At 38.9% G+C, this 115,343-nt stretch carries 96 protein-coding genes (2 of these 96 cut by a window edge); 27 read left to right on the forward strand and 69 right to left on the reverse strand.

From position 1 onward, the window contains the following. The 3 genes in view from AACZ73_RS10895 to AACZ73_RS10905 are tightly spaced (at most 35 nt apart) and all read right to left on the reverse strand, a layout consistent with a single transcriptional unit that may run on beyond the window. Positions 1-616 carry the beginning of an oligosaccharide flippase family protein gene (locus AACZ73_RS10895; protein WP_339877753.1) on the reverse strand. The gene continues 782 nt to the left of window position 1, outside the view, so the window shows 616 of its 1,398 coding nt (coding positions 1-616); its start codon is at positions 614-616; its stop codon lies beyond the left edge, outside the window. A gap of 31 nt (positions 617-647) precedes the next feature. Continuing rightward, a complete protein-coding gene (locus tag AACZ73_RS10900; protein ID WP_339877754.1) occupies positions 648-2,978 on the reverse strand; it encodes an AAA family ATPase in 2,331 nt (776 codons plus the stop codon). Between the two features lie 35 nt (positions 2,979-3,013). Further along, positions 3,014-3,718: a polysaccharide biosynthesis/export family protein gene (locus tag AACZ73_RS10905; protein WP_339877756.1), complete on the reverse strand. Its 705-nt coding sequence runs from the start codon at positions 3,716-3,718 to the stop codon at positions 3,014-3,016. A 947-nt stretch (positions 3,719-4,665) separates the two neighbouring features. Between AACZ73_RS10905 and AACZ73_RS10910 the strand changes: the two genes are divergently transcribed. Beyond that, on the forward strand, positions 4,666-6,192 hold the full coding sequence (locus AACZ73_RS10910) for a glycosyltransferase family 39 protein (protein ID WP_339877758.1): 1,527 nt from the start codon (positions 4,666-4,668) through the stop codon (positions 6,190-6,192). A 222-nt stretch (positions 6,193-6,414) separates the two neighbouring features. Here the strand turns inward: AACZ73_RS10910 and AACZ73_RS10915 are convergent, their stop codons facing one another. From AACZ73_RS10915 to AACZ73_RS10940, 6 genes are all read right to left on the reverse strand, one after another. Beyond that, entirely contained in the window at positions 6,415-7,710 is a 1,296-nt protein-coding gene (locus AACZ73_RS10915; RefSeq protein WP_339877760.1) for a Gfo/Idh/MocA family oxidoreductase, read from the reverse strand. A 12-nt stretch (positions 7,711-7,722) separates the two neighbouring features. Further along, positions 7,723-8,247 carry a dTDP-4-dehydrorhamnose 3,5-epimerase gene (gene rfbC, locus AACZ73_RS10920; RefSeq protein WP_339877762.1) on the reverse strand — a complete coding sequence of 175 codons (525 nt, stop codon included), beginning with the start codon at positions 8,245-8,247 and terminating at the stop codon, positions 7,723-7,725. Between the two features lie 6 nt (positions 8,248-8,253). Then, on the reverse strand, positions 8,254-9,306 hold the full coding sequence (locus tag AACZ73_RS10925; protein WP_339877764.1) for an SDR family oxidoreductase: 1,053 nt from the start codon (positions 9,304-9,306) through the stop codon (positions 8,254-8,256). A gap of 487 nt (positions 9,307-9,793) precedes the next feature. After that, positions 9,794-11,182 (reverse strand): molybdopterin-synthase adenylyltransferase MoeB, encoded by a 1,389-nt coding sequence (gene moeB / locus AACZ73_RS10930; RefSeq protein WP_339877766.1) that lies wholly within the window; start codon positions 11,180-11,182, stop codon positions 9,794-9,796. Positions 11,183-11,188: 6 nt separating this feature from the next. Next, positions 11,189-11,605 carry a M67 family metallopeptidase gene (locus tag AACZ73_RS10935; RefSeq protein WP_339877768.1) on the reverse strand — a complete coding sequence of 139 codons (417 nt, stop codon included), beginning with the start codon at positions 11,603-11,605 and terminating at the stop codon, positions 11,189-11,191. A gap of 33 nt (positions 11,606-11,638) precedes the next feature. Next, entirely contained in the window at positions 11,639-13,021 is a 1,383-nt protein-coding gene (locus AACZ73_RS10940) for a polysaccharide biosynthesis protein (protein ID WP_339877770.1), read from the reverse strand. A 629-nt stretch (positions 13,022-13,650) separates the two neighbouring features. Between AACZ73_RS10940 and AACZ73_RS10945 the strand changes: the two genes are divergently transcribed. After that, the gene (locus AACZ73_RS10945) at positions 13,651-14,256 is read left to right on the forward strand and encodes a DUF6438 domain-containing protein (protein ID WP_339877772.1); all 606 of its coding nucleotides are present in this window, start codon (positions 13,651-13,653) and stop codon (positions 14,254-14,256) included. Positions 14,257-14,416: 160 nt separating this feature from the next. Beyond that, entirely contained in the window at positions 14,417-15,412 is a 996-nt protein-coding gene (locus tag AACZ73_RS10950) for a DHH family phosphoesterase (RefSeq protein ID WP_339877774.1), read from the forward strand. 124 nt (positions 15,413-15,536) lie between these two features. Here AACZ73_RS10950 and AACZ73_RS10955 read toward each other — a convergent pair whose 3' ends face one another. After that, positions 15,537-16,340, reverse strand: coding sequence for a hypothetical protein (locus AACZ73_RS10955; protein ID WP_339877776.1), 804 nt, complete (start codon positions 16,338-16,340; stop codon positions 15,537-15,539). 439 nt (positions 16,341-16,779) lie between these two features. On the opposite strand from AACZ73_RS10955, the gene AACZ73_RS10960 reads away from it, so the two are divergent. Both AACZ73_RS10960 and AACZ73_RS10965 read left to right on the forward strand, forming a co-directional pair. After that, the gene (locus AACZ73_RS10960; RefSeq protein WP_339877778.1) at positions 16,780-17,739 is read left to right on the forward strand and encodes an NAD(P)-dependent alcohol dehydrogenase; all 960 of its coding nucleotides are present in this window, start codon (positions 16,780-16,782) and stop codon (positions 17,737-17,739) included. A 4-nt stretch (positions 17,740-17,743) separates the two neighbouring features. Beyond that, the gene (locus AACZ73_RS10965; RefSeq protein ID WP_339877780.1) at positions 17,744-18,184 is read left to right on the forward strand and encodes a DinB family protein; all 441 of its coding nucleotides are present in this window, start codon (positions 17,744-17,746) and stop codon (positions 18,182-18,184) included. A gap of 7 nt (positions 18,185-18,191) precedes the next feature. Here the strand turns inward: AACZ73_RS10965 and AACZ73_RS10970 are convergent, their stop codons facing one another. After that, entirely contained in the window at positions 18,192-19,148 is a 957-nt protein-coding gene (locus AACZ73_RS10970) for a YafY family protein (protein ID WP_339877782.1), read from the reverse strand. A 137-nt stretch (positions 19,149-19,285) separates the two neighbouring features. Here AACZ73_RS10970 and AACZ73_RS10975 point away from each other — a divergent pair, with 137 nt between their 5' ends. Together AACZ73_RS10975 and AACZ73_RS10980 are read left to right on the forward strand one after the other, a co-directional pair. Next, the gene (locus AACZ73_RS10975; RefSeq protein WP_339877784.1) at positions 19,286-19,780 is read left to right on the forward strand and encodes a DinB family protein; all 495 of its coding nucleotides are present in this window, start codon (positions 19,286-19,288) and stop codon (positions 19,778-19,780) included. Between the two features lie 223 nt (positions 19,781-20,003). Beyond that, entirely contained in the window at positions 20,004-20,702 is a 699-nt protein-coding gene (locus AACZ73_RS10980; RefSeq protein ID WP_339877786.1) for a DUF4397 domain-containing protein, read from the forward strand. A 149-nt stretch (positions 20,703-20,851) separates the two neighbouring features. On the opposite strand, the gene AACZ73_RS10985 is transcribed toward AACZ73_RS10980, so the two are convergent. The 4 genes from AACZ73_RS10985 to AACZ73_RS11000 form a co-directional block, all read right to left on the reverse strand. Next, positions 20,852-21,235, reverse strand: a complete 384-nt coding sequence (locus AACZ73_RS10985) for a VOC family protein (protein ID WP_339877788.1) — start codon at positions 21,233-21,235, stop codon at positions 20,852-20,854. Positions 21,236-21,517: 282 nt separating this feature from the next. Next, positions 21,518-22,927, reverse strand: a complete 1,410-nt coding sequence (locus tag AACZ73_RS10990) for an outer membrane beta-barrel protein (RefSeq protein ID WP_339877790.1) — start codon at positions 22,925-22,927, stop codon at positions 21,518-21,520. Then, on the reverse strand, positions 22,914-23,462 hold the full coding sequence (locus tag AACZ73_RS10995; RefSeq protein ID WP_339877791.1) for an RNA polymerase sigma factor: 549 nt from the start codon (positions 23,460-23,462) through the stop codon (positions 22,914-22,916). The genes AACZ73_RS10990 and AACZ73_RS10995 overlap by 14 nt, the downstream gene beginning before the upstream one ends. Before the next feature lie 55 nt (positions 23,463-23,517). Next, on the reverse strand, positions 23,518-23,781 hold the full coding sequence (locus AACZ73_RS11000; protein WP_339877792.1) for a hypothetical protein: 264 nt from the start codon (positions 23,779-23,781) through the stop codon (positions 23,518-23,520). A 210-nt stretch (positions 23,782-23,991) separates the two neighbouring features. On the opposite strand from AACZ73_RS11000, the gene AACZ73_RS11005 reads away from it, so the two are divergent. Then, entirely contained in the window at positions 23,992-25,800 is a 1,809-nt protein-coding gene (locus tag AACZ73_RS11005) for a hypothetical protein (protein WP_339877793.1), read from the forward strand. Positions 25,801-25,802: 2 nt separating this feature from the next. Here the strand turns inward: AACZ73_RS11005 and AACZ73_RS11010 are convergent, their stop codons facing one another. The 6 genes from AACZ73_RS11010 to AACZ73_RS11035 form a co-directional block, all read right to left on the reverse strand. Beyond that, complete coding sequence (locus AACZ73_RS11010; RefSeq protein WP_339877794.1) at positions 25,803-27,440, reverse strand: FAD-dependent oxidoreductase; 1,638 nt, start codon at positions 27,438-27,440, stop codon at positions 25,803-25,805. 344 nt (positions 27,441-27,784) lie between these two features. Further along, the gene (locus tag AACZ73_RS11015; protein ID WP_339877795.1) at positions 27,785-28,942 is read right to left on the reverse strand and encodes a hypothetical protein; all 1,158 of its coding nucleotides are present in this window, start codon (positions 28,940-28,942) and stop codon (positions 27,785-27,787) included. Positions 28,943-29,019: 77 nt separating this feature from the next. After that, a complete protein-coding gene (locus tag AACZ73_RS11020) occupies positions 29,020-29,499 on the reverse strand; it encodes a hypothetical protein (protein WP_339877796.1) in 480 nt (159 codons plus the stop codon). An 11-nt stretch (positions 29,500-29,510) separates the two neighbouring features. Further along, positions 29,511-30,176: a hypothetical protein gene (locus AACZ73_RS11025; protein WP_339877797.1), complete on the reverse strand. Its 666-nt coding sequence runs from the start codon at positions 30,174-30,176 to the stop codon at positions 29,511-29,513. A 7-nt stretch (positions 30,177-30,183) separates the two neighbouring features. Next, on the reverse strand, positions 30,184-31,338 hold the full coding sequence (locus tag AACZ73_RS11030; RefSeq protein WP_339877799.1) for a hypothetical protein: 1,155 nt from the start codon (positions 31,336-31,338) through the stop codon (positions 30,184-30,186). A gap of 113 nt (positions 31,339-31,451) precedes the next feature. Continuing rightward, on the reverse strand, positions 31,452-32,036 hold the full coding sequence (locus AACZ73_RS11035; RefSeq protein ID WP_339877801.1) for a uracil-DNA glycosylase family protein: 585 nt from the start codon (positions 32,034-32,036) through the stop codon (positions 31,452-31,454). 222 nt (positions 32,037-32,258) lie between these two features. Between AACZ73_RS11035 and AACZ73_RS11040 the strand changes: the two genes are divergently transcribed. Next, entirely contained in the window at positions 32,259-32,843 is a 585-nt protein-coding gene (locus tag AACZ73_RS11040) for a DUF4136 domain-containing protein (protein ID WP_339877803.1), read from the forward strand. Positions 32,844-33,062: 219 nt separating this feature from the next. Next, positions 33,063-33,911: an OmpA family protein gene (locus AACZ73_RS11045; RefSeq protein ID WP_339877804.1), complete on the forward strand. Its 849-nt coding sequence runs from the start codon at positions 33,063-33,065 to the stop codon at positions 33,909-33,911. Between the two features lie 190 nt (positions 33,912-34,101). On the opposite strand, the gene AACZ73_RS11050 is transcribed toward AACZ73_RS11045, so the two are convergent. The 5 genes from AACZ73_RS11050 to AACZ73_RS11070 all read right to left on the reverse strand — a co-directional run bounded on the left by AACZ73_RS11050 (position 34,102) and on the right by AACZ73_RS11070 (position 41,138). Continuing rightward, a complete protein-coding gene (locus AACZ73_RS11050; RefSeq protein WP_339877805.1) occupies positions 34,102-35,451 on the reverse strand; it encodes a TolC family protein in 1,350 nt (449 codons plus the stop codon). Beyond that, positions 35,429-36,112, reverse strand: coding sequence for an ABC transporter ATP-binding protein (locus tag AACZ73_RS11055; RefSeq protein WP_339877807.1), 684 nt, complete (start codon positions 36,110-36,112; stop codon positions 35,429-35,431). The genes AACZ73_RS11050 and AACZ73_RS11055 overlap by 23 nt, the downstream gene beginning before the upstream one ends. A 60-nt stretch (positions 36,113-36,172) precedes the next feature. Then, positions 36,173-38,572 carry an FtsX-like permease family protein gene (locus tag AACZ73_RS11060; RefSeq protein ID WP_339877809.1) on the reverse strand — a complete coding sequence of 800 codons (2,400 nt, stop codon included), beginning with the start codon at positions 38,570-38,572 and terminating at the stop codon, positions 36,173-36,175. A 522-nt stretch (positions 38,573-39,094) separates the two neighbouring features. Further along, the gene (locus AACZ73_RS11065) at positions 39,095-40,444 is read right to left on the reverse strand and encodes a Gfo/Idh/MocA family oxidoreductase (RefSeq protein WP_339877811.1); all 1,350 of its coding nucleotides are present in this window, start codon (positions 40,442-40,444) and stop codon (positions 39,095-39,097) included. Between the two features lie 28 nt (positions 40,445-40,472). Beyond that, complete coding sequence (locus tag AACZ73_RS11070) at positions 40,473-41,138, reverse strand: DUF1080 domain-containing protein (protein WP_339877813.1); 666 nt, start codon at positions 41,136-41,138, stop codon at positions 40,473-40,475. Between the two features lie 385 nt (positions 41,139-41,523). On the opposite strand from AACZ73_RS11070, the gene AACZ73_RS11075 reads away from it, so the two are divergent. Beyond that, positions 41,524-42,588: a PA0069 family radical SAM protein gene (locus AACZ73_RS11075; protein ID WP_339877814.1), complete on the forward strand. Its 1,065-nt coding sequence runs from the start codon at positions 41,524-41,526 to the stop codon at positions 42,586-42,588. Positions 42,589-42,803: 215 nt separating this feature from the next. Continuing rightward, a complete protein-coding gene (locus AACZ73_RS11080) occupies positions 42,804-44,333 on the forward strand; it encodes a SulP family inorganic anion transporter (RefSeq protein WP_339877815.1) in 1,530 nt (509 codons plus the stop codon). A 203-nt stretch (positions 44,334-44,536) separates the two neighbouring features. Here the strand turns inward: AACZ73_RS11080 and AACZ73_RS11085 are convergent, their stop codons facing one another. Continuing rightward, on the reverse strand, positions 44,537-45,829 hold the full coding sequence (locus AACZ73_RS11085; protein WP_339877817.1) for a serine hydrolase domain-containing protein: 1,293 nt from the start codon (positions 45,827-45,829) through the stop codon (positions 44,537-44,539). Positions 45,830-45,953: 124 nt separating this feature from the next. Next, positions 45,954-47,462 carry a trypsin-like peptidase domain-containing protein gene (locus AACZ73_RS11090; RefSeq protein ID WP_339877818.1) on the reverse strand — a complete coding sequence of 503 codons (1,509 nt, stop codon included), beginning with the start codon at positions 47,460-47,462 and terminating at the stop codon, positions 45,954-45,956. A gap of 348 nt (positions 47,463-47,810) precedes the next feature. On the opposite strand from AACZ73_RS11090, the gene AACZ73_RS11095 reads away from it, so the two are divergent. Beyond that, positions 47,811-50,360: a mechanosensitive ion channel domain-containing protein gene (locus AACZ73_RS11095; protein ID WP_339877820.1), complete on the forward strand. Its 2,550-nt coding sequence runs from the start codon at positions 47,811-47,813 to the stop codon at positions 50,358-50,360. A 39-nt stretch (positions 50,361-50,399) separates the two neighbouring features. On the opposite strand, the gene AACZ73_RS11100 is transcribed toward AACZ73_RS11095, so the two are convergent. Next, complete coding sequence (locus tag AACZ73_RS11100; protein ID WP_057935595.1) at positions 50,400-50,591, reverse strand: cold shock domain-containing protein; 192 nt, start codon at positions 50,589-50,591, stop codon at positions 50,400-50,402. 88 nt (positions 50,592-50,679) lie between these two features. Between AACZ73_RS11100 and AACZ73_RS11105 the strand changes: the two genes are divergently transcribed. After that, entirely contained in the window at positions 50,680-51,171 is a 492-nt protein-coding gene (locus AACZ73_RS11105) for a histidine phosphatase family protein (protein ID WP_339877823.1), read from the forward strand. A 102-nt stretch (positions 51,172-51,273) separates the two neighbouring features. On the opposite strand, the gene AACZ73_RS11110 is transcribed toward AACZ73_RS11105, so the two are convergent. The 5 genes from AACZ73_RS11110 to AACZ73_RS11130 all read right to left on the reverse strand — a co-directional run bounded on the left by AACZ73_RS11110 (position 51,274) and on the right by AACZ73_RS11130 (position 58,632). Continuing rightward, positions 51,274-52,008, reverse strand: a complete 735-nt coding sequence (locus AACZ73_RS11110) for an SDR family NAD(P)-dependent oxidoreductase (protein WP_339877825.1) — start codon at positions 52,006-52,008, stop codon at positions 51,274-51,276. A 19-nt stretch (positions 52,009-52,027) separates the two neighbouring features. After that, the gene (gene hslU / locus AACZ73_RS11115; protein WP_339877827.1) at positions 52,028-53,425 is read right to left on the reverse strand and encodes an ATP-dependent protease ATPase subunit HslU; all 1,398 of its coding nucleotides are present in this window, start codon (positions 53,423-53,425) and stop codon (positions 52,028-52,030) included. Positions 53,426-53,530: 105 nt separating this feature from the next. Then, entirely contained in the window at positions 53,531-56,008 is a 2,478-nt protein-coding gene (gene lon, locus AACZ73_RS11120) for an endopeptidase La (RefSeq protein ID WP_339877829.1), read from the reverse strand. A 132-nt stretch (positions 56,009-56,140) separates the two neighbouring features. Then, a complete protein-coding gene (gene rseP / locus AACZ73_RS11125) occupies positions 56,141-57,466 on the reverse strand; it encodes an RIP metalloprotease RseP (RefSeq protein WP_339877831.1) in 1,326 nt (441 codons plus the stop codon). Continuing rightward, positions 57,466-58,632 (reverse strand): 1-deoxy-D-xylulose-5-phosphate reductoisomerase, encoded by a 1,167-nt coding sequence (locus AACZ73_RS11130; protein ID WP_339877832.1) that lies wholly within the window; start codon positions 58,630-58,632, stop codon positions 57,466-57,468. The genes rseP and AACZ73_RS11130 overlap by 1 nt, the downstream gene beginning before the upstream one ends. A gap of 232 nt (positions 58,633-58,864) precedes the next feature. On the opposite strand from AACZ73_RS11130, the gene AACZ73_RS11135 reads away from it, so the two are divergent. Beyond that, the gene (locus tag AACZ73_RS11135; RefSeq protein WP_339877834.1) at positions 58,865-60,313 is read left to right on the forward strand and encodes a trypsin-like peptidase domain-containing protein; all 1,449 of its coding nucleotides are present in this window, start codon (positions 58,865-58,867) and stop codon (positions 60,311-60,313) included. A gap of 17 nt (positions 60,314-60,330) precedes the next feature. Here the strand turns inward: AACZ73_RS11135 and AACZ73_RS11140 are convergent, their stop codons facing one another. The 5 genes from AACZ73_RS11140 to AACZ73_RS11160 form a co-directional block, all read right to left on the reverse strand. Next, positions 60,331-61,812 carry a hypothetical protein gene (locus AACZ73_RS11140; RefSeq protein WP_339877836.1) on the reverse strand — a complete coding sequence of 494 codons (1,482 nt, stop codon included), beginning with the start codon at positions 61,810-61,812 and terminating at the stop codon, positions 60,331-60,333. Positions 61,813-61,892: 80 nt separating this feature from the next. After that, positions 61,893-62,999, reverse strand: coding sequence for a DUF4249 domain-containing protein (locus AACZ73_RS11145; RefSeq protein WP_339877837.1), 1,107 nt, complete (start codon positions 62,997-62,999; stop codon positions 61,893-61,895). Between the two features lie 2 nt (positions 63,000-63,001). Then, entirely contained in the window at positions 63,002-65,695 is a 2,694-nt protein-coding gene (locus tag AACZ73_RS11150; protein ID WP_339877839.1) for a TonB-dependent receptor, read from the reverse strand. 67 nt (positions 65,696-65,762) lie between these two features. Next, positions 65,763-67,229 carry a SusD/RagB family nutrient-binding outer membrane lipoprotein gene (locus AACZ73_RS11155; RefSeq protein WP_339877841.1) on the reverse strand — a complete coding sequence of 489 codons (1,467 nt, stop codon included), beginning with the start codon at positions 67,227-67,229 and terminating at the stop codon, positions 65,763-65,765. Between the two features lie 11 nt (positions 67,230-67,240). After that, positions 67,241-70,414, reverse strand: a complete 3,174-nt coding sequence (locus AACZ73_RS11160; RefSeq protein WP_339877843.1) for a SusC/RagA family TonB-linked outer membrane protein — start codon at positions 70,412-70,414, stop codon at positions 67,241-67,243. A gap of 434 nt (positions 70,415-70,848) precedes the next feature. On the opposite strand from AACZ73_RS11160, the gene AACZ73_RS11165 reads away from it, so the two are divergent. Then, positions 70,849-71,268: a nucleotidyltransferase substrate binding protein gene (locus AACZ73_RS11165; RefSeq protein WP_339877844.1), complete on the forward strand. Its 420-nt coding sequence runs from the start codon at positions 70,849-70,851 to the stop codon at positions 71,266-71,268. 70 nt (positions 71,269-71,338) lie between these two features. On the opposite strand, the gene dnaA is transcribed toward AACZ73_RS11165, so the two are convergent. Next, on the reverse strand, positions 71,339-72,763 hold the full coding sequence (gene dnaA, locus AACZ73_RS11170) for a chromosomal replication initiator protein DnaA (protein WP_339877846.1): 1,425 nt from the start codon (positions 72,761-72,763) through the stop codon (positions 71,339-71,341). Between the two features lie 405 nt (positions 72,764-73,168). Between dnaA and AACZ73_RS11175 the strand changes: the two genes are divergently transcribed. Both AACZ73_RS11175 and scpA read left to right on the forward strand, forming a co-directional pair. After that, on the forward strand, positions 73,169-74,575 hold the full coding sequence (locus AACZ73_RS11175; RefSeq protein WP_339877848.1) for a methylmalonyl-CoA mutase family protein: 1,407 nt from the start codon (positions 73,169-73,171) through the stop codon (positions 74,573-74,575). Then, on the forward strand, positions 74,572-76,692 hold the full coding sequence (gene scpA, locus AACZ73_RS11180) for a methylmalonyl-CoA mutase (RefSeq protein WP_339877850.1): 2,121 nt from the start codon (positions 74,572-74,574) through the stop codon (positions 76,690-76,692). The genes AACZ73_RS11175 and scpA overlap by 4 nt, the downstream gene beginning before the upstream one ends. An 11-nt stretch (positions 76,693-76,703) precedes the next feature. Here scpA and AACZ73_RS11185 read toward each other — a convergent pair whose 3' ends face one another. Together AACZ73_RS11185 and AACZ73_RS11190 are read right to left on the reverse strand one after the other, a co-directional pair. Continuing rightward, a complete protein-coding gene (locus tag AACZ73_RS11185; protein ID WP_339877852.1) occupies positions 76,704-77,150 on the reverse strand; it encodes an RES family NAD+ phosphorylase in 447 nt (148 codons plus the stop codon). 11 nt (positions 77,151-77,161) lie between these two features. Beyond that, a complete protein-coding gene (locus tag AACZ73_RS11190; protein ID WP_339877854.1) occupies positions 77,162-77,590 on the reverse strand; it encodes an antitoxin Xre-like helix-turn-helix domain-containing protein in 429 nt (142 codons plus the stop codon). Between the two features lie 96 nt (positions 77,591-77,686). Here AACZ73_RS11190 and AACZ73_RS11195 point away from each other — a divergent pair, with 96 nt between their 5' ends. Together AACZ73_RS11195 and AACZ73_RS11200 are read left to right on the forward strand one after the other, a co-directional pair. Next, complete coding sequence (locus AACZ73_RS11195) at positions 77,687-79,036, forward strand: AGE family epimerase/isomerase (protein ID WP_339877856.1); 1,350 nt, start codon at positions 77,687-77,689, stop codon at positions 79,034-79,036. Between the two features lie 152 nt (positions 79,037-79,188). Beyond that, positions 79,189-81,096, forward strand: coding sequence for a TIGR00341 family protein (locus AACZ73_RS11200; protein ID WP_339877857.1), 1,908 nt, complete (start codon positions 79,189-79,191; stop codon positions 81,094-81,096). Here AACZ73_RS11200 and AACZ73_RS11205 read toward each other — a convergent pair. The 15 genes from AACZ73_RS11205 to lpdA form a co-directional block, all read right to left on the reverse strand. Further along, the gene (locus tag AACZ73_RS11205; RefSeq protein ID WP_339877859.1) at positions 81,086-81,832 is read right to left on the reverse strand and encodes a diphthine--ammonia ligase; all 747 of its coding nucleotides are present in this window, start codon (positions 81,830-81,832) and stop codon (positions 81,086-81,088) included. The two genes, AACZ73_RS11200 and AACZ73_RS11205, sit on opposite strands and share 11 nt — an antisense overlap. A 119-nt stretch (positions 81,833-81,951) precedes the next feature. Beyond that, positions 81,952-83,484, reverse strand: coding sequence for a M20/M25/M40 family metallo-hydrolase (locus AACZ73_RS11210; RefSeq protein WP_339877860.1), 1,533 nt, complete (start codon positions 83,482-83,484; stop codon positions 81,952-81,954). A 139-nt stretch (positions 83,485-83,623) separates the two neighbouring features. Further along, the gene (locus tag AACZ73_RS11215; protein WP_339877862.1) at positions 83,624-84,073 is read right to left on the reverse strand and encodes an SgcJ/EcaC family oxidoreductase; all 450 of its coding nucleotides are present in this window, start codon (positions 84,071-84,073) and stop codon (positions 83,624-83,626) included. Next, positions 84,070-85,149 (reverse strand): AbiH family protein, encoded by a 1,080-nt coding sequence (locus tag AACZ73_RS11220; protein WP_339877864.1) that lies wholly within the window; start codon positions 85,147-85,149, stop codon positions 84,070-84,072. The genes AACZ73_RS11215 and AACZ73_RS11220 overlap by 4 nt, the downstream gene beginning before the upstream one ends. Positions 85,150-85,480: 331 nt before the next feature. Beyond that, a complete protein-coding gene (locus AACZ73_RS11225) occupies positions 85,481-85,801 on the reverse strand; it encodes a 2Fe-2S iron-sulfur cluster-binding protein (protein WP_283411734.1) in 321 nt (106 codons plus the stop codon). Between the two features lie 15 nt (positions 85,802-85,816). Beyond that, a complete protein-coding gene (locus tag AACZ73_RS11230; protein ID WP_339877865.1) occupies positions 85,817-86,821 on the reverse strand; it encodes an NAD(P)/FAD-dependent oxidoreductase in 1,005 nt (334 codons plus the stop codon). A gap of 57 nt (positions 86,822-86,878) precedes the next feature. Continuing rightward, complete coding sequence (locus AACZ73_RS11235) at positions 86,879-87,328, reverse strand: MarR family transcriptional regulator (RefSeq protein WP_339877867.1); 450 nt, start codon at positions 87,326-87,328, stop codon at positions 86,879-86,881. A gap of 127 nt (positions 87,329-87,455) precedes the next feature. Beyond that, positions 87,456-88,718 carry a replication-associated recombination protein A gene (locus tag AACZ73_RS11240; RefSeq protein WP_339877869.1) on the reverse strand — a complete coding sequence of 421 codons (1,263 nt, stop codon included), beginning with the start codon at positions 88,716-88,718 and terminating at the stop codon, positions 87,456-87,458. Positions 88,719-88,808: 90 nt separating this feature from the next. After that, on the reverse strand, positions 88,809-89,822 hold the full coding sequence (locus AACZ73_RS11245; protein ID WP_339877870.1) for a GntG family PLP-dependent aldolase: 1,014 nt from the start codon (positions 89,820-89,822) through the stop codon (positions 88,809-88,811). Beyond that, on the reverse strand, positions 89,819-90,778 hold the full coding sequence (locus tag AACZ73_RS11250) for a glycerophosphodiester phosphodiesterase family protein (protein ID WP_339877872.1): 960 nt from the start codon (positions 90,776-90,778) through the stop codon (positions 89,819-89,821). Before AACZ73_RS11250 ends, AACZ73_RS11245 begins: the two co-directional genes overlap by 4 nt. Further along, on the reverse strand, positions 90,768-91,226 hold the full coding sequence (locus AACZ73_RS11255; RefSeq protein ID WP_339877874.1) for a DUF2721 domain-containing protein: 459 nt from the start codon (positions 91,224-91,226) through the stop codon (positions 90,768-90,770). Before AACZ73_RS11255 ends, AACZ73_RS11250 begins: the two co-directional genes overlap by 11 nt. A 94-nt stretch (positions 91,227-91,320) precedes the next feature. Next, positions 91,321-92,016, reverse strand: a complete 696-nt coding sequence (locus tag AACZ73_RS11260; RefSeq protein WP_339877876.1) for a DUF2490 domain-containing protein — start codon at positions 92,014-92,016, stop codon at positions 91,321-91,323. 235 nt (positions 92,017-92,251) lie between these two features. Beyond that, positions 92,252-93,076, reverse strand: coding sequence for an anti-sigma factor (locus AACZ73_RS11265; RefSeq protein WP_339877878.1), 825 nt, complete (start codon positions 93,074-93,076; stop codon positions 92,252-92,254). After that, positions 93,076-93,609, reverse strand: coding sequence for a sigma-70 family RNA polymerase sigma factor (locus AACZ73_RS11270; RefSeq protein WP_339877880.1), 534 nt, complete (start codon positions 93,607-93,609; stop codon positions 93,076-93,078). The genes AACZ73_RS11265 and AACZ73_RS11270 overlap by 1 nt, the downstream gene beginning before the upstream one ends. 90 nt (positions 93,610-93,699) lie before the next feature. Next, positions 93,700-95,097 carry a dihydrolipoyl dehydrogenase gene (gene lpdA, locus AACZ73_RS11275; protein WP_339877882.1) on the reverse strand — a complete coding sequence of 466 codons (1,398 nt, stop codon included), beginning with the start codon at positions 95,095-95,097 and terminating at the stop codon, positions 93,700-93,702. Positions 95,098-95,390: 293 nt separating this feature from the next. Here lpdA and fabG point away from each other — a divergent pair, with 293 nt between their 5' ends. Next, on the forward strand, positions 95,391-96,173 hold the full coding sequence (gene fabG / locus AACZ73_RS11280) for a 3-oxoacyl-[acyl-carrier-protein] reductase (RefSeq protein ID WP_339877884.1): 783 nt from the start codon (positions 95,391-95,393) through the stop codon (positions 96,171-96,173). Positions 96,174-96,300: 127 nt separating this feature from the next. On the opposite strand, the gene AACZ73_RS11285 is transcribed toward fabG, so the two are convergent. The 4 genes from AACZ73_RS11285 to AACZ73_RS11300 form a co-directional block, all read right to left on the reverse strand. After that, positions 96,301-97,455: a hypothetical protein gene (locus AACZ73_RS11285; RefSeq protein WP_339877885.1), complete on the reverse strand. Its 1,155-nt coding sequence runs from the start codon at positions 97,453-97,455 to the stop codon at positions 96,301-96,303. 118 nt (positions 97,456-97,573) lie between these two features. Then, entirely contained in the window at positions 97,574-99,208 is a 1,635-nt protein-coding gene (pruA, locus tag AACZ73_RS11290) for an L-glutamate gamma-semialdehyde dehydrogenase (RefSeq protein ID WP_339877887.1), read from the reverse strand. An 80-nt stretch (positions 99,209-99,288) separates the two neighbouring features. Next, positions 99,289-99,984, reverse strand: coding sequence for a YjjG family noncanonical pyrimidine nucleotidase (locus AACZ73_RS11295; RefSeq protein ID WP_339877889.1), 696 nt, complete (start codon positions 99,982-99,984; stop codon positions 99,289-99,291). 6 nt (positions 99,985-99,990) lie between these two features. Then, positions 99,991-100,374, reverse strand: a complete 384-nt coding sequence (locus tag AACZ73_RS11300) for a metalloregulator ArsR/SmtB family transcription factor (protein WP_339877891.1) — start codon at positions 100,372-100,374, stop codon at positions 99,991-99,993. Positions 100,375-100,525: 151 nt separating this feature from the next. Between AACZ73_RS11300 and AACZ73_RS11305 the strand changes: the two genes are divergently transcribed. Next, positions 100,526-101,134 carry a carboxypeptidase-like regulatory domain-containing protein gene (locus AACZ73_RS11305; RefSeq protein WP_339877921.1) on the forward strand — a complete coding sequence of 203 codons (609 nt, stop codon included), beginning with the start codon at positions 100,526-100,528 and terminating at the stop codon, positions 101,132-101,134. A 63-nt stretch (positions 101,135-101,197) separates the two neighbouring features. Here the strand turns inward: AACZ73_RS11305 and AACZ73_RS11310 are convergent, their stop codons facing one another. Continuing rightward, positions 101,198-101,581, reverse strand: coding sequence for a GxxExxY protein (locus tag AACZ73_RS11310; protein WP_339877893.1), 384 nt, complete (start codon positions 101,579-101,581; stop codon positions 101,198-101,200). A 59-nt stretch (positions 101,582-101,640) separates the two neighbouring features. After that, entirely contained in the window at positions 101,641-103,239 is a 1,599-nt protein-coding gene (locus tag AACZ73_RS11315; RefSeq protein WP_339877895.1) for an aminopeptidase P N-terminal domain-containing protein, read from the reverse strand. Between the two features lie 202 nt (positions 103,240-103,441). On the opposite strand from AACZ73_RS11315, the gene pafA reads away from it, so the two are divergent. Next, complete coding sequence (gene pafA, locus AACZ73_RS11320; RefSeq protein WP_339877897.1) at positions 103,442-105,076, forward strand: alkaline phosphatase PafA; 1,635 nt, start codon at positions 103,442-103,444, stop codon at positions 105,074-105,076. 230 nt (positions 105,077-105,306) lie between these two features. Here the strand turns inward: pafA and AACZ73_RS11325 are convergent, their stop codons facing one another. Continuing rightward, positions 105,307-106,470: a homogentisate 1,2-dioxygenase gene (locus AACZ73_RS11325; RefSeq protein WP_339877899.1), complete on the reverse strand. Its 1,164-nt coding sequence runs from the start codon at positions 106,468-106,470 to the stop codon at positions 105,307-105,309. A 179-nt stretch (positions 106,471-106,649) separates the two neighbouring features. Here AACZ73_RS11325 and AACZ73_RS11330 point away from each other — a divergent pair, with 179 nt between their 5' ends. Both AACZ73_RS11330 and AACZ73_RS11335 read left to right on the forward strand, forming a co-directional pair. Beyond that, positions 106,650-107,444, forward strand: coding sequence for a glycoside hydrolase family 16 protein (locus AACZ73_RS11330; RefSeq protein ID WP_339877901.1), 795 nt, complete (start codon positions 106,650-106,652; stop codon positions 107,442-107,444). A 128-nt stretch (positions 107,445-107,572) separates the two neighbouring features. After that, on the forward strand, positions 107,573-108,214 hold the full coding sequence (locus AACZ73_RS11335) for an MCP four helix bundle domain-containing protein (protein ID WP_339877903.1): 642 nt from the start codon (positions 107,573-107,575) through the stop codon (positions 108,212-108,214). A gap of 1 nt (position 108,215) precedes the next feature. Here AACZ73_RS11335 and AACZ73_RS11340 read toward each other — a convergent pair whose 3' ends face one another. From AACZ73_RS11340 to AACZ73_RS11360, 5 genes are read right to left on the reverse strand one after another with little or no spacing between them, the layout of a single operon-like run. Beyond that, a complete protein-coding gene (locus AACZ73_RS11340; protein WP_339877905.1) occupies positions 108,216-109,088 on the reverse strand; it encodes a sugar phosphate isomerase/epimerase in 873 nt (290 codons plus the stop codon). Between the two features lie 53 nt (positions 109,089-109,141). After that, positions 109,142-109,702, reverse strand: a complete 561-nt coding sequence (locus AACZ73_RS11345; protein WP_339877906.1) for a gluconate 2-dehydrogenase subunit 3 family protein — start codon at positions 109,700-109,702, stop codon at positions 109,142-109,144. A gap of 17 nt (positions 109,703-109,719) precedes the next feature. Continuing rightward, complete coding sequence (locus AACZ73_RS11350; RefSeq protein WP_339877907.1) at positions 109,720-111,399, reverse strand: GMC family oxidoreductase; 1,680 nt, start codon at positions 111,397-111,399, stop codon at positions 109,720-109,722. A gap of 30 nt (positions 111,400-111,429) precedes the next feature. Further along, positions 111,430-112,308, reverse strand: coding sequence for a TIM barrel protein (locus AACZ73_RS11355; protein ID WP_339877908.1), 879 nt, complete (start codon positions 112,306-112,308; stop codon positions 111,430-111,432). Continuing rightward, positions 112,292-113,542: a nucleoside permease gene (locus AACZ73_RS11360; RefSeq protein WP_339877910.1), complete on the reverse strand. Its 1,251-nt coding sequence runs from the start codon at positions 113,540-113,542 to the stop codon at positions 112,292-112,294. The genes AACZ73_RS11355 and AACZ73_RS11360 overlap by 17 nt, the downstream gene beginning before the upstream one ends. Before the next feature lie 250 nt (positions 113,543-113,792). On the opposite strand from AACZ73_RS11360, the gene AACZ73_RS11365 reads away from it, so the two are divergent. Together AACZ73_RS11365 and AACZ73_RS11370 are read left to right on the forward strand one after the other, a co-directional pair. Continuing rightward, positions 113,793-114,962, forward strand: a complete 1,170-nt coding sequence (locus tag AACZ73_RS11365) for a Gfo/Idh/MocA family oxidoreductase (RefSeq protein WP_339877911.1) — start codon at positions 113,793-113,795, stop codon at positions 114,960-114,962. A 32-nt stretch (positions 114,963-114,994) separates the two neighbouring features. Further along, positions 114,995-115,343: the beginning of a sugar phosphate isomerase/epimerase gene (locus AACZ73_RS11370; RefSeq protein ID WP_339877912.1), read on the forward strand. The gene runs 704 nt beyond the window's last position; the window shows 349 of its 1,053 coding nt (coding positions 1-349); its start codon is at positions 114,995-114,997; the stop codon falls past the right edge of the window.

Below are 115,343 nucleotides of genomic sequence, written 5' to 3' on the forward strand. Positions count from 1 at the left end.
TTAATCCTAGTACCCCAATTAATGATATGACTAATGCCATTGTCTGAATGAGATTAGCCTTATAAGATAGGTGGACAGCTGTTAAAACAATTATAATAATTTGAAGGACAAATTGTCCACAAAAGCAAATCAGAACAATAAGAACAATTTGATTTACATAATGCGCCATTTCTGGCGGCGTATTAAAAACACTAGTCCAATCAACAAAAACGTGGACAATTAAAAATAGAAAGAAAAAAACTGCAGCAATTAAAGACATTACTGCATAAGTCGTACTTACATATATTTTGCCGTCATCGTATTCCTTTTTGGCATAGTCAGCTGTAATCCTATTTCGTAAGCCATTTCCTAATCCAAGGTCAAATTGGCTCATCCAGCCTACTACAGAACTTATTGTTAACCAAATTCCATAATTGACAGCTCCAATATAATTTATTGAAAGAGGGATCAACATAAGCGAAATAACAATTCCAACTCCTTTGATCCCAATAGAATTAATAATATTTTTTATTACTAAAGAAGATCTATCCCCTCCCCTGAACGCAGCTGAAACCTTATTAAAAGACTCACCAACACTCGGAATATTATAGAAAAAACTCAAAATATTTCTAAACATTAATAATTAATTACTGCTGTATAACTTTTGTTTAGACTGAAACTATTTCTTTATCTTTTCCAGAGTAATAACCGTAACCAAATTTACTTCCGTAGTGTTTATTAGAATCATTTATTACTACAAAATTCTGCTTGAATATACCTTTATCAATTATTTCTCCTAATGCTTCCAGATTATCTACATTAGTATAATTCATCCTAACCACAAACACGATTAAATCTGCAATTTTACTTAGTGAGTACGCATCTGCAACTAAACCGATTGGTGAAGTATCTATGATAATGTGATCATATGATTTCTTTAAATTATCAATTAGTTTAGCTATTTTTTCAGAATTAATTATTTCGGAGGCATTTTCAATGGACTTATTTAATCCTATAATATCCATATTTATATTGACTCCCGAGGTTGTTATTATTTCTTTATAATCCTTAATATCTTGACTGAGATATTCATATAAGGAATATTTAGATTTAAGCTCCAACGCCTTAAAAATACTTGGTCTTCTAAGGTCTAAATCGACCACAATTACTTTTTTATCTACAAGGCTAAGTGTGGTAGCTAAATTAAGGCTGAAGAATGTTTTTCCTTCTCCTGACATAGAGGAAGACACCATAATAACTTGGTTATCATCCCCTGATTGGAATTTCAAATTGCTTCTAATCATTCTAAGTTGTTCCGCCGTAGGAGATATACTTTTCTGAGTTATTGCAATTATTCCCTTCTGATCATTTTTAGCAATTTCACCTAATATCTGAGCATTTAGATTTTTTTCAACAATACTCTTAGAAGTCACTTTTGATGTCAATAAATATTTACCAAAAATAAAGCCAAGAGGTAAGAATAAACCTAATCCAAAAGCCCCACCCATAATAATCAACTTCTTTGGAGAAACTGGCTTGATACTGGCGATGGGTGGATCCACAATTTGTGCATTATTTACACCAGTGACTTCGAGTGCCAAAACCGCTTCATCTCGCTTTCTAAGCAAATATTGATATTGCTCCTGTTTAAGATCCGTGTTTCTATCTATCTCAACCAACTCCCGTTCAATTCCAGGTATGCTTTGAGCTCTGTAGCTGCTTTCATTTAAAGCCGCTTCTAGATTTCGTTTATTGATAAGGAGATTTGACTTTATGCTTGAAATGTTAGCTGAAATGTTCGATTTCAAAGTAGCTATTTGATCATTTAAGCTTAAAAGCTTCGGGTTATTAGGCTGCAATACTCTGCTGCTTCTCTGCTTCTCGCGTTGAAGGTTATTATATTGATTAAGTAATCCCGAAAGCGAAGGATCTAAGTCGGTTAAGCCACCAGGTATAAGATCATATTGACCAGTCTGATTACCCATGTTAAACTCAATCGATTCAAGAATATCTATCTTCCCACTTACCTCGGCTACCTGCTTTCTAGTTTCAGCAGTGCTCTCAAGGTAAATTTTTGAATTCATGCTGATATCAGTAATATTATTTTGAGTCTTAAAGTTTTCGCTAGACCTTTCAAACCCTTCCAAATCTTCTTTAACTGTACCTAATCTATCATTTATAAAATCAATGGTCTTAAGTGCAGTTTCATTTTTCTGGTTAATAATTCTCTGATTATATCCTTCTATCACTGAAGTAAGAATTTGTTTACCCATCTGAGGAGACGAATCCCGCATTCTGATATATAGTGTACTTGATTTGATGGAAGGGTTCTCGAACTCAAAAACTTTGGAGTAATTATCCGCAGCAACCTGTGGATTTACCAATTCCACAAATACATTACCTATCTCTGGAGCAAATTCATTTCTTTCAGGATTATTTTGAATAGAAATTTCACCGAAAGACATTTTGATCACTTGCTCATACTGAAATTCTTTTTTTCTATCTTCATCAAGTATTAAAACAAAATTAGTTTCAGATACAGGTTGAATTTCAAATGACTCTGAGGGAGACAAAAATGTTTTGCTGAAAGAATGAACTTTAATGTCAATTGGGGAATCAAAAAAATCTATTTTCTTTTTAAAGAAGCCATCTTCTACGTAGTAATTTATAAAACCTTTATTCTTAATTATTGCATCCGTAAGCAATGATTTGGATTTAAGTTTCTCCAGTTCATTTTCTACTGTCACAGTAGATTTCATATTCTCCAGATCACTTATAATTGCGTTTTCTGTCACGTTACTATTTCTTTCCCCCTCTTTAATAATTATGGTACTTGAAATCAAATACGCAGGAGTAAGTGTTTGAAGGTAAACATAAGCCAACCCACAACTAATTAAAATAAAAATTGGGAACAGATACCAATTTTTTAAAATGGCTCTGAGAACAAGTTTAAGATTAATAGGCTCCTCGTGTGACTTAATTTCTTTATTTTTTCTCATAATATTTTAACAGAAAATACATCGGAAATCAATTTTTAATTAACTATTGCATCCCAACTATACAAAATTGGCACCAATATAGAAACCGCTAAGGCTAAAAAAACCATGCTTCTTTCATTAGTGCTTACCTTTACTGATTTCATCTTGTCAGGTTGAACATAGATTATATCATTTTGCTTAAGATTATAATAGGGAGACGCAAGTATTCCTTTATCGTTAAGATCTAGAGTGATTACTGACCTTACCCCATCAGTTTCTCTTATCAATCGGACTTCCTCACGAAGTCCATATTCAGTCATATCGCCAGCTAAACCCAATGCTTCAAAAACATTTAGTTTTTCAGAAGGCACATAAAAAGTTGATGGGTTTTTGACTTCCCCTATGACTGTAATTTTAAAATTTGCATATTTTATGGAGACAACTGGGTCCACAATGTACTCCTCTATGCCTTTAGCAACCAAGGCTGTTGCCTCAGCGATAGTAAGACCTGCTAGCTTCACCCTTCCTACCACTGGGATATTCACTTCCCCGTTCTCATCTACTAGAAATCCTTGTACATTGATACTGTTTATAATACTCTTATTGTAGTCGAGATCGGTTGATGGATCATTAAACATTTCATCCATTTCTGGCTGCAGGCTGCTTAAACTGATCTTCATTAAATCACCTGTCTGAATTTTTATTTGCCGATCTTGTCCAATCTCGGTTTGAAATTTTTCATCTTCCTCTAAATCGCTCATATAGAGAAGATTTCTATTTGAGCATGAGGAGAAAATAACTGTCACAAACAGAAAAAACAAAAGCTGATTTCCCGCGAAATTGCGATTACTAATCATTTTATTATAATAATTTAAATTTTAATAAACCTTTAAACACTCAATTTTTACTTAGTAATGTTTCAGACATTTTGTCCAAATATTTTTAAATAATCACAAAAAACAAACTTACTACAAACACATTATTCGAATAATCCAAATAATATTTTGAATTCTTATAAAATTCGGGATTACGCCTTTCTCTTTCGATTGCATGCAATTTTCCAAATTCCATACAAATATCTCTTTTTATAATGACAGTCCAAAGGGTTATATATACTCATAATAATCCCTTAACAACAAACGGGCTAATTGGGCGATTACGAAGTCAGAATTTTGCTCAAAAACTAAACCATATAAAACGAAGAATTCAGAAAATTATTCCTGAAACCATACAATATTTCATTTAGTTATGATGCAAGGAATCCTTGGAACAAATTCAATAATCTGTAAACCGCTGAATTTCATTTAAATACATCTATCCAACAAGCGGATTCGTGGGAATCATCATGGATATCTCTAAATTTTTAGAAATCATCTTTTTGCGTAATATTCTTTAACTGTAGTGCAAATAATAGAGAATTAAAGCCTAATAAGAACAAATTCATAAAGAAATTTTAGACTTTTTATTTTTGGACTAATTTAGATGCATTCATTATACTGCATCTTCTTATGTCATGTATTAATATAATTGTAGTTTAAATCCTATATAACGTATTGCACAATAATTTGACATGGCTCATCCTGAAAATTTATATTCAAGTAGAATATAGTTTTTTGCTGTAATCATTTCTTATGATTTAATAACTCACTTATCTAGGATTATTTCAATATCTCCTTCAACAGGTGCGATAAAACACAACACTAAATATATGACCAAAAAATCTTTTTATCTATTGGGATTTATATTGCTGAAATTTTCTCTTCAGTACCTGTTAATAGATTCGGAATATGATCTCCATAGAGATGAATATCTTCATCTAGATCAGGCGCATCATTTGGCTTGGGGATATATTTCTGTTCCCCCAGTGACATCCTGGTTTTCCTATATCATTTACCTTTTGGGTAATAATGAATTTTGGGTTAAGTTTTTCCCTGCACTTTTTGGAGTTATGACATTAGTGTTGGTCTGGAAAACAATAGAGGAATTGGGAGGAAATCTGTTTGCACTTTCTTTGGCTGCAATTGGTTTAATATTCTCGGCATTAGCACGCCTGAATCTGCTATTTCAACCTAATTCTTTTGACATCCTGGCTTGGACATTTATATTTTACACTTTAGTGAACTATGTAAATAAGAAAAGAAGTTTCTGGTTATATTTGATGGGACTTGGCTTTGGATTTGGCTTTCTAAACAAATACAATGTAGTTTTCTTAGCAATTGGATTGTTTATAGGATTTCTACTCACCTCAGAAAGAAAAATTTTTAAAAACCCACATCTATATGGGGGATTGGCATTAGCAACTTTTATTACAGTGCCCAATATATTCTGGCAATGGACAAATGGCTTTCCGGTTATCTGGCATATGCGAATGCTAAGCAAATATCAATTGGTAAATGTCAACCGCATGGATTTCCTGAGTGATCAACCACTCTTTTTTATAGGTTCCATCTTTATCTTGATTGCTTCACTAATTTCATTTTTCACCTATCGCCCTTTTATAAAATTTAAATTCCTTTTTTTCACCCTCATTGCAACTCTGGCAGTTTTTACTCTATTACAAGCAAAAGCATATTATGCCATTGGGCTGTATCCTATTTATTTGGCATTTGGATCTATTTATTTATCGCAGCTTTTAGGAAATGGGTGGAAAATATACCTCAAACCACTAGCTCTAATTTTACCCATTGGAATGTTTGCTTTGATGGCTCCATTAATTTTCCCAATAGAGGAGCCCAAAAAACTCAATCAAATCTATAAAAGGCATTCCAGTTTGAACTTAACCCGCTGGGAAGACGGAGAGATCCATGCCATACCTCAAGATTTTGCGGATATGTTGGGCTGGAAAGAACTAGCAAATAAAGTTGATCATGCGTATTCCAAAGCACCTTCAGATGAGTATACTTTAGTCATATGCGATAATTACGGACAAGCTGGAGCAATTAACTTTTATACTAAAACTAAAAACTTACGAGCTGTCACCATGAATGCAGATTATGTCAACTGGATTGATCTAAGTCGGGAAATCAAGAATTTAATTTTAGTCCGTGAAGCTTCCGATGGGGTAAGTGATCGCGAAATCTCCTTATTCGAAAAATCAGAAGAAATAGGAACAATAACAGATTCCAATGCTCGCGAATACAAAACCATTGTTCACCTACTTCTTGATGCAAAAATAGACATTAATTCGATCTTGGCTAATGAAATCGAAGAGAAACGAGCTGAGCTAAGAGAATGAAATCTTTGAAAAATCTTCAAAATACAAATATTGATCTCAAAAAATTAGAAATGGACGAGGACTGAACTTCCTTAAAGTTCTGCTCTATACTGTTTGATTACTTCTACCTATCTGATAGATAAAAAATATAAAAGGCTCTATTGAAATGTTTCAATAGAGCCCTTTATATTTTCTAAATGCGCTGGTTTAATTTATGCAAAAACTCCTTAAGAGATTGTCACATCAATTAAAATAAGCAACCTGCTCAGCTCTTAATTTATCACAAAGTCTATCTGAAGGGAGAATTACATCTGAGTAAGTTAAGACTGTATCCTTAGCAACATCATGTTTAAGTATACATCCCTCCGCAAGACCAATTGGCAACAAGTTTTCTTCTAGAGATGTCTCATAATTCTCACATAATCCATAAGTCATGTAGCCTCCAAGATCATCAATTTTCTCACCCGCTTTAAGATCGATTTTAGCAGTTGCCACTACGTCTACCATGGGTTTTCCTAACGGTGCGAGCGCAGCATCGTTGAAAATCACGGCTCGAGCCACAGTCAAAGGAACTTCAAAATGACAAAGGTGGTAAGGAGTATAAAATAAATAAAGAGGACCGGTACCTAGCTTATAGAGGTTTAGGTAATGCTGCTGTTTAGGATCATCATGAGTTCCAAGAACAAAAACTCCAGGGCCAGGTTCGGCAGCCACTACATAATCAACTATTCCTTCTCCTTCTAATAATGCTTCTAAAGGATATAAATTCTGGAAAATGTCCTTAAGTGGAGTGCCACTAGCTACAGTAGGACCAAACATCCCTCTTTTAGCTACCTTCATCCCAGTTCCATTCGCAACGATTGCCTGTTCAAAAGAAATCTTGGTACCATCAGCAAAAGAAGTTACCATTCTTGGGTTTTGTTTCCATTGCTTTGCAAAACCCTCCTGAGTAGTCGGATTTCTATATGGGTCATGCAATCCTTTAATATTCCCACACAAAACAGGTTTAACTCCGATGGATTTAACAAATCGGTAAAGATTCATTTCTACGCCTGGTTGATCACCGTCAACATTGGTAACAATTACACCAGCTTTATCTGCATACACTTTTAATATAGGACCTATCGTACCATCGATCTCAGCATTCATGAGAATTACATGTTTTTTATATTCAAATGCCTTCAGAATAATTCTTGCTGAGAATTCTATCGCTCCGGTAACCTCAATGATTGCATCGATACCATCTGCTTCGCAGATAATATCTGCATTATCCGTAATACTGCATCTTTTATTTCTTATGTTTTCCTCCAGTTCACTGGTGCTTGAGGTATATACTGAATCCTCAATCCCTGTTTCTAGATATACTTCCCCAGCGCGTTCAACATTTCTATTAAAGATTGCAACAAGGTCCATCCCTGGAACTGAATTAATTATTTGGTTCGCAATACCACGAGCCATAAAACCTGCACCAATCATTGCCACTTTAACTGGATTATTCTCAGATTCTCTCTTTTTTAAGGCAGTATCTACAATTACCATAGAATTATAATTTTAATAATTAGGGTGAGTTCTATCTTTATCTGTGATGATGACGGGGTCAATAGGTAATTCAATACCAAAAGCAGGATCATCCCATCGAATTCCCGCTTCTGCGCCTGGAGTGTAAAATTGGCTGACTAAGTAAGTCACTTCAGTATTGTCTTCCAAGGTGATAAAGCCGTGTGCAAAATCCTCTGGCACATAGAGCATTTTATAATTATGCTCAGTAAGCTCAACTCCCACCCATTGTTTATAAGTTGGTGAATCTTTACGAAGATCAATAATTATATCAAAAATTGCTCCTTTGGTACACCTAACAACTTTAGTTTCCTGAAAGGGATCGTTTTGATAATGCATGCCTCTTAAAGTACCTTTTTTTAAGCTTAACGACATATTAACTTGCTTTATATCGGACTTTAAGCCGTGATCAGCCATTTCATTAGCGCACCATGCTCTTCCAAAAAAGCCTCTATCATCCTCAAGCTTCTTAATTTCTAGAACAAATGCTCCTTTAAGTTTCGTTTCTGTAAAAATCATATGTAATTAGTTTTGCGAATTCCAAATCAGACTTTCGTTCAAATACCCTTTATTCTGCAGGCTATTTAAAACCTCCAGTCGTATGAACTGAGATTTTCTATAATTGTGGTCATTAAAATTCATTTCAGTAAGATTTGCATACAAATCTTTAACTGTTGTTTTTAAGTCTATAATGGGTTGATGATTTGGGGCTACTTTCTCAAACAAATCAAATACAACCTTATAAGACCTTTTATCTGGTTGGGCATTTGGATTAACAGAGACCTTTACACCCGGTACCACATCTGCTACAGCTTGGGCTAAATCAATAATTTGATAATTCCATACGCTAGACCCTGTATTAACTACTAAAAAATTACCTCCATTACTAACATCTCTACTGATTCCAAAATCAATCGCTCTAGCCATATCCAATATATGAATAAGTGGACGCCATGGTGTCCCGTCTCCCAAAATGGATATTTCCTTAGAAATTACTGAACCTGCCACAAAATCATTTAAAACCAAATCTAGTCTCAAACGCTGAGAATTTCCACAGGCTGTTCCAAACCTAAAACAAGTAACTACAAAGTCTTCACTCGCAAGAGCATTCAATCCGTTCTCAGCTTCGGCTTTTGATTTAGCGTAAGCAGTTAAAGGATTCAACTCGTCAGCTTCTACTTTGGGATAATCTCCTGCCAAGCCATAAACACTGCAGCTAGAAGGAAATACAAATGATTTTACCCCATGTTTCTTCGCGGATTCGGCCATTTTTATTGCCGATCTGTAATTAACATCCATGGTCACTTCTTCGTATTTGCTCCCCATAGGATCATTTGAAATCGCAGCTAAATAAACTACAGCATCAATTCCTTCAAACATGCTTTCCTGAAAATTTCTTACATCTCCAAACAGCTGTTTGTGCAACCTAATCTCCGGAAGATAATCAACGTTAGTTAAGCACTTTGCAAAATAGCCAGTATCGTATCCAATAAGCTCTGCATCAGGATAAGATTGACGTAATTTATTTACTAAACCGGGACCTATATATCCCATGTTTCCTGTTATTAGGATTTTCATTTATAGTGATTTACAAGAATTGGAGAGTGATTTTAAAAGATTTAAAGCAGTCCAACCTAATGCTGCCATTGTACTTCCATAGTTTACATTTTAGGTGGTTTTAATTTCCATATGCCAAAAAGTTATTGAGTTTTTAAGTTTATAATTAATGTTAAAACTCTTAACATCAAAACTTTTACACTTCAACCAAATTACAAAATCATCTATAAAGTTAACTGAAGAACTTATCATCTTTAACCAAAAGTTTGATTGAAATTAAATTCAAAGGACAAAAATCTTGACTTCTTTCAATTAATAAATTTACAACAACAGGCCTATTTAAAATTTCTACTGCCATATCCTATCTAAAAATTAAAATTAATAAGGAGAATAATAGAATGCAAAATAATGTATACAAAATACGATTTACGCCAAATCAAATAATGCCATTTTATTGTTTAGGTTGGCCGCTTGAATGTCCAATTCAATAAGTTGATGCTTCAGGATCCTAGGTAGCTATGTATTCGATCACACCACCTTTCAGATTGTATAGATTATTAAACCCATATTTTTCTTCCAGTTCCATTATAGCTTTTTTGCTCCTTCCTCCCATTTTGCAGTGAACCACCACTTTCTTATCACTCGCAATTTTGTCAGATTGATCAAGTATACTAGATAGTGGGAGTAAATCAGCTCCGATATTAACAATATCGTATTCATAAGGCTCCCTCACGTCAATTAACTGAAAATCCCTTCCCTCAGACATCCATAAATGTAAATCTTCAACTGAAATCTCTTTTACCTCTTTTTCAGTCTTAAGACCACAAAATTCTTCATAATCAATTAATTCCGTAATACTAGGATTTTGACCACTTATTGGATTCTCTGGATTCTTCTTGAATTTCAAGGTTCTGGTCTGAAATGTCAAAGCATCGAATGTAAAGAAACGTCCGCTCAAGACATCTCCTACTCCAGAAGCTACTTTAATAACTTCCAGCGCTTGAATACTCCCAATTATCCCTGGCAATACACCCAGTACTCCACCTTCAGCACAACTTGGAACAAGACCAGGAGGAGGCGGATATGCATACAAGTCTCTATAATTTGGGCCTCTTTCGCCTGATTCCTCTAAATAGTTGAATACGGAAACTTGTCCTTCGAACTGAAAAATTGAAGCGTAAACGTTTGGCTTGTCTAACAAAACACAAGCATCATTTACTAAATATCTGGTTTGAAAATTATCTGTACCATCTGCAACGATGTCATAATCTTTCACAATTTCCAACGCATTTTCAGAGGTAAATCTTTCGTTGTACGTATTGATGGTGATGTAGGGATTTAGCTCTGTTAATCTCTTCTTAGCCGATTCAACCTTAGATTGACCCACTTCTTTTATACCGTACAGGACTTGACGTTGAAGATTGCTATCATCTATAATATCAAAGTCAACTATACCTATCGTTCCTATCCCAGCGGCAGCTAGGTAAAGAAGCATTGGGCTACCTAAGCCTCCTGACCCAATTACCAATACTTTCGAGTTTTTAAGTTTCTTTTGAGCCTCAATTCCAAATTCAGGAATTATAATGTGCCTATTGTATCTAACTAGCTCTTCCTTACTAAAATCAATACCACCTGCAATAGCGGGCACTATACTCACTACACTTTTTTCTGTCAAGGCAGTTTTGCCTTCTTCTAGATTCCGGATATCATCTTCGCCTACGAAAATATTAATAAAAGAAGGAATCTTTCCGTCAGAAGTGTATAGATGCTTTTTCATTTCTGGAAATTGGGACGACAAATTGATTAAAACTTCGTCGACATTTTTCGCTTGTATTTCAACCTTTGCGGTGTTGTTAGTAAACTTCCGCAAAGGGGTAGGAATATATACTGATGCCATAAAATATTAGTTTAAAATTCTAAATGCTTCTTCTTCGAACTGGTTACTTTTATTGAGTTTCCAAAATTTCATATCTGAATATTTTAAGTTTGGAATTGCTATTATTAAATATGAAAAATTGGGGAATGCAGATACCCTATCTGTTTCCGATGGATATGCGGAATTTATTAAATGAGTATGATAAATACCTGTCAAATTCAAATTATTATCGTCAGCTAGTTTTTCTGCCCTCATAAAATCCTTTCCATCGATTAAAAACCTTACTTCTTTATTATCAGGAGACACATTACTTACAGGCATAATCTCACAAATTTTGGTATCCCCGTTTTCAGTTTTCCCGAATAAAAATCCACAGGATTCCTCAGGAACCATTTCCACTTCGTCTAAAAGCTGATGAAAAACTGAGCTTGTAATACACAACATGATATCTTAAAATTTTATGGATATACACATGATCTAAAATTCCAATAAATGCTCAATTTGATTGAAATGTGGCGTGCCTTCTAGGGATTGGAAAAGTAACGGGATAATAGGACCGTAGTCTTCTGCTTTTGCATGTTCTACTTCAAGGATCTTTTTATCTAAACCCCAATTTAGAATACTAACTGTATCACGCTTGTCAGCACTCACCAGAGTTTCTTTCACAATGTCCTTTAATCCCGCAATTAAACTTGACCTTGCCTCTTGATCCGAAGTGGCTGAACGGAGATTATCTAAACATCTGTTAAGTACAGTTCCTGAACATTCCAAAATATTTGAAATGATGATATCCCCTTCTTCATTTAATCGACGAAAGCGATTCTCATATACGTTAATCAGTAAATTTAAATCTGCTGGCTTACTCCAATCCATTTGACCCCTAAAAAACTTCTCAGTATATCCGAGTGGATTTCCTATAAAAATTATTGGAATAGATTTTTTGAAAGTCGATATATAGTAAAGTGCCAGTTCAAGGCTCTCCACAGGCCATTCAAGATATCTAACTAATAAGAAGTTGCATTTTTTTTCATCACAATAAATTAATGCATTCAGCAACAAGTAAGCAGCCTCTTTAGCATTCTGTGCTGTTACAAATTTCCCTGGATTGTGGATTTTTACATAAGGATCAGTTAATACGCTTTCATGGATTTCTCTATCCATTAAGCTATTATCAACTATATGTGTAAATCTAGCCATGGAATAGATTATACTACTTTCTTTAGAAGTGACCTCAAGGAGATATTCACATATTTTCTTGGTAGCAGCATAAATTTCCTCTGTAAAATATCTGCTGGCCTTTCCCGTAGATGAAAATACAAAATGGCGTACGCTAGGTGTATTTTCAGCAGTTCTTACCATATTCAAAGTGCCGAAAACATTGGTATCTATCGTTTCCGAAATTTTCTGTTCGGCAAGTCCTGGATTTCTTTGAGCGGCAGTGTGAAAAACTATTTGAGGATTATGCTTATTAAAAATTTGAGCCAATGCTTCCTCATCTAAAATGTCACATTTATAATAAGTTATTCTTTCGTCTAATGGAATACCATTATGATCAACTTTATCAATGACAATGATTTCATGAACATCAAATTGCAATAGTTCTGTAACCAAAGTAGAACCGATGCATCCCAGACCGCCGGTAACTATGCAAGTAGCATTGGTAAGTTTATCATTAAGTAAATCAACAGGGAGGCTTAATTCTCTTTTTCTTGAAGATTCAAGAGGGTTTATGTCGATCCTCCCCTGATCTTTGTATTCGTTAATTATTTGTTGAGTGAGCTGGACAAGTTCTTGATAATATTCAGTTTGGCTTACATTAGGAGAAAGCTTCCATATTTTATTGAAGGCGGTATCTTTCATTGGTATTTGTAGTAGGCAAATTAAAAACTCTACGCAGAAACATCTATCTGCAAATTATGCATCATTAAAACCATTATTTAACTTGAATTTCTCTTCATATCCCATGCGCAAAATTTCTACCACAGTTGGGGCACATTGATATGTAGACAATTCATTTAACTAATAAGAATGGTTGAGGCTATTGGAATTGTGTGGAGCCATAGGCAAGCATTTAGGCTTGAAAAATAACTAAAGAAGTTATCTGGGGCACCCTTTATGCTGTAATTTTTCAATTAAGCAATGATCCCAGATAAAGCGGAAATATACCCAATCAGAGTAAAGTTTGAACATCATTAATCTCATTTTTTAATCATTTTAATGTAAAATATTTTCATGAAAAACTCCATGATATTTATGACGAACATTGAATACTTGGACACATACGGTAGCAAGAAAAACTCCTACCTATTACATACATCTGATTATTTGCGAATGTAGGGATAATTACCTCTTCTCCTAATCCTATATTTAAGTATTTCAATTAGATTTTATTTGACTTCATTTAAAAATAATTAGCGAGTTAAAATCAGTTAACTAATGTATCGTTATTCTGAGCTCAGCGTCATGGTCATAAAGTAAATTCAACCATGATGAGATATTCTCTACTAATCGTCTTCCAAGTGATTTCTCAACTTTGCTTTGGGAATCCCGAAACAGCTAAGCAAATTAATGAAAGCATCCAAAATGCTGAAAATGAAGCATCAGGACAATTTTTCAGGTTGAGCGAACCTGTGGGTTTCCCTGATCAACAACAAATTCAGGATAGTTTATTCAACTTCTCAAAATTGATTTTCCATACTTCAACCTGCTTTGGATCTTGTCCTGTTATCCATTTGGAGATATCTTCGGATAAATCAATCAAATATTCAGGAAATTATTTTAAGGATGAAAATTTCAATGAAATTGACTCTGCTCGCTCTGGAAATTTTAAAGGTCAGTTACCAGATGAATTATATGATGAGCTTTATGAATTGATTATACAATCAAAAATCACAAAGCTAGAAAGTGGACAAAATCAAATTCTATGCTGTGACGGAGCTATTAAGACCATAATCCTATACCATAACGGCTTAAGAAAATATTACCAATTCATGTTTGAGCCAAGAAAACTCAGTGAATTAATTTCATTTTTGTATACTATGGATCAAAAGGAGGATCTAACTAAAGTTGAAGAAAAAATCACTTTTGAAAAGTAATTGGTGAAAAAAGACAAGTTCTCCAACATTTCTACTTGAAAGAAAATTAGATTAATCATACACTTTAATACGTTCAGTTTTGTTCTTTTGCTTTGGAAGACACCTATGAGCATTTGCTCTCCTACTGCCCAACCTTCAGTTTTCCTTAATAATCCCTTTAATGAATAATTACAAACAAATAGAAGCTGAAATTCTATCGGCTTCAAATATTCTTATAACTGCACACAAATCCGCGGATGGAGACTCTATTGGTTCTTCTCTCGGACTATTGTATTTTATAGAAAAGCTTGGGAAGCAAGCTAAAATATGCCATCCTGACAAAGCACCAAGTTTTCTGGATTTTCTCGACCTCTCAGCCATCTCCACTATGGATGAGGAACCTGATGAAGTAACTGCATTTTTTGATGAAGCAGATCTGATATTTTGTCTAGACTATAATTCTACTGATCGCTTGGGGAAAGGAATGCAACCTTTACTTGAATCTGCCAATTGTGCAAAAATAATGATTGATCACCATTTGGATCCACAGGACTTCGCTTCCTTGATCGTTTCTGAAACTTCAGTATCCTCCACAGCGGAGTTGATTGTAGAATTGATAGAGCAATCAGGAAATGGTGCATTACTGGATGAAAAAATCGGCACTCCTTTATACTTGGGAATCCTCACTGACACTGGAAGCTTTCGATTTAATTCCGTGAAACCAAGAACTCATGAAATCTTGGCCAAGTTGTTAACTGCAGGAGTTAAACATAACTTGATCCATGAACTCCTGAATGATACAAATACGGCAAGTCGCCTTCGCTTGCAGGGATTTGCGATGTCTGAAAAAATGGAAATTCTAGAAGATTGCTACGTCGCAATCATCTCCCTCACCAAGGAAGAGTTGGCAAAGTACAATTACAAAAAAGGTGACACGGACAGCTTGGCAAACCTTGCTTTGTCTATTAAAGGAATGAAGGCCGCTATTGTCCTTTCGGAGCGGGATGGAATCATCAAGATATCTTTCCGTTCCAAAGGAAAAGATTATCCTGTAAATGAGTTGGCGGCTGAGCATTTCGATGGAGGTGGACATGCTAATGCTGCCGGAGGAATGAGTGAGGCAACAATGTCAGAGACATTGGATAAATTAAGATCCCTATTTGTGAAAATTTTCTAATACAACATTTAGAATAACATATTTTTGACACTTCTCCATTGCAACTTCCAGAAATTCCCCACAAAAAAACTCCGTGTAAACTAATTACACGGAGTTCCAATATATGGTGGTTTTTAACTTTTAATTAATCTTTTAGGGTTACTGTTCTGGTAACTTCATTAAATCCGCCAGGGATTAAGTTTCCATCAGCATCCAGCAATTCCAGTTTAATTGAAATCTCACCTTTAGGTAAGCCTTTAATTACATAAGGCGCCCATTCCGTGATCATAAACTCTTTGCCGTTTATCGTAGCTCTTACCTTGTTTCCACTTTCAGAAAGCGTAGTGTTTAACAAGAAAAAATCCAATAACAAATTCTCGGTATCTGCCCCAGTATATTCACCTTTAGGACGACTGTAGATCAATGTTGGCTTTTCAAAATCAACATCCATATCATCGCTGGCATTACCAACAACCATTTTTTTAGCAATAAATGAATTATCATTTTTCACTGATTCATGGTAGGATCTGCTAAGAAATGCAACTAAATAATGAGTGCCTTCAGGCATCTCACGCTTAAATTCTGGCTCATAGTGAGCAGAGTAAGGCATGTTATCCAAAATAAAATGGATGTGTTGACCATCACCTGAATTGGCAAGATTGGTAGCCATTCCACTTTTTTCAGTTTGTGCTCCTAATTCATAATCTCCTACTTCAAAAGCAAAATCAACTTCTCCAGCTTTTGCGATAGTTGTGTTAGATGGTTGCTTCAATGTTAGCGAGGAAGATCCATAGGCAGGTGTATTAGTAAATTTTTCAATTGAAATTTCTGCTGGAGCAGTCATTTCCATGTCTTCCGCTACTACTTCTTCATTTTCTGCTTTTTTCGGCTGGCAACTTACCGCGATTAAAAGTGCTGCAGCTGCTGTACCTAATATTTTTACATTCATAATTTTCAATTTTTTGTGTTTTAATATATTTATAAAAGTCTCAAATGCCATTCCATCGCCACATAGAATGCTATTCGTATTCAAAGTTATTCATCTTAGAATAAAATCTACGATTCACCATAATAGATTCTCCAAAAAAACACTTCGTAATTAGCTTCAGGAGCATTCGAATAGCTACATGCTTCCTCCAAGATCTTAGCACTCATTTTAATTAAGTTGATATGAAACCTCTTACTTTACAAAGACACTTTCTTAAATAATTATTTGCCTTTGCGTTAAGTTTCCCTGAATCGGGTAATATATTCCCCACGACGTTTATCATTATCTATTTGATTTTGGGAACCATCCATATCAATTATATTCATTATAATTATTATAGATTTTTAAATTCAATTCTTGACTTACCTCTTAAACAGCATCTAGAAAAGAAAACCTTTTAATGAAAGCCGCAATTAGAAGATCATATGGAAGTCCTGATGTAATCCGTGTTGAAGAAATCAATCAGCCAATTCCAGAAGATGATGAAATACTGATACGTGTGCATGCCACAACTGTGAATAGAACGGATTGTGCCAATCTTACCGGAAAACCCTTTATAATGCATTTTGTCTTAGGATTTTTTAGGCCAAGAAAAGTTGTGCTTGGAACTGATTTCGCCGGTGAAGTAGTGGAAACTGGAAAAAATATAAAAGACTTCAAGGTCAATCAACGTGTATTCGGATTTACTGATACGGGACTGGAATCACAGGCTGAGTATATGGTCATAAAACCAAAAGACAATATTTTGAGCATCCCAAACCATATTAATTACCAGCAGGCAGCAGCTAGTCTGGAAGGTGCTCACTATGCATACACATTTATCCATAAAACTGATATCCAATCAGACCATCGGATATTGATCAATGGTGCCACTGGAGCGATTGGGTCGGCGCTGTTACAATTTGTAAAAACATTGAACGTCTATGTCGCTGCGACTTGCAATACTAAGAACATGGAGCTAATTAGATCCCTTGGAGCTGACAAAGTCTATGACTACACAAAAGAGGATTTTACAATGGATGATGATAAATATGATTTCATTTTTGATTCTGTTGGTAAAAGTACATTTGGCAAATGTAAACATCTACTGAATAAGGGCGGTATCTATATTTCTTCGGAATTAGGGCCTTATTCTCAGAACATTTTCTTAGCTCTTTTCACACCACTATTTGGAGATAAAAAAGTAATCTTTCCTGTTCCATATAGTCTGAGTAAAACGCTTCCGTATATTAAATTATTAATGGAAAGAGGAGAATTTAAACCAGTGATTGATCGCGAATACCCACTGAATGCTATTGATGAAGCATACCAGTACGTGTTGTCAGGTCAAAAAACCGGAAATGTTATAATTAATATTTAAGCACATGAAAGAATTCTTTGAGGATATTTTTGCTTATCACCATTACTTCAATCAGAAGTTGGCAGATATATTTATTAAAAACTACGGCAAACTAAGTGACCGAACTATTCCTCTATTTTCCCATACTATCAATGCTCACCAAATATGGAATTCGAGAATATTAATAAAATCTTCACTAGGTGTTCATCAACTTCACACCTTAGATGCCTGCAAAAATTTTGATGATTCCAATTACTCAGATACCCTTTCTATTCTTGCGGAATATGATCTATCCCAGAGAGTAAACTATGTAAACAGCAAAGGTGGAGCTTATGAACATTCTATTCAGGAGATATTATTCCATATTTGCAATCACTTCACTCATCATAAAGGTCAACTCATTTCCGATCTAAGACTTAGCGGCATTGAGCCACCTATAACAGACTACATTTTCTATAAAAAATAGGATGACCTTACGAAAAACCCTGCATTTCTTTGATTTCTCTAATTAGCTCTGCTAATCTATCTCTAAGTAGTTCGGGTTGTTTTACTTTTACTACATCTCCAAGTGAAATGATCCAGCGAACAAAACCCTCGATGGATGAATTCATAAAAGTCATTTCTGTGGTTTTATCAATTCTTGTTTCTGAAACAAAGCCGTTATTATACTTAGAATTGACTAGATACTTCAAAGAGCTATCTGGAACCTCCAAGACAATCTGGTGAAGCTTCCTCTCACTAGAAACCTTGTCCAAATAAGATTGCAGGGAAGGATGCTTAGCAGTCGAATACGAAATATCAGTGATATGAAGGTAACTGAATCTATCCAAGCGAAAAGTACGGTAATCATTTCTCAGACGGCAATAAGCCATTAAATACCATTGCTCAAACGAATGAAACAAACCCACAGGCTCCAATTCCCGCTCTGTGGTGTGTTCAGGATCAAATGTGACATAAGTCGCTGCCACTACTTTCTTTTCCGATATACTCAAAAGTATGGTCTGAAAGGCCTTGCTTGATTTATTCGCTCCATCAGATGAATTAGACTTCAAAACCTTTATAGTATCCTGCACTTCTACAAGCAAATCCTTTTCGGAAGACTTCAGCACTGCTTTGATTTTTATAAGTGCCTCTTTAAATGACTTATTACTTTGCTCATCAAGCGATTTTTCCACCAGTTTCTCGGCAACCAACATGGATAATGCCTCTTCCCTACTAAACATGATTGGCGGAAGTCTATAACCCTCCACTAAAGAATACCCTTGGCCTGCTTCGCCTACGATAGGTACTCCAGACTCTTCTAGTGATCTCACATCCCGATAGATCGTCCGCAAGCTCACCTCAAAACGTGTAGCAAGCTCTGCCGCTCTGATTGTACGCTTTGATTGCAAGTGGGTGAGAATGGCCGTAAGTCTATCTATTCTGTTCATCTAAAATTTCTTGAAGATTTGCTAGTAAAGAAAATCGAAAAAAATCAAAAAATCTTTCGCCTCTCCAAATCCTACTGACATAGGGCTGACACAAGTCAGTCCTTAATTTGAATATTAATAAACAAAAACACATAACTATGGAAACAACAACTTCAACATCCGCAGCCCAAATCATAGACAAATCGCAACTTTTGACCCACTGGCTAGGACATCGCAAAGTCACCCGCAGGACGCTGGAAGCATTTCCTGAGAAAGAACTTTTCGAATTCAGCATTGGAGGAATGAGAACATTTGCGCAGCTGATGAAAGAAATGCTGAGTATGGGAGCTCCTACAGCCATAGGCTTGGCCACAGATAAGTGGGAAGCACTGGATGAAGAAAAGCCGGAATTGACTACAAAAGCTGATCTTCTGGCAAGTTGGGATAAATCGACAGATCTGATCGAAAAATATTGGGATCAAATCACTCTTGAGAAATTTCAGGAAAAAATAGTGGCATTTGGACAATACGAAGGCACTGGCTATAGTACCTTATTCTATATTATAGACAACGAGATCCACCATCGCGCGCAAGGGTTTGTTTATTTGCGTGCATTGGGTATTACTCCTCCAAATTTTTGGGAGCAATATTGATTTTCTAATTACTTATCAAAAATAAGGAAGGTGGGCTACAAATGTGGACCACCTTCTTTTATAGAAAAGATTCCTAAATCGGAATACAAATGAAAAAGATATTTCGTACTCATATCACAAAAGATTTTATTCATTGCTGTAGCGAATAAAAACTATAATGCGTCTTGGTAAAGTATTAAAACTAAACCAACGATTACTTATGATGAGTGTAAAATCCTTCGCTATGAAGAATCTTAAATCTCTTACAACTGTCGCACTACTTACCGGAACTTTAGCAATGACCGGATGTATGGACGATTTAGATCCTATAGAGTATCCAGATGCAGGATACATCTCCATTTACAACGGAGCGCCTAGCAGCCCTGCAGTGATCATTTATGCGGATCAAAATCAAGTGAACAATTTTCCTTTGAAGTACGCTGAAGTTTTATCCTACAGCAACTTTTATCCTGGAGATAGACTATTCAAATTCTCAGAGAGCAATTCCGTGACCTCGCTTTTGGAAAAGGAATTTGAGATAAAAGTCGATTCAGTTTATTCCATGTTTATGGTTGAAAATGCGGGAGAACTAGACGCTGTATTAGTGGATGATGATTGGTCTGAGCCAAATGCAGATGAAGCACAGATAAGAATGATAAATCTATCTCCTGATGCCGGAGAGGTTTCACTTCTTATCGATGATAATGAGACTGCTTTTTTCAGTGACTTGGCATTTAAGTTCTATTCTGAATTTGAAAGTCTGGATAAAGACACGTATAACCTTAAGGTTGTATCAAGTACTGGAAAAACCCTCGCTACTGCTACCAATTTGGAGCTTAAAGGAAACAGAGTTTATACACTAGTGGTAAGAGGATTTGAAGTCACTACTGAAAATCCTAAAAAGCTTGATTTGCAATTATTGACCAACTATATCGATTACTAATCTTTGCTCTATTACAATGAAAAATCCCGTTCTTTTATTCAGAACGGGATTTTTTTTGTTTCCTCCAAATGGCGTATCATCTTTTACAAAAGTTCAGTCTTCATTAAAAAAGTAAAACAATCACTCTCAGGTATTTTGAATTTAGCTTATCACTCAACTTCTTGAAGAATAGATAAAATATTGCCTGCTGGATCTCTAAACCATGCAATCAAAGGTCCGTCACCCGTCCTGCATATACCTTTTTCATCTGTTTGTATTTCTCCTGTATATTGTTCAAAATCCACTCCCTTTGAAATCAATTCATCCGCCGCCTGATCAATATCCTCCACTGGAAAATTTAATACAGTAAAAGCAGCAGGTACATGATCTGGTTTGAGGTAGATGATTACTTCTCCTCCTCCTGAAAGATGGATTGAAAGAATACCCATTTCAGTTTCTTCAATATCCAATCCCAGTACATCTTGATAAAAATCTTTGGATTTTGGAAGGTCAGCTGCTGAGAAACTGCTGAAAGCTTTAGAATTTTTAAGCATGGCGAAAAGATTAAAATGGTGAGGGTTACAATTTAAATATTACAATTTCACGAGATTTTAGCAATCTTCAAATTGCAATTAATCCCTAAAATCCACTAGCATGAAGTAATGATGCTGAAAAGACAAAAAACCTTCCTGAAAATCAGAAAGGTTTTTTTAGGAATTAAAACTTAACTTTTGTTGAATTATTGCAATCCAAATAAGCATGCAATTAAAAAGAGTTTGACCTCCTGTCTTTTTATCATTCAAAAGAAAAAAGATTCGAAGAATTATTTGATTCTACTACTTCCCTCCAAAATTCATCTTGAAACTTGCTCCAAACAAACCATAAGTATCACCATATCCAGAGATCTGCTTTACCTGGTAATTGTAAAAGGGCATAATTACATAATTCGCACCTTCGGTCTCTAACACCCGCAGATTAAGACCAAAATTCAAAGTAGCAAAAGGGTAGAATTTACCACTTTTGGATTCGAGGGAAGTACTTTCTGTGACGTCTTGTTGACGCAAGGATAACGATGAAGCACCAAAAGCATCACTATTATAAACTGCAACTTGCCTAGCTACTGTATTCTCCTGACTTGCCGTTTCATTGAGCGCGTAATAATTTGAAAAACCAGCTTGAATGGAAACAGAGTTGCTTCTGGTCAAAGGATATTTAACAAAAACTGGAACTTCCACTTGCATCTGACGCACTTCAAGTTTCTCCGTCTGAGGGTAAGAATTTCCAAAAGACATCACTGTACTTTCTTCTTTGGCATTTTGACTGAGGTAATTAAGTCCTAATCCGGAGCCTAACGTAAACTTGCCAGGCAAATTAATATCGACGAGCATTCCAAGTCCAATTGTAGATGCAGTAGCTACCTGATAATCATTTTGGATAGCGCCAAAACCCGGAGAAACTCCCATACCTAGCCCAACTGTAGTCTTATCTTGCGGTATATCTGGAAAATCACTTTCCGCAACAAAAACATCTTTATTCAATGCCTTTTCATTTGTGTTTGAAGCCAATGTATCCTCTGATACTACTGAAGGTAATTTTGTAGGCTCTTCTGTTTTAGCAATTAAGGGTGATTGAATTAACGCTGTATTTTCTTCTTCTTTAGGCTTGGCTGGGAGTAGCGGCTGTTTTACATTGGAGTTTTCCTTCCCTTGCGCCAACTTCTTATCATTTCCGACTACTGGAAAATCCGGGGAGACCTTAACTTCATTTTTGCCCGATTTTACTTCAGGGTCAGTCACTACAGGATTAGCTTTTTTATCATTTGACTTTGGTTGTGGGTTAGAGGATTCCGGTGTTTTTGCTAACCATTTAGAGTCTCTGACACTTTGGTCTGAATTAGATTCCTTTTGAGTATTCGCGGAAGAATCAGTAAGTAAATCTTGTTCAGGGAATTCAGTAGACGGGAATTCTTGCTCGACCGCGTCCATAGAATTATCGGATTCCGCTATCTGAACTTGTAAAGTTTCAACCTCATCATTTTGTGAAAAGTCCACAGAAGTTAATCCTACTGCCAGCAGAAGTAGAGACGCAGCGATTCCTGATACCCAATAGGTAATATTTTTAAGTTTTTTAGCGGCACGCTTTTTCTGAAAACCTTCCCAGGCTCCCATTTCGTAAGGCACCGAGGCTTCTACTAACTTCTTTCTAAGGGAAGCAGCGATATCCTTATCCAGCTTATCTTCCTTCATATTCTTTCAAGTGTAATGAAACTAATTTGCGGAGCTGGGCTTTTGCTCTTGCCAGATAAACTCTGGAAGAACTATCTGTCAGGCCGAGCTTTTCGCCAATCTCTTTATGGCTATATCCTTCGATCTCATAGAGATTGAATACCATTTTATGATCCTCCGGTAATAGATTGATCAGTTTTATAATATCTTCAAATGCCAAGTCCTCCAGGGCATTTATTTCGTGGAAAACCGAGGTTTCCTCCGATACATCTGTTTGTTTCTGGAATTTCTTCTGTTTGCGGAAATAGTCTATCGCTGTATTTACGGTGATCCGGCGAAGCCATGCCTTTACAGATTGGAAATCTTCGAATTTCTTTATCGATCCGAAAAACTTCATAAAAGAGTCGTTCGTAATCTCATCTGCCAGCGCTCTATCTTTGGAGTAGGACAGACTTATACCCATGACATAGCCATAGTATTTTTTATAGAACACCTCTTCATATTTAGCTGATTGTCGTTTGCAACCTTCAATCAGCTCCTCATCTGTCCAATTCAATTCAACCCTTTTACTTCTATGGTTTCGACCTCCACATTGGTGTCGGAATACTATCTTATCTCTTTGAAATCTTTCCTACTTCGCTTAAGCACTTCTCAATCTCCAAGTCCAGCTTCGTACTAGATTCTTGCTGATTTACTGCCCCACCTTCTACTAAAGGATGAACTTTATTGGTATTATCAATGGGAACAATTGTGCTACTTGCAAAATTAGTTTCTTCCAGCGGAAATACTGAATTAATCGAGTTATTCTCTGTTCCAGCTTCCAGAGAAAAGCTAATGAATAAGAGAAACAAGTAAATCCGAAGCAATAATTTCATTTTGATTTTTTTACCAAGACGGAGCTCTTGCTTAATTCGCTACAGCAACACTGAAAATTTATTGGAATCTTCTTCAAAAAATTTCTAATGCTCCTGTTTGCAGTTAAAACTGATAAAAGTCAGTCCCAATAGTGAGGATTGGCATGTAGGGGCGAGACGGATGAGACTAGTTTTACTTTTTCAAACAATTGAAAACTTCTCCATAGAAATATGACTCTACAGCCCCTCTCACACTCGTTTCACATCCCGGTAATGGGACTTGGCTATACCGTAGACACTCCAATTAAAGTTGCAAAATACGGTATATCCAGCGTAATCTCTATTATGGATGACCATCTGCTTGAGGAATTGAGGAGAATTTATTCAAAGAAATTTGTACGTGAGTACATTCCCATTGGAGCCAACGAAGAAGATTACAGGGCGAGAAGAATTACCGCATACCTAGATCTCACTCAGGAAATTGTAAATGAACAACATGACCGCTTAATCAATGAAGATTGGGAAACGAACACCGAGTTTCAAAAGTACCTGGATCTTTTGCCTGAGGATAACTATTTAATTGAATTGAGACAAAAGATTCAATGCGGTTCTGAATCTGAAAAAGCCAAACTCATGGAAGAGGTAAAATCACTTATGGCTATGGGATCAATCGATGTAAACATCATGACCAAGGTCGATAAAATCAATTATTCTACTTCAGGTGAGGAATTGCCTAGGGAATATTCAGATGCTTTATCTGCTTTGAGAGGTTTCGCTAAGAGTAAGGTAAAGGGGTCAGTGGTTTTCTCAGCGGGGATGAATCCAGCACTTTATGGCTATGCCGAGAAATTTTCACAATTCTATCCAAATGAGATAGGAGAAATTCCCAAAGGAATCATTTTAAAAGTAAGTGATTTTCGTTCAGCATTGATCCAGGGAAAATTCCTAGCCAAAAAAGGACTTTGGATTTCAGAATTCAGAATAGAATCCGGATTGAACTGTGGCGGTCATGCATTTGCTACGGATGGATTTCTGATAGGGCCAATTTTGGAAGAATTCAAGAATAGAAGAAGCGAGCTCTTTAATACGCTATATGAGACTTGCCAAAAATCTCTGGAAAACCGACAATTGAATAAACTTTCAGAAAGCCCCAATTTTAAAATAAGCTATCAAGGTGGAATAGGAACTGCAAATGAAGACAGTTTCTTAAGAAAAAATTATGGACTCGACGGCACTGGTTGGGGAAGCCCATTTCTCCTTGTTCCCGAGGCGACTTCCGTCGATGATGATACATTAGAAAGGCTGCTTAACGCCAAAAAATCTGACTTTTACCTCAGTCATGCCTCACCGCTTGGAGTACCTTTCAATAATTTGCGAACTTCTTCAGGCGAAATACAGCGAATCTCAAGAATAGAAAAAAATCGTCCTGGAAGTCCATGTTATAAAAGGTTTCTTTCCAACAATACCGAGTTCACAGAAAAACCGATTTGTACTGCTTCAAGACAATATCAGATACTCAAAACAAGACAATTTGCTGCAGGAGAAATAGAGGAAGAGGAATTAGCAAAGGTGGTAGCAAAAGACTGCCTGTGTGAAGGGCTAAGTGCTCCGGCTATTTTGGCAGCAGGAGAGACACCACGTAGAAATCTTACTGCAGTCACTATTTGTCCTGGGCCTAATCTAGCTTACTTCAAAGGCACATTCTCACTCAAAGAAATGGTTGATCATATATATGGAAAATTGTCACTGAAGGTGGATCCTGAAAGGCCGCACATTTTTGTAAAAGAACTACAGCTTTATGTGACCTATTTGAAAAATGAATTGGAATCAAAGATCACTGACAAAGTAGTATTTAAGGAAGCTTCTTTCGAGAACTTTAGAAAAAACCTGATTGAAGGCATAGATTATTATCAGCAAATGATCAATTCTGTTCAGTTGGATTCTGTAGATCTTATGGGAAAAATGAAAGCTCAGTTCAGTCAACTCCAGAAAGAGATCAAAAACTTAACCTTTACACAACAAGTGGAGCTGATAGCATGAGATTATTGTTCCAAAACTTGCTTCTCAGATATTAGAATCTCTCTCAAATCAGCATAACTCACTTCCTGCACTGCAATGCCCTGATCGATAGCCAAGGCTGCCGCAGCAGCTGCTGATTGCCCCAAAATCATAAACACAGGCTCCATTCTGATCGAGCCGAAAGCAGTATGCGAACTCGATACACATACAGGCACTAGTAGATTTGTGCATTCTTCCTTCTTAGGTAAAAGCGTACCAAGGGAAATTGAATAAGGATTTTCAGGATGAACGCCTATATCGCCTTCATTCTGTACAAATCCATCTGCAGTCACAAAGCGCTGGGTATTATGGGAATCCAAGGAATAAGATCCCATGCCAACTGGCTCTGGAACTTCTTTGGCTCCAAGCACATCATGCTCAGTCATCACATATGCACCAATCATCCGACGTGCTTCACGCACATAGATTTGATGTGGCCAATTACCATTATCGGTAAACTCATCCTTGGCCAAACCCCAATGGGCCATTTCTTCCCGAACATTCTCTGGAACCTCAGGACTAGTGGAGAGGTAATAAAGCCAGCCCTTTTCGTAGTCCTCATGATCTTTGAGAATTGCTTCTCTCTCTTCATAACTCGCTTCTGGGTATGAATAGTTTTTACCTATATAATCCGTAGAAAAAGGTCCGTGATTATTAGTGTCGGTTTTTAGATTTGGAATCGGATCAAATTTCTGAAAAGTCTCATCCCAACCTGCCGCATATACTCTAGCCATCAATTCATACCGAGCTGGATCGTAATTGTCTGGTTTTGGAAAAGGAACTTTGTTCTCAGGATGACGGCTCATCGCCAATCTATAAGTATATGCCTGCAACTTGTTATCCGCTTCTCCATTCTCTCCAGGAGGTTCAGCTGATATCTCGGGCAGCAATCCACTGGAAGGATCTTCAGGTATTTTATATGGACTAATATCCTTTTGGAAATAATGACCATGTTGATAAACGCCAACTTGCACTCCATTCCATTTTTCCCCATAGGTTGCATTTGACTCCCGTCCTACATGGTAGCTCACACCAGCAGCAGCCATCAAATCGCCTTCATAGGTGGCGTCAATAAATACTTTACCACTATAGGTTTTTCCTGAAAGAGTCTTAATTTGAGTGATTTGCCCATCTTTCTTGATAACTCCAGACGCTCTGTCCAGCCATTCATTTCGGTGAATTTCTAAGTTATTTTCTGAAACAAAATCTTCGAAGACCTGTTCTGCCACATGAGGCTCAAAAATCCACATAGTTCTATTCTCACCATCCATTGCCGGAGTACCTTGTCCTTTATTTCCATACTCTTCCTTTTTCTGCCACTTCCAAGCCGAATCCGTCTGATAATGTAAATACACTCTGTGGTAGAACTCACGAGCCAATCCTCCAATCACAGACTTATTTCCTGTATCAGTATACCCCAATCCCCCTGAGGATAGTCCGCCCAAATGCGTATCAGGAGAAACAACAATGACTGATTTGCCCATTTTTTTTGCCTGAACAGCAGCAGTAATTGCAGCTGATGTACCTCCGTAAATGATCAGGTCAGCTTCATAATCAGAAATACTTTTTGGTTGGCTGGAAAATAATAGGCCAAGGATAAAAATGCTCGATAAAAATTTCATGGTGAATGACTTATCTTGGGAAATTGAAATTGAATTTTCAAAATAAGTGATTTTCACCAAGAGTTCTAATTCAAACTATGTCAATCCATGCTATACCTGGAGTCAATTGAATTATTGCAAAAGGTATTTCTTTGGTGTAAAATCATAATCCATCAATTTCATATCTTCCAAAATACTAACCTTACCGGATTAAGATCCTTAGAGAAAAGACCGTTTTCCTTTCCTCTCGGGATACCGATCGGTTATCAGAATTAGAGAGATTTCAATTTGTAATGGAAAGAAATAGTTGAATTCCTAAATGTGATCATAGAGGTGAATTTTAAAACTTACCAAATTTTGACAGCTTAATTTTCTGACAGCGTAAGTTTGTAAAGTATAATCCCATCGTCTTCGGTTTCCGATAATCCCGCAATTTTAGACACTACAATTTCTCCCTCTTTATTCACCAACATCGGACGATTACTTGAAGAAGGGAATGGGATATCTGATGCTAATTGATTAAACTCTTTATCGAAAATCGCAGCATAATAAGGATCTAATTTTTGAACGGCCAGTCGATAGGCACTTCCATCAGCGGTTCGCTCAGGAGCTTTCCCTTCAGGAATTCCTTTTGTATAGACAGCAATGTAATAATCCTTTGAAACAAGAATCTCTACAAAATTCCCAGCCTTTTGGTTGCTATTCTGCTGATAGAATTCTCCTGGGTCCTCAGAAGAACTTGGAATATAAGTAACCCAGTCAGGAATAGAAATATCCACAGTTTTCTCATATTCAAATCCATCATCTCCATTTCTATAGACATAGATTTTTGGCTCGATCCAATTACTTAACAACAACAAATCTTGTGTCTGAGTATAAATAGGAAATAGCATACCATGCATTTGACCATCTAGTATAGAGGAAGTTGCCGGGAGTGTAACTGTATTAATAGTATCTCTTGTAGCGAGATTTTGTCCTTCTAGAACCGGAGATCTATAAAGTGCTTGGTAAAACTCACCTTCTCCTGGGGACAAATTAGAAGAGCTAGACATCGGCTTAGGATAATATATTTTTCCTTCATAATTAAACACACCCAACTTGGGATAAAAAGTATAAGGTTGAATTGCATACGGAAAAGTTATCTCCCCTACTTTTTTGGCACCCTGAAACCGCATGTACTTTCCCCTTTCAGATAAAACAGTTACATCCCCTTCAAAATACCCAAACCCAAGAACAGATGCGACCGCATCAATGCCATCAGGAGTCAATTCATTTTGACTTACTATTTCTCCGGAATCATTAACTTCTAAGTATTCATAAAATTCATCTGTGGCAAGCAAATATTTATCTTCTTTGCTATCATACCCCATTAGCATCATTTCCCCCAGAAAATCTACCTGAAGCGAGTCTGTTATTTCAAAAGAGAAATTGATAGGTTTATTCACTTCCTCGGTATTACCTCCACAGGAGAACAAGATGAAAGCTAAAAAGCCAATTGCCACATGATTTTTAAAAAACTTCATTTAAAAGAATAGAAATACTTTTAATACATATCAACTAAAAACCAATGTAATCATTTTGAAATAACTTCAGAAAGTCGCTATTCAACTTCCAATCTCAACTTGTATAGTACAATCCCATCATCTTCTGTCTCGGACATTCCCGCGATTTTAGACACCACCAGCTCGCCATCCTTGTTAACCACATTTGGAAAATTACTCGAAGCGGGAAATTGAATATCAGTAGCTAGTTGTTTAAAATCCTGATCAAGTATGGCTGCGTAAAATGGATTTGCTTTCCTTCTGCTAAGAGCACGCGTATTGGAATCATTTACATCAATTGGCATTTTTTCCTCTGGAATTCCTTTGGAGTAAATCACCACAAAAAAATCATCAACCTTCAATATATCCGAAACTACTCCAACTTGCTTGGATAACATTCCATTATAAAATTGGGCAGAATTATCTTTTTCGACAGGGTCATAACTCACCCAATCCGGAATATCCACTTCAATAGTTTTGAGGTACTCGTAGCCAACGCCATTTTTTTGATAGACATAAATCTCCGGACGAAATTTCATAGTTAGTAATATCACATCATCAAACTTGGAATAACTAGGTAAACTATTCCATCTACCCGCCCGTCCAAAAATGCCGAACTCTCCGGAAGTCTCAATGCAGCCATAGTATCTGCCTTAGTTGTATCCAAGGATTCTATAATTGGCAACTCGTACAATGCCTCATAGAATCCCCAATTGTTCATAGACATATCCATAGACGAAGGCCAAGGTTTTTGAAAATAGATCCTATCTCCTTCTGAAAAAATCCCAAGTTTATCATAAAAAACCACAGTTCGATAAGGGTAAGGAATAGCTATTTCATCCACTTTAGTGGTATTCTGAAACAAGTAATATCCATCTGTGGGAGTCAATACTGCTACTTTACTATCGAGGTAACCTAGTCCTGAAACATAAGAAACAGCATTCAGCCCGTCTGAGCTTAATTCATTTTTGTTGACGATTTCTCCAGAGCCTGACACCTCTAAATAAATTCTATTGGCGTTATCCAAAATCAGATATTTATCTTGTTGCTCATCATAATCGATCAAACGCATATCTCCCAAATAATCCACCTGAATAGAATCGGTTAGTTGAAAAGAGAAGGTGCTTGAAGTATTATCTGCCTGCTTTTTTTCACCACAGGAACAAACACTAAGCGTCAAGATTGAACCTATAATTTGACCAAAGAATAATCTCATATCGTAACTATTCAACTTTCAATCTCAACTTGTAAAGTACAATCCCATCATCTTCTGTCTCGGACATTCCCGCGATTTTAGAGACAACAAGCTCACCATCCTTATTAACTACATTTGGATCATTACTACTTATTGGAAAAGGAACATTGGTTGCCAATTGATTAAAGTCTTTATCAAAAATGGCGGCGTAGTTTGGATTCCTTTTACGGGCAGCCAAACCATCTTTGGTAGGTGGGCCAAGTTCATTCATTTCCTCTTCGGTAAGACCCTTATTGTAAACAGCGATATAATAGTCACCAGAAATCAAAATATTTGTCAATATACCAGTTCGCTTTTTCCCATTTTCCACAAAAAACTGCTCGGCTTTATCTACAGGAACTGGAGTATATGGCACCCAATCCGGAATATCCACTTCCACCGTCCTATCATATTCAAACTGATCTCCCTTTTTATTATAAACATAAAATCTTGGCTCAAACCACATACTCATCAGTAGCTTATCCTGATCTAAAGTGTAAACTGGAATAGGAAAGCCATGAACCTGGTCACCTAGCAAATCAGAGGTCTCGGGTAATCTTAGGACCCCAAGTGTATCTCCTGTGGTTTTATCCTGAGACTCAATTATAGGAAGTCGATACAATTCTTGATAAAATTCACCTTCTCCCATATTTATAGCCAGTGTCTCAGGCCAAGGTTTAGGATAATAGATCTTATTTCCGGACTCAAACACACCCAGTTTTGGATACATCATAAACACCTGATATGAATATGGAATAGTGATTTCACCAATCTTGGAAGAATCCTGAAACCTATAATAACCGTTTGGCGGATTGAACACGGTCACATCACCATTGTAATAACCAAGGCCTAATGCTTGCTCCACTGCATCTACCCCATCTTGGCTAAACTTATTATGGTTAAGGATTTTTCCTTCAGCATTTACTTCGAGGTATTCATAATAAGCATCGGTAGCAAGCAGATATTTATCAGCTTTAGGATCGTAATCAAGCAACATCATTTCACCTAAGTAATCAACCTGCATAGAATCTATGATTTCCAGAGAAAAAGATTTCTCAGAGATGCTACGATCTGATTTTTGGTCGCAGGAAAAAAAGCTAAACAGTAATAAAACAAGCACTAATCGGGAGAAAATAATTTTCATAGGAAATAGTTAAGCGTAGAAAAGTAGTAAGCCAAGTATATGATTTACTTATTCATTTCTAAAAAACTAAATCTGTCAGCAACCACCAACTAAATAAGATTTTTTAACTATTTCTACCCAGTAATGATTTCATGTACCCTCTCTTGCAGCTCAGGTACTACTTTAGTTTCAAACCATGGATTTCTTCGTTGCCACATGCGGTTTCGCGGAGATGGATGGACTAACGGAAAAAAATCAGGTAGATATTTCTCATAAGCCATTACTCTCTGAGTAAGCGTATTTTTTCGCATTGACCCTAAATAATATTTCTGTGCATATTGCCCAATTAAAAGGGTCAGCTGAACCTGCGGCATTTCGGCTCTCATCCTTTCATGCCAAGTTGGAGCACATTCTGGCCTTGGTGGCATATCTCCACCTTTCCCTCTCCCCGGATAGCAAAAACCCATCGGCATAATCCCGAAAATTTCCGGATTATAGAAAAGCTCCCGATCCACTCCCATCCATCTCCTGAGCTCCTCACCACTTAGATCATTCCATGGAATACCCGTCGCATGAACTTTCGTTCCAGGGGCTTGACCAATAATCAGAACCTTACTTTTAGGATGAATGGAAAAAACTGGCCTAGGCCCAAGTGGCAAACATTCTTCACAAAGTCTACACGATTGAGCCTCAGTTATTAAAGAGTTAAATCTATCCATCAATCAACATTTACATCAGTTTGCTACACTTCCTGAACGGAAAAAAGAAGGAAAATATCCAGAAATTGATTTTTATACTGATTTTATAGTAAATTAATAGGCTACTGACCTGAACTACAAATAATTAATCTATAACAAACACCTGTTAATTAAAGTTAAATCCATCTGACCGCAATAGCTCGTATGTGGTAAAACATCTTTCAACCAATCCTCCATAATGCCATGAAAAATACTTACTTCCTCTTTGCCCTACTTATTTTTATTTGTGTAGGATGCTTTTCATCCAAAGATTATGTAACTGACTACGACTATAATTATCAAGCCTCTTTTAAGAAGTATAAGACTTTTGCATTTGTAGTACCTACCGAAAAAGATACGAGTATGATAACCCCGGTTTTAAGTGCAACAATAGGTGCTAGGCTGGGTTCACAAGGTTTTAGAGAACAAGAAACTAAGCCAGACTTATTGGTTAGCTACAAAATTTTCATGGATTCAATTCGATATAGAGGGTATGTGCAACCTGAATTTGATTATTACTTACAACGAGTGAGCAATGTACCTGAAAAAGAGGATGGAGAATTAGACAAGGAACAAGAAAAAGATGAAACTTATAATCACGTAAGATACAGTCAAAATCAAGGCATGTTGGTAATCTATGTAATCGACAGCAAAAGAGGCAATACTATTTGGCAGGGGTATACTGCTGCAAATTTCAATTCTAGTGATCCTAACTTCCAATCTGACATTACAAGGGCTGCCTATAGAGTTATGAATGAATTCAAAGTTTTGAACAATAAATTAGAATAAAAATAGATTGCCTCTGAGTAAGCTAATGATCATTCTGTGTAGTCATTCCACAGTTTTTTGAAGTTGTCCCGTAGTAAATGCGGGACATTTTTTTTTGTAACAATATAGCTTTATTCACTTAAAAAGAGCATTTCAGCTGCTTTTAAGGCATTACACTATGGTTTTTTACTTAGTGGCAATTGCTTTGAAATAGTAATTTGAAATACAAAGAAATCAACTATGAAAAAATCACTAATTGTTACAGGACTTTTGAGCGCCACAGTGATGGTGTCATGTGTTTCTAAAAAAAAATACACCGAATTAGAAGGCAATCTTTTTAGAACCCAAACCGAACTAGCCACAACTGAGCAGGAAAAAGCTGAGTTGGAAGAGAAAATGCAAATCATTGAAAACAGAGTTGCGGAGTATAATAGCAGAATCAATTCGCTACGTGATACCAATGATGCATTAACCATGCAAAACGAAGGCATGTATAGCTTAGAAGGAGCTACTATGATGTCCAAAAACTCCAAAGAGAAAATGAAGCAAACTTTAGCCAATGTAGATCAAGCTAAATTAGCTCAAGCGCAAACTCTGGAGGATTCGGTTAATCTCGCAGTGGAATACAACCTAAAAAAGAATATTACTGAAACTACAGTAGATGGTGAGGAAGATGACGTAAATATCAGCATTGACCAAACTGTTGTGATGATTTCAGTATCTGACAAGTTGTTATTCAATACGGGTAGCTACAGAATCAATTCAAAGGCTGATCCACTTTTAGCTAAACTTGCGGAGGTTATCAATGCGGAGCCAAGCTTACAAGTGATGATTGAAGGACATACAGATCCAAGAACAATTTCTACTGGAGTGGTAGAAGATAACTGGGATCTATCTGTGAAGAGAGCAACAAGTATTGTTAGAAAACTTCAGGAAAGCTATAATGTGGCTCCAGAAAAAATGATTGCTGCGGGAAGAGCGAGTTATATGCCAATTGTGGAAAATAACTCTCCAGAAAACATGGCCATCAATAGAAGAACAAGAATCGTATTAATTCCAGACTTGGATATGTTCTTTGCGATGCTTTAATATTAAAACAAAAACTACTTTAACCACCAAAACCGAAAAGCAAGCTTTAGAGCTTGCTTTTTTTTTAATTACTCACGCGCCAGTAGCACAAAGAATTTTTATGCGAGTTGCAAAATGCTTTCTTGTTGCTCCCGAGACAGTATCTTCTTTAGATCTTAATTTTTTATGACATCATTCTTTGATGTAAGATCTACTCCAATACCTCTAATGTACCTAATGCATGTTGCATCAATACTTCCTGAAAAAACAAGGTATAAATAGCTTGAGCTTGATCAGCTTGAGCGCTTACCAATTGTTGGTTGGCAGTTGCCAAGTCGACGAAATTGGAAATGCCGAGGCGAAAACGCTCTGAAATTGCATTTTGAGCCTCCACAGCTGCCAATACCTGAACTCCGGTATTTCCCTCTTTTTTTACGGCCGCCAAATAGTTTAGGTATGCAAGCTTCACATCCTGATAAATTTTTCTATCTATAGACTCCTTTTGCAATATCTGGTTTTTATATGCTACCCTGCTTCTGCTAACATCAAGTCTGTTTTGAAAATTATTAAAGATTGGAATATTAAGACTAAGCCCTAATGTGTTTTGAGGGTAAACTTTCAATAGCTGATCACGAAGATTTCGCTCATCCAAGGAAGTAAAGAAAGTATTGTAATTATAGAATGCTCCAATTCTTGGATAGTACATCGCTTTAACTGCCTGCATATCCTTTTTAAAGGACATCACCAAAAGTTCCTGCTGTGCTCCATCTGCCCGATTGGCCCGAGCTATATCATATAATTCCTGCATATCCATACCTTCATACCCCAGCCCTTCGGTTCTAGGATTGACAGATTCCAGAACAGGTACTACTCCGGGTTCCAATTGCAAATACTCAGATAAATCCCAAACGTCATTTTGGTATTGCAACTCTGCATCAACCAACACGGATTCCAATCGGGCAACTTCTGATTGCTGATTGTATTTATCCGAAAGTGTTCGCAATCCTGCATCTACAAAGCCATCTATTTGACGCAATGTTTCCTTTTGGTTTTCCAGATTCTCCTTGGATATGGCTATCAACTCCTCATCCAAAAGTACCTGCAAATACATTCTGGCAACATCAAACATCACCTGCTGTGAAGCTCTATCCAACCCTTTTTCTCCAGCTTCATAAGCTAACTTTGAAGATTGCGTATCCAAAATTCGTCTGCCAGAATTGAAAATCGGCATATTCATATTCAAGCCTGCGTTCACCACTTCATTCTTGACATTCGTCACCACAATCTCCCCTTCAATTTGCTGAAATTGCTGCCCCGACTGCTGGGAAAACGAACTACTGATATTCGCATTTGGCAAATGCGAAAGAAGGGAGGACTGCTTTTGTAGCTTCAAAACCTCCATATTATTCGACTGGGTCTGATAGTCAACATTAGCGGCCAATGCCAAATCCACTGCTTGACGGAAGTTGATCTTCAGCGTATCCTGAGCCTGGGCCCCTCCTCCAATGATAGCTACAACAAGTAGCGTTATATACTTTTTATACATGAACAATCGCTTCATCTTTTTCTATTTTACCATCTAGCATATCGATCAATCGAGTGCCATAATCTGCATTTTCTCTGGCATGTGTGGCCTGAATAATCGTAGTTCCTTCCCGGTGCAATTCCTGAAATACTTCCATAATTTCTTTCGCTTGACCAGAATGCAGATTCCCCGTAGGCTCATCAGCTAGTAACACGCGGGGCTTGCCAGCCACTGCTCTTGCAATACCTACTAACTGCTGCTGACCTCCGGAAAGTTGGGCAGGAAAAAGATCTTTTTTCGCAACCATATTGAAGCGGTCAAGAAGATTGGCAATGATACTTTTTCGTTCGTTTGAAGAGACCCCTCTGTAAAGAAGCGGAGTTTCTATGTTTTCATAGACTGTCAATTCATCAATTAGATGATAAGCTTGAAATATGTATCCAAACTCACTTTTGTGTAGCGCTGAGCGCTCACGCTCTTTCATTTTAGCCAGATTCCTATCACCAAACCAATATTCTCCTTCATAGTCTTCATCCAACAATCCCAGGATATTCAGAAGCGTTGATTTACCCGCACCACTAGGTCCCATGATGGTGACAAACTCCCCTTCGTTAATGGTAAGGGTAATTCCTTTGAGTAAAAAAATCCGCTGAAAACGCGATTCTATAAACTTGTCTAAATTCTTAAGTTGTATCATTTTTAATTGAAATATTTCATGTTGGAAAATAGGAAAATCGCCTATTCCTCATTTTAAACTCTATTCACTCTTTAAAGTCTTGGCAGGATTTATTCTAAATACCTTCCAACTTCTATATCCTATTGTCAATCCTGCTAATAATAACACAAGCAAAATTGCAGAAATATATGGCCACGGGGAGAATGAAACCCGATTTGCAAAGGATTGAAGCCAAGTATCAGAAAACCAAAGTCCAAATCCTATTGCTAGGACAGAAGCCACTGCCAGTAATTTGAAGAAATCAGAGGCTAGAACAGAAACAACGTCTTTTTGTGTAGCTCCCAACACTTTCCGGATGCTGATTTCCCGCGTTCTTCTAAGTGCCACATAAGAAACTAATCCAAATAAACCCATGCAGGCGATCAATACAGCTATTCCAGAAAATAATGTGAACACCACTCCAACCCGCTCTTCAGAACGGTAAAGCTGCGCATATTCCTGATCCACAAATCGGTAATTAAACGGTCGCTCCGGCACAAACTTTTTCCATATTTCTTCCAAAGAAGCAAGGGTAGCAGAAGGGTTTCCCGAAGGAATTTTCACCAGCATGACATTCGCATTTCCCTGATCTTTAAATATTCCAAGCGGACCGATTTTCTCATGCATGGAATTGAAATAAAAGTCTCCAACTACCGCTTTAATTGTAGCGTCAGAAAAACCGAAATTCACTGTCTTTCCGATTGCTTCCTCAGGTGTCCATCCCATTTCTTTGATAGCTGATTCGTTTAAAATGATTGGAACCAAAGCTTCGCTATCATTAGCATCTGCTCTGGTCAAATCATTTTCGTTAAGATCAGTGCCAGCGAGGATTGCTAGGTTAAGTGTTTTCACAATATCTTCATCCGTAGAATATCCGGTGATCATAAACTCACGCTGATTATCTCCTCCCGGAAAGATTTTATACCCTGCTTTGATATGCACAGGCATATCGCCTGCCAAAGCAATGGAACTTGCCGCACCACTTCTCAGCATTTCAGACTTCATTGTCTCAGCTACATTGCGCATACTGTAGTGATAAGTAAGTGCTACTACTTGCTCACGATCGTATCCCAGACTAACATTCTGCATGTAATCAAGTTGGGTTTTCACAATAAAAGTAGCTGTCAAGAGTCCTATGGAAACAAAGAATTGAAAAACCACCAAGGACTTTCTTACCCAAGCTCCCCCACCAATCTTTGTTTTATTTGCTAAGGCTTTGATCGGTTCCATACCTGACAAAATTAGAGATGGATACATTCCTGCCATTACGCCTACTATTACAACCAACCCTATCACAAATCCTATCCCCATAGGACTCATCAAAGAAGTGGTATCTAGTGGCACTCCTCCAATCTGCGAGAATTTGGGCAAAATCAAATACAGACACAGAATACTTAGTACTGTTGCAGCAAACGTGAGCAACATGGATTCTGAAACAAATTGACCAAATAGCTGACCTCTACCTGCACCCATTGCTTTGCGAAGCCCCACTTCTTTATTACGCTCGGTAGCTTCTGCTGTCGCCAGATTCACATAATTGATAATACCAATTGCGATAAGGAGCAAAGCCACTATCCCGAAAATATATAAGTAGCGAATATCCGTTCCCGGCTTGATGCTGCTGAGAGACTGATCTCCCAGATGAATATTACTTACAGGCTGCAAGTGAAAGGATGTTTTATAACCAAACTCAGCTAGATCTTTACCAAGGTATTTTTCCTTGATTTGCTCAACTTTAGCTGTAAAAGCCTCCACGTCTGTTCCCGGTATAAGCTTCACATATGTATAGTAGTTGCTTGGGGACCATTCTGGGTTCTTGCCATGCCTGTGGGATTTGAAAGAAGCCAAAAAGTCAAATTCCATGTGACTATTGCTTGGAAAATCTTCCATCACTCCAGAAACATTGTAATCAGTTCCTTCTACCTTTAAGACCTTGCCTGTAGCAGATCCTGAATTACCGAAAAGGCGCTCAGCAGTGCTTTTGGTAAGTACAATTTGGTTTGGCTCCGCCAAAACTTGCTCAGGATTACCAGATAACAACTCAAAATCAAAGACCTTGAAATAATTCTCATCCGCGTATGCGAAGGCTTGTTCTTCCTGATTACCCTGACCCGCATCTATCAAAACTGTGGAGAAAATGCTAATATCAAAAACCAAGGTTCCAGTCTCCACCTCCGGTACTTCCTCGATCAGTGTAGGAATCAGACTGGACGGTGTTGAAGAAACAAGTTGACTCTCGCCTTGAGATATGAATTCCTGATTGAATTTATAGATCCTTTCGTAGTCAGCGTACATTTTGTCGTAGCTCCACTCGTGCTGGATATATAGGCAAATCGCCAAAAAACTTACAATAGCTATCGTAAGCCCTATCAAGTTGATACCAGTATACAACTTGCGCTTGCCCAGGTTACGAAAAGATATTTTCAGATAATTTTTCCACATAAGAATTTGGGAGATTAGATTTACTTGTCCGCCGTAGCGGATTTAAACATTGGAAAATTAGGCTAATCCAATACTGCACTTTAAGTTTAATTGTATTTACAAGAGTCCGTGTGGTTTGATTTACTGAATGCTGTTATTGGTGACTGAATACTGCTCTGCCATTCTTTTCCACTTTTATGCCATAAAAAAATGCCTCTGAATAATCTCCAGAGGCATTTTTATACTTTTGTAAGGTTTACTTTCTCGAACATTTTTGTTCGCCGGCGAACAAAAGGAATGATCAAATTTCAATTCTCAATGCTCAAGTATCAATTCAATAATCAATTTTCGAATCAAATGTGAAAGCAAGCGTCACAGGCGATACGGAAAGTAAATGAAATACTTAAACTCAATCTCCAAGTCCGCTAACCCGCTAGACTAAAATCTCTTAAAACCTTGCTATAACAAAGGATTTTGATAATTATATCTCAATAATTAGCTCTTGAATCTATAATCTAGAGGCTTGGTAGTTTATGCTAGCTCTTAAAACTTTCGATACTTCCCTGTCAGGAATTTATTAGCCTTCTTCTCCGCAAACTTTGCTTTTTTGCTATCCCAGTGAAGGGTTTCATTAGGGAATCTTCCTGCAATCACACCTAGCAAAATGGTTTCTGTCAATCTAGAAGCATAGGAAAAAGGTGCAGAAGTCTGGTCTTTTCCAAGACATGCGTCTACAAACTGATGATAGTGTTTCTTGCTTTCTCCATCGTAATCTTTCACTGGCTTGCCCAGATTAAATGATTCTATATCCATCTCCACATATTTTCCATCTACGATTTTGCGAGGTAACTGCTGAAAATGAGGCAGCAACAATCTTCCCTTTTCTCCCATAAACATCGCACCTTGATCTGGCAGTTCATCTCCGTTTGGCAAAACTAAATCCTCATGCGCTTCAGGAGCTCCTATTCCATCGTACCAAACCCATTTTAAAGTATCCGCAGTATGCTCTGTACCCGGGAATTCGTAAGTCACTATATTATTTGCAGGAAAACCAAATCCTGTAGGCTCCCGGCACTCATTGATAATCGTGCGTGGTACGTCAAGTTTTAGAGCATTGTAAGGGGTATCAAAAATATGTACACCCATATCTCCCAAGGTACCACAACCATAATCCATTATTTTTCTCCAATTGCCTGGGTGATAGAAACCTTCTTTGTACGGTCGCTCAGGAGCTGTGCCCTGCCAAAGATTCCAATCAAGAGTTGCCGGAACTGGATCAGACCCTTCAGGCTCTGGCCCATCGTAACCCCAGTCTTTTGGAGACCAGGCACGGACGGTATGAACCTTGCCGATAATTCCAGATTGGATCAGTAAAGTCGCCAGTTTGTAATCATAGAAAGAGTGAACCTGAATTCCCATTTGAGTTACCAGATTCTTCTTGGTAGCCAGCTCATTCATCGCTCTTGCCTCGCTTACGTGATGAGTCAATGGCTTCTGACAGTAAACCGGTTTATTCATTTCCATAGCCATCATAGATGCTGGTGCATGCGTATGATCAGGAGTGGAAACTACTACCGCATCGATTTGATCTCCCATTTCTTTCAGCAATACTCTATAGTCTGCATAAACTTTAGCATTTGGATGAAGGGCTTTGGCTTTTGCCAGATTAGCACTATCCACATCACATAAAGCTGTCACGTCCACCAAGGCATGAGATGAAATCGCATCCAAATCTGCCATTCCCATACCACCTAGGCCTATGTGAGCGGTTCTTAAACGCTCGCCTGCTTTCAGATTAGCTAAAAATGAAGGGGCAAGTGCAGCAGTGAGTAGACCTAAGCCACTCTTTTTGACAAACTCCCTACGGTCAATACTTTCTATATTTTTACTCATGTTTCAGTGAATTTATTACTGGGTTATGTTATAATTCTTTGATACTGATATTTTTAAATCTGACTACATCTCCATGGCCTAAAAATCCAATATGTCCGGAACTGCGCTGCAACCCCGGATGATCTTTGTGATCCACTGTACCGTTTTTACTTGCTTCCAAATAGTCCCCATCCAAGATAGTCTCACCGTTGAGAATTATTTTAATGTGTGGATGATTTACTATTACCTCTTGGGAATTCCATTCTCCCACCGGCTTCAAAAATCCACGCTTGGCAGGAATCACTCCATAAACTGAACCGTGGTATTGGTACTCCTGCAGTTCCGCAAATTTCTCAGCGGTGTTATCCAAGATCTGCAGTTCCTTGCCCACGTATGCCGCATCACCTTCCAAGGGTGCATGAATTCCCAATCCATTATTCGCACCTGGAGTCAGTTGAAATTCAAAACGAAGTGTGAAGTCACCATATTCCTTTTCGGTAAATAAATTTCCTCCACCAGTTCCTTGCGGATCGATGACAATCATTCCATTTTCTGCCCGATAGGAAGTTTTATTTCCTACCCATCCATCTAGATTTTCACCATTAAAAAGGGACACAAAGTCTTTTCCCGCATTAATTTTTTGGGAATTACATGAAGCTAACCCTAGCGCAAATACAAAAAGTGTAAGAATGAGAACAGAATTAGATTTGGACATGATGAGACATTTTAAACGTTTATTGCATTCATTCTTCAATACTAGATTGCAATTTAAGGTTTCATGACAATTTTGAAGCAAAAAACTTAATTAAAAATTTTAATTACTTGTCTGGTGATTTATTGATTTTTTTGGAAAAGATAGATTGAACTTCCTCTTAGATAGCCGTACATATTACCACTATTGATCGGCTTAAATTATTATAAAAATATTGTTCATAAGATAAGCCAAATCTTGATAATTGAGAATCTATATAAGAATCATAAACTCTGAAGGGGCTCAGAAATGATTAAAACCCGACATGGAAATACCTACTAGGACAACCTTTGTCTCGATCATTTTTATTCTTTTTTCGTATCTAGAACTGCTGGTATATTGAAGTCAAATGGAGAAAAAAGAAGAAGAGAAGTATTTCAAAGGTCGCGGTGCACAGGTCAAGCCAACCAATAAATTCCTTAAATACAGCTATGTCACCGAGCACGTTGAAGGATTGGACGAGCCGTTAGTGGAATCCCCTGAAACTAAAATTTTTTATGAACACTCCAAAACAATAGTAAACAAGGTTGCCAGTCCTGATGTGGGGATGATGTACTCCCTGAATCCCTATCAAGGCTGTGAACATGGATGCAGCTATTGCTATGCCCGAAATACCAATGAATATTATGGGTTTGATGCAGGACTGGACTTCGAAAGCAAACTGATCGCTAAAACCAACGCTGCCCAGTTGCTGGAAAAATTACTATTGGACCCCAAGTGGCAGCCAAATCCCATAAGCCTTTCCGGCAATACAGATTGCTATCAGCCATTGGAACGTAAAATGGAATTGACCAGAAGTATTCTTAAAGTCTTTGCCAAGTATAGGCATCCGGTGGGAATGATTACCAAAAATAGTCTTATTCTAAGAGATATTAATTTGCTAGAAGATTTGGCAAAGGACAACTTGGTGAAAGTTTATATTTCCATCACATCTCTAGACGAGAAGGTAAGACGAGCCATGGAACCAAGAACCGCAAGCGCTACTAAGCGTCTTAAAACTATAGAAGAACTTTCTAAAGTAGGCGTACCTGTTGGAGTGATGTGTGCTCCAATTATTCCTGGATTGACTGACCATGAAGTTCCATCAATACTTAAGTCAGCTGCAGATCATGGTGCACTTTCCGCAGGTATGACCATCGTCCGCTTAAATGGAAGTGTTGGTCCTATTTTCGAAGATTGGGTGAGTAAGAATTTTCCTGATCGTGCTCCTAAAGTATTGAACCAAATCCGATCTGCCCATGGCGGCAATTTGAATGATTCAGAATTTGGAAGACGCATGAAAGGCGAAGGAAAAGTCGCTGAGATTATCAATCAATTGTTTAAAACGGCCAAAAGAAAATATTTTGATGGAAAGTCCATGCCTGAGTATGATTTGAATAAATTCAGACGTGGAGGGAATTTAAACCTGTTTTGATTTTTAGATAGAATTGGTTGATATCCAAAGCTGTAAAGCTTCTCAATAATCACATGATTTCTCCTTACAGATGTCTCGATTAATTCAAAATCAGAGGAGTTTCTAACATCACTGCCCTCCTATTTCGCCAAATAAAATTTTGAATTGCTCTTTTTATCTATCTTTGCAGCTTGCTTTTAACAGTAGCGGCATCAGTCGCCAAACCTATTCACGCCTTGAAACAATACTTCAACTTATTCGATTTCACCCAAAAAGTAGATTACAAAACCGAAGTTCTTTCCGGCCTTACAGTGGCCATGGCCCTGATTCCAGAGGCAGTAGCTTTTGCCTTTATCGCTGGACTTTCCCCATTGACTGGCCTATACGCCGCATTTATGATGGGGTTGGTTACATCAATTCTTGGTGGTCGACCAGGGATGATTTCCGGAGCAACAGGTGCGGTGGCCGTAGTAATCGTTACTCTCGCTGCTTCTCATGGAGTGGAATATGTGTTTGCTGCAGTGGTTTTATCCGGTGTTTTGCAGATTTCAGCAGGAGCTTTGAAACTTGGAAAACTAATGCGCTTGGTGCCACATCCAGTTATTTTTGGATTTGTAAATGGGCTTGCAATCATCATATTCATGTCCCAGCTGGATCAATTTAAAGACCCGGACGGAAATTGGCTTACTGGTAGCTCCATGTACATTTTGGTAGGCTTGGTTCTCTTAACAATGCTTATTATTTGGGGATTACCAAAACTTACTAAAGTAGTCCCATCTTCACTTACAGCGATTCTGGTAGTTTTTGGAGTGGTGAGCTTGCTGAATCTTAACACTAAGACCGTAGGAGATATGGCGAGCATCCAAGGTGGATTTCCCCCCTTTCACCTTCCTTCTGTTCCTTTAAGTTGGGAAACTTTGCAAATCATTTTTCCTTACTCAGCAATCGTAGCTGGCGTAGGATTGATCGAAAGTCTGCTCACCCTAAATATAATTGACGAGATCACTGAAACCCGTGGACGTGGAAACAAGGAAGCCATTGCTCAGGGAATTGCCAATATGCTTTCGGGTGTATTCTCAGGAATGGGCGGCTGTGCGATGATCGGCCAGAGTTTGATCAATATTTCATCCGGTGCCCGAGCAAGACTTTCCGGGATCGTAGCAGCAGTAATGCTTTTGGTTTTTATAATGTTCGGGTCCAGCCTGATCGAGCAAGTACCGATGGCAGCTCTGACCGGATTAATGATTATGGTTTCGATTGGTACTTTCGAATGGGCAAGTCTTCGCACATTCACTAAGATGCCCAAATCAGATGTGTTTCTAATGGTATTGGTTACTCTTATAACTGCTTTCCTGCATAATTTGGCCTTAGCTGTGTTGGTAGGGGTTATCCTCGCTGCTTTGTTTTTCGCCTGGGATAATGCCAAAAGAATCCGTGCTAGAAAGAACATGGATGCAAATGGGGTAAAACATTACGAGATGTTTGGGCCGCTATTCTTTGGATCTATTTCAGCGTTTAATGAGAAGTTTGATATATTAAATGACCCGGAAGAAGTGATCATTGACTTCCGGGAAAGCCGGGTAGTAGATATGTCAGCAATCGAAGCTTTGAACAAGCTAACTGAGCGTTATCACAAGGTCGGTAAAAAAGTACATTTGAAACATCTAAGCCCAGATTGCAGAAGATTGCTTGCAAATGCTGATGAACTCATTGACGTCAATGTCATAGAAGATCCTACCTATAAATTGGCTGTGGATAAGGTTTAAGGATTTTTGTAAATCAGTTAAAACTGCAACTCTCACAAATGCTAAGAGCCAAAAAAGCTCTTCTCAGTTCTTTGCGTATTAAAGTAACCTTCGGAAAGGAAGTCGATTGACTTGATTTCCGAAGGTTTATTTGTTCTACAAATCCTATTTCAAGAACGGATCAAGAATTTGGCAACTTGTTTGGATTAATACAAAACCTGGCATCACTCAATCGCAGAAAACACCATTTGTCGGAATTTCCAAGCAGACTCATCACCAGTTCCTCCCTGAGTTTGCTTCATTAAAATACCAATAGTGTTAGTCACAGGATCCGCGAAATATTGAGTATTAAAATATCCGCCCCAATCAAACGTCCCAAGGCTACCAATTCCTCCCTGAGCAACACCTTTTTCATCCACAAGTCCAAATGCCAATCCGTAGTCTTTTCCTCCATCTCCTAACAAATCACCAACCTGATTGCTCATAATTGCCTGAATGGTCACTGGACTCAAAAATCTTTTACCATTATATGCCCCACCATTTAGATACATCTGAAGAAATTTTGCATAATCCTCTGCTGTCGAAGAAAGTCCTGCTCCTCCCGAAAAGAAAGTCTTTGCTCCGGTTTTAGGATAATCAGGATCATAAAAAGTCACCGGAAATGATTCCCATTTATCATTCACTTTTCTATGTATAGTCACTAGTTTTTTGCCCTGCGACTCATTTAAGTAAAAACCAGTATTTTTCATTCCAATTGGATCAAAAATCCTGGTCTTTAAAAACTGATCAAAGGGCATTCCAGACACTACCTCGATAAAATAGCCTAGTACATCCAATCCTTCACTATAGGTGAATTTTGTTCCTGGATCATGATGAAGAGGTAGCTCTGCTAGCTTTTTAATATTATCGCTGATTTTGACTGGCTCAGTGGTGAACAAATCTACTATGCCAGCTTTATTGTAAATCATCTTCATACGCTCATCCCCATCGATCACGCCATATCCTATACCCGAAGTATGGGTTAGCAAATCTCTGACAGTAATCTCTCTAGATGCAGGGCGGAAAGAATATGTAGTATCATTATAACGATAGGCAGTTAACACTTTAGGATTGGCAAACTCTGGAATGTATTTTGAAATAGGATCATTCAACTGAAACTTTCCCTCCTCCCACAGCATCATTACTGCTGTAGAAGTAATTGCTTTGGATTGGGATGCAATCCTGAAAATCTGATCTTTTGCCATTTTCGTCTCAGAAGGCACATCTGCAAAACCTTTGGCTTCGTGGTAGACTATCTTTCCATCTTTCACTATCAAAGCAACCAGACCAGGAACTTGGTTTTCACTGATCGTTTTGTCAAGCATCTGATCAATTTTGCTCAATCGATCGGAAGAGATCCCTTTTAAAGACTGATTACCTTGGGGTGAAAGTGTAACTGATGGACTTTGAGCAAAAATATTTAAACTCAAAAACAGTAAAAAACTGAAGCTGCTAAAGTAGCCTAGGCTCTTTTTCATAGGTCGTGGGTTTTGATTGAAAAGTAAATTAGGAATTCTCTCCCTAAAATCTATTCTACTTACCAAAGAGATAAAAAAAACAGGCTGATGGAACCATCAGCCTGCATTTCTCTTTTATTCCAATCTATTGATTCACTTCAAAATAATATTCTGTACCATCCTGGAACATTCCCAGCACCACGATATCCTCACCTTCCTTATCTTTCAAAACATCAAGCAGATTGTCCACACCTGAAATTTTAATCCTACCACTTTCTGCGATGATGGAAGTAATGATAAAGCCTGATTTTGCTCCGGCTCTAACCCATTTCTCACCAGCAACATTTGATATTAACGCTCCTCCGGAAATATCTAAAGCACCTTTTAGCTGAGCAGGAACTTCTTCAAAGGTCACACCTTCAAAGTCATAACTTTTCGGGATAACCTTTTCAACAATATCTGTGGTACCAGAGAAATTTTTCAAAGTAGCCTTTGCCTTATAGGTTTCGCCATCCCTTATGTATTCCACTTCAATTTTATCTCCTGGCCGCTTTCTAGCCACCATCTCCTGCAGGTTCGCCACATTATTGGTGACTCTTCCATCAACACTGATAATAATATCGCCAGGCTTCAATCCAGCATCTTCCCCAGCGCTATTTTCATTTACTCCGCCAACGTATACACCTTGTTCCACTGGGAATTCCTTCTCTAAATAATCAGCAAGCTCCGGACTAACATTCTGGATATTTACACCTAGTAAAGCTCTCTGAGCTGTGCCGTACTGCATTAAATCATCCATAACCTTTTTTACCAGCGTACTAGGTACCGCAAATGAATATCCGCTGAATGTACCTGTGCTACTTGCTATCGCTGTATTAATACCTATCAATTCACCTGCAAGATTCACCAATGCACCTCCGGAATTACCTGGATTTACTACTGCATCTGTCTGAAGAAATGCTTCCACGGAAAGTCCGTTTTCCACGTTTTCCAAAATCCTGATATTTCTAGCTTTCGCAGAAATAATCCCGGCAGTAACTGTAGAATTCAAATCAAATGGATTACCCACAGCAAGAACCCACTCTCCTATTTTTGTTTTGTCAGAATCACCAAATCGCACAAATGGTAATCCTTCTGCATCAATTTTCAACAAAGCCAAATCAGTAGTTGGATCGGTGCCCACTACTTTAGCTACATAACGTTTGTTATTGTCAAGAGAAATTTCAAGTCGGCTGGCATTTTCTACTACGTGGTTATTGGTCACAATATATCCGTCGGATGAAATAATCACGCCTGAGCCTGAACTCATCAGTGTTCTACCATGGCCACTTCCGCCACCCTGATCGTCTCTGGGAGGTATCCCAAAATATTCCTGGATCGGATCCCTACGACTTCTGCCACTTCCTGCGTAGGTCATTTGACTTTTCACGTGTACCACGGCTGGTACAACTGCCTCTGCAGATGCTACGAAATTAATACCATCAGGAACAGTGAAATCTTCACCAGATAGTAAGTTCACAAAACTCGCCTGCTGCTTTTCGTCAAAACTTGTGGCATTCTGTGGTTTAATGAGAAAGCTAAGGCCAGCTAAAGCCACTATGCCTCCGATCAAAGAGGCAAGAAGCATTCCCAGAAAGAATTGTCTTTTGCTCATATTTCCTAAGTTTTAGTTTTATTTTAATTAACCTGAGTGATGAATGAATAGGTCCAAATACTGCACCTTAAAAACCGCCTCCACACCCAAATTAACATGAATTAACCGATTTTAGTAGTCTTTATATATTTTACCTTTCCAAACGTGACATTTTGCGTTTGGAGAATGATACTCAGCTAAGTTAGCTGAGACTTTGTCATACTTAACTAACGCCCATACCATCAGTGTTGTTCATTAGAAATTTAGAAAATCAATATTCTTTAGGTTTCTGCTACAAGCATCTTAATTGATTTTTCAATAAATCTGTAAAGCCATTTTTAATTATATTAACTGCTCAATCTCTTTGCAATGAATCGAACACTTTTGCTAGTTGTTTTAAGTATTTTTTTAGTCACTTCCCTTTTTGGGCAGGAAAACAATTCAGCATCGGAAAATAACTCTGACGTCAAAACCGGTATCAGTGCGGTGGATAGCCTATTTGTCTATTCGGACTCTAATAGCTTTACTATTAATAAAAAAAACACTCCTAGTGCATCCTTGCTAAGTCAAGTAATCAACCGTGCTCAAAGAAATGCAATAGCTCTGAGTCAAATAAAACTACAGTTAACTGACAATCTTGATACAGCGGAAATGTCAGAAAAACTTCCCAAAATAAAGTTAGTGGCTGAGAGGATTAAGTCTCAAATGGATCTAGATAAAGATAAGCTTAACCTTCGATACTTACAGGGAATAGAAAATCTTATTGCACTAGTGGGTGATGTCAATGAAAAGTTGGATAAGAAAATAGAAGAACGGGTCAACAAACTAACCCTGGCAGGAAACAGTCTGAATGAAATCAAATCTGATTCATTATTTAATCTGACGCTTAGAGACACTTCACTAATTCCTTCGATAAATAAGGAATTAGTACTTCTAAAAAATTCCATCAAAACCATCGATAGCATTTATCTGGCCCAGGAAATCCTGACCGCAAAATTCCAGGCGAAAATCAGCGAAAACACAATTTTGTTTCTTGAACTAGAGCAATTTCTCAAAGCTAATAGGACGGCGATGGAACAGAGTTTCTGGAAAAAGGAGATCAACTACTTGTGGGAATCTACAAACTATGAAAAGGAAACAAATCTAAGAGAGGTAATTAAGGAATCAAGTAGGGTAAATCTTCAGCTGATGATGGCTTACCTTGAAAAGACTTATATGTCTCTGATTACATGTCTGATTATTTTGGTGCTAGGATATTGGAAAATTAAATCAATCATAAAAGCGGTTTCCAATGAGAAAGAATTTGCAAAACTAATCCTAGATCGGGTTAGATATTTCAAAAATCATACGTTCGCTTCCACACTCATAATCCTCCTGCCTATTTTTTTAATCATTTTTAATAAGCCACCATTAGTATTCATTTCTACACTTTCATTCCTTTTAGTATTCGCCTCTACTTTTATAGTCAAAGATCAGTTTGGCAAGTATTTCAGTCAATTATGGTGGGTATATCTTGTTCCTTATTTACTCTTGGCACTGAGTGGCTTGCACTGGAAAGTCGCATTTCAAGAGCGCTGGTATATTTTAGTTTCCTCTCTGTTATTTATTTTGATGGGGGTATTTATCTTAAGAAGCTTAAAGAAAAATCTTTACAAGGGGGGTGAGTTACTGAAGCCATTAGCAATTTTCCTTATAGCTTTTCAGGGCTTTGCTGCGATAGCTAATATTTTCGGCCGTTTTAACATTGCAAAGACCTACTCCGTCACAGGAGCTATTCTCTTTTTTAGAGGCGTTGGGCTTTTTCTCTTTATCTATGTTTTCTTGGAATTAGTCTATTTGCTCATAGAATATAGTAAAAATGAGAAAGACAGTTTCACTTCTTATTTTGACTTCCAGGACTTACAGAAAAGAATGCAGGGATTACTAATAATCTTCGCCTGCGGTATTTGGACATATGGTTTATTCTGGCATCTCGGATATTTCAACTATTTCTACGATTCGTTCGTGGAGTTTCTAAAAAAAGATCGTATACTGGGAGATACCACATTCCAATTCGGCAGTATTCTTCTGTTTCTGGTAATTCTTTACATCAGTACTTTTTTGGCAAACAACATTGCCTATTTTGCTTCTGTCAAAGATCAACGAACTGCAACTTCGCGCAAACAACGTCTGGGAAGCTCAGTTCTTCTCATCCGGCTTGCGGTATTGATAGTCGGCTTTTTCATAGGTATGACTGCTGCAAAAATCCCTTTTGACAGAATCGCCATAGTGCTTGGAGCACTTTCCGTAGGTATTGGTTTTGGTTTGCAAACGATAATCAATAACCTCGTTTCAGGAATAATTCTGGCATTTGAAAGGCCTATTCAAATCGGCGACGAAATACAAGTTGGTGAGACAAGTGGCACTGTAAAAGAAGTTGGAATTCGCGCCAGTAAAATTCAGGGATACGATGGTTCAGAAATAGTAATGCCTAATGGCGATCTGCTGTCCCAGAGGTTGATCAACTGGACACTTTCTGATAAAAAGAGGCGTGTAGAATTAATAATCGGTGTGGGTTATAGCTCGGACATGAAGTTGGTAAAATCAATTTTGGAGGAAGTGGTTTCCGCTGAAAGAATTCTTAAAGCACCATCACCTCGCGTTTACATGCAAACTTTCAATGATAGTTCTGTAGACTTTCGGGTATTATTTTGGGTGGAAAGTATGGACATTTGGATAGATGTGCGGGCTGAAGTAATGAGCAATATCTTTGAGAAATTTGCTGAAAATAAAATTGAGATCCCGTTCCCAAAAAGAGATCTCTATTTAAAATCTGTACCATCTAATTGGCAGGAAAAAATCTCCAAGCCTGGAGAAGACATCAGCCCAAATAAGGTGGGCTCAGAATTGGAAGAAAATAAAAAATCCTCTGAAGAATAGTCTTCAAAGGATTAATTTCGCTAACAAAAAAGATCTTTATTAAGCTCTTTTGACATTGACAGCATTAGGTCCTTTTTTGCCATCTTTGATGTCATAAGTTACTTTGTCATTCTGTGCGACCTGATCCACCAAACCGGTTGCGTGTACGAATACTTCGCTTTGAGACTCATCGTCAACGATAAACCCAAATCCTTTGGCTTCATTGTAAAATTTTACTGTTCCGGTAAACATAATAATTTGTGATAAATTGGAATTGAAAGAGCGTTAAAAGTAAATATTCAATTAAAAAAAACAAAATAATCATTCTTGTTTTCAGCAAATGAAAAAAATAATTTTGGTTAGGCACGGAAAGTCAGCTTGGAATAACCCCAATTTGACAGATCACGACAGACCTTTGGCTGAGCGTGGTCTTAATGATGTCCCCGAAATGGGAATTAGATTGAAAGAAAAAGGAATTGTGCCTGATCTTATATTAAGCTCTACTGCCACGCGTGCTACTCAAACTGCAGAAATTCTCGCTGAAGTCCTTCATCTACCAAAAACTAAGATTACTTATGATAAGAACTTATATCATGCGTCTGCAGCAATTATTTTAAAAAATATACAGAAGCAAGATGACGCTAATGAATTGATCTTTATCGTAGGTCACAACCCTGGAATGAATGACTTTATTGATTTCTTTGGAGGAAGTTTCGATAATCTTCCAACTTCAGGACAATATGGATTATTCGTCGATACAGAGCACTGGATCAAGGTTCGTCCTGAAAATTCCAAGTTGTGGTTTTTAGATTACCCTAAGAAAAGAAGTTGACTAAGTGGGAATAATGCGCCAGTTTCTTAGAGAAATTGACTGTCCTTTATTAGAAGCTTGTTCTGCTAAACAAACCTTGTAATCTTGAGAGTAATTAAGCCATCAAGGCAAATCAAAATTTCTAACATCCTGCACCACGTCGTGAAATTTGCCCTCATTTTCTAATAAATAACTGATTTTTGCAGCAACGAAATCCGGTGAAGAAAGATCACCATTTGTTTTATAACCTTTAAAACGCTCAATCTGGGGGAAATCAAATTTATCAGCCTGCCTGATCTCCTCCTGCATTTGAGTGTCTACAATTCCCGGAGCTAAACTGAAAAATCTAAACTTATTGTCTGCATTTTCCTTTGCCGCCACCTTTGTAAACATCTCCATTGCAGCCTTCGTGGTACAATATCCACTCCAACCTTCAACAGGTTTGGATGCAGCTCCTGAACTGATGTTACAAATGATTTTTTTAGCTGGGGAGTCCTTATAGGCAGTTACAAATGCGTTAGTAAGAAACATAGGAGCCAATAAATTAATATTGATCTGAGTCCTCATGTTTTTAGCTTTCAGATTTCCTACGGGTTTGATCTCACCTATCCATCCGGCATTGTTGATAAGAAGAATTTCCTCATAATTCCCTTTGGGAAATAATCCGTCAAGCTTTGTTTCCAATGCATCCAAATCCACAAAATCAATACTGACTTCAAGTAGATTTGGATGATTGATTCCAAGTGTAGTTCTGGAAATAGCTAGGATATTAAATCGCTCGTTTTGCAAATAAGCATCTAAGATGGCTTTCCCTAAGCCTTTACTGTGACCTGTGAGTATTAGGAGTGAATTTTGCATAGCCGAGCTAATTTAATTTTTAAAGGATGTATTGAGACAAATCTCTGTTCTGTACCAAGGTACTTAATCTATCCTGCACCATTTCCTTGGTTACCATGATTTTAGAATTGGCAGTAATAGTATCTGGCACTTCAAATAAGAAATCATTCAGCAAGTGACTCATCACTGTATGAAGTCTTCTAGCACCAATATTTTCAACTTCCTGATTGATCAGAAAAGCTAGTCTTGCGATTTCTTCAATCGATTCATCGTTGAACTCAAGGTACACCTCCTCAGATTCGAACAGAGCCTGATACTGTTTGGTCAGTGCGTTCTTAGGCTCACGTAAAATTCTGGAAAAATCCTCCTGAGTCAAGCTCTGCAACTCTACGCGAATAGGGAATCTACCTTGCAGCTCGGGTATTAAATCAGAAGGCTTTGCTACATGAAAAGCACCCGCGGCGATAAATAAAACGTGATCAGTATTAATTACTCCGTATTTAGTATTTACGGCTGATCCTTCAACAATAGGAAGCAAATCACGCTGGACCCCTTCACGGCTCACGTCCGGCCCACCACCATTTTTTCCTGATTTGGATGCAATCTTATCAATCTCGTCTATGAAGATTATGCCGTTGTTTTCGGCAAGTTTGATGGCTTCTTCTTTTACTTCTTCGAAGTCAACCAACTTGGACATTTCTTCTTCCAGCAAAATCTTTCGGGCTTCAGAAATACTGACTTTACGTTTTTTGACTTTCTTGGGCATCATGTTCGAAATCATATCCTGAAGACCTGCCATACTGGCATCATCCATCATTCCATTCCCGATCATCCCTACGCCCATCGGTGATCCCGCTTTTACGCTGATTTCAACTTTACGCTCGTCCAATTCCCCGTTACGAAGCTTTTCTCTAAATCGCTCACGAGTTCTTTCGTTTAATTCTGCATCGTTCGCAGGTTCGGAATGCTCATCAGAATCTGTAGGGATAGCTCGTGTAAAGCCTGCACTTTTTACCGGAGGGATCAAAATATCCAAAATTATCTCTTCGACAGCTTCGGCAGCTTTTTCTTTGACAGATTCATTTTTTTGTTCTCTGACCAAAGCAACAGATTGCTCTACTAGATCTCTTACCATACTTTCCACATCACGTCCTACGTAACCGACTTCTGTGAATTTGGAGGCCTCCACCTTGGTGAAAGGTGCATGAGCCACTTTGGCCAATCTTCGTGCGATTTCAGTTTTACCCACCCCTGTGGATCCTATCATCAGGATATTGTTAGGAACGATGTCTTTTTGAATATCCGTTTTCACCATTAGGCGACGAATTCGATTTCTGAGAGCAATGGCCACGTTGCGCTTGGCATCATTTTGACCGATAATATATTTGTCTAACTCTGCGACAATCTGTCTTGGAGTAAGTGAAAGTATTTTTTCCATGTCGTTAGCTTAAAATATGCTCAGTCCGCTGTGGTTAATTTTGGTACTGAGCTTTTATGGTTTGTTATTTAAATGAAAAAATGCCTCCTAAAGAAGGCATTTTCCCTAGTTATCTTTTCCGTTTTCCGGCTGGAGATTAAAATGAAGCGGACTTTCCACCTTAGTTTTTAACAAAGCTATATCCAAAACTTCTTCCACTCTATTGACAAAATGAAACTCAACACCTTTAACGTATTGTTCATCTATCTCTTCGATATCCCGTTTGTTTTTGCTGCAAAGGATGATTTCCTTAATTCCAGCTCTTTTGGCAGCCAATATCTTTTCCTTGATTCCACCTACGGGCATCACTTTACCTATTAAGCTAATTTCTCCTGTCATTGCAACTTTAGCTTTTACTTTTCTCTGAGTAAAAACCGAAGCCATCGCTGTTAGCATTGTGATACCTGCTGAAGGTCCATCTTTGGGTACGGCTCCTGCAGGCACATGAATATGAAGATCGTATTGATCAAACACTCTGTGATCTATACCCAGCTTATCAGCTTTGGATTTCAGATAGGAAAGTGCCGTAATAGCCGATTCCTTCATTACATCACCTAGCTGCCCGGAAAGCGTAAGTTTGCCTTTTCCTCTACTTAGACTTGTCTCGATAAACAAAATCTCCCCTCCCACACTTGTCCACGCCAAACCTGTAACCACACCGGCAATGCTATTGTCGGTATATGACTCTTTATCAAAAATCTCTGAGCCTAAAATCTTTCGTACCGCGGCCGCAGTAATTTTAGGACTGTATTCCTCTTCCAAAGCAATAGACTTAGCAATATTTCTCACTACTTTCCCAATTGCCCTTTCCAGGCTTCTCACACCTGATTCTCGAGTATAATCTTCGATTAACTTCACTAAAGCAGCTTTATCAAACGTAATCTGCTTGGATTTCAAACCATGCTCCTTACGTTGCTTAGGCACCAAGTGACGCTTGGCAATTTCCACTTTCTCCTCTTGAGTATAGCCAGTCACCTCTATGATCTCCATCCTATCCCGCAAAGCCGGCTGAATAGTATCCAAGGAGTTAGCTGTAGCAATGAAAAGAACCTTACTCAAGTCATATTCTACTTCTAGGTAATTATCCAAGAACGCATTGTTTTGCTCGGGATCCAGAACCTCAAGGAATGCTGATGAAGGATCTCCGCGGAAGTCAGAAGAAAGTTTATCAATCTCATCCAGCACATACACTGGATTGGAGATTTTTACCTTTTTCATGTTTTGGATAATCTTTCCAGGCATCGCACCTACGTAAGTTTTACGGTGACCGCGAATCTCAGCTTCGTCATGCATCCCTCCTAAAGACATTCTCACATACTTTCTACCTAAAGCTGCAGCTATGGACTTACCTAATGAAGTTTTACCTACACCTGGAGGGCCATATAAGCAGAGAATTGGACCTTTCAGATCATTCTTTAACTTCAATACTGCAAGGTATTCAATGATTCTTTCCTTAACTTTTTCCAGACCAAAGTGGTCTCCATCCAATACTTTCTTGGCGTGATTTAAATCAAAATTATCCTGAGTAAATTCATTCCAGGGTAATTCCACCATCGTTTCAGCATAATTCAATGCAATTGGATATTCAGCAGCAGAAGGGTTGATTCTAAGGATTTTGTCCAGTTCCTTTTGGAAATGTTTATTCACTTCTGCAGGCCATTTTTTAGAAGCACCACGTGCGGCAAGATCTTCCACTTCCTTTTCAGGACCCTCGTCTCCCAGCTCAGTCTGAAGCACTTTCATCTGCTGACGAAGGAAATAATCACGCTGCTGCTGATCGATGTCCGTATGAACTTTCTTCTGAATCTCAGATTTAAGCTCCAACATCTGGATATCCTTCATCATGAATTCTAGCAAAAGCGTCGCACGTTCTACTCCATCATTAATCTCTAATAATCTCTGCTTTGACTCAACTGGTGCATTGATGTTGGAAGAAAGAAAATGAGTAAGAAATGCTGTATTGTCAATGTTGTCTAAAGCAACCTGTGCTTCACGAGGAATTTCTGGATTGAGGTGAAGAATGCGGGTAGCAGACTCCTTTAATGATTCTTCAAGTGCCTGAATTTTCTTGGACGTTGTCGGGAAATTCTCTTCCAGATACTCTGCTTTAGCTATGAAATATGGATCATCAGTGATTTGCTCGCTGACCTTGAATCGTTTCTTACCCTGAATGATTATTGTGGTATTACCATCAGGTAGAACAATCATTTTAATGATTTTGGCGAGAGTACCTACTTGGTAGATATCTTCCCATCCAGGATCATCTATGTTTGGATTAATCTGAGCACAAACCCCAATCAATTTATTTCCCTTTTGGGCTTTTTTCACAAGGCGAATTGACCGCTGTCTACCAACAGTGATCGGAATAACTACACCTGGAAAAAGGACTGTATTTCTTACTGAAAGGATTGGAATCTCTTCTTCAAGTATTTCTTTTCCTTGTGAATCATCTTCCTCGTCGGTTATCAGCTGGATCAGATCTCCTTCACCGGCAAATTCACCGACCATTAAGTTTTGAAACACAGAATTTTCGAATTGGCTCATATAGACAGAATGACAGCTAAGCTGTCCGTTTTATGCTAAAATAAAAGAAGAACCTCCAAAATACGAAGGTTCTTCCTAAAAGGTCAAGGTGCATGCCAAGAGACCTAAGTGGTCAGAATGGCAGTTTGAAACTTATCCTTCACCCGTGAATAATTTAAGAACATCGTTTCCAATAGCAAAGACCATCAATGCCAAAAGTATAACCATACCTACTTTCTGCGCATTCTCAAGGAATCTGTCAGAAGGTGCACGGCCAGAAATCATTTCATATAATAAGAAGATCACGTGACCACCATCCAAAGCTGGAATTGGTAAGAGATTCATAAATGCTAGAATCATTGAAATCAGGCCGGTGATTGTCCAGAACTTAGTCCAGTTCCAAGTATCCCCGTAGATTTTTGCCATTCCTATAGGCCCGCTGACGTTTTTGGTTGAGACTTCACCTGTAAACATCTTGCCCATTGCTTTTGCATTCACAATTACTACTGTAAATGCTTTGGCTGTTCCTTTTTTCAGTGCTTCCGCAAAACCATATTTGCGTTGCACCATATCGATCAAAGGATTCACAGCAATATCTATAGTGCCTCGATCAGTCACTGCCACCATTGTATGAATAGTATCATTAGCGCTAGTCAACAATTCAATATCGGCTTCTTGATCTTTAGCTTTTGCAAGCTCAGATTTCAGTTCGTCGAAGTAAGTGATGGGCTTACCATTTACAGACAGAATCTTATCATCGGTGGTAATTCCAGCTTTCTCAGCAGCACCACCTTCGTCTATTTTGAGTAATTCAAAAGGATATCGAATTTCGACAAAGCTGTTGATTGCTTCTTGACTGTTGAAGGAATTGATAAAACCTCTTGGAATCTCAACCTTGAAAATCTCACCTCCACGATCAACGGTGTAATATCCATTTTCGCTAAGCAAAGCCGAACCAGCAGTCAAATCGTTAATGGATTGGTAAGGTTCACCATTAATATCCAAAATCTTATCTCCCGTTTTCAAGCCAATAGTTTCACCGATTTCCAGCGCTTCTATACCGTTTTCTACTACTTGATCACGAGAATAATAAGTCTCACCATTGTTATAAACCAAGATCACAAAAATGACAATACCTGTAACAACATTGACTATAATACCTCCCAGCATTACGATCAAGCGTTGCCAAGCTGGTTTAGATCTGAATTCCCAAGGCTGCGGAGGACCTGCCATTTGGTCTGCATCCATGGACTCATCCACCATTCCGGAGATTTTCACAAATCCTCCAAGCGGAATTGCTCCTATAGAATATTCAGTTTCTCCCCACTGGAATCCAGCAATTTTGGGGGGAAATCCGATAGAAAATTTCTCTACTCTCATGCCAAACATCTTGGCGGTAAGCAAGTGGCCCAACTCATGTAAACCCACAAGGATTGATAATCCAAGGAGCAACTGGCCCACCATAATTAAGGTATCCATTATACTTTATTCGTTATTAGTTCTTTAGTAATTTCTCTCGCCCGCATGTCCATCTCCACATAATCTTCCAAATTTGGATGTGCAATAAACTCAGCTTTTTCGAGAGTTTCGCCAATCAAATCCGACATTTCCAGAAAACCAACTTCTTTATTCAAGAAAGCAGCTACCGCAATTTCATTGGCAGCATTCAACACACATGGTGCTGTACCGCCTTTTGCAAGAGCATCATATGCTAATTGAAGGTTTTTGAAAGTCTTTAAATCCGGCTGCTCGAAGGTCAATTGAGGGTAATTCATAAAGTCAAATCTTTCGAAATCACTTTTCAATCGGTCAGGAAAGCTTAGCGCAAACTGAATTGGGATACGCATATCCGGCAATCCGAGTTGTGCTTTTATAGATCCATCCTCAAATTGCACCATAGAATGAATGATACTCTGTGGATGTACGACTACATCTATCTGTTCGGTTTTTAATCCAAAAAGCCATTTTGCCTCAATCACTTCCAGTCCTTTGTTCATCAAGGAAGCAGAGTCAATTGTGATTTTGGCGCCCATATCCCAATTTGGATGCTTGAGTGCTTGCTCTCTGGTGACAGTTTCTAAGAAACTTCTGTCTTTCCCTCTGAAAGGTCCGCCCGAAGCTGTAAGTATGATTTTCTCAATAGGATTATGAAACTCACCTATCAGACATTGAAAAATTGCTGAATGCTCAGAATCTACTGGGTATATATTCACCCGATTTTCTTTCGCCAAAGCTGTGATAATCTCACCTGCTACGACCAAGGTTTCCTTATTAGCTAACGCGATCTGCTTACCTGCTTTAATCGCATTTACCGTAGGAATCAAGCCGGAATAGCCAACCAATGCCGTCAACACAACATCGATAGTTTCCATTTCCACTACCTGGGCAATCGCCATCATACCAGCATAAACCTTGATATCCTTCGGCTGCAATACATCCCGTACCTTGGCATAAAGACTTTCGTTTCCAATCACTACAGCGTTTGGTGTAAATTCCAATGCCTGCTCAATCAGTAAATCTGCATTATTTTGAGCTGTAAGAACCTCAACGATGAAGTCTTCAGGATGCTGACGAATTACCTCTAGGGTTTGAGTACCAATGCTTCCGGTGCTGCCCAGGATGGCTACGCGTTTGGGTTCTATCATTCAGTTTGGGATTGTCGAGTAATTAAAACTCTTATTGGTTTGAAGAGTTTTCTCAATAGCTGACAAAATTACAAGATGCTCCCACTTTTCCTCGTACAAATAGTCAGTTTTTCCCAAATGGCATAATATTAAAGGTCAAATGGTAGCGTTATCCCTATTTGGGAACTTAAAAAATGTGAATTTATCCAACGGAATAACTTCTCACTCGTCAAATTGATAAAATGATTCGCCAATGAACAGTCTATTCAAAACAACCGGAGTTTCCTTTCTGGCAGGCTTGGCCGGAGCTGCAGTTTGGACAACTATCAATGTAAATGAACCTGAGCAATTCTTGGATTATCCGCAGGAAAATAAAACTGAGGTAAGTTTTGCTTCACAATATCAACCCGTTACCAATCACTCCACCTCTGAAGTACCTGTTTCATTTGTAGATGCATCTGAAAACAGTACAGAGTCAGTCGTATTTATCAAAAACTTTTCCGGTACGGACCCAAGAAGGTACAGCATGTTTGACTACTTCTTTGGTGGTGGTGGCGCTCCCTCCCAGCAAGTGAGCACCGGATCGGGAGTAATTATCTCAGGTGATGGCTACATCGTAACCAATAATCACGTGATCGACAGAGCCGAGACAATTGAAGTTGTGCATAAGAAAAGAACCTACAAAGCTACTTTAGTTGGTACTGATAAAAACACAGATATAGCTGTGTTGAAAATCGATGAAACAAACCTTCCTGCAATCAAGCGCGGAAGCAGCCGCGATCTAAAAATCGGTGAGTGGGTGCTCGCTGTCGGTAACCCTTTTAATTTAACATCAACTGTCACAGCAGGGATAGTTTCCGCCAAAGAAAGACAAATCAATATTCTTGGTGGAGATTTTCCTTTAGAAAGTTTCATCCAAACTGATGCACCAATTAACCCTGGAAACTCAGGTGGTGCATTAGTCAATGTCAATGGAGAATTGGTTGGAATTAATACGGCTATCTTGTCCAGAACTGGTTCATATACTGGTTATGGATTCGCGGTTCCGGTGGATATTGCCATGAAAGTTTCCAATGATCTGATTAAGTATGGAGAAGTTCAAAAGGCGATCCCGGGCATAGAAGCTGTAGAAATCACTCCTGAGCTGGCAGAAGAAATGAATATAAAAACGCTAGATGGAGTGATAGTCACCCATGTTATAAAAAACGGAGCTGCAGAGAAATCAGGGTTGAAGCGAAATGACGTAATTACAAAATTAGGAAATCAGTTAATTACTGGAAAAGGAAGTTTTGAAGAGGCGCTTTCCTATTATTACCCAGGTGACCAACTTCCAGTATTTTACTTAAGAGATGGCAATGAGAAATCTGCCAGTCTTCAACTTCAGAATCTTGAAGGCGGTAACGGTGTGATCAAGCGGGAGTTTTATAGCTCAGGACTACTTGGAGCAAGGCTAGAAGCTGTCAACACCATTGAAAAAGACAAGTTTGGTGTTGATTACGGAATCAAACTTACTGGTTTGACACGTGGATATTTGAGAGAATTAGGGCTAAGGGAAGGATTTATCATTACCCAGGTCAACGGTGATCCAGCAAAGGATCCAACCAAAGTTGGTGCTTATTTGGAGAAATTCAGCGGAAGATTGCTTCTAGAAGGAGTTGCTTCAAATGGCCAACCATTTATGCAAAGTTATAATGTGAGATAGGAATAAAGTGAGGGGTCTCACTGCAATGGCTGAATCCATTGTTTTGAGATCCCTTCCTTATTTACAAAATCAATCCACATCACGTATTTCCCCATAGTATCATTAGGATTCCAGCTTAAAGTTTTATTTTGGCTTTCAACCAAAAATAAAAATGGATTCCATAGAAGAACAGATCGTAAATCAGGATACTCCTCTGCAATCCTATTTTCCGAAAGGACTAGCCGGCTCACTCCTTCGTAAATTGGAAAGGCTTTTTGATCTAAATTTATTTTATCCAAAAATTCCTCTTTTATCTTGAAACTGACTACACCATGTCTACCTAATACGCCAAATTGCTTCTGAGAATTAATAGAGTTATAGATTGAAACTGATTCGATTTGATGAAAAGGAGTTTCAATCAAATCACCAATCTCAAACATAGGCCACCCATTCACTAGGATCAGCGGACCTGTTTCGTACTTAAAACCAGAATTGACTGAAGCCAATAAGATCTCATAACCATCCTTAGAACGTTTCACTGAAGCTTTTGATATGACACTGGAAAATGCCTCCCTTAGCGTAGCTATTCCTTCAAAATTGGTACTAAGATAGATCTGATCTGGTACAGCTTGAGTCAAGTCATTATATAGAGATTCGTAGCCATCCGAATTAATCCTATAAATCTGATTGATATACTTTCTCTTTCTTTTAAGATCCAGCATATTGACTACTTCATCTGAAAAAGGAACTGTATTGTCAAAAGCAGAAAATTTTAGGCTTTTTGATTCATTCAGAACAATTGACACTTCACCAATTGGTGCTCCCATATTATCGAATTGATATGCCCAAACTGCAGAAGTACCTCTTTGCTGAATTAATTCAGCTTCGATAGCTGCACTATCTCGCATATTAAACTCTTTCACTACTCCAAGATCTAAGAAAAATACAGAAATTCTTGAATTAGCATCTTTTGAAATCGGATCTAATCGAAACTCAGGCTGGTCATCCACTGTGATTTCAGAATTTTTCACTACTCCTATCACAGGCAAAGCTTCTAATGTAGGATCAAAGATCTTTACCGCCAAGACACCTGCATCTTCTAACTGAGGTGGAAGTTTGATTAATTTTCTCGCTGTATCTATCTGTACTGGAAGCGGGCTTTGTTGAAAGAGATTTTTTGCAATACCGACTTTTGGGTCCGCATTTCTAGGGATAATAGCGGAGGAGAAGATTGTTGGATTATAAACATGAATGATCGCTTCCGTCTGAAAAGCTGACCCTGGCACATGTGCTACTAACTTATAATTTCCAGTCTCCAGTTCTTTAGGCAGTTCAAAGGCCATCCCTCTCTGCCATTCTGAGGTATTAAAACGCTGCATTGATACACTTTGGCCATCACTTGCCACTAAGTACAAGTTTATCAAATTTCCTTCTGACATCACTTTGTCTAATTCACCCCCACTCAAAAGTTGCAGACTTACTAAATCACCACTGACATACAGAGAAGAGGAAACTGTCATCTTCACTTTTGTTTGATCGTCTAAAGCCAATAAACTATTAGTACTTAACTCAAGAAGACAGGTAATTAACGTGATGATCTTTAAAATTCTTCCCACCATTCTGGTTTTTCATTTGTAATATCTGTATGTACGCCTCTATATTCCAAACAATTAGAACAACCGGCAGGAGGAATATACGGAACCCCAGGTATGGGTTCGCACGCGTCAATAAACTGTAAATTATATGGCAAGTCTTCCGGAGAAAGATTCCATCTAATAGAGGACTCATGTGCTACATAAAAATAACCAGAGACCAGTTCATCAGGATTATTAACGTTTCGGATATTTGTAATTAATGAAAATGGAGGCGGATCAAAAATGCCTCCACCGCTTTGCTGCTGAATAGCAAGCTGGTTCCAAAATTCAAATCCTGCTGGAGAAAGACTGTATTGCGTGATGTAAGCTGAGAATCCGTATTGAACCTGTTCATTATCATCAGTTTCTAAGAAAAACAAATCACGACTATAGCCTCCATTTTTATCTTCCCACACTTTGATATCCTGGTACTCATAGAGGTTAGTCGCAAAACATTGCTGGTTTGAGTTTTCAACAGGTAATCGGGAAGTTTCGAATATCCAGCTTGGAATTATTTTCCATCTTAAACGATACGGTTCTCCTGAATGAGAAGGCAATGGAACAGAAACTTGGACGCCACGCTGATTTACAAGCTGAGCCTGACCGGCTACATCTATACTTTTAACGATGGTTTGGTAGTCAACTTCAACTTCTTCTAATTGCGGCGCTGGATGAACTGAATCGGGATCAGATTCATATACTGCTCCATTTGCAGTCTCTATATGCACCTTATAATTCACACCTTCTTTCGCAGCAAATGAATCATCCAAAATAAGATAGCGTTGATCTGCTTCACTCCATAGATAGTCGATTGTTGTTCCATCCGACGCAATCAAAGAAACTTTGGCACCCGAAATCACTTCATCCTTGACATTATCGACGTTGCTTGTCCATCTCAGTGCAAGGTAGAATTTTGAGGCAGGAGCAGGTAAGTAAGCCCTTTCTTCAAAAGAAATATTGGAAATAAATCCATCGACTACCAACCGTCTTGGTTCACTGCCAGTTTCGAAAGTAATTGGATCAATACACGCCGTCAATATCAATAGAAGTGCAATCGCAAAACTGTGTCGCATTTTTATAATTTAAAATTGTAAGTGAGGGAAGGGAACACACTTCCTAAGACCGAAAGCTGAAATGCATTACCTCTTTGGTTAAAGTAAACCGAGAAAGGATTTTTCCTTCCGTATATATTGTAAAAGGATAGAACCCATTCTCCATCCACAAATTTATCTTTTCTGAGGCCGCTTTTAAGTGTGAATGACAAATCCAAGCGATGGTAGTCTGGCACTCTGTATTTATTTCGCTCACTATAATTCAATACGGATAAAATATCCTCGTATTGAAATTTAGATACAGGAACTGTGATCGGTCTTCCTGTGGAATATGCAAAATTCATATTCATGGAGAACCTTCTGCTCATTTGATAATTCATCACCACTGACAAGTCATGTGGCTTGTCATAATTGGCTGGATAATAGATTCCATCATTGATATTTTCCTCAGGAAATCTGGATTGATCAAATTTTCTGAGACTTCTTGAGTACGTGTAACCTACCCAACCAGTAAGTTTTCCTCTATTTTTTCTAATCAATAATTCCAAGCCATAAGCCTCACCATTTCCTTGGATCAGATCTGCATCCAGCGTTTCGTTAAGCAGAATAGTAGCAGCATTTTTATAATCTACCACATGTTGGATGTTTTTGTAGTAGCCTTCTGCAGATACCTCTATCAAATTGTCATTCCAATTTTTGAAAAAGCCCAGCGTATACTGATCTGCTACAGATGGCATCAAATTATATCCTGAGGACTTCCAATAATTAACCGGTGAGATTGCCGCCGTATTTGAGATCAGATGTATGTATTGCTTAGTTCTGAAATAACTGACTTTCAAAGAACTTGAAGGTGTCACCAACCACCTTAATGAAGCTCGAGGCTCTAACCCTAAATATGATTTTGCGACTTCGCCTTGAGCAAAATTTAACGTATCAGAAATAGACGCTATAGATCGAGGCTGGTTAGGGTTAAACTCATAGTAAGTTCCACCCAATGCCATATAATTAGACGCCCTTACACCATAGACCAATGAAACCCTGGGCGAAATGGTAAACTCGTCATTAATATATATAGCACTTTCGATCGCTTTCTCTTGTGGGATTATGATCTCCTCAGACACGCTATTCTCAGCACCAGGAAGGAATTCTCCGTTATTAAAAACATAATAAAGAGAGCTTACCCCAAAATCAAATTTGTGAGCATTGCTAAGTTCATAGGAAAAATCAACCTTACCTTGATAATTAAGTATTCCAGATTGGTAAGCAAAATCATAACTATTTTGAGTATTACTGATATTGCTTTGAAAATCACTTACTACTGCTTGGGTTTGTATTAAGAACTTATTCGAAAGTCTATGGTCCCACTTTAGAATTGCAGCCTTGGTCTTCCATACATAAGAGGTATCAGAGGCAAATTCAAAATTGTCGTCACTCAGATATCCTGAAAATGAAAAGACATTTTTTTCGTCAATAACATGATTAATTTTGAGGTTTAGGTCATAAAAACCTGCCTCACTTTGATAGAGATCAGGATCTTTCATCTGCTTCAGCATCCAGTTAGGGTAAGCAGTTCTGCCAGAAACAAGAAATGAAGTTTTATCTTTTTTCAACGGACCCTCTAATAAGAGTCTTGAAGAAATCAATCCTACTCCTCCCTGAACTTTTAAATCTCTAGAATCTCCATTTCTTAGATTCACATTCAATACCGATGAAACTCGACCTCCAAAATTGGCAGGCCCACCCCCTTTATAAAGCTCAACATCTCTAATTAAATCAGAATTGAAGGCTCCGAAAAACCCAAATAAATGTGAGCTGTTATAGACAATAGCTCCATCCATCATCACTAAGTTTTGACCAGGATCACCACCACGGACATTGAATCCTGAGCTTCCCTCACCTACTGAACTTACTCCTGGTAAAGAAATCAAACTTTTCACAGGATCCACTTCACCCATGAAGGTAGGCAGGCTTCTGATCACTGCGATGTCAAGAATCTCCCTGCCCGCAATTTTTTCTGATACAGAAATATCCTGACTTTTGGCTGAGATGGTCACTTCTTCAAGTTTCAGAGTCTCATTAAAAAGTTTTATGTCTAATTCCCCACCGTTAATAAGTTGGATTGGAATAGTTTTAGGCTCATAACCTGCGTATTGAACCAATATCTTGTATTTACCGGGAACCAGTGATAATGTAAACTCCCCATCCAAATCTGACACTACTCCTTCTGCAGTATCTACGGCCATCACACTCGCCCCTATCAAAGGCTTATTTTCTGCAGCATCTATTATCTGGCCAGAAAGTGGGACTGGAAGATTTGAGTTATCAGGTTTGCCTACTCCAATTAATTGGTATTCATTAAGGCCGGAATCATCTTCTCTCCATTGCTCATATTGATAGGATTCAAGCCCTTCTTGATTGACTATTACATATATTCCTCGGTAAGGAATCAAGCTATAGCCATAATTACCCAATAAAGTTTTAATATTTTCAATGGCGTCACTGCCTTTTTGGGCAGTCACTAAAAACGCATCTATCCCCCAATCGTCTTTATAGTAAATGCGTACACCAGATTCTGATTTTAGATCTTCTAATACTTCAGGAAGAGGAGTGTCTGAGTAATCTTGTTGAAAAAATATTTGTTTATGGGTAGTTTGACTTAAAACGAAACTGTGGTGAATAAGGATAAAAAATAAAAGTAGTGGTAGTTTTCCTTTCATATGGATTATTAAGCAAAAAAATGCCATCTGCAATTAGCAGATGGCATTTAAAATTTCTCAGTTTTTATTAATCAACGTCCCACCAAACTGGTGTATCCAAACCGTCTTCGCCTTGTCTGGCAACTACAGCATTGTAATTGTCAGAGTTAAGGTTCAGCTCGAATAATGGGTAAGCTTGACGAACTGGTATTTGCTTGCTGTCATTAAGCGCATCCTCACCTGGCTGTAGGTTAGGAAAGCCAGTTCTTCTCCATTCAGCCCATGACTCGTATCCATTAAGAAAATTCGCAATCCACTTCTGAGTAATAATTTGCTCCAATGCTTTTGAGCTATCGTACACTACCCATGAATTAGTTATGTAAGTATTATAGCCGGCAGATACACTATACTGATCCAAAGAAGCTTCGATTCCATCATAATAATAAGCTTCTGCATCTCCAGGAATCCAACCTCTGTTAGCCGCTTCTGCCATAGAAAATAAAATCTGTGCAGAAGTAAATATGTAATTAGGAGCATCCTGAGATCTTAATTCTTCATTTAAGAAAGATACATCAGAGTTGGAAATTGCACCTGCTCTAGCTTCAGAAAGTCCATAAGGCATTCCAACATACTTGCCGCCGATATCTGTAGGATCCGCATATTCTGAAAGACGGGGGTCTACAGAGACATTAAGTACACCTCCATTGGCAGTAGTTTGCATCCTGTTTACCAACGTATTAGCAACAGCATAATCTCTACGTGTAAGGAATCTAGCATACCAAGCATTTTGGAAAGCTGCTTCTGGAAGATTATTGTAATAGATATTTTCACTGTTGTCCAAAGCAATAACCCCATCATTAACAGCTGAAACAAATTCTGCCTGAGCTGTTGCAGGTTCCACTTCAGACATTCTCAAGGCCATTTTTAATCTAATGGAATTAGCAAACTTCTTCCACATATCCATGTCGCCTCCGAAAAGGATGTCACCCTGAACAGGTGCGGTAGAAGAAATATTAGCCTGAGCTGTCTTTAATGTAGCCAAGATGCTTGCGTATACTTCTGATTGTGGATCAAATGCAGGCTGGCGTACACCCTCTGCTATATCCAATGCCTGAGAATAAGGTATATCGCCCCATCTATCAGTCATAAAGCTATAATAGTAGGATTGCAAAATTTGAGCAACTGCTATTTGATTCGCGTTAGAACCATACAGAGAAGCTTCCACCATAGTTTCCTCATCTGAATTCAATACTATAATCTGCTCCAGATCCATGAGTACCCCACTGTAGTATCCGCCATAATCAAATATTATAGTTTGATAGTTGTCAGCACTGGTATATTGTGAATTAGCTAGATATTGGGCATAATGTTGACCTTGGGTAGCGTCAATAGTCCCTTTCAATCCGTTAATTGCGTTCGTCAAAAGAGAAGATGGGATCCCTTGAGTAGTCTGGTTAGGATTGACGTTAGTATCTCCAAAATCTCCCAACTCACAGGATGAGACACCAAGGGTGATCATCCCTATTATCAAATATTTTGAAATTGATTTTTTCATGTTTGTTTAATTTAGAATCCTAGACGAATGTCAAAACCTATAGAACGAGTAGCTGGCAATTGTCCAGAGTCTACCCATGCACCATTGTTTCTTGAATTCCTTGTATCTCCACTAACTTGAGATGGATCCAATCCTGGAACATTTGTCTTGATTAACCACGGGTTGTTAGCTACAACAGCAAATGATGCTGTTCTCAAAAACTTAGTACTTTCAAGAAGTGATGAAGGGAAATTGTAGCCTAATCTGATTTCTCGAAGTTTCACGTAGCTGGCATCATAAACCCATGCTTCATGAAGGCCAAACTGACTTTTAAAGTATTCTGAAGCGTCTAGATATATGTCGTTTTGAGTTCCATCAGCAAATACACCATCAAATTTCAATCCGCCACCGTCAGCTACCGCATCACGCATTGGGAAACCTTTATCGTTATTGCCCACGGTCATTTCTCCAAGACCAGAGTAGGCGTTAAACATATTTGTAATAGAGTTTATTTTACCTCCGATTTGCCAATCAATAGTGAAACTTAATTCAAAACCTTTGTAGGTCAATCTATTGAAAATACCACCAGTATAATCAGGAAGTACTGTACCTAAAATTTGATTTTGCTCTGTCAATGGATATCCATCTTCATCAATAAGAATATTTCCTGCATCATCTCTTTGGAATTTCTCACCAATGATTGTACCCCAATCTTCACCTACTTTAGCTCTTGCAGAAATAGAACCCCATCCTCCACTTACTCGATCTCCAAGGAAACCGTTAGTAAGCTGGATCGCATCAATACCAGGGTAGATTTCCTCGATTACGTTTCTACTTCTTGCAAAGTTAAAATTAACATCCCAGTTAAAGTTCTGAGATTGGATAGGAGTACCTCCAATAGTTGCATCCCATCCTCTAGTATAAGTTTTACCAGCGTTAATGGTATAAGAAGAAATTCCTGTCGTGCTAGGAACTTCCGTTCTTAGTATTTCATTGGTATTGTCATAGTAATAATAAGAGAAATCAGTTCTGATTCTTCCTTGTAGGAATGTCAATTCCAAGCCAGCTTCCAATGCTCCTGTAGTCGCTGCACGAAGGTTTGGATCTATCAAGGAATTTGGATAAGTCATAGTTGGATTTCCATTATAAGGAGTTCCTAATGAGTAAGCAGGATCTAATTGATATGGATCAAGCTCTCCACCTACTTCGGCATAGCCAGCGCGTAATTTACCAAATGACAATACATTTGAATTCGGTAACAATTCAGAGAATATAAATGATGCAGAAACCGCAGGGTAAGTAAATGCATTGCTAGTTTCAGGCAGTACAGAATCATAGTCACGACGAAGAGATCCATCCACAAAAACGATTTCTTTCCATCCAAAACTTGCCTGAGCAAAAATCGAATTTACTTGTCGCTGACTGGTGAAATTAGAAGTATTTGGCCTATCCACTGATGCACTTATGTTGTATAAATCAGGTACAGAAAGACCACCAGCAGTTGAAAAACTATTTGAGCTGTAATCCTCCATTCTTATATTACCACCTATCAAAGCTGAAATAGAGAAGTTCTCAGAAACTTTATTATACTGAGCTAAGAATTCGTAATTATCCTCCTTCTCCTGATATTTGCTTTGGCCATAAGAATCAAGTTCAAGTGTACCCGAAGCAATACGTCCATCAGCAAAATAGGAAGTAAAATAGCGACTTAGGTTTGCTGATACAGAAAGACCTTCTATTAACTCATAAGTCAAACCAAATTTACCACTATAGGTGTCTTTTGTGTTTTCTGAGAAGTTCGCATATTGTTCTGTATATGGGTTGTTCCAGTACAGAGGACGAGGATTTCTCGCAGAGTTAATGTTCCAGCTGGTGTATCTACCATCAGGCATTCTGTAGTATTTTTTCAGCAAGTCCATATCTAATTGTCTTTGGAACCACTGATTGAAGTTTTGACCAATACTACCTCCTTGGTATCCTTCTGTCAAGCTACCAAAAACATTAGTCCTGTTGTAGTTAGCCAAAGTAGTCAACTTAAGATTTTTAGCTAGATCAACGGTAGCATTTAAATTCAAAAACGTCTTTTCTTGTTTCGTGTTAGGAAGTACACCAGTACGATTTACGTTAGAAAGAGTGGCAGTAATGTTATATCCATCACCAGCCTTACTTACTGACAAACTATTTTGGAGAGATACGCCAGTATTGAAGAAATTCTTCACGTTATCAGGATTCGGAGACCAAGGCCTAGTTTGACCATATGTTTCCGTGCCAGGGGTAAAAGCATCCCACTGAGCTACTTGCTGGCCTTCCATTCTTGGACCCCAACTCTCATCTGCGTAAAATTCCGGAATTGAAGCTCCATCCAATCCAGACAAAGCGGGATCATCTGTAGCTGGGTTGAAATTAAATGTCTGAAATTCTTGGGAATATCCACCACCATACTCATTCTGATATTTTGGCATCACGGATACATTCTCAAATGTAGTCGTGTTGTTAAAATCGATGTTCATTCTTCCCGATTTCGCTTTCTTCATTGTAATAATAATGACACCATCGCGAGCACGTGAACCATAAAGAGCAGACGCATTTGCACCTTTCAATACGTTAATAGACTGAACATTGTCCATGTTTATTGTCGCCGGATCAGAAGTGGGAATACCATCTACCACATATAGCGGAGAGTTTGAGCCAAAACCCCTTACGCCTCTAATTCTAACAGCAGCTTCTCCAAACTTAGCACCAGAACCAGATATTACCTGTACACCCGATACTTTTCCAGCTAAAGCCTCATTTAAATTAGTTTCTCTAGCTACACGAAGATTATCGGCTCCAACTTCCTGCGTTGCATATCCCAATGTTTTCTTCTCACGAGCCACATTCAATGCAGTCACCACCACCTCATTCAGTTGTGTTACGTCTTCTGATAATTGCGCGTCGATAGTCGATTGATTTCCGATAGCAATTTCAGTAGAAGTCATTCCTACAAATGAGAATATCAATTCCCCTCCAGTACTTGGTACAGACAATTGATACTTACCGTCAATATCGGTAATTGTTCCGTTTTGAGTTCCTTTCAAAATGACACTTACACCAGGTAAAGTTGTCCCATCTGTAGCAGAAGTTACCGTACCATTAATTGTACGATTCTGGGCCAAAATTAGACCTGATAAGATCATCATGAAGGAAAATAGTAAAATTTTCTTCATAAGATTTGGTTGATTATTTAGTTAAATATCCAAAAAAATTTACAATAAATTAACATTTACGCTTAAAAATTCGCTCTTCAGGCTAAAATGCATGCAAATTTCAAGAGTGTGGTTCTTTTATGATTAATTATCCATTTAAAATTCAAATAACTTTCATTAGCTAGCACTTTACTCTTAAATCATTATTCTAATAATATATTATATAGTTTTGATACATATTTTAAACTTTGTATTATTCTATGTTTTGTTTTCAAAGGCATAATTTTATCATTTATTATACATGATTTTTTTGCGGCCATATGACTTTTACTTCTAGCTAATCTTTAAAATCTACATCATAGTCATAATTCACTCTGTAATTCTCGTTTGATTTTAGTACTTTAAATAGACTTTAATAAGAGACCCGGATATCCCTACTTTTAAAAAACTTATCTATGAAAACCGTCATCAAATCCTGCGAGAAATGCTTCGAAGAATTCAGCACTGAATTGGCAGATCTTATCGATTATGCCAAGCGATCAAAAAATGGAGGGAAGCTAACTGAGCCTCAATCGAGAGATCTCTTGAAACATTTTGAAGAAACGCATGAGTTGGCTTTGAATGTCATCACTCACTATTTCAGACAAATCGGCAAAGGTCCATTCACAGGATCCAGGGATTTGACGGTTGAAGCTTTTCATGCGGAATTGATCGACGATGGAAAAGCTTGGCTTGATATAGTCATTGACAGAATCCAGTACAACCCAGTATATGAAATTGATACTCAGGAAAAATTTCTGGAAAATATCCTAAACCGTTACATCAGATTATTGCAGCGATTTGAAGACACGATGGGGAAAAAGTTAAATGAGTAAAAATATTGATGAATATCAGCACTGATACCAAGAACCCCACATTGCGTTGATTTGCTGTCTGGAAACTTCCTTAGTACGAACGCATCTTAAATTTCTTCTTCAGCTCAAGCACCGCATTCCGGAAAGAGCTATCGGTTTCCATGATATCGTTCACCGTTTGAACTGCATGAATTACTGTAGAGTGATCTCGTCCTCCGAAGTGATAACCTATTGATTTCAAAGAATGATTGGTGAATTCTTTGCAGAAGTACATAGCAACCTGTCGGGCAGTTACAATCTCTTTTTTACGCGTCTTGGCCTTTAAATCGTCTAGTGCTATTCCGTAGTATTCTGAAACAGTCTTCTGGATAAAATCCACTCCAACTTCCGTCTCGATATCCTTGATGATATTCTTCATCACCGTTTTGGCAAGCTCTAGGCTGATTTCGACACGATTGAGTGAAGCATGAGCAATCAATGAGATTAAAATCCCTTCCAACTCCCGAACATTGGTATCAACTGTATAAGCAAGATATTCTACCACATCGTCAGGAATAATTATTCCTTCAGATTGCATCTTACGACGGATAATAGCAACTCTCGTTTCAAAATCGGGCATCTGCAAATCTGCTGTTAACCCCCATTTAAATCGGGAAAGCAATCTCTCTTCCAAGCCTTTCAGATCCCTTGGCGGACAATCTGAAGTCATGATGATTTGCTTCTTACTCTGATGAAGGTGATTAAAAATATGGAAGAACATTTCCTGAGTTCTATCTTTTCCTGCAAGAAACTGGATATCATCAATGATCAACACATCCACTTGCATATAGAAATTAGTAAAGCTTTTCACGTTACCATCTTTGATGGAGTCCATGAATTGATTCACAAATTTCTCTGAGGACACATATAGCACAAACTTGTCTTCTGGACCATTTTTGATCTCGTTTCCGATAGCTTGAACCAAGTGGGTTTTCCCAAGTCCTACTCCACCATAAACCATCAGTGGATTGAAGGAAGTAATGCCTGGCTTTGTAGCAACCGCAAAACCAGCAGATCGCGCTAGTCTATTGCAATCTCCTTCTATATAAGTGGTAAAAGTGTAAGTCGGATTTAGATTGCTGTTTGTCAATGCTTCAGCATTCAGCGACTTCATCTCAAATGGAGTCTTATCCGGCTCCACTGGAGCTTGAGGCTTTTTATTAGTATTTCCTGAGTTACCCTGAGGAAATGAAACCACATAAGGCTGATTAGAAGAATTGCCTCTATCTACCACAACTGCGTATTCCAATCTACCACTTTGACCGAGGGTAGTTTTTATTGCAATTTTTAATTCCTGCACATAATTATCCTCCAGCCATTCGTAGAAGAATTGACTTGGAACCTGGATAGTCAATGAAGTGCCTTCCAGCTTTACAGGATTGATGGGCTTAAACCAAGTTGAAAAGCTCTGCTCATTGACGTGTTGTTCGATAACACGTAAACATTCATTCCAAACGGCGCTAGCTTCTGAACTCATTAGAGAAGATTTCTGAAAAACAATGATCTTGCGGTAGGTGCAAGGGTGTCAAATTTGAGCAAAATTAACTTAAATAAAAAATGCATTTCTTCTTGAAATATTGAGTTTTTGACCAACCACTATTTTTTGTGCAAAGAATTTTTGGGATGAAAATCCTTTTTGGTTTTTGATATTCATATTGGAGGGTATGAAGACATCTTTTAATTCAATTAAATAACTATTCTAATTTTCAAGTGCTTGAAAGAATCGTTGAACAAATCGAAATTTTAATGCATTTCAATAACTTTCTTGATTTCCCCCTCATTTCCCTAATTTTGATAAAGGCCATTTTGATCTGTTAATATAGATTAGGAATTGGTATTTGATTGTAGAAAATATAGCATCAGAAAAACTTTAAACCCACTTATGACACAAAACAACTTTTATACATTCCCTCCTTCAAGTAAATCTGACTGGATTGATCAGGTAAATTCAGACCTGAAGGGAAAGGATTTTGATGAAACACTTACTTCCATTTTATGGGAGAAAATCAGAATTCAGCCATTCTATACAGCCGAAGATTTAACTGAAGATGCTAACCAATACCAATTCCATCCTAGCTCAGAAATCCCAGGTATGTCTCCTAGAATCTGGAATAATTTAGTTTCAGTTTTTCCCGAAAATGAAAAAGAGACAAATGAAGAAATCCTGCATGCACTTCAAAATGGTGCAGATGGATTGGTTGTCTATTTAGATGGAACAGAAAATATAAATGAGCTACTAAAAGCCGTTCATACAGAGTTTATTTCAACAAACCTCTTGCCCACTGGAGATACTATCCAATTCTTTCATTTAATAAAGGAATGGATTGAATCGATCAGTCTGAAGCCAGGAATGTTGCAAGGCGCGATCTTATGGAACCCTTGTGATGAGTTATTCCGAAGTGGAGAAAATTTTGATTCAGCAATCAACCAAGCAGCCAAAGCGATCAATGACTTTAAGGATTTCAGAGATTTTTATCCCATGACCATTGACCTTTCTCGCTACGCCAACGCAGGCGCAACTGGAATCCAGGAACTTACTTATGGCCTGGCCGAAGTAATTGAATTGATAGATAAGCTATCCAAAAAAGCAATTTCACCTACACAGGTTTTTGAAAACCTGACATTTCATACCGCTATTGCCGATTCCCATTTCGCAGAGATCGCCAAAGTCAAGGCTCTTCGAAAACTGATCGTTGGGCTAGCTGGCAACTATGGTGTAACTATCCAACTGGAAAATATCCAAATTATTACCTCAACCAGCGAATGGAGCAAATCACTTTTGGACAAAAACACCAATCTAATTCGACAAACCTATGAGGCTATGGCTGGGATTTTAGGAGGTGGAAATTCACTTTGGGTGAAACCTACCGAAGGAAAAAAAGCCAGCATTTTAGAAAAAAGAATTGCGAGAAATGTTTCATCGATTTTAAAGGATGAGAGTTATCTGGATAAAGTAATGGACCCAGCAGCTGGATCATTCTACTTGGAAAAACTTCAAGAGGAATTAGAAAATTCGGTAATCACAGGATTACAGGAATTGGAGAAAAATGGCGGTTGGCTAAAAAGTTTCGAAGACCGTTCCTTTCATACTGCTATCCGAAACTCCAGGGAAATCGCACAAAAGAAAGTTTTATCTGATGCCGCTATAAAAGTTGGAGCCAATAAATACCTCGCGAAGGACAAGCTTGAAAATAATCTGGCTTTTGAGCCTATTAAAGAAAAGGAATTTGAATTGCTCCCTAGTCGAGCGACCTATTTCGTGGAACAAAGAAACCTGAGCAACGCATGAGACCAGACTTGACAAATTGGAAATCTGCAAAAATTCAGAATTCTATATCTGAAGAAAATGCGAACTGGGAGGCTCCTGAGCAGATTTCCATCCCTCCGGTTTTCGACAGTGAGCAAATCGCAACACTTTCCCATGTGAATTTTGCAGCAGGAATTCCTCCTTATTTACGTGGTCCATATAGCACCATGTACCGAATGCGTCCTTGGACTATACGTCAATACGCTGGATTTTCAACCGCGGAAGAATCGAATGCATTTTATAGAAAGAACCTTTCGGGTGGCCAAAAAGGCCTTTCTGTAGCTTTTGACTTGGCCACCCATCGAGGCTATGATTCTGATCATCCACGGGTAGTGGGCGACGTAGGAAAAGCTGGCGTTGCGATAGATTCTGTCGAAGACATGAAATTGCTTTTCGACCAAATCCCATTGGATCAAATGTCAGTTTCCATGACAATGAACGGCGCAGTGATTCCAATCCTCGCTTTTTACATAGTCGCTGCGGAAGAGCAGGGAGTGAAACCAGAGCAACTCAGTGGAACGATTCAGAATGATATTCTCAAGGAATTCATGGTGCGCAACACCTATATCTATCCTCCGCAGCCATCTATGCAGATCATCGCAGATATCTTCAAGTTTACCTCGAAGCATATGCCGAAATTCAATTCTATTTCCATCTCCGGCTATCACATGCAGGAAGCCGGAGCCACGGCAGACATTGAGTTGGCTTACACATTAGCTGATGGATTGGAATATTTGAGAACAGGGGTGAAAGCTGGTTTGGACATTGATGATTTCGCTCCAAGACTTTCCTTTTTCTGGGGAATTGGGATGAATTATTTTATGGAAATCGCCAAGCTACGGGCAGGACGTTTACTTTGGGCAAAAATCGTAAAGCAGTTTAATCCAAAATCTGATAAATCTTTAGCGCTACGTACCCACTGCCAGACTTCGGGCTGGTCACTTACCGAGCAGGATCCTTTCAATAATGTCACCCGAACAGCAGTTGAAGCACTTGCCGCCGTCATGGGAGGTACTCAGTCCCTTCATACAAACTCCCTCGATGAAGCCATTGCTTTACCAACTGACTTTTCTGCCAGAATTGCCAGAAATACTCAATTAGTCCTTCAGGAAGAAACTGGAATCACCCAAGTGGTCGACCCATGGGGAGGCTCACATTATGTGGAGTTTTTGACAGATCAGTTGGTGCAGCGCGCATGGACTTTGATCGAGGAAGTTGTACAATTGGGAGGAATGGCCAAAGCAATCGAAGCCGGTCTTCCAAAATTGAGAATTGAGGAAGCTGCGGCCAAAAAGCAAGCGAGAATCGATAGCGAAAGGGATGTAATCGTCGGGGTGAATCGTTACGAGGTAGATGAGGAATCTGAGATTGAAGTTCGTGACGTGGATAATCAGGCTGTACGGGAATCCCAATTAGCCCGTCTGAAAACAGTGAAAGAATCCAGAAATCAGGGTGAAGTAGAAGCAATTCTGGAAAAACTGACTCAGGCTGCGAAATCAGGCGAAGTAAATCTACTCGAATTGGCGATCGGTGCTGCTAGAAAAAGAGCTACTTTGGGAGAAATCTCAGATGCGATGGAAGTGGCTTTTGGCCGCCATCAGGCCCAAACCAAATCAATAACCGGAGTTTATGCAGCAGAAGTGAAAAATCAAGACTCATTCAAAAAAGCAATCGCTTTATCCGACGAATTCGCAGCACTAGAAGGTCGCCGTCCTAGAATCATGGTAGCCAAAATGGGCCAAGACGGACATGATCGGGGTGCCAAGATCATTGCAACCGGGTTTGCAGATATGGGCTTTGATGTGGACATAGGACCACTTTTCCAGACACCGGAAGAAGTAGCTCAGCAGGCAATCGAAAACGATGTGCATATCGTTGGCGCTTCCTCTTTGGCGGCAGGCCACAAGACTTTGGTTCCGCAGCTGATAGATGAATTGAATAAACTGGGAAGACCGGATATTATGGTTGTCGCTGGGGGTGTGATTCCTGCAAAAGACTACCAGTTTTTAAAGGAGACAGGCGTATTTGCCGTTTTCGGACCTGGAACTGTTCTTTCTGAAGCAGCCATTAAAATCTTGGAGAAATTGATAGAGGAGTGAAATCAGTGATTCTATTTTGAAAACAACCGCATATCAAACTCAAAGGGATCTATTGAAGTGATTTCAACTTCTCTAAATCTTCTATGAGCAGGATTTATCAAAAAATTGAAGTCCCCCTGCACAACTACAGAGGGGACTTTAAAAACCAAGAAGTTATTTTCGGATAACAATCCGTCTCCAATTTCCTGCGTGGTGTGAGAATGTGGTATGGATTTCCAATCAGAAGGTAATTCCGAATTTTCAATTTCCTTTATCTCAACTCCATCTGGTATCGTGATCTCTACGATTTCGTAGTCTTTAGGAATGTTCCCGAGTGGCGTATGGACAGCAATTTCAGCTGTACAAAGAGCTCGAGATTGACTGGTATAAACCACGGCTTTTCCTTTGCTGTTCCATCTCCCGCTAGCCAATTCAGCTCCTTTTCCTGATAAATCACTTGAGAACTTACTTTTGCTCAACCGAAAAACTATCATGCCAGGACACCATATTCAATTCTAGTCAGCTCATCTCTCAAGAGATTAATACCAAAGCTGCTATCCAAAAAAGATTTTGGGACCAAATCCCCCAAAGCCAAACAAGGTGTCTCAAGCCAAGTCTGAAACTTTGACTTGCTCCCGAATACTTCTACTCCCCTTTTTTGAAGGAGCGCTATTTCAATAATCTTTTCTGACTGCAATGAATCAAAAGACTTCTGCTCTTTTTGGTAACGCTGCAACGTACGCTCTGATATATGAAGGTACTCTGCCCATTCTTCCGTTGAAAAAGCACTTTTGGAAGCAAATTTCTCAAAGTCTTCAAAAGCAATACCCTGCCTAACCAGCATTATCACCTCATTTATAAACTTATCGTCTGTAGTGCTATAAGCTACTTCTGGATCAAAAATAGTAAATTGAGTCATGGCCAATAAGCTATATTAAGTACAACTGTCATAAATTTAACGACATTTGTCTTAAGTTGTTTAAATTCATCAGTTTTCTTTCAAAACTATTTCAGCATGCCCTTAAGGTATTATTCAACTCTCTTTCTGTCAGTTTTAATTGCTTGTCATTCACCTGAAAAGGAAGAAGATCCCAAGGAAATCCTTGCGAACCAAATGGAAGATCATCTCAAAACCGAAGTGCTGGACAAATGGTATCCTCAGGCTATGGACACAGTTGATGGTGGATTTCTGAGCAATTTTTCTTACGACTTCAAGCCAGGAGAAAAGCAGGAGAAAATGATCGTCACCCAGTCTCGCCACGTCTGGACCAATGCTAAAGCTTCAAAAAAGTATCCTGAAATTGAATACTATAAGACAGGTGCTAAACACGGATTTGAATTTCTACGGGATAAAATGTGGGATTATGAATATGGTGGATTTCATTGGTTGGTGGACAAACAAGGAAATCAGATCGGCAATCCTATGAAAACAGCTTATGGAAATGCTTTTGGGATCTTTGCACTTGCTGCCTATTATGATGCATCCGGAGATAAGTCTGTTTTGGATCTTGCAAAAGAGGCTTTCCTATGGCTAGACAAACATGCACATGACTCTATAAATGGAGGTTACTATCAGCATTTAGCCCCAGATGGCACTCCTATTTCCCGACCAGAATCCACACCTTCCACTTCAGACCTTGGTTATAAAGATCAAAATAGCTCCATCCATTTATTGGAAGCATTTACTGAACTGTATCAAGTTTGGCCTGATCCGTTGGTCAAAAATCGATTAGAGGAAATGCTACTTTTGATCCGGGATCAAATTGTTACAGAAAAAGGCAACTTGACACTTTTTCTCTATCCTGATTGGAGTCCGGTAACCTTTGTAGATTCTACCGAAGAAGTAATATTAGCCCACCATAATCTTGATCATGTTTCCTTTGGTCACGATGTGGAAACAGGTTTTTTGATGATTGAGGCATCAAAGGTTTTAGGATTGGAAAATGACTCAACCACGCACCGAACCGCAAAGAAAATGATTGATCATGCACTGGAAAATGGTTGGGATGAAAGCGTAGGCGGTTTTTATGACGAAGGCTATTATTTCAAAGACGGCTATCGTGTGACACATGACACCAAAAACTGGTGGGCTCAAGCCGAGGGAATGAATGCACTTTTATTGATGGCTGAGCTTTACCCAAATGACCCGCACGGCTATTATGGGAAGTTCCTAAAACTCTGGGACTACACAGATGCTTATTTAATTGATCATGAAAATGGTGACTGGTATTCCGGAGGATTGGATAAGCAGCCTGAGTTAAAAACTGTAGGAAAAGGGAATATTTGGAAAGGAATTTACCATCATTACAGATCATTAGATCACTGTATAGATCGATTGAGAGAAATGAGTGAGCAATCCGCGTAATTTGAAAGGATTCAAAAGCGAATTAACTTTTCTAGTTCATACCCAGTCGAGAACAATATTTGTAAATAAAAGACTTTCCATTTGCTCAGGCTGGAATTTTTAACTCCCATTGAGTTAAGAAAATCAAACTTTCGTTACACTCTAAACCCAAAATGAAGAAAATCACTTTTGTATATGATCCGGAAATAACAAGCGAAAAACTCGATGAGTTGCTCGAAATGATGGATCCCAAACCTGATAAAAAACTTTCTTTGGATGAAGTGTCTTTCGAGAATCTTAGTCAAGACGAATGGTTGGCCTGTTCACTTTCTGACTTTCAGCTTCGCCAACTTCTCGATCAAGCAAAAAGTAGAGAAGTAAATGTTGCGCTCCTACCCCATCCTGAGATGGATCAAGCTAAAAAGGGATTTGGAATAAAAACCAGTTTTGAAACTGCCTGGCAGGAAATCCAAGAAGCTGATGAAATACCTGAAATAGATTTGATGCGGGTAAATGAAGAATTAACATTTAATTCTTTAGTGGTCGGTACCTCGTTGGGTATTCTTTACTCTAATGGAGCTGAGAATTTCTTCGAAGGTGTACAAACAAGGTTCTCTCAGTTGCTTAATCTTTTCCGTAGGGTAAAGCTAAAGCCCTACACCATCACATATAAAAACGGCGAGGAAGATATCAAAATCGAAATCGCTGCGATGGGAGTATTAGCTGTGGCACACTGTGAAAGCAATTTGATTTTTCGTCGTGTGATAGAACAATCCGGATTGAATGATGGGAGAATCCACCTGTTGATTTTGGCGCCAAAAAGCATTTTCTCCTTAATCCAATTTGGATTACAGAATCTTTTTTTCCCCATCAAAGGAGGTACACTTCCAACATTCGTTGGCTATATATCCACCAGCGAAGCATGTATTCACTCCACTGAAACGATTCAGTTCGCTATTGACGGAGAGGAAAAAGAAGAACAAGAATTAAAAATTACCGCAACTGAAGAAAAGGTTAAAATTCTTCCCGGAGCCAGTATACAGGAAAAAGAGAAATCTGAAGGTCCAAGATCCATCAATGTCTCTAAGCTTCCGACAGGACGCTTGAAGGAGGAATTACTTCACTCCTATTTACCTTGGGTTCGCCATGCCACTGCTGAAGAATTCAAAGATCTTTTCACGCTCTTAAGGACAAATTCTCAAACTTCCTCTACCTATTTAGTCTTGATGGCGCTCTCGACGATGATCGCATCTTTCGGACTTTTTGGCGACTCTGCTCCGGTAGTAATAGGCGCAATGATTTTAGCACCGCTGATGGGGCCGATTATTTCCCTCGCTATGGGCATGCTGCGTCAAGATGGTTTGCTGATCAAAAACAGTTTGATCACCATCTTTTGGGGGCTCATTGTAGGTTTGTTCTTCTCAATTTTGATTTCACTGATAACTCCACTGGAAGTACTAAACGATCAAATTCTTGCTAGAATACGTCCCAACCTTCTTGATCTAGGAATTGCAGTGGCTTCTGGAATAGCCGGAGCGTATGCCTATTCCAAAGAGGAAATCTCCAAAACGCTTGCAGGAGTCGCTATTTCAGTTGCATTAGTACCTCCACTGGCTGTTGCAGGGATTGGAATCGGGTGGATGGATCAGGAAGTCTTTGGAGGAGCTATGCTATTGCTAGGCACCAACTTAGCTGGCATCACCATGTCAGCAGCTTTGACGTTCCTAATACTTGGATTTAGTCCCTTCAGATTGGCGCAACGAGGTCTATTGATAAGCCTGGGAATATTGGCAGCAATTGCCCTACCGCTAGGGTTGAGCTTCAATAAAATGGTAAATGAAAACATGATTATTCAAGATCTCAGTGGTAAGGAAATCCCTCATGGACTACTTAGAGAGGTGAAAGTTGTACAAATTGAACCGCTGAAACTATCTGTAACTATACTTTCTGAAGATGCTTTGAATGAAAATGATTTTAAAGAAATCAAGAGAGAAATCGAAGAGAAAATCGGTAGAACAGCATCAATTGAATTAACACTTGGAGCACAATTAGGCGAACCTATTACTAAGGCTAAGGAGTAACAGGAATCAGGTCGCAGTACCAAAATCCGTATTGAGCAGGATCTTCTTTATCCTTGGAAAAGCACTGGTCGGAATCATCTTCGGTCTTTGGAGCTTCGTATTTTCTCAGCACCTTTCCTCCAATCTCAAATTCAACGGGCTTACTAAAAATTGGTCCATCGTATACAAAGGTGTGGAACTCGCCATTTTCACCACAGGGATCTACGTTTTCAGGAAGGTCTTTTAAAAAGTCCTCATCGATCACTCGCCCGACGAAGCTTTTATCTAAAAACTTCTCGTTGACACAGGTAGTGATGGTCTTAAAACCCAAATCCAAAAACTCGCGGATAAGTCTGTGCGTCGGCTGTTTCCAAAGAGGAAAAATGCCCATTAAGTCTAACTCAGCCAATTTATTTTCACGGTAAGTCCTCAAATCCTCCAAAAATATATCCCCAAAAATCGAGGCAGTAATACCTTCCCTTTTTAATTCAGAAAGTGTTTCCCTCATCGTCTGCTCATATACTTCCATTGAAGGCATATCAGGAATCTCCATTCTCACCAAGGGAATACCTACATTTTTTGCCTGCATTTCAAGCAATTCAGAACGGACGCCATGCATGCTGACCCGCTGGTATTTTTCACTGATACTTGTCAACAAACAGGCAATTTCAAAATCCTGAGACTGTTGTAACTTGTATAAAGTAAGTGCAGAGTCTTTGCCCCCGCTCCAGTTCAAAAGTGCTTTTTCTTTGATCAAAACTTTAAAGTTTGCTTTATCAAAAGTAAATCCATTTGTGGACAACCGCAGCTTTCAAACTAAAAAACCGGATACAAATTGCTTTATATCCGGTTTGATTTGGTTGATTGTAGGTTAATCTATTCTCTTTTTGGTAATTCTTTTCTTGGAAGCATTTCGTCTCTTTGTGCTGTATTGTACACAAAGGAAGCTATTACTACTGCCATTTGCTTCAAATCATCAAGTTCCAATCTCTCGAAAGTGTCCATGTTTGTATGGTGAGTACGCGTACGGTATTCGATAGGATCTTGAATAAACTGGAAGCCAGGAATGCTTAAAGCATCAAAACTCTGATGATCTGTTCCTCCAGTGTTGCTAATAGTAATTGTACGATCTTCTACTATATCATCCAAAGGCATGAACCACTCATTGAAAATCGGCTCCACAGCTGCATTACCCTGAAGATAAATACCACGAACTTTTCCTGTACCGTTATCAATATTGTAATAAGCAGAGATCTTCTCGTGCTCTGGAGTTAATTCCATTGTCTCACGGTCACCAAAATGGTTTTTCACATATCCTCTAGATCCGTGTAGCCCTTGCTCTTCACCACCCCAAAGTGCAATCCGAACAGTTCTTTTTGGCTGAAGGCCTGTAGCTTTCAAAATCCTTACAGCCTCCATCATTACGATACAACCCGCAGCATTATCTGTTGCGCCGTTTGCTCCATGCCAAGAATCGAGGTGACCACCAAGCATTACAACCTCAGATTTCAAAGTGGGATCATAACCTGGAATTTCTGCAATTACATTGTACCCTTGTAAATCATCATTTCGATATCGTGTCTTTACTTCAGCTTCCACTTCCACTTCAACACCATTCTCGCTCAATCGAGCCATCAAATTCACGTTTTCAGGGGCAGTTTCCAATTCGGGAATACCTTCAGGAGTATCTTTCAAATATCCTCTTGGGCTGCTTGTGAATAGAGTACCATGACGACCATTTACACCTTTGATAATTAAAGCTGCACCTTCTTCGGCGATAAACTCATTGACCTTTGTGGCAAATTCACGTGCTGCTCTGTATTGGGCAAGCATCTCAGGAGTATAACTGCTATTCCCACGAGGAGATGGATGCTCCATACCATGCAGTTGTTCTACTGTAAATCGAACCGCATCTGGCTCAAAAGTAGGCTCCTGTGTTCCGGTAGGTTTAATGGCAATGATGGCACCCTTCAGTTTACCCTTGTACTTAGCAAAGTCCTCTTCTTTTTGAATATCCAAGAAAACTACTTTACCGCTAACTTCACCTTTTGTACTTTCTGTCCAAGCCTTGGGAATGGCGATAAATGGCATATAATAAGGCGAAGTCATAGCTACATAGCTCTTTTCCATTTCCCACCCACGGCCAAATTCACCCCAAGGCTCTGTGGCAGCATTTACTAAGCCCCAATCAGAAAGTTGCTCCACAGCGTAAGTTGCTGCACGCTCATAACCTTCAGAATTACTTAATCTTGGACCAGCTTTGTCCACAAGCTGAAATGCAATTTCTTCTACATTGGAATTTTCTAAGCCTTCTTTTTTGATTTTTTCAATTGCATCCAGCTCTACTTCCTGGGCGAAAGTCATCCCGGCCAAAAGCAATGCTGGCAGGATTAATAATTTTCTCTTCATACATATATGTGTTAAGTATCCGAATTTTTTTAATGATTTTTTGTCTAAAAATAATTTTCAGGGTGAAATTAAGCCAAAAAATAGGATCATAATGGATACTCGTGTAAAAATCGGTGAATGCGTAAAATTTGTCTACGAATCAATTCCCAGCCGGCAACATATTTCGTATTGCAGAGATTTTCCATTGTTCTGTTTCCGTCACTACCATAAATGTGCTCCACATTTTTCGGACAGTTCCTGGACCATTTTTGATTTCGTATCGGCAATCTACTATGGCGACATCTGGATTGAGAAATCGGATAGACTCTACCTTCAATGTACGGTCTCCAGGATTTTCTGATGAGCTTTGCATCATTCCCTGAACAGCTGAAGCGATGCCTTTGCGCCATTCACCTGAAGAAACTAACTGATCTACATCTTCTATCAATATTTCCTTTAGCAACACCGTATCCTTGGTTACCCTTGCCGTAGAATACGAACTGATCAAATCAATGATTTCTTGAGATTCTCCTTTTGTATCAATAGGGTTTTGGCAAAAGGCCGAAGAACTGATTAGAACAAGGAGTAATAGGAAAGAGAGCTTTTTCATATTGGATTATGGCTTAATTTAGGTTGAGGCATGGGCTTAGAAAGAGGTAATGGAACAAGTTTTTTCCTGAACATCACTTTATCTTTAAAATGCCTAGCTATATCATACGTCTTTTCTACAAAATCATTTATGTTAGAGTCTATTTCGTGAAAATATATCTTTATAGACTTGCAGTTATCGTGCTCAAAAATCTGGTTAAGCATTGTCCGATCTGAAAGGCCACATGAATGTCCATAAATGTGAACTTGAAAGTCCTCAGATTCAATAAATCGTGTCAAGTCGAAATAATTCGTAGATAATAGATATTGAAATGACTTGATATGCTTAAATAGCTCATTGTTTTTGTGATCTTCAAATTCTAAATAGTCTTTATCCAACTCGTCTCCAAACCCAAAAATTGGCTTTGCGTACTCTTCGTTCAAATCTCCGTGTATATAATTCACCTTGAAGGGGATTGAAAGCGGACGAAGGTAGTGAGACAATGTATCTGTATAATTGAAATTCAAAAAGTATAGATTTTCTGGAAGAATATCCTGTTTCAAACTTACAGCCCTTACTTCATTTGCCTGAATATTGGATGTAAAGCATTGAGCTAATTCAAAACTTGGCTGAATAGAATTGCCTTTACAAGCTTTTTTCAAGTACTCAATCAACTTTACTTTTAAAAAATCTAGATCATTATTAATAGATTTTACAGAATCTTGCCAATTATATTTATCATTACGATTTTCAATTAAAGTTTCAAAGAACTCTAATTCAAGATCTACCCAAGACAAATCATTTATTTTGTGATAAATCCTTTCTAAAAAGGATGATTTGAAAACAACATTATATTCTTCTGCCTTAATTAGAAAATCTATAATAGAAAGTACACTTTCAACTTTAACTCCATGACTACTCCTAAAAAGAATGCTTGAGAATTTTACTTTGAACTCAATTAAACCATCATTATAAGAAGCGGAATTTTCAAATGATTTTACGCAATCACATAAATATGATAAAATAAAATCCTTAAAACTTGTTTCCAGCCCATGCGCTAAATCAAATCCATTTCCAATGAGTATTAGTCTATTCATTATCAAAAATTATGAATTTCTTTCTTCAGTTCCTCCTCAAAAACACTCTCTCTACAAACAGATTCTGTAATGTGCTTTATCAGTTTTGTCCTCTTGGTCATAAATTTTTCTGTTTGAAGTAATTTACACTTTTCTGAAACACCTGACAATTCCAGGTTCTGAAGATCCAAGACAACTGCGCCCTTTGCGCGATCTCTGAGTCCTATGTGGTTAACAAAAAGCACAAAAAAAAGCCACGCATTCCTGAGTGGCTTTAAGAATATTTACAGTAAGTAAGATGATTCGAATGTCCAGCTTCTGGAGAAGCAGGATAACTGTGAAGTTGTATCGCTTACTGATCTTCTCCTCTTAGCTTGAGTACAGATCCTTCCAATACATCTCCGATCCGGATTTGGCAAGCCAAACGGGATGTTGGAAAGTACTCTGGTAGGTTTTCCAGTTGATCCAATTCAGGATCCGTGGCCTGACCCAATTCATCCTTGCCTTCCAAAACTTCGATGTGGCAAGTTCCGCATAATGCCATACCTCCACAGGTAGCCAAAATCGGATATTCGTATGCTTTCAGGATTTCCATCAGGTTGAAGCCCATGTCATCTGGTGCTTCGCATTCTTGACGATTTCCTTCTTGATCTTCTACAGTGAAATTAACCATGCTGCAAAAATAGTATTAAAATGAATTTACACCATTAACGGTTGTGTATTTGAAGCTCAATTTCTGATCTGGATACACATACTTGAATGCAGAGTGCATCATGATCGCTGCTTCGTGGAATCCGCAAAGAATCAATTTCAACTTTCCTGGATAAGTATTGATATCCCCAATCGCATAGATCCTCTCCACTCCAGTAGAGTAATCCCGTGTGTCCACCTCAATCGCATTTTTATCTATGCTCAATCCCCAATCTGCAATCGGGCCAAGTTTTGGACTTAGACCAAACAAGGGAATCAGATAATCCGCCTCTAATTTGATTTCAATTTTAGACTTGTCCACGAAAGTCACAGAATCAAGTGTACCATTACCACCCAACTCTTTTAAATTGGCAGAAAGGATCAAATCTATTTTGCCATTGTTTGCAAGATCAAAGACTTTGGCTGCTGAATCCGGAGCTCCCCGGAAAGTCTCATTTCTATGCACCAGCGTAACTCTTTTGGCCACCTTGGAAAGGAATATAGTCCAGTCCAAAGCAGAGTCTCCACCACCAGCAAGAATGACATTCTTATCCCTGAACGTTTCAGGGTTTTTCACCATATAAGTAACACCTTTGCCTTCGAACAATTCCAGATTTTCTACGACAGGTTTTCTAGGCTCAAAGCACCCAAGACCGCCAGCGATCACAATTACCTGTGCATGAACTTTTGTTTTGTCGCTCGTCGTCACGATGAACGATCCATCTTCCTGCTTGTCCAGGTGATCTACACGCTCACCTAGAGTAAAAGTCGGAGAGAAAGGTTTTGCCTGCTCCATCAGATTATCCACCAGATCCTGCGCATTCACTTCAGGATATCCTGGAATGTCATAAATAGGCTTTTGGGGATAAATCTCCGAAAGCTGACCACCCACTTGAGGCAGAGCATCAATAAGATGACAACGCATTTTGAGCAAACCAGCTTCGAATACTGCAAATAGCCCTACTGGGCCTGCTCCGATAATACAAAGGTCTGTATGGATCATGATGTATGAAATTTGGGGTGCTTCCCCGGTTAAAAGTTCTCTTTTTTATATAATTGCTTACTGCTCAAATGACTCACCGTTCAGATTTTGATAAATCGTGTTGAGAATCCTCTTGAACTCTTCAAAATCATGAGGACTTAAATTCTCCCATGCTTTCTCTCTAATCTGAAGAATTTCGGGCCGTAGAGAAGTCACTTTGGAAACTCCTGATTCCGTCAAATGCAACTGAAAACTACGCCTATCCTGAGGATGTGCCACCCGCTCCACATATCCTTTTTTGCAAAGCAAATCAATGATTCGAGTCAGTGTGGGATGGTCTTTGAATACCAAGTTTGCCAACTCGGTCTGACTCAAAAGGTCATTTTCAGATAGATTTTTCAGTACTAGCCACTGGTCAACCGTCACATCAAAATCTCCTGATTTGAACTGTTGCTGAGCATATTGCTTCACTTTACGGGCCGTACGGTCCAGTAGAAATGAATACTTGGAATATTGCTCTTGTGTCATACCAATAGTTAGTGTGACAAATATATGAAAAATATAAACGGACAATACAATTCTCTATAATTTTTATGGGGTTTGTAGGTTAATGGATTTAAAATTTGAAATCTCAATTCTCAAATTGTGAAATTTCTTAATACCCATATTTCCCTTGCCACTTCGAACTAAGATACTTTCTCAACTCATTTTCACGGGCATTTTCTCCTGGATCGTAAAGTTTCAATCCTTTAATTTCATCTGGCAAAAACTCCTGGTTTACAAAATTTCCCGGGAAATCATGGGAGTACTTATAGGCTTTTCCATAATTCAAATCCTTCATCAATTTCGTGGGAGCATTGCGAAGATGGAGCGGAACCGAAAGATCGCCTTTTTCTCTCACCAGCGCCTGAGCTTGATTTATAGCCATGTAAGCTGCATTGCTTTTCTGAGAACTTGCTAAATAAGTCACGCACTGCGAAAGGATAATTCTTGACTCAGGATAGCCGATGATCTTAACTGCTTCAAAGCAATTGGTAGCCAAAAGCAATGCATTTGGATTAGCATTACCAATGTCCTCAGAAGCAAGAATCACCAATCTTCTGGCTATAAATTTCACATCTTCTCCCCCTTCAATCATCCGAGCCAACCAATAAACCGCAGCGTTCGGATCAGAGCCACGGATTGATTTGATAAAAGCAGAAATAATATCGTAATGCTGTTCGCCTGATTTATCGTAAAGTGCTACTTTCTGCTGGGCAATCTGCATCACTTTTTCATCGGTGATCACACACGGATCCTCATTTATCCCATCGATCACTATCTCCAGCAAATTCAACAACTTCCTTCCATCTCCTCCAGAAATACGCAGGAGAGCATCAGTTTCCATCAGCTCAACATTGATTTTCTTCAACTCAATATCTTGCTCCAAGGCCTGATGAATCATCGCTTCAAGCTCAGTTCTTCCCAAAGAATTGAGGGTAAAAACCTGACATCTAGAAAGCAATGCAGCATTGACTTCAAAAGAAGGGTTTTCCGTTGTCGCACCTATTAGTCGAATCACTCCCTTTTCCACAGCTCCCAAAAGCGCATCTTGTTGGGACTTATTGAAGCGATGAATTTCATCTATAAAGAGAACTACTCCCTGCTGAAACTTCGCTTTCTCAATTACATCACGGATATCTTTCACTCCTGAACTGATCGCGCTCAACGTATAGAAAGGCGCTTTGATTTCATTCGCTATGATATTGGCAATGGTCGTCTTTCCCACACCCGGAGGCCCCCAAAGTATCAAAGAAGGTACATTCCCTGACTTGATGGCTCTAAATAAAAATGACTTGGGAGAGGACAAATGTTCTTGTCCGATTAGATCTTCCAATCGGGTTGGGCGCATTCGTTCTGCAAGAGGAGTGTTATTCATTTTGGAGAATCTAGGTTCAAGAAGCAAGATAAGGAGAAATGAAAAAAGGCCTTCAAAGGCCTTTTATTTTGACAAAAGTTGTCAGAGGGTTTATAATTGTGAAACTCTCTTCTCAAACTCTTCCAACTGGTCATCTTCAAAATCCAAGTGAGTAACAAACCGAACTAAGTCTGGACCGAATTTGACAGCTTTGATTTCCTTACCTGCAAGATTCTTTAAGAACTCCTCCGGAGAAATCCCGTCCAATCGGGCAATCACAATATTCGTAGCAACAGGAAAAACCTCAGATACAAAAGACAACTTCAATAACATCTTTCCTAAGTCTCTTGCTCGCGCATGATCCTCGGTCAATCTTTCAACATGATTGTCCAATGCATAAATCCCTGCTGCAGCCAAGAAACCAGCTTGTCTCATTCCTCCACCCCAGGATTTTCTTACTTTTCTAGCCCGCTTAATATCAGACTTAGAACCCAGAAGCAAGGAACCCACTGGACAACCAAGACCTTTGCTCAAGCATATAGAAATCGTATCAAACTGAGCGCCCCAAGCAGCTGGACTTTCTCCTGATTCTGCCAACGCATTAAACAATCTTGCTCCATCCAAGTGCAGTTTCAGTCCATTATCATCGCACACTTTGCGAATTGGCTTGACTTCATCTAGCGTATAAATACTTCCCCCACCCTTGTTCATCGTGTTTTCCAAAGAAACCAAAGTAGTCTCAGGTGCATGTACATCGTCAGGATTAATGGATGCTTTGACTTGCTCTGCGGTGATTTTTCCCAAATCTCCTTCGAGCAATTTCACCGAAGCCAAGGAATTTGCCATAATTCCGCCTCCCTCGTAGAGGTAAACGTGAGAATATTTATGGCAAATCACTTCTGTTTGAATTCGAGTATGCAATCGGATAGCGATCTGATTGGTCATCGTGCCTGAAGGACAGTAAAGCCCAGCCTCCATCCCAAATAGCTTGGCAGCTTTCTCTTCCAATGCATTCACCGTCGGATCTTCACCAAAAACATCGTCTCCAACAGGCGCAGAAAACATCGCTTCCTTCATTCCCGCTGTCGGTTTTGTTACCGTATCGCTTCTTAAGTCAATTATCATTTTTTGAAATACTTGGATTTAGAACTTTTTGATGGAGCCAAAGTCTTAATGGCAGCTGCTGCTTCGATCGGTCTATCTGTCGCAAGAATGTCAGCACCTTTCTGCACAAAACTATTATAGAGTTGGTCTCCACGAGCAATGGCACTTTTATCTAGGTTACCTAGTACTCCCAAAATGGTAAATACTCCTTTTTCGTGTAATGCCATATTGAATTGCTGAGGGCGCTCAGTTACTCCCGTAAAAGCAATAACTCTAGTCCACGGAATCCCTGTTTCCTCAAAACGCTCAACCTCTTCTTCGTTTCGGATAGTCACTGAAAGCATTAACTCAGGAGCCATGGAATGAAGCTTTTTGGCTGCCGCAAAAGAATAAGTGATCAAAGCTGTATGTGCTTCTGATTCAGTTTTCTGTACCGCATCGATGATTTTTTCATAAGGAACCGACTGCTTAATATCTACCGTCAACAGCGCTTTCCCCTTAGACCAAATCAAAGCTTCTTCAAAGGTTGGTACCTTGAAATCGGTAACATTCCCATCTTCATCTTTCAGAAAAAAAGTTTGAATCTCTTCATAGGTGGCATCACTCACTAGCCCTTTGCCAGTTGTGGTTCTATCCAGTTTATCGTCATGCATCAGAACCAAAACTCCATCTTTGGTCATGGCCACGTCCAACTCAATAATTGTCGGAGTGTATTTCACCACATTGGCAAAAGTCTCAATCGCATTTTCAGGAAATCCAGGATATGGTCCACCCCGATGTGCAGAAACCATAGGAATGCGATCCGAAGTCCAGGTATAAAAATCCCGGGCTTCTTCTACACTGCCTACCTTAATGTAATTTTCAGTAGTCTCAACTCCTGATTCTACTTCAAGGACTTCCTGTTGCTCTCCTGGTTTTTGGCTGCATGAACCAAAAACCAAGAGTAGAAATGGAATCCATAAAAACTTATTCTTCATCCTTTTTTGATTCTTTTTTGAAGATAAAATCCAGCCCGCTACTTCGTTTTTCGAAAATATCCTCCATATCCCTAAGCTCTAGATTTAAAGCTTTCGTAGAAATCTGAATTTCAATCAGCGATATTCCCAAGGAAATCAAGAGAGAAGCCATGCTGCCTACGAAAATCCAATTCGCTATAATGGTGTAACCTCGGAAAAGCAAATACATACAAATGATGCATAATAAAAAGCTGAAAACTCCGAAGAGTTGCATGTTTTTGATGAGTGTAAGTCGGCGGCGCAAATTATGGAGCTGCTCTACTATAATTTCCTGATTGGAAGCCTCAGTATAATTTTTGTGCAATCCTCTAATCAGGCTCGCAATCGCCAAAAAGCGATTGGTATAAGCGAGCATTAGTAAAGTGATAGCCGAAAAAAGCAAAGCAGGCGTTGAGAGTTGGAGTTCCATAGGCGAAAGTTAATAGATTAAAGATGTTTCTATTTCCCAAAAATGAAAAAAGCCTGCTCCTTTCTGAGCCATCAAACCAGAAAATCAACGACTCTTAAAACTTATGGTGTAAACTAATCTGTAATTGACCTTTGCTCCAGTTATCAGTGGTCTGCAACATCCAGCCTCCTTGCACTCTAAGATTGGAGAGCAATCCATAGCCACCACCGAGGTATAATCGATTTCTATCAAATAGCTCAACCGTTCTTCCTCCACCAATATCACGTTGCCCATTAATGAAAATCTCATTATAAAGAGCCAAATAAACGACTCCTTTTTCCAAAGCAGAACCATTTAATGGAACATTAAGAAAAAGGTTGTATCGGAATCTGGTCCGCAGGTCCTGTGACTCCACCCATCTTTGCTCATACCTAAACCTATGAGTAAACAGAAAAACACGACCTACTTTAGTTGGAAATAGTGCTTCCTGATAGATCCTGTTTTCCAGTAGCGTGGCATCAGATTCACCGAAAGCCCCTGTAGTGATATTGGCATAGCCCAGCGTAAATAAGATATTGGCATTTTCAGGCGTATAAGTAAGCCTAGACCTGAGCAGTAACTGCTCCAAATCACTTACAGGACTCCAAAGCCTAAGTTGCGCGTCTCCTTGAAGTCCAAATTGGGAGTTTTTGAAGGATTTATTATAAAAGTACATGTACCAAGCACCCAGTTGATCTTCATCGGGAACTGATTGGGCAAAGGAAAAAATTGAAAGAAAAGAGAACAATAAAATGGATACAAGTTTCTTCATAATAGGTGAATCTATGATCTCTTGCAAGCAAATACATAGAGGAAATATTTATTTTAATTAGTTTCCCTGCCTCTCAATTAATAAAGATATAAAAGCAATTAAAAGTAAGTTTAACAGCAGGGTTTATCCTTTCCAAAATCGCTTTAACGATAAGTGGATTTGATCATTCCTCTAAATGAAAAAAGCCTGCTCTTTTCAGAACAGGCCAATATCAAAATATTTAAATCTCAAATTATTAAGCAACTTCACCCAGCACAACCAATTTTTCCAATGTAGGTGCTTTGGATCCACCTTTAGGCTCTATGGTGATTGCGAATGCTCCAGCTTTAGCCACAGCTTCCATTTGCTGTAAAGTAAGTTTCTCTCCAGAGTTTACAAGACCAATACCCACAGGACCGTCGTCTCCTATCGCCCATAGTTGATAATCAAACTCTTCGCTTAGGTCATTCAGGTTATTTACAGCTACAAATACTTCCTGTGCATTTTGATCCCAGAAGACATCCACTTTGGCATCCTTCTGCATTTCAAAGCCTTCACCTCTCATCTCCACACGCTTGAAATCTCCAGCTATCATCTTATCCAGCTGTGCATCCTTTTGCTCATATTCCTGCCTCACTTGATTCAGGTTATCAGCCATTACGCTTTGATCCTGAAGTAAGGCAGTAAATTGATCATTCCTTTCCTGATACTTATCAGCATAATAAAATGCTGCTCCAGAGGCTACAATAGCAGCAATAGATGCTGCGATTGCAAATGGCTTCCACGGACTGCTGATCGCAACAACTTTAGTACCTGTAGGCACAGCTGTGGGCTTCGGCGCTTCTTTTAAGATAAAGTCTTTTTCCAGGGTGGAGAAAATCTTCTCCTTCACTTTCTGCGATGGCGATACTCCAGTCAAATTATCAAAGGCTAACATAGTCTTCTCCAATTCATCCAGTTCTCTTTGGATCTCTGGATGCATCTTAGCCAGGACTAAAACCTCCTCACGCTCTCGCTCCGTCAGCTCTCCCAGTAGGAAAAGCTCCAGTTTACCCGATGCTATGTAAGATTGAATATCCACTAGATTCTTTCTAAATTCTTTTTCAACACTTGTATTGCAGCCCTCACCCTAGACTTGACGGTACCGAGAGGTATTTCGAATTCCTCCGAAACCTCAGAATGCGTATATCCCTTAAAGTAAATATACTCAACCATAAACTTTTGGTCATCATTGAGCTGAACCATCAGCTCCTTCACTCCGATTCCATCCACAGCCTCTTGGGTGCCAGACTGGCTTTCCATCCCATATACGAAGTCATCAATCGTGTTGGTCTTAGTGGATTGAGAAATTTCTTTAGACCTGAGCTTATCAATGGCAGAATTACGACAAATATTGGCCATCCAAGTGTATAAACGCCCTTTTGATTCGTCGTAACTCTCAATTTTCTTAGTTATTTTGACAAAGGCATCATGAAAAACTTCCTCAGCTAAATCCTTGTCAAATACAATTCTGGAAATCACCGCAAACAGAGCCCTGGAGTATTTGTCATACAAATACTCAGTTGTTTTTCTGTCTTTTGCCCTTAGTCCGGCGATGATTTGTACTTCTTCCAAAAATTTGGGGGTTGAAAAATTCTTCCTTAAAAGTAAAACACAAGACCAATTGTTTTAGGTCTTGTGCCATTTATTTTCAAAATATTTATATCAAAGGTGAATCACCTCATCATAAGCCGCGGCAGCTGCCTCCATGATCGCTTCTGACATCGTCGGATGAGGATGCACGGTTTTGATCAATTCGTGACCAGTAGTTTCCAGCTTGCGGATGGCCACAATCTCAGCAATCATTTCCGTAACGTTGTATCCGATCATGTGAGCGCCAAGCAATTCCCCGTATTTCTTATCAAATACCAGTTTGACAAACCCATCCTTTGCGCCAGCAGCAGATGCCTTTCCAGACGCGGAGAATGGGAATTTACCGATTCTCAACTCATAGCCAGCTTCCTTAGCTTTTGCTTCTGTCATGCCCACAGAAGCAATCTCAGGAGAGCAATAAGTACAACCTGGGATATTCCCGTAATCCAATGGCTCAGGATTCTGGCCCGCGATTTTCTCTACACAGATGATTCCTTCAGCAGAAGCCACGTGAGCCAAAGCTGGACCAGGAATTACATCACCTATAGCATAGTAGCCTGGCATGTTAGTTTTATAGTACTCATCAACTTTGATTTTCCCTTTATCTATTAGGATTCCAACATCTTCCAAACCAACATTCTCCAAGTTTGAAACAACGCCCGCAGCAGAAAGCACGATATCACATTCTAAAGTCTCTTCGCCTTTAGCAGTTTTTACCGTCACTTTACAGCCTTCTCCTTTCGTATCTACAGCAGTCACCTCAGAAGAAGTCATGATAGTCATGCCTGCTTTTTTGTAAAGCTTTTCCAAAGTCTTGGAAACTTCTGCATCTTCCACTGGGACGATTCTATCCAAAAATTCCACGATAGTCACTTCAGTACCCATAGTTGCATAGAAATATGCAAATTCAATTCCGATAGCACCAGAACCAACAACAACCATTTTCTTCGGCATTTTATCCAAAGTCATCGCCTCACGATAACCGATGATTTTTTTCTTGTCGATCTTCATCGATGGAAGCTCTCTTGATCTAGCGCCAGTTGCGATAATGATATTATCCGCAGCATAGACAGTTTTCTTGTCTTCGCTATCGGTCACTTCTACTTTTTTGCCTGGCTGGATTTTACCCCATCCTTTGATTACTTCGATCTTATTCTTCTTCATCAGGAAGGTGACTCCTTTGCTCATTCCGTCAGCAACTCCACGGCTTCTTTTGACAATGCCGGTAAAATCAGCGCTGGCGTCTTTTACGGTAATGCCGTAGTCCGCTGCATGATTGATGTACTCAAAAACCTGAGCACTTTTCAATAGAGCTTTGGTGGGAATACAACCCCAGTTAAGACAAATACCACCCAATTCCGCAGCTTCTACTACGGCAGTTTTTAAACCGAGTTGGGAAGCGCGGATAGCAGCTACATAGCCACCTGGTCCACTGCCCACCACGATCACGTCAAATTTTGTCGAAGACATATCTATTTTGAGTTTTTATACGAGTTGAAACTAGGCAAAAATAGGCCTTTTAGATTCAGAAAAAAATTCCACTTCATCCGCAATTATACTTCAAAGGCCAATTTTGGACAGCTTACCGACCTCTATAAAGAATATAATTTTACACAATACAGTTCACACTTGTTTTTCATTCTATTCATACTGAATACTCAGAAAATTCAATTAGTAATTTTCATTTAATCGATAGATTCAAACACCCCACCTAAAAGTTTTAGCTTTTTTTCTAATTTTGGCCAAACAAAATTTTAAACTCCATGGGATTACTTTCAGGAAAAACGGCATTGATCACCGGCGCATCTAAAGGCATCGGAAGGGCAATTGCAATTAAATTTGCTCAGGAAGGCGCAAGAGTGGCTTTCACCTATCTCTCTAGCGTGGAAAAAGCCGATTCATTAGAACACGAATTGTTGGCATATAATAATGTTGAAAAAGGATTTGGTCATGCAACTGTCCCAAAGAATGCCATGGGCATTAAATCGGATGCAGCAGATTTCAAATCAGCTGAGGAACTTATCAATAAAGTTGTGGAAGAGTTTGGCTCTTTGGATATCTTAGTCAATAATGCAGGTATCACCCGGGATAACCTCCTGATGAGAATGTCGGAAGAGAACTGGGATGAGGTCATCAACATCAACTTGAAATCCTGTTTCAATACCGTAAAGGCGGTGACCCGTACCATGATGAAACAAAAATCAGGTTCCATCATCAATATCACCTCTGTGGTGGGAGCCAAAGGTAATGCAGGCCAGTCCAACTATGCAGCTTCAAAAGCAGGAATCATCGGCTTCACCAAATCAGTTGCACTGGAACTTGGCTCGAGAAATATTAGATGCAATGCAGTAGCACCTGGATTTATCGAAACTGAGATGACTGAAGTGCTGGACGAAAAGACTGTCCAAGGATGGAGAGACGGAATCCCGATGAAGCGAGGCGGACAACCTGAAGAAGTGGCTGATGCTTGTGTATTCTTAGGATCTGAAATGAGTAGCTATATCTCTGGACAGGTGCTTCATGTGAATGGTGCGATGTATACTTAATAAATTTGAAATTTATTATTTGAGATTTTAGATTAAACGGCTGGAGAGATTCAGCCGTTTTTTTTGTTTTAACCGCGAAGTGAACGAGTGACGCAAAGCGGTGGGATTCTAGTTATCCTCTATTTATTCAATCAACAAACCGACTTAAATCAATCTTATAAAATTCGTATTCATCTTCAGATGTTTGCTCGGGTTTATTGATAAATAGACCTTCGGATGCAATAAAGTAATTTTCCAACCTCGACCCTTGACCATATTCTATTGTATACTCAGATAGCGTATTCAAATCGGAATCAAACACACTGACTAAATAATGTTTGGCCCTCTCCCGGGTAGTTTCACCATTTCCTGATTCCTTTATTTTTGAAATCCTGATAAAAACATCCCTATATGTGTCGTATAGCAAATCCAAATGTGAGCTTGCATCTTTTTTCAATTCGAGAAATCCATATTCCTCTCTCACTACTGTTTCGCTACCAGAAAAATTAAAATCCATTTGAGACCTTAGTACTTTCTTCTCTATTACATTGTAATCTGACAAAACAAACACTGAATCAGAATACGGGAATAAAACATAATTTCTATTGCCCACAAACTCAACTATAGGTGGGTAAGACAAATGATCTTCCAAAAAATCTAATCTGTAGCCAGAAGGGAATGGAATGGTTTGCGTACTTGCTTTATTTTCTTGGGGATAATAATTGATCATCCATTTTTCAATTTTATCGAATGCTTTAGTTTTTCCGGAAAAATTGCTGACTGGTCTAATAAGAGGAGATACGGCTATTTGATAGAGGCTTTTAGAGACCTTGGTGAAATTTTTCCTTCTATCATAATAAATACTACTGTAATAGCTATTCGGAAATTCCAGTCGCGAATCAATTTGTTCCACTTTCTCCCGTTGATTTTTGTAGTAAAAATAATACCAGCCATCTAAACTAATAAGGGTTAATGAATCCATCCCCTCAGCAATCAACATCCCAACATAGCCTCTAAAGCCATTTGGCCCATCAAAAGGGAGTTTTACTTCTTTTACTTTATCGCCTGAATGAATTGAATAATACTGTATTGTCCGCTCTCTATCTGCCAATGAAACTACATAATCATGACCTTCATGATTAATCACTTGCCTAACTTCTATACCTTTTGTCAAACTATCTTTTTTGATAATTAGATCTCCCACAATTAACTCTTCCAGCTTCCCTTGATAGATTTCATCATTACTTTTTTCAGAGCAAGCAAAAAACAAAGCGGTCAAAAAAAGTAAGCAGTAATTATTCATTTACGAAATTTTAGAAGGATAACTAAAAATAGGTAAATAAATTAAGAACAAAAAAAGCCCCGGATTTAAATCCGAGGCTCTTGAAAATTGAATTTGATCATTGCTTATTGAAACTTTCTCAACCTTCTCCCAAGAATGGATATTTATAATCCTCTGGAGAAACGAATGTTTCCTTGATCGTACGTGGAGAAACCCAACGAAGTAGGTTAATCATAGAACCGGCTTTGTCATTCGTCCCTGAAGCACGAGCTCCACCAAATGGCTGCTGACCAACTACTGCACCTGTAGGCTTATCATTGATGTAGAAGTTACCTGCTGCATTTCTAAGCTTTGTAGTCGCCAATTCCACAGCATAACGATCCTGGGAGAATATTGCTCCTGTTAAAGCATATGGAGAAGTCTGATCTACCAATTCCAATGCTTCCTCGAATCGCTCTGAATCATATACATAAATAGTCAATACTGGACCAAAAATCTCTTCACACATCGTAGTGTACATAGGATCTTGAGTCACGATTACAGTTGGCTCGATGAAGTAACCCTTCGACTTGTCGTAGTTACCTCCAGCGATGATTTCCACAGCAGGGTTTGACTTCGCATTGTCTATATACTTGGCAATTTTATCAAAAGATTTCTCGTCGATCACCGCATTGATGAAGTTGGTGAAATCTTCTGTCCCGCCCATTTTCATATCAGCAAGATCTGCTAACAGGTTTTCTTTCACCTCCTCCCAAATATTTGAAGGGATGTATGCACGGGAAGCTGCTGAGCATTTTTGACCTTGGTATTCAAATGCACCACGGGCAAGTCCTACAGCTACTGCTTTTGGTAAAGCGGATTTATGTGCAATGACAAAGTCTTTCCCTCCTGTCTCACCGACAATTCTGGGATAAGATTTGTATTGATGAATGTTTGTTCCGATCGTTTTCCAAATGTGCTGGAATACTCCTGTAGAACCTGTAAAGTGAATTCCTGCAAAATCAGGATGCTTGAAGATCACATCTCCTGCTATAGGTCCATCCACGTAGATCAAGTTGATTACGCCAGCTGGAACCCCAGCTTCTTTGAACACTTGCATCAGCACATTTGCAGAATAAATCTGCGTATAGGCTGGCTTCCACACGATGGTATTACCCATCATAGCTGCAGAAGCAGGTAGGTTACCAGCGATTGCTGTAAAGTTGAATGGAGTCAGGGCAAATACGAATCCTTCAAGAGGTCTTTGCTCCAATCTATTCCAAACACCATTTCCAGAAACTGGAGGTTGTTGAGCATAGATTTCAGTCATATACTGCACATTGAAGCGTAAGAAGTCGATAAACTCACATGCCGAATCGATTTCTGCCTGCATGGCATTCTTAGACTGACCAAGCATGGTAGCAGCATTGATTTTAGCTCGATATGGCCCTGCCAAAAGATCTGCTGCTTTCAAGAAAATTGCAGCTCTTTGTTCCCAAGCTAGGTTTTCCCATGCTTCCTTTGCACCTAAAGCAGCATCTATAGCCTGCTCAACATGGGAAGCATCGCCTTCGTGAAAATGTCCCAATACATGCTGGTGATCGTGTGGAGGAGACATTTTATGTGTGGTGCCAGTTCTGACCTCATCAGAACCAATGTACATCGGCACATCGATTTGCTGAGATCTAGCTTCTTTTAGCGCTGCTTGCAATTCTATTCTCTCGGGACTTCCGGGAGCATAAGCTTTTACCGGCTCATTTACCGGAGTAGGTACATTAAAAAAACCTTTGAGCATGATATCTGGGGTTATGAATTTCTGTTTGCCAAAGATAACCAGAAGGTTTTATTGGCTAAGTGATTTAAGGTAAAAGAACCCTAAAGTATCTCTTCTAGTTCTCTCAAATGTGAAATTGTAAAGGTGGGTATCAAGTCAATGGACTTACCAAGTGGATTAAAAAATACCTGATCTATTCCAGCATCATAAGCTCCTTTGATGTCAGAAATAGGATTATCTCCTATCATCAAGCTGTTTTCCTTACTTGCTCCTGCCTGCTGCATCGCATAGCGAAAAACCCTGGGATCCGGTTTTTTATGTCCTGTTGTTTCCGAAGTGACAACCAATTCGAAATAATCATATAAGCCTGATGATTTCATTTTCTTTGCCTGACTCTCATCAAAACCATTCGTAATCACATAGAGCTTGTAGTTTGGTTTGAGGTAATCTAATATTTCAATAGTATGAGGAAAAAGATGAGGTTTGCTTGATGTGCGATGCATAAAATCACCCTCAAATTCTTCAGGAATTACGGCATCCACAATTCCTGCATGGGCAAATATCCTGGGAAATCGAATTGTTCGGAGTTCTTCTTTCCGTAGTTCTCCTTTGTCATAAGCAGACCAAAGTTTGAAATTCACAGCATAAAAGGAATCTATTAAATGCTGTGCAGATAACACTCCTAGCTTTTCAAGTTTGTAATGAAGAAATAATTCGGATAGTGATTCCTGGACATTTCGATCGTAATCCCAAAGTGTATGATCTAAATCGAAGAATAAATGTTGGTAAGTTTTCAAAGGAAATTAACGTCGGTATTGGTTATTCTGAATTTTATTGATTGCAAGCTCCCGATTGGATTTTAATATTTCGAAAGTTTCTTGATCCCTGATCAAGCTTGGGTCTTTTTGAATAAACTTAAAAATCTGATTTATGATTTCGAGATATTCCTCCAGGATGTAATAAAATACCCACTGGTCTACCCTTCTGCTTCCAAGTAAGCCAGCATTTTTAAGATAAATAAGGTGTCTGCTGGTTTTAGTCTGCGTAAAATCCAGAATTAATTCAAAGTCGGAGATCGAAAGCTCTTTATTCAGCATTAACAGATGGAATATTCTCACACGAGGCTCCTCTGAAAGAGCTTTGAAAATTCTAAGCCCGTAGTTTAAACTGATATTTTTTAACCGCATTTGTAAGATTTAACGGAGTTTATGAGGGTAAAATAAAAATTCAACCGAAATTGGGGTAATATCGCATCATAAAAAACAAAATCTGCCGTTCCATAAAGTCATTTAATTCGTGAAGAATTCATTACTCATAAGTACCACCTTCATTTTCCTAATGGGAATATTTTTTTCATCACTTGAAGTGAAAGCTCAAGATGTGCAAGAAAAAAAAGTAATCCAACTTTCCGGTATTATCCTTAATGCAGATAGCACAGATGCTGTAGCCGGAGTTAACATTTATGTTCCTAAAAAAGGAAGAGGTACGAGTTCTGGTCGCTTCGGCTACTTCTCGATGCCTGTATTGGAAGGAGATTCTGTAATTTTTAGCTTTATTGGATTGAAAAAACAAACCTTCAAAGTTCCTGACAAGGTAGAAAGTGACCGGGTGAGTTTGATTCTGACGATGCAAGTCGATGAAATAGCTCTAGCTGAGATCGAAGTTATGCCGTATCCTACCGAGGAAGAATTCAAACAGGCGGTAATAGCCCTCAATATTGTGGACCCTATGTCCATCTCCCGGGCAAATATGAGTCCTGAAATGCTTCTCCGCTGGGCTGAATCCATGCCAGCCTCCGGCAATGAGAACTTCCGCTATTTCCAGCAAACCCAAGCACAGCAAAATCAGGATCTCTATGGTCCAAGGACACTTCGACTTCTCGATCCCTTTGCATGGGGTCAGTTTATCCGTTCTATCAAACGGGGCGATTTGAAAAAGAAGGATTAGATCTACCTTAATTTTTCTTCCTCTCGCGGCGACGCGGCGGCGCAACGAATATTTGCGAAAAGGCTATAGGTTATTCGCTACTCGTTTAATCCCATCTTTTAATAGATCCTTATTAAAGTTCAAGAAAAGGCCTAATTTTAACTTGGTTAGGCGCAAGTAGGTCATTAACTGCTTGGAATGGACTGGAGCTATAATTTGAACTGATTTAATTTCTATGATAACTTTATAATTAACAATTAAATCCGCTCTAAATCCATTTTCAAAGGTTATATCATCCCATTTGAAAGGAATGAATACTTGATTAGATACTTTAAGTCCAGACTTTTTCAATTCGTAACTCAATACTCTTTCGTAAATGGACTCAAGCAAACCTGGTCCTAACTCTCTATACATTAGAAATGCTTTATCCAGAATTAAAGTAGCTATATCATTATCAACTTTTTTCATCTTAAAAAAACCGCTGCGCTTCCGCGTCGCCGCGAGCAACTTTAAAAAATCATGTTAAATTAATCAATCTCCGGCAGCACCCAATCTTCCAGTACACTTGGTAGTTTCATCATTTCCTCGATAGCTGCTACACTTCTAGGTGCATCACCAGACAGATTGATAGCTCCATCTTTAGTAATCAGAATATCATCTTCGATCCTCACTCCTATACCCCACCATTTTTTATCACAATTTGATCCTTCTGGAATATAGATTCCCGGCTCAATAGTGAAAATCATACCCTCTCTAAGTGGCTCACGAGTTCCTCTATCATGGACATCCAATCCGATATGGTGACTTGTACCATGAGGGAAATACATATGACTTTCACCTGCTTTGACAATTCCAAGTTTTACCAAGCCATCATTAATGATTTTGCGACCTGCTTCATCAATTTCCTGAAAGGTAGTACCTGGTTTGGAAATTGAAATACCCGCTTCCTGGGCTTGATACACTAACTCATAAATTGCTTTCTCTTCTTCATTAAACTTACCGTTGATTGGTATAGTGCGAGTGACATCAGCAGTATAACCTCTCCATTCTGCTCCCAAATCCATTAATAATAAGCGATCTGTCAAATCGCGCTTATCATTCTCTATATAGTGAAGTATACAGCCATTATTTCCTGCCCCTACTATTGATGGATAGCCCAGTTCTTCAGCCCCATAGCGTTTATAGATAAACTCATGCACACCTTGAATCTCGCGTTCGGTCATACCTACTTTAGCAGCTTTCATCACCTCAATCTGACCCACGGCAGAGATTTTTACAGCTTTCTTAAGTAAAGTAATTTCCTCCGGAGTTTTTATCTCACGTAATGAAGCCATCATGCTGGACAACGAGGTAATGTCTACCTTGTGTTCAGGTATGCCATCTTTTACTACCATTCTCTTCTCAGGAGATTCTGCATTCATAAAGGAGCTGATCAACGGATCTTCCATCATTTCGGGATATTGCCTTTCGTACCGCTTCAGCATCTGCACTACCTGATCAGAAGACTCCAGATCCGAATTTTGAATCATCTTATAAATCTGGGCAGTAACTTCATTAAGTTTTTCTGGATAAGCCGTAGCCGTTTTGAATTCCTCCACCATCTGAATCAATGGGGCATTTGTGCTGCTTCCTTCTATTTCTTCAGAAAGGCTGAAAGTCAAAATCTTATCAAAATCCTGTAAGTTAATTCCAGATTTTGCTCCAAACTCAGAATTCAACATCGCTTCATCAAAACCTAGCTCACTCATCATTCCTTCCACTCCTAATCGTTTACCATTCCACATTTCAGCACGTGGATCTCTATTCTGTAAGAATATCAACTCATCGGACATTTTTCCATTTACCTCTCGCCCTTCACTAAAAATCACCAATACAGCGTTCGGTTCCCGAAAACCAGTCAGATAGAAAAAATCCGTATTAGGATGATAAACATAATCCACATCATTGGTTCTATTTTTCACTGGGTTATTAAAAAATACCGCTACAGAATTTGCTGGCATCAATTTTCTAAGCTCTGCTCTTCTTCCTTTATGCCAATCTGAAGAAAGACCGTCTTCGAAGTAAGACTGGGAGAAGCTCGTGAGTGAACATAAAAGCAAGAGCAAAGTCCAAAATATTTTTTTCATACGATTACAATTTTTCTTAAAAGCAGAATGGAATCTCGCATGGACTGTTGTTATTCCAAGTTCGGAATCCTGAGTCATATTCGATTTCATTAGGATCATGTTGATTTGAGAGTTCTAATGTCTGCGGTTTTAACCATTTAACAAAGTCTTAATCCTCGGATAAAGGCATATCCTTATCTTTGGGCTTTAAAAAAATCAAAACATGAGAAAAATCGGGATTGTATTTTTGCTTTTTATTTTGGCTGCCGGCCCTTTATTCGCTCAGTCACAAGCTGAAAAACCTAAACTTGTCGTCGGAATTATCGTCGATCAAATGCGTCAGGAATATTTATACCGCTTTGCGGATAGGTACTCTGAAGGAGGTTTTAAAAGGATGATGAAAGATGGCTTTATGATGAAAAACGGCCATTATAATTACATCCCCACTTATACCGGACCAGGCCATGCTTCAGTTTATACGGGTACGACACCAGCCACACACGGAATTATCGGTAATGATTGGTATGTAAAAAGCACTGATAAAATGATTTATTGCGCAGAAGACACCACCGTAACTAACGTCGGCGGAACTGCAGAAAATGGCTTTATCAGCCCAAGAAATTTACTTACAACGACCATCACTGACGAGCTAAGAATTGCAACTCAAAAGAGATCCAAAGTAGTAGGAGTAGCAATCAAAGATCGTGGCGCTAGTCTTCCGGCAGGTCACCTTGGCGATGCCTATTGGTTTGATTCCAGTACAGGAGAATTTATGACATCCTCTTATTACTACGAGAAATTGCCTAAGTGGGTGAGTGATTTCAATGCAAAAAAGGGTGCGGATAAATACCTTTCGGAAACTTGGAATACGCTTTATCCTATCGAAACCTACAAGGCTAGTATGGTAGATGACAATCTTTTTGAGGGACTTTTCGAAGGGAAAGAAACTCCAACTTTCCCTTATGATTTGTCAGAGCTTAGAAAGACAAATGGCCAATTTGGTTTACTTGCTTCTACGCCTTTTGGCAATTCTATAACTCTGGACTTTGCTTTGGCAGCACTTGAAGGAGAGAAAATGGGAATGGGTGATGAAACGGATTTCTTGGCTTTGAGCTTTTCATCCACTGATTATGTAGGACATAGATTTGGGCCACAGTCTAAAGAAATCGAAGACACCTATCTCCGTTTGGATCAAGATATAGAGAAGCTTCTAGACTACCTAGATGATACATATGGTAAAGATCAATATGTAGTTTTTCTATCTGCAGATCATGCCGTGGCTGAAGTAGCTACTCATATGATTAGCGAAAATGTACCTGGGGGAAATCTCCGTACAAGTGCAGTTGGAGCTGAGCTTCTCACCTTCATAGCTTCAAAATATGGGGAAGGGGAGTGGATAAAGAACAGTTCTAACGGCCAACTCTTCCTTAACCACGAGCTAATTGAGGATAAGAAGATAAATCAGGAATTATTTGAAAATGAGATTGCCCAATTCTTACTGAGATTTGATGGAATAAAAGAAGTGTACACGGGTACGGCCATGCGTACTAGGGAGTTCACTGAAGGAAGAGCAATGAGGCTTCAGATGGGCTATAACCACAAAGCTTCTGGAGATATTTTGATGATACTCGAGCCAGGATGGTTAACCGGTGGAGCAACAGGTACATCTCATGGTACCGGATTTACCTATGACACCAACGTCCCAATCCTGTTTTATGGATGGAATGTGCCTGCTGGAGAAAGCTCACGCTATGCTACTATCACAGACATCGCACCTACCCTTTCCATGATGCTGAATATCAAGTTACCAAACGGCACCACGGGTCAACCAATTTTGGAGATAACAGATAAGAAATAAGTTATTATTATAATCGGCAATGATGCCAGTCTCCTTAGATTCTCTGCTTATCTGGTCAGAAGACCGATGACCGAAGTGGCCTCAATAATGAATTTTAACATATCCTAGATTGCTTTTATCTATTTGCTGGTAGAAAAGCGGATTTATATAAGTTATAAAAAGTAATAAAATCAAAACCTCGATCTTCGCTGATCGAGGTTTTTTTGTGATAAATCTTTGTGAGAAGTGCATTACTCCGTCCAACTCATTGGATAATTTTCATCAACAAATTCCAGTGCGTCAGTCGTAATCCGCAAGGATTTAAAGGTATCCAGCATAACGGCATACTCTTCAGTTGATTTTGCTCCTATTGATTTTTCCACTGTCCCAGGATGTGGACCATGTGGCAAGCCGCCCATGTGAAGAGTAAAAGATCCCCGATCTATTCCCTTCCTGCTCATGAATTCCCCTTCAGCATAATACAATACCTCATCCGAATCAATGTTCGAATGATTGTACGGTGCTGGGATCGATAGTGGATGATAATCAAATAATCTTGGGACAAAAGAACAAACTACAAATCCCCAAGCCTGAAATGTCTGGTGAACTGGAGGCGGTTGGTGAATCCTTCCGGTAATTGGTTCGAAGTCATAAATAGAAAGCGCATAAGGATATAAATACCCATCCCAGCCCACAATATCAAGTGGGCTATGACTGTAGGAATACTGATGAAGCATTCCCTGCTTTTTGATCTGTACGAGATAATCACCTTTCTCTCTTTCTACATGAATGTCATGCGGTGGCCGGATATCCCGCTCACAGTATGGCGAGTGTTCCAGCAATTGCCCCACTTCATTCCTATAGCGCTTGACAGTCTCTATGGCTCCTACAGATTCTATAATCAACAGTCTTAAAGGTCCCTTTTCCTCAAATTCAAATCTATAAATCGTAGTACGTGGGATGACTATATAATCACCTTTGTGCACATTAAGCTTTCCAAATTGAGAATACATCACACCTTCTCCATCGTGCACATATATCAATTCATCCCCATCAGCATTCTTGAAATAATAATCCATTTTCCGATCTCTAGGAGAGCAAATCCCCATCATAACATCAGAGTTCATCATTAGATTTTTTCTCGCAGAAAGGTAATCTACACCGGTGAACATCACATTGGAAGTTTTCAAATGTGTCTGCCGCAACCCATGTTCGTTTGCTTCCTTCCAGGAAAAGGGTTTAGGTTCGCCTATTGACTTTACTTCATTGGGATTATGGATATGATAAAGGGTGGAATAAATGCCAGAAAAGCCCTTTGAGCTAACCACTTCTTCTTTGTAAAGTGATCCGTCGGGCTGTCTGAACTGGGTATGCCTTTTAGGAGGAATATCTCCCATTCTATGATAATATGCCATGTATTTTGGGTTTATTTCTTAAGTTAAATTTAATCATTCTCCCAAAAGGATTACTCCTATTTAAGAAAAATGGCTCTCTTGATCTTTTAATTTTAAAAAGGTTGACTAAATCGCTATGATATAGTTTTATACCATCTCTAACTAGTAATTTGCAAAGCAAATTGTCAGACTAACCCAAAATGAAAACCACACTTCCGATTTTACTCTTTCTCTTAATTATAAATATTTCATTCGCCCAGGAAGCTCAGTTAATATGGGCTGATGAGTTCACAGAAGATGGATTACCCGATCCGGAAAAATGGACTTACGATGTAGGAGATCATGGGTGGGGAAATGATGAACTGCAATATTATTCCAAGAATGACCTGAAAAATGCGCGAGTTGAAAATGGAAAATTGATCATCGAAGCACATGCTGACACATCCCATCCAAAAGGCTACACTTCTGCCCGACTACTTACTCGAGGGAAAGCGTCTTGGCAATATGGTTACATAGAAGTCAAAGCAAAATTGCCGGAAGGCCGTGGCACATGGCCTGCCATATGGATGCTTCCTGAGGAGAATCTACATGGCGGCTGGCCCAAAAACGGGGAAATTGACATCATGGAACATGTAGGTTATGACCCCGGAAAAGTTCATGGAACTGTGCATACAGAGGCATTCAATCACTCAATCGGCACTCAAAAAGGAGGCTTTATGCAAGTGTCTGATTTTAATATGAGGTTCCATACCTATGCCATAGATTGGACCGCTGACAAAATCGACTTCCTGATTGACGGTCATGTTTATTTCACTTTTGAAAACACTGGCAATGACTATAAAGAATGGCCATTTGATCAGACTTTCCATCTGATTTTAAACATTGCTGTGGGCGGTGGATGGGGAGGTCAGCAAGGTGTTGCAAGTGACATTTGGCCACAGCGAATGGAAGTAGATTATGTAAGGGTATATGACAGAAAACCCGAACAACTCTGATTGAGCTTACTTTTTTAATTAGCGAATTGTATTTTAAATGGACTTTCTCCTTTAGTTTTAGGAATCTTTGTGAAGTCGGCAAGTAATTATTAAACTGGTGAAAATACATTCATCCCAAATTTATATCCATGAGAGAAAATAACGCTAGGCGCAGGAAAATAACTGCACTTGTGATCATAGGTCTGTTGATGCTTCTATTTTACGGCAAGAATTTGACAGAGCGTCAAGCTTTCAAAAGTATCAGCAGTACATTTACCGAAGTCTATAATGATCGGCTTGTGGTAGAAGGATATATTTTCAGAATATCCGAGAACTTATTTAAAATCCAAAAACTAGTTGATCATTGCAATATCAACTATGATTACTCAAGAGTGGTGGAAGAGATAGCCAATCACGAACTCGAAATAAAAGATATCGTGGATGATTTTGAGCAGACAAACCTTACAAATCAGGAAGCAGTGTATTTAGCTGATTTCAGTGCGATCATCGAAAATGACCTACAGATAAAAAATTATAGTCTACTCTATTCTGATTCCTCAGGTATCAATAAAAGCCAGGTACAACTATATGATCAAAAAATCAGCATTGCGCAGCGCGACTTGGATAATTTGAGCAAAATTCAACTTGAAGAAGGAGAGAAATTAATCAACAAAGCCAACATCATTATTAATCGCTCCCAGATCTGGTCTCAATTTGAAGTGGCTTTGCTGATTATATTAGGACTATCCTTATATTTTATTCTCTTTAGGAATAAGAAGGTCTTTACTTAATTTAAACCTTTAGCTTGGCTAAATAAGCTGCGTTTTTCTCTGCAGCTTCCAAAGGGTTTGTACCTTCGAATCGCTCTTGCTCTACGACGAAATACTCCATTCCGTACTTCTTGGATTTCTTGATAATGTTTGCGTAGGACATTTCTCCCGTTCCCAATAAGACACCACGATCGTGCGCATTATTGCTTCCAGCTGCTTCCGCATCCTTCACATGACAAAGCTTGAACCTTCCCGGAAATTTGGCGACATATTCTAAAGGATCATATCCAGCCACAAATGCCCAATACATGTCTAATTCAAAATCCACCAACTCTGGATCAGTATTTTCCATCAAAATATCCTGAGGCAATTGTCCGTCAAGCATTTTGAAAGTATAGTCGTGATTATGATAGGCAAACTTTAATCCGTGTGACTTAAGTGTTTCGCCGGCGGCATTAAACTTTTCAGCTACTACCTTCCATTCATCCACTGATTTTTGTGCTCCTATGTAAGGACATATAAGATATTTCATTCCTACTTCTGCAGCTTGCTCGGCTTGAGCATCCAGATCTTTGAATACATTGGCATGGGAAGAAATAAAATCAACACCGATATCACTCATAAGGCTATTACATTCCGCTGGCTGCATTCCCCAGAGTATTCCTTTGCCACCGTCAAATCCTTCAAACTGCTTGTATCCAAACCCTGCTAATTTGCGCATGGTACCTGCAGCATCTTTTGCCATTTCTTCTTTTACAGAGTAAAGCTGAAGTCCAAATTTTGAAAGCTTAGCTAAACCCAATGAATTTGCAGATGCAATTTCAAATGGGAACAAAGCTGCTCCGACTCCAAGCATACTTCCAATCTGCAGAAATTTTCTTCTTTGTTTATTCATAAATAGGATAGCCTGCTCAGTTACGAGCAGGCTTTAATTATAAGGTTGAGTTTTTATGAGATTGCGTAATTTCTTTCGCCATTATAAGGAATACACGGATCAAATCTTCCCGGTACCTCGATGTAATTTAAGGCTTGAGTAGCTCCGATTTCTGAGGAGAAATATCCTAAAACAGTAAGATCTTTCAGCATATTAATCACCTGAGGCTCTCGCTTGTCGCCACTGGATTTGTACTCTTCATACATTCCGTTCAAAAATGCTAGTCTTTCTTCTGCTGGTGCACCTACGAAAGCTTTTCCATTAGCGGATTTGAAGTCTTTTCCGAGTTTGTTTACGCCGTCAACGAAAGCTTTTTGACTATCTGCATCATAAGTGTCCTTTACCATCATTACCATAAATGACCCAATGCCTGCCGCTTTGGCGCCTGGAGTATCAGTCTCTGGAATAATAGTATCTCCCAATTCATCCAAGAAAGCAATATCATCTGGATCAAAATCTAATCCCTCTATTTGGTTTTCTGGAGTACAACCTGTCATAATCGCCGTAGCGCCAATCATTGTACCTCCCATCATTACCATGACGCTTTTCAAAGCGTCTCTTCTATTCATAGTCATAGTCTTGTCTTTTACGATTAGAGATTTTGCTTTTTTAATTCATCTACTGCGAACGCTGCCGCTCTTGCTGTCAAAGCCATATAAGTAAGTGAAGGATTCACCGCAGAAGCTGAGGTCATACATGCTCCGTCAGTCACAAATACATTTTTAGCTTCCCATACCTGGTTATTTTCATTCAAGACAGACGTCTTGGGATCACGTCCCATACGGGCGGTACCCATTTCGTGGATTCCCTGTCCGAAAGTATATCCTGCATCGTACTCATTGATGTTTTTAAAGCCTGCTACTTCCAGCATTTCGGCAGCATCAGCCATCATATCCTTGCGCATCTTGATTTCATTGTCCTTAATTTCAGCATTCATCACCAAAGCCTCCATCCCCCACTTATCTTTCAATGTATCGCTAAGTTTGATAGTGTTTTCATGGTATGGTAAAATTTCACCAAAAGCTGTTATTCCCATAGACCAAGGTCCTGGTTTGGTCAATGCATCTTTCATCGGAGCACCAAAGTTCAATTCTGCCACGTCTCGTGTCCATCCACTGCGACTGGCTCCACCCTGATACCCGAATCCTCGTAGGTAGTCTCTCTTATCACCATTTACATTTCGGAATCTAGGAATATAAAGTCCCGTTGGTCTTCTTCCGAAATAATATTTATCATCGTATCCTTCCATTGTGCCACTTGCGCCTAGGCGGAAATGGTGGTCCATTACATTATGCCCCAACTCTCCAGAGCTACTTCCCAATCCACCAGGCCATACATCTGTAGCAGTACGCATTAGAATAGCTGTAGAATTGAAAGCGGAAGCACATAGGAAGACAATTTTTGCATCGTACACTACCGTTTGATTTGTCTCCGCATCAAGTACCTCTACTCCAGTTGCTTTCTTAGTGTCTTTATCATAAATCAATTTTCTAACAATAGACCATGGGCGGAGTGTAAGATTACCAGTCGCCTTGGCAGCAGGTAAAGTGGAAGCTTGAGTACTAAAATATCCACCGAATGGACAGCCAAGTGAACATTTATTTCTGTATTGACAGCCTGGTCTGCCTGGAAGTGGCTGAGTGATGTTTGCCGGACGACCAATTGTCCATGTTCTTGCACCTTTGTAATGTTCCTTTATTTTTGCTGCGCCATCTACTTCCACACAGTTCATAGGCATAGGAGGCATAAACTCTCCATCAGGAAGTACATCCAACCCTTCTTTGGAACCCGAAACACCTATGAATTTCTCCACATAAGAATACCAAGGGGCAATATCCTTATAACGTATAGGCCAATCAACTGCAACGCCCTCTTTGGCGTTTCCTTCGAAATCAATATCTGACCAACGGTAGGACTGCCTTCCCCACAAAAGCGAACGACCCCCAACTTGATATCCTCTAAACCAAGTAAATGGCTTTTCCTCTACATAAGGAGATTCATCTTCATGTGCCCACCAGTCAAGGTTTAGCTCATTCAGAACATAGTCCCTTCTAAGGTTTGGGTGATTTTCCAATTGTTCCTGAGTTCTTCTCCCTCTATGTGGGACTTCCCAGGGTGGAAGTGTGGCAGATTTATAATCAGTCACATGTTCTACCATTGGTCCTCTTTCGAGCATCAGCACTTTCAAACCCTTTTCTGTTAATTCTTTAGCTGCCCATCCGCCGCTTATTCCTGACCCAACTACAATTGCGTCGTATGCTTCATTTGCCATATATATGGTTTTTATTAATTATAGTTTTATTTAGACATCGCAGATCTGAACTCCCTGAGCTAATGCAGCTATTTTATCATCCCCCTTAGGAATGAACTCATGTGAAACATAGCCTTTGAAACCTGTAGCGACTATAGCTTTCATAAGTGCAGGGTAATATATCTCCTGTGTATCGTCCAATTCATTTCTACCCGGATTTCCAGCAGTGTGATAATGTCCAAAATACTGATGGTTATCCTGCACACTTCGGATAAGATCTCCTTCATCTATCTGCATGTGATAGATGTCGAAAAGCAGTTTGAAGTTTTCACTACCCAGCCTTTTGCATAGTTCCACACCAAAGGCAGATTTATCACACAGGTAATCCGGGTGATTAACCCGACTGTTAAGAAGCTCCATCTGAAGGATGACGCCGTGTTTCTCAGCTAGTGGAATGATTTTCTCCAAACCTATTACACAGTTTTTTAATCCTGTTTCATCATCCATTCCCCTTCTATTTCCTGAAAAACATATGAGGTTTTTGTAACCTGCCTCCGCTACTTGCGGGATAACTTCTGTATAATTTTTTATTAATTGATCGTGGTATTGAACCTCACCAAAACCTTCTGTAAGGCTGATCTCAGCTCCGTTACACATGGATGAATCAAGCCCGTGCTCCTTGAGAATGTGCCAATTGCTAGGTCCTATCAAGTCAATTCCCTTAATACCCACTTTTTTGGCTTCTACACAAAAATCTTCAAGACTATAATCTCTGAAACACCAGTGACAAACACCGTGGTTTATATTTCCTTTCAATTCGTAAGGTTTTTCTTTTTTGATATCAAAAGATGAAAGGGCACTGAATGCAGCACCACCTAGCAAGACTTTCTTAAAAGAATCTCTTCTTCCATTGTCAATAGGTTTGGTCATGTGGGTCTAATTGAGTTGAATTTATTTTCTCCTTTTTGAAAAGGGCGATGAAAAGTAACAAAACCAAAAGAGAAATACCAGCGGGAATTAACCAAATTGATTTCCAAAGATGAGCGCCGTCAACATTTGTGTAATATTCTGAGATCAATCCCGCCGCCCAAAAGCCTATCAGCATCCCTACTCCATATGTCGCCAAAGTGATCAGTCCCTGTGCCGAGGATTTGTATTTTGCTCCTGCATGAAAATCTGTGTATATCTGCCCACTTACAAAGAAAAAATCATAGCAGACCCCATGCAATGCTATACCGACCAGCAGCATCCATACTCCTTCATCAGCATCGCCATAAGCAAAGAAAGCATAGCGAATCGCCCAGGCAAGCATCGCTACAATCAAAGTCTTTTTAATCCCAAACTTGGAAAAGAAGATAGGTAGCGCCAGCATAAAGACAACTTCTGAAACTTGCCCCAATGCCATTTTCCCTGTGGAATTGGCTAAACCTATTTCTGTAAGGAAAGGACTTGTATTTTGATAGTAAAATGCCAGAGGAATACAGATCAGAATAGAAGAAATAAAGAAAACCGCATAATTTTTATGCTTGAGTAACCCTAAAGCATCTAAACCTAATACTTCAGTAAGTTTAAAATCCCCTCCAGTCTTAGCTTGAGGAGGAGTTTGAGGAAGCGTAAAACTAAACATTCCTAGCACCAGAGAACTAAAAGATGCCATCAGCCAGGTGTTTTTTAATAAACCTTCCTTCAGGCCATCTTGACTATCCCATGCTAGGTAACTTATCAAGATACCAGCAGTAATCCACCCCAGTGTTCCCCAAACGCGGATACCGGAAAATTCCTTCGCAGGATCCTTCATTTGATTGAATGATATGGAATTTACCAAAGCAAGCGTGGGCATAAACAGGATCATGTATACAAGCAGGATGGGAAAGAACCTTGCAAAATTGGAGGTATTGTATAGCATATACATCAGCCCTGCGCCCAAGAGATGAATCACGCCAAGAATACGCTGCGCATGAAAATAACGGTCAGCGATCAACCCCACCACAAATGGAGCTATAATTGCCCCAAATGATTGAGTGGAAAAAGCCAGCGATATATCCTGATCCTTTGCCAGCAGATTTGATCCCAAAAATGTACCCATAGTCACAAACCAGGAGCTCCAGATAAAAAACTCCAAGAACATCATAAAGGAAAGTCGGAGCTTAGTATTGATATTCATATATCTTAAAATGTATTGTAAAAGCCTTGTTTTAAAGATTCAGCAAAGTTTAAAATTTAGTCAATTTGAAGTATTTTAGGCAATTCAAATGTCTTTTCGAAAAGTAAGCACAACATTAATATAGTGAGAGCCACTCATACCCTGATTCAGCTACTAGTAAATTATTCCATGATTTTGATCGAAGTGAGAAGGTTTTTACACTCGGATTCAATTATTTCATGCTATTAAATCTGAATATAAAGTTTTATCCATGTCATCATCTCAAAAACTCAAACTCGGACTTATAGGCGGAGGCCCAGGGTCATTTATCGGAGCAATACATCTGAATGGAGCCCTAATGGACGGAATGTTCGAATTGGTAGCCGGAGCATTCAGCTCAAATCCCGAAAAATCAAAGCAAAGAGGCAAAGAACTTATGCTGGATCCGTCTCGTGTCTATGCCAATTACGACGAGATGTTTGCGAAAGAACTGGAACTTCCCGAATCTGAACGGATGGATGTGGTAGCGATCGTAACTCCTAATAATGTGCATTTTGACCCAACAGTCAAGGCATTAAAATATGGTTTTCACGTAGCCTTGGACAAGCCACTTACCCTAAATTACGATGAAGCGAAAGAGCTCTATCCTATTGTGAAAGCTTCAAATAAGCGTTTCCTGTTGACACATACATATTCTGGCTATCCTATGATCAAGCAAGCCAAGCAGATGATCGCAAAAGGTGAAATTGGTAAAGTGAGGAAAGTTTATGTGGAATACTCTCAGGGTTGGCTTTGGAAACTTCTTGAATCCGAAAACAACAAACAAGCAGAATGGCGAACCGATCCGAAAAGAAATGGTTTGGCCGGATGTATGGGGGATATTGGCACGCACGCATTCCATCTGGCAGAGTATGTCTCAGGAGAGAAAGTTGCCTCAGTCTGCGCAGATCTTTACATCAAAGTAGAAGGAAGACCGATAGATGACGATGGTGTGGTATTGATGAGATTTGAAAACGGAGCTTCCGGAGTACTTACTGCCTCTCAAACAGACACTGGAGCAGAAAACAACCTTCGAATCCGTGTGTATGGGGAAAAAGGAGGGTTGGAATGGCAACAAGAATTAAATAACACCCTTATTGTCCGCTGGCCAGATGCTCCGGCTCAGATCTTAAGAGCAGGCACAGGCTATTTAGGCTCCTTGGCGAATGAAAATACCCGTACTCCAGCAGGACACCCGGAAGGATATGTGGAGGCTTTCGCAAACTTGTATAGAAATTTCGCAAGATGTATCTATGCAGAGCGAGCTGGAGAGGTGCCAAAACCGGAATGGGAAGATTACCCTGGCATAGAAGATGGATTAAGAGGAATGGCTTTTATAGATCATGTTTTGAAAAGTAATGAGTCCGATATCAAATGGACTCCATTTGTGGTAGAAAAATAAATTCTTGAACCTAATATTTTAACCTAAGTAAAATGAAAACAATTAAAGGCCCTGCGATTTTTCTCGCACAGTTTATTGATGATGCAGAACCATTTAATAACCTGAAAAACATTTGTAAATACATGGCTGATCTTGGCTATGCCGGAGTTCAGATTCCTTCATGGGATGGCAGAATGATGGATTTACAAAAAGCAGCAGAAAGCAAAACTTACGCTGATGAAATCAAAGGTACCGTAGAAGAAGCTGGCTTGCAGATCACCGAACTTTCCACTCACCTTCAGGGACAATTGGTTGCCGTTCACCCAGCATATAATGAATTATTTGACGGCTTTGCTCCTGACAGTCTCAAAGGAAACCTTCAAGGCAAAGCTGACTGGGCTG

The sequence above is a fragment of the uncultured Algoriphagus sp. genome (assembly GCF_963974835.1).
GTDB lineage: Bacteria > Bacteroidota > Bacteroidia > Cytophagales > Cyclobacteriaceae > Algoriphagus.

Bases quoted from the DNA above. Each gene is read 5' to 3' on its own strand.
- AACZ73_RS11010 (WP_339877794.1), bottom strand. From the start codon at position 27,440: ATGAAATTTTTATCGAGCATTTTTATCCTTGGCCTATTATTTTCCAGC.
- AACZ73_RS11075 (WP_339877814.1), top strand. From the start codon at position 41,524: ATGGAGAAAAAAGAAGAAGAGAAGTATTTCAAAGGTCGCGGTGCACAG.
- AACZ73_RS11070 (WP_339877813.1), bottom strand. From the start codon at position 41,138: ATGTCCAAATCTAATTCTGTTCTCATTCTTACACTTTTTGTATTTGCG.
- AACZ73_RS10900 (WP_339877754.1), bottom strand. From the start codon at position 2,978: ATGAGAAAAAATAAAGAAATTAAGTCACACGAGGAGCCTATTAATCTT.
- rfbC (WP_339877762.1), bottom strand. From the start codon at position 8,247: ATGATTTTTACAGAAACGAAACTTAAAGGAGCATTTGTTCTAGAAATT.
- AACZ73_RS11175 (WP_339877848.1), top strand. From the start codon at position 73,169: ATGACACAAAACAACTTTTATACATTCCCTCCTTCAAGTAAATCTGAC.
- AACZ73_RS11130 (WP_339877832.1), bottom strand. From the start codon at position 58,632: ATGATAGAACCCAAACGCGTAGCCATCCTGGGCAGCACCGGAAGCATT.
- AACZ73_RS11045 (WP_339877804.1), top strand. From the start codon at position 33,063: ATGAAAAAATCACTAATTGTTACAGGACTTTTGAGCGCCACAGTGATG.
- AACZ73_RS11235 (WP_339877867.1), bottom strand. From the start codon at position 87,328: ATGACACAAGAGCAATATTCCAAGTATTCATTTCTACTGGACCGTACG.
- AACZ73_RS11325 (WP_339877899.1), bottom strand. From the start codon at position 106,470: ATGGCATATTATCATAGAATGGGAGATATTCCTCCTAAAAGGCATACC.
- AACZ73_RS11110 (WP_339877825.1), bottom strand. From the start codon at position 52,008: ATGCAAAATTCACTCCTAATACTCACAGGTCACAGTAAAGGCTTAGGG.
- AACZ73_RS10940 (WP_339877770.1), bottom strand. From the start codon at position 13,021: ATGAAAGATACCGCCTTCAATAAAATATGGAAGCTTTCTCCTAATGTA.
- AACZ73_RS11015 (WP_339877795.1), bottom strand. From the start codon at position 28,942: ATGAAGTTTTTTAAAAATCATGTGGCAATTGGCTTTTTAGCTTTCATC.
- pafA (WP_339877897.1), top strand. From the start codon at position 103,442: ATGAGAAAAATCGGGATTGTATTTTTGCTTTTTATTTTGGCTGCCGGC.
- AACZ73_RS11240 (WP_339877869.1), bottom strand. From the start codon at position 88,718: ATGAATAACACTCCTCTTGCAGAACGAATGCGCCCAACCCGATTGGAA.
- AACZ73_RS11005 (WP_339877793.1), top strand. From the start codon at position 23,992: ATGACTCTACAGCCCCTCTCACACTCGTTTCACATCCCGGTAATGGGA.
- lpdA (WP_339877882.1), bottom strand. From the start codon at position 95,097: ATGTCTTCGACAAAATTTGACGTGATCGTGGTGGGCAGTGGACCAGGT.
- AACZ73_RS11165 (WP_339877844.1), top strand. From the start codon at position 70,849: ATGAAAACCGTCATCAAATCCTGCGAGAAATGCTTCGAAGAATTCAGC.
- AACZ73_RS10935 (WP_339877768.1), bottom strand. From the start codon at position 11,605: ATGTTGTGTATTACAAGCTCAGTTTTTCATCAGCTTTTAGACGAAGTG.
- AACZ73_RS11230 (WP_339877865.1), bottom strand. From the start codon at position 86,821: ATGATCCATACAGACCTTTGTATTATCGGAGCAGGCCCAGTAGGGCTA.
- AACZ73_RS11305 (WP_339877921.1), top strand. From the start codon at position 100,526: ATGGGAATATTTTTTTCATCACTTGAAGTGAAAGCTCAAGATGTGCAA.
- AACZ73_RS11255 (WP_339877874.1), bottom strand. From the start codon at position 91,226: ATGGAACTCCAACTCTCAACGCCTGCTTTGCTTTTTTCGGCTATCACT.
- AACZ73_RS11300 (WP_339877891.1), bottom strand. From the start codon at position 100,374: ATGCGGTTAAAAAATATCAGTTTAAACTACGGGCTTAGAATTTTCAAA.
- AACZ73_RS11365 (WP_339877911.1), top strand. From the start codon at position 113,793: ATGTCATCATCTCAAAAACTCAAACTCGGACTTATAGGCGGAGGCCCA.
- AACZ73_RS11350 (WP_339877907.1), bottom strand. From the start codon at position 111,399: ATGGCAAATGAAGCATACGACGCAATTGTAGTTGGGTCAGGAATAAGC.
- AACZ73_RS11030 (WP_339877799.1), bottom strand. From the start codon at position 31,338: ATGAAAATTATTTTCTCCCGATTAGTGCTTGTTTTATTACTGTTTAGC.
- lon (WP_339877829.1), bottom strand. From the start codon at position 56,008: ATGAGCCAATTCGAAAATTCTGTGTTTCAAAACTTAATGGTCGGTGAA.
- rseP (WP_339877831.1), bottom strand. From the start codon at position 57,466: ATGGATACCTTAATTATGGTGGGCCAGTTGCTCCTTGGATTATCAATC.
- AACZ73_RS11195 (WP_339877856.1), top strand. From the start codon at position 77,687: ATGCCCTTAAGGTATTATTCAACTCTCTTTCTGTCAGTTTTAATTGCT.
- AACZ73_RS11140 (WP_339877836.1), bottom strand. From the start codon at position 61,812: ATGACAGTTTCCTCTTCTCTGTATGTCAGTGGTGATTTAGTAAGTCTG.
- AACZ73_RS11330 (WP_339877901.1), top strand. From the start codon at position 106,650: ATGAAAACCACACTTCCGATTTTACTCTTTCTCTTAATTATAAATATT.
- hslU (WP_339877827.1), bottom strand. From the start codon at position 53,425: ATGGAAAAAATACTTTCACTTACTCCAAGACAGATTGTCGCAGAGTTA.
- AACZ73_RS11095 (WP_339877820.1), top strand. From the start codon at position 47,811: ATGAATCGAACACTTTTGCTAGTTGTTTTAAGTATTTTTTTAGTCACT.
- AACZ73_RS10970 (WP_339877782.1), bottom strand. From the start codon at position 19,148: ATGAACAGAATAGATAGACTTACGGCCATTCTCACCCACTTGCAATCA.
- AACZ73_RS11055 (WP_339877807.1), bottom strand. From the start codon at position 36,112: ATGATACAACTTAAGAATTTAGACAAGTTTATAGAATCGCGTTTTCAG.
- AACZ73_RS11150 (WP_339877839.1), bottom strand. From the start codon at position 65,695: ATGAAAGGAAAACTACCACTACTTTTATTTTTTATCCTTATTCACCAC.
- AACZ73_RS11160 (WP_339877843.1), bottom strand. From the start codon at position 70,414: ATGAAGAAAATTTTACTATTTTCCTTCATGATGATCTTATCAGGTCTA.
- AACZ73_RS11355 (WP_339877908.1), bottom strand. From the start codon at position 112,308: ATGACCAAACCTATTGACAATGGAAGAAGAGATTCTTTTAAGAAAGTC.
- AACZ73_RS11250 (WP_339877872.1), bottom strand. From the start codon at position 90,778: ATGAAGAATAAGTTTTTATGGATTCCATTTCTACTCTTGGTTTTTGGT.
- AACZ73_RS10990 (WP_339877790.1), bottom strand. From the start codon at position 22,927: ATGAAGGAAGATAAGCTGGATAAGGATATCGCTGCTTCCCTTAGAAAG.
- dnaA (WP_339877846.1), bottom strand. From the start codon at position 72,763: ATGAGTTCAGAAGCTAGCGCCGTTTGGAATGAATGTTTACGTGTTATC.
- AACZ73_RS11100 (WP_057935595.1), bottom strand. From the start codon at position 50,591: ATGTTTACCGGAACAGTAAAATTTTACAATGAAGCCAAAGGATTTGGG.
- pruA (WP_339877887.1), bottom strand. From the start codon at position 99,208: ATGCTCAAAGGTTTTTTTAATGTACCTACTCCGGTAAATGAGCCGGTA.
- AACZ73_RS11105 (WP_339877823.1), top strand. From the start codon at position 50,680: ATGAAAAAAATAATTTTGGTTAGGCACGGAAAGTCAGCTTGGAATAAC.
- AACZ73_RS11090 (WP_339877818.1), bottom strand. From the start codon at position 47,462: ATGAGCAAAAGACAATTCTTTCTGGGAATGCTTCTTGCCTCTTTGATC.
- AACZ73_RS11060 (WP_339877809.1), bottom strand. From the start codon at position 38,572: ATGTGGAAAAATTATCTGAAAATATCTTTTCGTAACCTGGGCAAGCGC.
- AACZ73_RS11155 (WP_339877841.1), bottom strand. From the start codon at position 67,229: ATGAAAAAATCAATTTCAAAATATTTGATAATAGGGATGATCACCCTT.
- AACZ73_RS11085 (WP_339877817.1), bottom strand. From the start codon at position 45,829: ATGAAAAAGAGCCTAGGCTACTTTAGCAGCTTCAGTTTTTTACTGTTT.
- moeB (WP_339877766.1), bottom strand. From the start codon at position 11,182: ATGGCATCAGTATATATTCCTACCCCTTTGCGGAAGTTTACTAACAAC.
- AACZ73_RS11040 (WP_339877803.1), top strand. From the start codon at position 32,259: ATGAAAAATACTTACTTCCTCTTTGCCCTACTTATTTTTATTTGTGTA.
- scpA (WP_339877850.1), top strand. From the start codon at position 74,572: ATGAGACCAGACTTGACAAATTGGAAATCTGCAAAAATTCAGAATTCT.
- AACZ73_RS11020 (WP_339877796.1), bottom strand. From the start codon at position 29,499: ATGAAATTTCGTCCGGAGATTTATGTCTATCAAAAAAATGGCGTTGGC.
- AACZ73_RS11345 (WP_339877906.1), bottom strand. From the start codon at position 109,702: ATGACTATGAATAGAAGAGACGCTTTGAAAAGCGTCATGGTAATGATG.
- AACZ73_RS11050 (WP_339877805.1), bottom strand. From the start codon at position 35,451: ATGAAGCGATTGTTCATGTATAAAAAGTATATAACGCTACTTGTTGTA.
- AACZ73_RS10925 (WP_339877764.1), bottom strand. From the start codon at position 9,306: ATGAAAATCCTAATAACAGGAAACATGGGATATATAGGTCCCGGTTTA.
- AACZ73_RS11315 (WP_339877895.1), bottom strand. From the start codon at position 103,239: ATGAAAAAAATATTTTGGACTTTGCTCTTGCTTTTATGTTCACTCACG.
- AACZ73_RS11220 (WP_339877864.1), bottom strand. From the start codon at position 85,149: ATGAATAGACTAATACTCATTGGAAATGGATTTGATTTAGCGCATGGG.
- fabG (WP_339877884.1), top strand. From the start codon at position 95,391: ATGGGATTACTTTCAGGAAAAACGGCATTGATCACCGGCGCATCTAAA.
- AACZ73_RS10955 (WP_339877776.1), bottom strand. From the start codon at position 16,340: ATGAATGTAAAAATATTAGGTACAGCAGCTGCAGCACTTTTAATCGCG.
- AACZ73_RS11000 (WP_339877792.1), bottom strand. From the start codon at position 23,781: ATGAAATTATTGCTTCGGATTTACTTGTTTCTCTTATTCATTAGCTTT.
- AACZ73_RS11360 (WP_339877910.1), bottom strand. From the start codon at position 113,542: ATGAATATCAATACTAAGCTCCGACTTTCCTTTATGATGTTCTTGGAG.
- AACZ73_RS11135 (WP_339877834.1), top strand. From the start codon at position 58,865: ATGAACAGTCTATTCAAAACAACCGGAGTTTCCTTTCTGGCAGGCTTG.
- AACZ73_RS10980 (WP_339877786.1), top strand. From the start codon at position 20,004: ATGAAGAATCTTAAATCTCTTACAACTGTCGCACTACTTACCGGAACT.
- AACZ73_RS11065 (WP_339877811.1), bottom strand. From the start codon at position 40,444: ATGAGTAAAAATATAGAAAGTATTGACCGTAGGGAGTTTGTCAAAAAG.
- AACZ73_RS11310 (WP_339877893.1), bottom strand. From the start codon at position 101,581: ATGAAAAAAGTTGATAATGATATAGCTACTTTAATTCTGGATAAAGCA.
- AACZ73_RS10945 (WP_339877772.1), top strand. From the start codon at position 13,651: ATGAGATATTCTCTACTAATCGTCTTCCAAGTGATTTCTCAACTTTGC.
- AACZ73_RS11210 (WP_339877860.1), bottom strand. From the start codon at position 83,484: ATGAAGAGAAAATTATTAATCCTGCCAGCATTGCTTTTGGCCGGGATG.
- AACZ73_RS10985 (WP_339877788.1), bottom strand. From the start codon at position 21,235: ATGCTTAAAAATTCTAAAGCTTTCAGCAGTTTCTCAGCAGCTGACCTT.
- AACZ73_RS11145 (WP_339877837.1), bottom strand. From the start codon at position 62,999: ATGCGACACAGTTTTGCGATTGCACTTCTATTGATATTGACGGCGTGT.
- AACZ73_RS10975 (WP_339877784.1), top strand. From the start codon at position 19,286: ATGGAAACAACAACTTCAACATCCGCAGCCCAAATCATAGACAAATCG.
- AACZ73_RS10905 (WP_339877756.1), bottom strand. From the start codon at position 3,718: ATGAGCGATTTAGAGGAAGATGAAAAATTTCAAACCGAGATTGGACAA.
- AACZ73_RS11025 (WP_339877797.1), bottom strand. From the start codon at position 30,176: ATGAGATTATTCTTTGGTCAAATTATAGGTTCAATCTTGACGCTTAGT.
- AACZ73_RS10950 (WP_339877774.1), top strand. From the start codon at position 14,417: ATGAATAATTACAAACAAATAGAAGCTGAAATTCTATCGGCTTCAAAT.
- AACZ73_RS10965 (WP_339877780.1), top strand. From the start codon at position 17,744: ATGAAAGAATTCTTTGAGGATATTTTTGCTTATCACCATTACTTCAAT.
- AACZ73_RS11245 (WP_339877870.1), bottom strand. From the start codon at position 89,822: ATGATAATTGACTTAAGAAGCGATACGGTAACAAAACCGACAGCGGGA.
- AACZ73_RS11335 (WP_339877903.1), top strand. From the start codon at position 107,573: ATGAGAGAAAATAACGCTAGGCGCAGGAAAATAACTGCACTTGTGATC.
- AACZ73_RS11340 (WP_339877905.1), bottom strand. From the start codon at position 109,088: ATGAATAAACAAAGAAGAAAATTTCTGCAGATTGGAAGTATGCTTGGA.
- AACZ73_RS10915 (WP_339877760.1), bottom strand. From the start codon at position 7,710: ATGGTAATTGTAGATACTGCCTTAAAAAAGAGAGAATCTGAGAATAAT.
- AACZ73_RS11200 (WP_339877857.1), top strand. From the start codon at position 79,189: ATGAAGAAAATCACTTTTGTATATGATCCGGAAATAACAAGCGAAAAA.
- AACZ73_RS11285 (WP_339877885.1), bottom strand. From the start codon at position 97,455: ATGAATAATTACTGCTTACTTTTTTTGACCGCTTTGTTTTTTGCTTGC.
- AACZ73_RS11190 (WP_339877854.1), bottom strand. From the start codon at position 77,590: ATGACTCAATTTACTATTTTTGATCCAGAAGTAGCTTATAGCACTACA.
- AACZ73_RS11215 (WP_339877862.1), bottom strand. From the start codon at position 84,073: ATGAAAAAGCTCTCTTTCCTATTACTCCTTGTTCTAATCAGTTCTTCG.
- AACZ73_RS10910 (WP_339877758.1), top strand. From the start codon at position 4,666: ATGACCAAAAAATCTTTTTATCTATTGGGATTTATATTGCTGAAATTT.
- AACZ73_RS10960 (WP_339877778.1), top strand. From the start codon at position 16,780: ATGAAAGCCGCAATTAGAAGATCATATGGAAGTCCTGATGTAATCCGT.
- AACZ73_RS11260 (WP_339877876.1), bottom strand. From the start codon at position 92,016: ATGAAGAAACTTGTATCCATTTTATTGTTCTCTTTTCTTTCAATTTTT.
- AACZ73_RS11035 (WP_339877801.1), bottom strand. From the start codon at position 32,036: ATGGATAGATTTAACTCTTTAATAACTGAGGCTCAATCGTGTAGACTT.
- AACZ73_RS11225 (WP_283411734.1), bottom strand. From the start codon at position 85,801: ATGGTTAATTTCACTGTAGAAGATCAAGAAGGAAATCGTCAAGAATGC.